Annotated in this window: 91 protein-coding genes (1 of these 91 running past the window's edge); 37 read left to right on the top strand and 54 right to left on the bottom strand. The window is 67.3% G+C overall.

Features of this window, described 5'->3' with window-relative positions; translation table 11 throughout:
- From kduI to AC5P9C_RS16320, 7 genes are all read right to left on the bottom strand, one after another.
- Positions 1 to 673, bottom strand: the 5' portion of a protein-coding gene (gene kduI, locus AC5P9C_RS16350; protein WP_053506103.1) for a 5-dehydro-4-deoxy-D-glucuronate isomerase. 176 nt of this gene lie to the left of the window's left edge; the window shows 673 of its 849 coding nt (coding positions 1-673); its start codon is at positions 671 to 673; the stop codon falls past the left edge of the window.
- A gap of 182 nt (positions 674 to 855) precedes the next feature.
- Positions 856 to 1914 carry a LacI family DNA-binding transcriptional regulator gene (locus tag AC5P9C_RS16345; protein WP_019337388.1) on the bottom strand — a complete coding sequence of 353 codons (1059 nt, stop codon included), beginning with the start codon at positions 1912 to 1914 and terminating at the stop codon, positions 856 to 858.
- Between the two features lie 39 nt (positions 1915 to 1953).
- Positions 1954 to 3543, bottom strand: a complete 1590-nt coding sequence (locus tag AC5P9C_RS16340; RefSeq protein WP_414615061.1) for a family 43 glycosylhydrolase — start codon at positions 3541 to 3543, stop codon at positions 1954 to 1956.
- A gap of 17 nt (positions 3544 to 3560) precedes the next feature.
- Positions 3561 to 4844, bottom strand: coding sequence for a TRAP transporter large permease (locus AC5P9C_RS16335; RefSeq protein ID WP_053461759.1), 1284 nt, complete (start codon positions 4842 to 4844; stop codon positions 3561 to 3563).
- Between the two features lie 3 nt (positions 4845 to 4847).
- Positions 4848 to 5378 carry a TRAP transporter small permease gene (locus AC5P9C_RS16330; RefSeq protein WP_049468464.1) on the bottom strand — a complete coding sequence of 177 codons (531 nt, stop codon included), beginning with the start codon at positions 5376 to 5378 and terminating at the stop codon, positions 4848 to 4850.
- 10 nt (positions 5379 to 5388) lie between these two features.
- Positions 5389 to 6390 (bottom strand): TRAP transporter substrate-binding protein, encoded by a 1002-nt coding sequence (locus tag AC5P9C_RS16325; protein WP_053461757.1) that lies wholly within the window; start codon positions 6388 to 6390, stop codon positions 5389 to 5391.
- A gap of 40 nt (positions 6391 to 6430) precedes the next feature.
- A complete protein-coding gene (locus AC5P9C_RS16320) occupies positions 6431 to 7258 on the bottom strand; it encodes a 2-keto-4-pentenoate hydratase (protein WP_150828595.1) in 828 nt (275 codons plus the stop codon).
- A 173-nt stretch (positions 7259 to 7431) separates the two neighbouring features.
- Between AC5P9C_RS16320 and AC5P9C_RS16315 the strand changes: the two genes are divergently transcribed.
- The 3 genes from AC5P9C_RS16315 to AC5P9C_RS16305 are packed head-to-tail and all read left to right on the top strand — an operon-like array spanning position 7432 to position 10664.
- Positions 7432 to 8406 (top strand): alpha/beta hydrolase fold domain-containing protein, encoded by a 975-nt coding sequence (locus AC5P9C_RS16315; protein WP_164082913.1) that lies wholly within the window; start codon positions 7432 to 7434, stop codon positions 8404 to 8406.
- Positions 8403 to 10025, top strand: a complete 1623-nt coding sequence (locus tag AC5P9C_RS16310) for a carboxylesterase/lipase family protein (RefSeq protein ID WP_414615060.1) — start codon at positions 8403 to 8405, stop codon at positions 10023 to 10025. Before AC5P9C_RS16315 ends, AC5P9C_RS16310 begins: the two co-directional genes overlap by 4 nt.
- Positions 10026 to 10076: 51 nt before the next feature.
- Entirely contained in the window at positions 10077 to 10664 is a 588-nt protein-coding gene (locus AC5P9C_RS16305; protein WP_343540535.1) for a cysteine dioxygenase family protein, read from the top strand.
- Positions 10665 to 10703: 39 nt separating this feature from the next.
- On the opposite strand, the gene AC5P9C_RS16300 is transcribed toward AC5P9C_RS16305, so the two are convergent.
- Positions 10704 to 14507: a LamG-like jellyroll fold domain-containing protein gene (locus AC5P9C_RS16300; RefSeq protein WP_343540536.1), complete on the bottom strand. Its 3804-nt coding sequence runs from the start codon at positions 14505 to 14507 to the stop codon at positions 10704 to 10706.
- Between the two features lie 138 nt (positions 14508 to 14645).
- Positions 14646 to 17396, bottom strand: a complete 2751-nt coding sequence (locus AC5P9C_RS16295) for a TonB-dependent receptor (protein ID WP_057494434.1) — start codon at positions 17394 to 17396, stop codon at positions 14646 to 14648.
- A gap of 284 nt (positions 17397 to 17680) precedes the next feature.
- Here AC5P9C_RS16295 and AC5P9C_RS16290 point away from each other — a divergent pair, with 284 nt between their 5' ends.
- The 4 genes from AC5P9C_RS16290 to AC5P9C_RS16275 all read left to right on the top strand — a co-directional run bounded on the left by AC5P9C_RS16290 (position 17681) and on the right by AC5P9C_RS16275 (position 21084).
- The gene (locus AC5P9C_RS16290; protein ID WP_080375592.1) at positions 17681 to 18700 is read left to right on the top strand and encodes a sugar kinase; all 1020 of its coding nucleotides are present in this window, start codon (positions 17681 to 17683) and stop codon (positions 18698 to 18700) included.
- A complete protein-coding gene (eda, locus tag AC5P9C_RS16285) occupies positions 18687 to 19325 on the top strand; it encodes a bifunctional 4-hydroxy-2-oxoglutarate aldolase/2-dehydro-3-deoxy-phosphogluconate aldolase (protein ID WP_049468449.1) in 639 nt (212 codons plus the stop codon). The genes AC5P9C_RS16290 and eda overlap by 14 nt, the downstream gene beginning before the upstream one ends.
- Before the next feature lie 96 nt (positions 19326 to 19421).
- Complete coding sequence (gene adhP, locus AC5P9C_RS16280; RefSeq protein WP_049468447.1) at positions 19422 to 20450, top strand: alcohol dehydrogenase AdhP; 1029 nt, start codon at positions 19422 to 19424, stop codon at positions 20448 to 20450.
- Positions 20451 to 20691: 241 nt separating this feature from the next.
- Positions 20692 to 21084: a hypothetical protein gene (locus AC5P9C_RS16275; RefSeq protein WP_049468446.1), complete on the top strand. Its 393-nt coding sequence runs from the start codon at positions 20692 to 20694 to the stop codon at positions 21082 to 21084.
- A 33-nt stretch (positions 21085 to 21117) separates the two neighbouring features.
- Here AC5P9C_RS16275 and ligD read toward each other — a convergent pair whose 3' ends face one another.
- The 3 genes from ligD to AC5P9C_RS16260 all read right to left on the bottom strand — a co-directional run bounded on the left by ligD (position 21118) and on the right by AC5P9C_RS16260 (position 25087).
- Entirely contained in the window at positions 21118 to 23601 is a 2484-nt protein-coding gene (gene ligD / locus AC5P9C_RS16270) for a DNA ligase D (protein ID WP_312556920.1), read from the bottom strand.
- A gap of 3 nt (positions 23602 to 23604) precedes the next feature.
- Entirely contained in the window at positions 23605 to 24525 is a 921-nt protein-coding gene (ku, locus tag AC5P9C_RS16265) for a non-homologous end joining protein Ku (protein WP_074725849.1), read from the bottom strand.
- A gap of 163 nt (positions 24526 to 24688) precedes the next feature.
- Entirely contained in the window at positions 24689 to 25087 is a 399-nt protein-coding gene (locus tag AC5P9C_RS16260; RefSeq protein ID WP_049468440.1) for a hypothetical protein, read from the bottom strand.
- A gap of 145 nt (positions 25088 to 25232) precedes the next feature.
- Here AC5P9C_RS16260 and AC5P9C_RS16255 point away from each other — a divergent pair, with 145 nt between their 5' ends.
- Positions 25233 to 25577 carry a hypothetical protein gene (locus AC5P9C_RS16255; protein ID WP_049468438.1) on the top strand — a complete coding sequence of 115 codons (345 nt, stop codon included), beginning with the start codon at positions 25233 to 25235 and terminating at the stop codon, positions 25575 to 25577.
- 206 nt (positions 25578 to 25783) lie between these two features.
- Here AC5P9C_RS16255 and AC5P9C_RS16250 read toward each other — a convergent pair whose 3' ends face one another.
- Positions 25784 to 27874 carry a TonB-dependent receptor family protein gene (locus AC5P9C_RS16250; protein ID WP_343540541.1) on the bottom strand — a complete coding sequence of 697 codons (2091 nt, stop codon included), beginning with the start codon at positions 27872 to 27874 and terminating at the stop codon, positions 25784 to 25786.
- 171 nt (positions 27875 to 28045) lie between these two features.
- On the opposite strand from AC5P9C_RS16250, the gene AC5P9C_RS16245 reads away from it, so the two are divergent.
- The 3 genes from AC5P9C_RS16245 (at position 28046) to AC5P9C_RS16235 (ending at position 31347) form a co-directional block, all read left to right on the top strand.
- Positions 28046 to 29248 carry an amino acid aminotransferase gene (locus tag AC5P9C_RS16245; RefSeq protein WP_053507021.1) on the top strand — a complete coding sequence of 401 codons (1203 nt, stop codon included), beginning with the start codon at positions 28046 to 28048 and terminating at the stop codon, positions 29246 to 29248.
- Positions 29249 to 29514: 266 nt separating this feature from the next.
- A complete protein-coding gene (locus tag AC5P9C_RS16240; protein ID WP_053461744.1) occupies positions 29515 to 30531 on the top strand; it encodes a class 1 fructose-bisphosphatase in 1017 nt (338 codons plus the stop codon).
- A gap of 108 nt (positions 30532 to 30639) precedes the next feature.
- Positions 30640 to 31347, top strand: a complete 708-nt coding sequence (locus AC5P9C_RS16235; protein ID WP_049413404.1) for a 2OG-Fe(II) oxygenase — start codon at positions 30640 to 30642, stop codon at positions 31345 to 31347.
- Between the two features lie 357 nt (positions 31348 to 31704).
- Here AC5P9C_RS16235 and AC5P9C_RS16230 read toward each other — a convergent pair whose 3' ends face one another.
- The 18 genes from AC5P9C_RS16230 to dnaA form a co-directional block, all read right to left on the bottom strand.
- Positions 31705 to 32298, bottom strand: a complete 594-nt coding sequence (locus AC5P9C_RS16230; protein WP_150828588.1) for a hypothetical protein — start codon at positions 32296 to 32298, stop codon at positions 31705 to 31707.
- Positions 32295 to 34445 carry an RHS repeat-associated core domain-containing protein gene (locus AC5P9C_RS16225; RefSeq protein WP_343540976.1) on the bottom strand — a complete coding sequence of 717 codons (2151 nt, stop codon included), beginning with the start codon at positions 34443 to 34445 and terminating at the stop codon, positions 32295 to 32297. Before AC5P9C_RS16225 ends, AC5P9C_RS16230 begins: the two co-directional genes overlap by 4 nt.
- A gap of 16 nt (positions 34446 to 34461) precedes the next feature.
- Positions 34462 to 37713, bottom strand: coding sequence for a DUF6531 domain-containing protein (locus AC5P9C_RS16220; protein ID WP_343540978.1), 3252 nt, complete (start codon positions 37711 to 37713; stop codon positions 34462 to 34464).
- Between the two features lie 266 nt (positions 37714 to 37979).
- Positions 37980 to 39071: a PA0069 family radical SAM protein gene (locus AC5P9C_RS16215; protein ID WP_343540979.1), complete on the bottom strand. Its 1092-nt coding sequence runs from the start codon at positions 39069 to 39071 to the stop codon at positions 37980 to 37982.
- Positions 39072 to 39172: 101 nt separating this feature from the next.
- On the bottom strand, positions 39173 to 39916 hold the full coding sequence (locus AC5P9C_RS16210; RefSeq protein ID WP_343540981.1) for a pyridoxine 5'-phosphate synthase: 744 nt from the start codon (positions 39914 to 39916) through the stop codon (positions 39173 to 39175).
- 9 nt (positions 39917 to 39925) lie between these two features.
- Positions 39926 to 40195, bottom strand: a complete 270-nt coding sequence (locus tag AC5P9C_RS16205; protein ID WP_014645412.1) for a hypothetical protein — start codon at positions 40193 to 40195, stop codon at positions 39926 to 39928.
- Positions 40196 to 40235: 40 nt separating this feature from the next.
- Entirely contained in the window at positions 40236 to 41696 is a 1461-nt protein-coding gene (cls, locus tag AC5P9C_RS16200) for a cardiolipin synthase (protein WP_049468413.1), read from the bottom strand.
- A gap of 165 nt (positions 41697 to 41861) precedes the next feature.
- Positions 41862 to 42275 (bottom strand): ExbD/TolR family protein, encoded by a 414-nt coding sequence (locus tag AC5P9C_RS16195; protein ID WP_005411740.1) that lies wholly within the window; start codon positions 42273 to 42275, stop codon positions 41862 to 41864.
- 3 nt (positions 42276 to 42278) lie between these two features.
- Positions 42279 to 42704 carry an ExbD/TolR family protein gene (locus tag AC5P9C_RS16190; protein ID WP_005421196.1) on the bottom strand — a complete coding sequence of 142 codons (426 nt, stop codon included), beginning with the start codon at positions 42702 to 42704 and terminating at the stop codon, positions 42279 to 42281.
- Positions 42705 to 42765: 61 nt separating this feature from the next.
- The gene (gene exbB / locus AC5P9C_RS16185; protein ID WP_005411738.1) at positions 42766 to 43527 is read right to left on the bottom strand and encodes a TonB-system energizer ExbB; all 762 of its coding nucleotides are present in this window, start codon (positions 43525 to 43527) and stop codon (positions 42766 to 42768) included.
- Between the two features lie 94 nt (positions 43528 to 43621).
- Positions 43622 to 44287, bottom strand: coding sequence for an energy transducer TonB (locus AC5P9C_RS16180; protein ID WP_014645410.1), 666 nt, complete (start codon positions 44285 to 44287; stop codon positions 43622 to 43624).
- A 143-nt stretch (positions 44288 to 44430) separates the two neighbouring features.
- The gene (locus AC5P9C_RS16175; protein ID WP_053461734.1) at positions 44431 to 45624 is read right to left on the bottom strand and encodes a tetratricopeptide repeat protein; all 1194 of its coding nucleotides are present in this window, start codon (positions 45622 to 45624) and stop codon (positions 44431 to 44433) included.
- Positions 45625 to 45756: 132 nt separating this feature from the next.
- A complete protein-coding gene (locus tag AC5P9C_RS16170; protein WP_014645409.1) occupies positions 45757 to 46563 on the bottom strand; it encodes a M48 family metallopeptidase in 807 nt (268 codons plus the stop codon).
- Positions 46564 to 46634: 71 nt separating this feature from the next.
- Positions 46635 to 47480 carry a CPBP family intramembrane glutamic endopeptidase gene (locus AC5P9C_RS16165; RefSeq protein WP_049468407.1) on the bottom strand — a complete coding sequence of 282 codons (846 nt, stop codon included), beginning with the start codon at positions 47478 to 47480 and terminating at the stop codon, positions 46635 to 46637.
- Positions 47481 to 47547: 67 nt separating this feature from the next.
- Complete coding sequence (gyrB, locus tag AC5P9C_RS16160; RefSeq protein ID WP_049468406.1) at positions 47548 to 50007, bottom strand: DNA topoisomerase (ATP-hydrolyzing) subunit B; 2460 nt, start codon at positions 50005 to 50007, stop codon at positions 47548 to 47550.
- Positions 50008 to 50119: 112 nt separating this feature from the next.
- Positions 50120 to 51214: a DNA replication/repair protein RecF gene (gene recF / locus AC5P9C_RS16155; protein ID WP_150828582.1), complete on the bottom strand. Its 1095-nt coding sequence runs from the start codon at positions 51212 to 51214 to the stop codon at positions 50120 to 50122.
- A 950-nt stretch (positions 51215 to 52164) separates the two neighbouring features.
- Positions 52165 to 53265, bottom strand: a complete 1101-nt coding sequence (gene dnaN / locus AC5P9C_RS16150; protein WP_005411731.1) for a DNA polymerase III subunit beta — start codon at positions 53263 to 53265, stop codon at positions 52165 to 52167.
- Between the two features lie 275 nt (positions 53266 to 53540).
- Complete coding sequence (gene dnaA / locus AC5P9C_RS16145) at positions 53541 to 54872, bottom strand: chromosomal replication initiator protein DnaA (RefSeq protein WP_049468402.1); 1332 nt, start codon at positions 54870 to 54872, stop codon at positions 53541 to 53543.
- A gap of 255 nt (positions 54873 to 55127) precedes the next feature.
- On the opposite strand from dnaA, the gene rpmH reads away from it, so the two are divergent.
- From rpmH to AC5P9C_RS16115, 6 genes are all read left to right on the top strand, one after another.
- A complete protein-coding gene (rpmH, locus tag AC5P9C_RS16140) occupies positions 55128 to 55268 on the top strand; it encodes a 50S ribosomal protein L34 (RefSeq protein ID WP_005411729.1) in 141 nt (46 codons plus the stop codon).
- Between the two features lie 5 nt (positions 55269 to 55273).
- A complete protein-coding gene (gene rnpA, locus AC5P9C_RS16135; protein ID WP_074725861.1) occupies positions 55274 to 55768 on the top strand; it encodes a ribonuclease P protein component in 495 nt (164 codons plus the stop codon).
- Complete coding sequence (gene yidC, locus AC5P9C_RS16130; RefSeq protein ID WP_049468400.1) at positions 55768 to 57483, top strand: membrane protein insertase YidC; 1716 nt, start codon at positions 55768 to 55770, stop codon at positions 57481 to 57483. Before rnpA ends, yidC begins: the two co-directional genes overlap by 1 nt.
- Positions 57484 to 57660: 177 nt before the next feature.
- A complete protein-coding gene (locus AC5P9C_RS16125; protein WP_343543200.1) occupies positions 57661 to 60333 on the top strand; it encodes a polysaccharide deacetylase family protein in 2673 nt (890 codons plus the stop codon).
- Positions 60334 to 60336: 3 nt separating this feature from the next.
- The gene (gene mnmE, locus AC5P9C_RS16120) at positions 60337 to 61686 is read left to right on the top strand and encodes a tRNA uridine-5-carboxymethylaminomethyl(34) synthesis GTPase MnmE (RefSeq protein ID WP_343543199.1); all 1350 of its coding nucleotides are present in this window, start codon (positions 60337 to 60339) and stop codon (positions 61684 to 61686) included.
- Between the two features lie 159 nt (positions 61687 to 61845).
- Positions 61846 to 62952 (top strand): glycerophosphodiester phosphodiesterase, encoded by a 1107-nt coding sequence (locus AC5P9C_RS16115; protein WP_343543198.1) that lies wholly within the window; start codon positions 61846 to 61848, stop codon positions 62950 to 62952.
- Positions 62953 to 63439: 487 nt separating this feature from the next.
- On the opposite strand, the gene AC5P9C_RS16110 is transcribed toward AC5P9C_RS16115, so the two are convergent.
- On the bottom strand, positions 63440 to 64210 hold the full coding sequence (locus tag AC5P9C_RS16110; protein WP_343541394.1) for a rhomboid family intramembrane serine protease: 771 nt from the start codon (positions 64208 to 64210) through the stop codon (positions 63440 to 63442).
- Between the two features lie 106 nt (positions 64211 to 64316).
- Entirely contained in the window at positions 64317 to 65279 is a 963-nt protein-coding gene (locus AC5P9C_RS16105; RefSeq protein WP_057494898.1) for a TerC family protein, read from the bottom strand.
- A gap of 349 nt (positions 65280 to 65628) precedes the next feature.
- On the opposite strand from AC5P9C_RS16105, the gene AC5P9C_RS16100 reads away from it, so the two are divergent.
- Entirely contained in the window at positions 65629 to 66798 is a 1170-nt protein-coding gene (locus AC5P9C_RS16100) for a class I SAM-dependent rRNA methyltransferase (RefSeq protein WP_057494899.1), read from the top strand.
- Positions 66799 to 66892: 94 nt separating this feature from the next.
- On the top strand, positions 66893 to 68134 hold the full coding sequence (locus tag AC5P9C_RS16095) for a dipeptidase (protein ID WP_343541392.1): 1242 nt from the start codon (positions 66893 to 66895) through the stop codon (positions 68132 to 68134).
- Positions 68135 to 68226: 92 nt separating this feature from the next.
- Here AC5P9C_RS16095 and AC5P9C_RS16090 read toward each other — a convergent pair whose 3' ends face one another.
- The 3 genes from AC5P9C_RS16090 to AC5P9C_RS16080 all read right to left on the bottom strand — a co-directional run bounded on the left by AC5P9C_RS16090 (position 68227) and on the right by AC5P9C_RS16080 (position 71363).
- Positions 68227 to 69654: an amino acid permease gene (locus AC5P9C_RS16090; protein ID WP_343541390.1), complete on the bottom strand. Its 1428-nt coding sequence runs from the start codon at positions 69652 to 69654 to the stop codon at positions 68227 to 68229.
- Between the two features lie 164 nt (positions 69655 to 69818).
- A complete protein-coding gene (locus AC5P9C_RS16085) occupies positions 69819 to 70235 on the bottom strand; it encodes a hypothetical protein (protein ID WP_103283059.1) in 417 nt (138 codons plus the stop codon).
- Between the two features lie 57 nt (positions 70236 to 70292).
- Complete coding sequence (locus AC5P9C_RS16080; protein ID WP_053505773.1) at positions 70293 to 71363, bottom strand: aldo/keto reductase; 1071 nt, start codon at positions 71361 to 71363, stop codon at positions 70293 to 70295.
- A gap of 109 nt (positions 71364 to 71472) precedes the next feature.
- On the opposite strand from AC5P9C_RS16080, the gene AC5P9C_RS16075 reads away from it, so the two are divergent.
- Entirely contained in the window at positions 71473 to 72387 is a 915-nt protein-coding gene (locus AC5P9C_RS16075; RefSeq protein WP_343541386.1) for a LysR family transcriptional regulator, read from the top strand.
- Between the two features lie 38 nt (positions 72388 to 72425).
- Here AC5P9C_RS16075 and leuE read toward each other — a convergent pair whose 3' ends face one another.
- On the bottom strand, positions 72426 to 73055 hold the full coding sequence (gene leuE / locus AC5P9C_RS16070; RefSeq protein ID WP_343541384.1) for a leucine efflux protein LeuE: 630 nt from the start codon (positions 73053 to 73055) through the stop codon (positions 72426 to 72428).
- 15 nt (positions 73056 to 73070) lie between these two features.
- On the bottom strand, positions 73071 to 74042 hold the full coding sequence (locus tag AC5P9C_RS16065) for a LysR family transcriptional regulator (RefSeq protein ID WP_343541381.1): 972 nt from the start codon (positions 74040 to 74042) through the stop codon (positions 73071 to 73073).
- A gap of 91 nt (positions 74043 to 74133) precedes the next feature.
- Here AC5P9C_RS16065 and AC5P9C_RS16060 point away from each other — a divergent pair, with 91 nt between their 5' ends.
- Positions 74134 to 75141: a zinc-binding alcohol dehydrogenase family protein gene (locus tag AC5P9C_RS16060; RefSeq protein WP_049468374.1), complete on the top strand. Its 1008-nt coding sequence runs from the start codon at positions 74134 to 74136 to the stop codon at positions 75139 to 75141.
- Positions 75142 to 75208: 67 nt separating this feature from the next.
- Here AC5P9C_RS16060 and AC5P9C_RS16055 read toward each other — a convergent pair whose 3' ends face one another.
- Positions 75209 to 75811, bottom strand: a complete 603-nt coding sequence (locus AC5P9C_RS16055) for a glutathione S-transferase family protein (RefSeq protein ID WP_057494905.1) — start codon at positions 75809 to 75811, stop codon at positions 75209 to 75211.
- Between the two features lie 45 nt (positions 75812 to 75856).
- Here AC5P9C_RS16055 and AC5P9C_RS16050 point away from each other — a divergent pair, with 45 nt between their 5' ends.
- The 3 genes from AC5P9C_RS16050 (at position 75857) to AC5P9C_RS16040 (ending at position 78556) form a co-directional block, all read left to right on the top strand.
- Positions 75857 to 77407, top strand: a complete 1551-nt coding sequence (locus tag AC5P9C_RS16050; protein WP_049468370.1) for a DNA recombination protein RmuC — start codon at positions 75857 to 75859, stop codon at positions 77405 to 77407.
- A gap of 70 nt (positions 77408 to 77477) precedes the next feature.
- Positions 77478 to 77873: a hypothetical protein gene (locus AC5P9C_RS16045; protein WP_312580572.1), complete on the top strand. Its 396-nt coding sequence runs from the start codon at positions 77478 to 77480 to the stop codon at positions 77871 to 77873.
- A 137-nt stretch (positions 77874 to 78010) separates the two neighbouring features.
- Entirely contained in the window at positions 78011 to 78556 is a 546-nt protein-coding gene (locus AC5P9C_RS16040; protein ID WP_053461715.1) for a glutathione peroxidase, read from the top strand.
- 84 nt (positions 78557 to 78640) lie between these two features.
- Here AC5P9C_RS16040 and AC5P9C_RS16035 read toward each other — a convergent pair whose 3' ends face one another.
- The 6 genes from AC5P9C_RS16035 to AC5P9C_RS16010 are packed head-to-tail and all read right to left on the bottom strand — an operon-like array spanning position 78641 to position 82740.
- A complete protein-coding gene (locus AC5P9C_RS16035; protein WP_057494908.1) occupies positions 78641 to 79657 on the bottom strand; it encodes an MlaA family lipoprotein in 1017 nt (338 codons plus the stop codon).
- A 1-nt stretch (position 79658) separates the two neighbouring features.
- Positions 79659 to 79970: an STAS domain-containing protein gene (locus tag AC5P9C_RS16030; RefSeq protein ID WP_049468361.1), complete on the bottom strand. Its 312-nt coding sequence runs from the start codon at positions 79968 to 79970 to the stop codon at positions 79659 to 79661.
- Positions 79960 to 80622: an MlaC/ttg2D family ABC transporter substrate-binding protein gene (locus AC5P9C_RS16025; protein WP_049468359.1), complete on the bottom strand. Its 663-nt coding sequence runs from the start codon at positions 80620 to 80622 to the stop codon at positions 79960 to 79962. Before AC5P9C_RS16025 ends, AC5P9C_RS16030 begins: the two co-directional genes overlap by 11 nt.
- Entirely contained in the window at positions 80619 to 81143 is a 525-nt protein-coding gene (gene mlaD / locus AC5P9C_RS16020) for an outer membrane lipid asymmetry maintenance protein MlaD (protein WP_049468358.1), read from the bottom strand. Before mlaD ends, AC5P9C_RS16025 begins: the two co-directional genes overlap by 4 nt.
- A gap of 59 nt (positions 81144 to 81202) precedes the next feature.
- On the bottom strand, positions 81203 to 81952 hold the full coding sequence (locus tag AC5P9C_RS16015) for an MlaE family lipid ABC transporter permease subunit (RefSeq protein WP_005414955.1): 750 nt from the start codon (positions 81950 to 81952) through the stop codon (positions 81203 to 81205).
- Positions 81952 to 82740, bottom strand: coding sequence for an ABC transporter ATP-binding protein (locus AC5P9C_RS16010; protein WP_049468356.1), 789 nt, complete (start codon positions 82738 to 82740; stop codon positions 81952 to 81954). Before AC5P9C_RS16010 ends, AC5P9C_RS16015 begins: the two co-directional genes overlap by 1 nt.
- 189 nt (positions 82741 to 82929) lie before the next feature.
- On the opposite strand from AC5P9C_RS16010, the gene recC reads away from it, so the two are divergent.
- From recC to recD, 3 genes are read left to right on the top strand one after another with little or no spacing between them, the layout of a single operon-like run.
- Entirely contained in the window at positions 82930 to 86274 is a 3345-nt protein-coding gene (gene recC / locus AC5P9C_RS16005) for an exodeoxyribonuclease V subunit gamma (RefSeq protein WP_343541494.1), read from the top strand.
- Positions 86271 to 89951 (top strand): exodeoxyribonuclease V subunit beta, encoded by a 3681-nt coding sequence (gene recB / locus AC5P9C_RS16000; RefSeq protein WP_343541492.1) that lies wholly within the window; start codon positions 86271 to 86273, stop codon positions 89949 to 89951. Before recC ends, recB begins: the two co-directional genes overlap by 4 nt.
- Positions 89948 to 91828, top strand: a complete 1881-nt coding sequence (gene recD / locus AC5P9C_RS15995; protein ID WP_288431014.1) for an exodeoxyribonuclease V subunit alpha — start codon at positions 89948 to 89950, stop codon at positions 91826 to 91828. The genes recB and recD overlap by 4 nt, the downstream gene beginning before the upstream one ends.
- A 104-nt stretch (positions 91829 to 91932) precedes the next feature.
- Here the strand turns inward: recD and AC5P9C_RS15990 are convergent, their stop codons facing one another.
- From AC5P9C_RS15990 to AC5P9C_RS15965, 6 genes are all read right to left on the bottom strand, one after another.
- Entirely contained in the window at positions 91933 to 92331 is a 399-nt protein-coding gene (locus AC5P9C_RS15990; RefSeq protein ID WP_074725873.1) for a hypothetical protein, read from the bottom strand.
- 94 nt (positions 92332 to 92425) lie between these two features.
- Positions 92426 to 94465, bottom strand: a complete 2040-nt coding sequence (locus AC5P9C_RS15985; protein WP_154331431.1) for an FUSC family protein — start codon at positions 94463 to 94465, stop codon at positions 92426 to 92428.
- Between the two features lie 3 nt (positions 94466 to 94468).
- Positions 94469 to 95929, bottom strand: coding sequence for an efflux transporter outer membrane subunit (locus tag AC5P9C_RS15980; protein ID WP_312556953.1), 1461 nt, complete (start codon positions 95927 to 95929; stop codon positions 94469 to 94471).
- Positions 95926 to 96843, bottom strand: a complete 918-nt coding sequence (locus AC5P9C_RS15975; RefSeq protein WP_049468342.1) for an efflux RND transporter periplasmic adaptor subunit — start codon at positions 96841 to 96843, stop codon at positions 95926 to 95928. Before AC5P9C_RS15975 ends, AC5P9C_RS15980 begins: the two co-directional genes overlap by 4 nt.
- Positions 96840 to 97049 (bottom strand): DUF1656 domain-containing protein, encoded by a 210-nt coding sequence (locus AC5P9C_RS15970; RefSeq protein WP_010487502.1) that lies wholly within the window; start codon positions 97047 to 97049, stop codon positions 96840 to 96842. The genes AC5P9C_RS15975 and AC5P9C_RS15970 overlap by 4 nt, the downstream gene beginning before the upstream one ends.
- A gap of 107 nt (positions 97050 to 97156) precedes the next feature.
- A complete protein-coding gene (locus AC5P9C_RS15965) occupies positions 97157 to 97612 on the bottom strand; it encodes a MarR family winged helix-turn-helix transcriptional regulator (RefSeq protein WP_005421298.1) in 456 nt (151 codons plus the stop codon).
- A 685-nt stretch (positions 97613 to 98297) separates the two neighbouring features.
- On the opposite strand from AC5P9C_RS15965, the gene folE reads away from it, so the two are divergent.
- The 4 genes from folE to AC5P9C_RS15945 all read left to right on the top strand — a co-directional run bounded on the left by folE (position 98298) and on the right by AC5P9C_RS15945 (position 104576).
- Positions 98298 to 98909, top strand: a complete 612-nt coding sequence (gene folE / locus AC5P9C_RS15960) for a GTP cyclohydrolase I FolE (RefSeq protein ID WP_004141296.1) — start codon at positions 98298 to 98300, stop codon at positions 98907 to 98909.
- 112 nt (positions 98910 to 99021) lie between these two features.
- Positions 99022 to 100491, top strand: a complete 1470-nt coding sequence (locus AC5P9C_RS15955; protein ID WP_049466319.1) for a DUF3375 domain-containing protein — start codon at positions 99022 to 99024, stop codon at positions 100489 to 100491.
- On the top strand, positions 100478 to 101179 hold the full coding sequence (locus AC5P9C_RS15950; protein ID WP_049466320.1) for a DUF4194 domain-containing protein: 702 nt from the start codon (positions 100478 to 100480) through the stop codon (positions 101177 to 101179). Before AC5P9C_RS15955 ends, AC5P9C_RS15950 begins: the two co-directional genes overlap by 14 nt.
- Positions 101180 to 101195: 16 nt before the next feature.
- Positions 101196 to 104576 (top strand): ATP-binding protein, encoded by a 3381-nt coding sequence (locus AC5P9C_RS15945; protein WP_150828569.1) that lies wholly within the window; start codon positions 101196 to 101198, stop codon positions 104574 to 104576.
- 271 nt (positions 104577 to 104847) lie between these two features.
- Here the strand turns inward: AC5P9C_RS15945 and AC5P9C_RS15940 are convergent, their stop codons facing one another.
- Positions 104848 to 105627, bottom strand: coding sequence for a sulfite exporter TauE/SafE family protein (locus AC5P9C_RS15940; protein WP_049470705.1), 780 nt, complete (start codon positions 105625 to 105627; stop codon positions 104848 to 104850).
- A gap of 104 nt (positions 105628 to 105731) precedes the next feature.
- Between AC5P9C_RS15940 and AC5P9C_RS15935 the strand changes: the two genes are divergently transcribed.
- On the top strand, positions 105732 to 106124 hold the full coding sequence (locus AC5P9C_RS15935) for a YchJ family protein (RefSeq protein WP_049470708.1): 393 nt from the start codon (positions 105732 to 105734) through the stop codon (positions 106122 to 106124).
- A 3-nt stretch (positions 106125 to 106127) separates the two neighbouring features.
- On the opposite strand, the gene AC5P9C_RS15930 is transcribed toward AC5P9C_RS15935, so the two are convergent.
- The gene (locus AC5P9C_RS15930) at positions 106128 to 107408 is read right to left on the bottom strand and encodes a GGDEF domain-containing protein (protein ID WP_057495295.1); all 1281 of its coding nucleotides are present in this window, start codon (positions 107406 to 107408) and stop codon (positions 106128 to 106130) included.
- 143 nt (positions 107409 to 107551) lie between these two features.
- Between AC5P9C_RS15930 and egtB the strand changes: the two genes are divergently transcribed.
- From egtB to AC5P9C_RS15905, 5 genes are all read left to right on the top strand, one after another.
- Complete coding sequence (egtB, locus tag AC5P9C_RS15925) at positions 107552 to 108823, top strand: ergothioneine biosynthesis protein EgtB (protein ID WP_164083463.1); 1272 nt, start codon at positions 107552 to 107554, stop codon at positions 108821 to 108823.
- A complete protein-coding gene (gene egtD, locus AC5P9C_RS15920) occupies positions 108820 to 109794 on the top strand; it encodes an L-histidine N(alpha)-methyltransferase (RefSeq protein WP_343543754.1) in 975 nt (324 codons plus the stop codon). The genes egtB and egtD overlap by 4 nt, the downstream gene beginning before the upstream one ends.
- A gap of 81 nt (positions 109795 to 109875) precedes the next feature.
- Entirely contained in the window at positions 109876 to 112062 is a 2187-nt protein-coding gene (locus AC5P9C_RS15915; RefSeq protein WP_259344758.1) for a lytic murein transglycosylase, read from the top strand.
- A gap of 26 nt (positions 112063 to 112088) precedes the next feature.
- Positions 112089 to 112871 carry a GYF domain-containing protein gene (locus tag AC5P9C_RS15910; protein WP_343543286.1) on the top strand — a complete coding sequence of 261 codons (783 nt, stop codon included), beginning with the start codon at positions 112089 to 112091 and terminating at the stop codon, positions 112869 to 112871.
- 71 nt (positions 112872 to 112942) lie between these two features.
- Positions 112943 to 113488, top strand: a complete 546-nt coding sequence (locus AC5P9C_RS15905) for a DUF2628 domain-containing protein (RefSeq protein ID WP_326422416.1) — start codon at positions 112943 to 112945, stop codon at positions 113486 to 113488.
- 9 nt (positions 113489 to 113497) lie between these two features.
- On the opposite strand, the gene AC5P9C_RS15900 is transcribed toward AC5P9C_RS15905, so the two are convergent.
- Positions 113498 to 114685 carry a benzoate/H(+) symporter BenE family transporter gene (locus tag AC5P9C_RS15900; protein WP_343543289.1) on the bottom strand — a complete coding sequence of 396 codons (1188 nt, stop codon included), beginning with the start codon at positions 114683 to 114685 and terminating at the stop codon, positions 113498 to 113500.
- Positions 114686 to 115343: the final 658 nt, after the last annotated feature.

Raw genomic sequence — 115343 nt, 5'->3', positions numbered from 1 at the left:
CCATGAAGTGGTAGACGCGGTCGCTGTCGCCCAGGTCGAAGTAGAAGTACACCTCGCTGCGACGGTCGTGCAGGTGCGGCGGCATGGTGTTCCACACGCTGCCCGGCTTGAGCACGGTCAGCCCCAGCAGCAGCTGCGAGGACTGGCAGGTGGCCGGCACGATGTACTGGTAGATGGTGCGCTCGTTGCTGGTTTCCAGCGCGCCGCGATCCAGGGCGACGGCATCCTTGATGGACAGCTGCCGGGTCTCGAAGCGGGCATGGGCCGGGGTCGAGGCCAGGTAGAACTGGGCGGGATTGGCGGCGTCCTGCGAGGCGAACACGACGTCCTTGCTGCCCATGGCCACGTACAGGCCATCCTTCGGGCCCAGCGTGTAGACCGTGCCATCGACGGTGACGCTGCCGGTTCCGCTGCCGACGTTGATCACGCCCAGCTCTCGACGCTCCAGGAACGGATGGCCTGCGGCCGAAGCGGGCTCGGTCTGGGTCGGCAGAGCCAGCGGTGCGTCCACCGGGGCAGCGCCGCCGATCACGAAGCGCTCGTAGTGGGTGTACTTGAGGGTCACCGCACCGGCGTTGAACAGGCCATCGAGCAGGTACAGGTCACGCAGCTGGTCGTTGCTGGCACCGTGGATGGCATCGGGATGGGTGGCGTAATGGGTCTTGCTGTACATGGCGTCTCCAGAGCGGGGGGCGGGCCGACGGGTCGGCCCCGGCGCGGTTCACGGTCGATTCTAGCCAGACAGGAAACCGGTGTCATTTTGCGTCGCACGATGCCCGGATGGCCCGGGCAAGGCGCGGCGGATCGGGTGGATGGGGCAGAGGTCGTGACCTGCAGGATTGATCCCTGAGGGGATCAATCCTCCGGTGGCTGGCAGGAATCGCGGACGATCAGGTGCGGCCGCACGCTGGCGATGGGCAGCGCGGCCTGGCCTTCAGGCTGGATCAGCATCGCCGCGGCGGTGCGCCCGGTATCGCGGGTATGCCGGCGCACCGAGGTCAGCGAGGGCCACAGGCGCGAGGCCAGCGGGCTGTCGTCATAGCCGACGATGGACAGCTGGCGCGGAATGTTGATGCCCGCGCGCAGCGCGACCTTGTAGATGCCGGCGGCCATTTCGTCATTGCCGGTGAAGATGGCGGTCGGGCGGCGCTTGCCCAACAGCAGTTTCTCGGCAGCGGCCACGCCGGATTCGAAGGTGTAGCCAGCCTCGATGATGCGGTCCTTGGGCAGCTCGATGCCGCGCTGGGACAGCGCGTCGATGAAGCCGGCGGTACGTTCATGGGCCGAACGGTAGGCGCTGGGACCGGTCACCAGGGCAATGTCACGGTGGCCGAGCGAGAGCAGGTAGTCGGCGGCTTCGGCCGCACCGTCGCGGTCATGGGTGACCACCATCTGTGAGCTTTCGTCCAGCGGCAGCGCTGCCACGCGGGTGAACCGGCAGCCGATCTCATCAAGCATGTCCGCCAGCGCCTGGTCTTCCGAGGCACGCGGCACCAGGATCACCCCGTGCAGCTTCTGCTGCTGCACGAAGCGCCGCACGCCCTCGATGTAGCCGGGGCTGCGGCTGTCACACGGGTGCACCACCAGCTCGAAGCTGGAACCACGCAGTGCATCCAGCGCACCGTACTGCATGTCCACGATGTACTGCGCGGTGGGGTTGTCGTAGACCATGCCGATCAGGAAGGAGCGGCGGAACGCCAGTCCACGGGCCAGCGGATCGGGCGTGTAGCCCACCTCACGCATCAGCGCCTCCACCTTGTCGCGCGTGTCCTTGCGCACCAGCGGCGAGTTGTTGATGATTCTTGAAACCGTTTTCTTGGATACGCCCGACAGTCGCGCGATGTCGTTGATGGTGGCTGCCTTGCCCTTCGCCAATGCCGGCGTAGCGGCATCGTTCTTGTTGCGCACTGACATGTTTTGAACCCGGTAAGTCTGGGGATTCCGGCTCCGCGCTCAGTCCAGCGCGCGGTAGCGGAAGTTGCGGAAGGTTACCGCACCGTCGCCGGCCGCATACAGCGCCGGCTTCAGCGCCAGGAACCTGCCCGCTACATTGTGATGGTAACCGGACACTTCCATCTGAACCGGATACTTCTGCCAAGTGTGCCCGTCGGTGCTGGAGTGGAAGGTGACGATGTGGCGGTTGTTGGTCACCCGCAGCCACAGCCGGCCGCCGCGCCCCGGCGCCGGCCGGGCAGGGCGCTCCTCGCCGTAGCGATGCATGATGTACGACTCGCCATTGCTGCCCACGCCCACGTACAGGCGGTCGCTGTAGAACAGCAGCGCGCCGCCCACGGCACCGGGGGCGATCTCCATCTCCACCTCGAACTGGTAGGCCCGGTCGCCGGCGATGGTGGTCAGCGGTGACGCATCGCGCGGCGTGCTGCCCTTGCCCTGCAGGACCAGGCCGTTGCCGCTGAAACCCAGCCGCCGGTACTCGTCCTGCGCCGGATTGAAGAACGCCCACTGCGGGCCAAGCGTGCTGCCGCGGAAATCATCCGACAGCGCCATGCCATGCGGCGACAGTGCCTGTCCGGCCGGCTTGCGCAGTGGCTGGCCGAGGTCGCCCCCGGTCGCGCGGAACCAGCCGTCGGCGGTCCATTCGATCGGCTCCAGCAGGGCCTGGCGGCCCAGCGTCCAGAAGCCGTTCTCGTACCCGTGGTACATCATCCACCAGCGCCCATCGGTCCCTTCGATCACCGTCGCATGGCCACGCGACCACCAGGGCTCGGCTGCCGACTGCGTGCGCGTGATCGGGTTGTTGGGCGCGTTCTCCCACGGTCCGTGGATCGAACGCGAGCGCGCGGTGATCACCATGTGGCCGGTGGGCGGCCCGGCCGTGCCGCCCACCGCCGTGGTCATGTAGTACCAGCCGTTGCGGAGGTGGATCTTCGGGCCTTCCTGCGCATAGGCCTCGACGTCCCAGTCCTGCGGATAGCGCCAGCCGTCATAGACGTGCTTCGGCGTGCCGGCCACGCTCAGCCCATCGTCGGCCAGTTGCACGTAATCACCACCGCTGAGGAACAGGTAGCGCTTGCCGTCTTCACCCACCGCATGGCCGGGATCGATGTAGCCGCCCAGGCCGATGTCGATCGGTGCGCTCCATGGGCCCTTGATGTCATCGGCCCAGACCACGAAGTTGCTGCGGCGCTCGCCGGTGCGCGCCGGGAAGTAGATGAAGTAGCGCCCCCGGTGCTTGACGATGTCCGGCGCCCAGATCGAGCCCACGTTGCGGGTGATCGCATGGCCCAGCGGCTGCCAGTTCACCAGGTCGCGCGAGTGCCAGATCGGCAGGCCGGGATAGGCGTCGAACGACGACAGCGTGAGGTAGTAATCGTCTCCGTCCTTGAGCACCGAGGGATCCGGATGGTCGCCGGCCAGCACCGGATTGAGGAACGTGCCATCGCCACGGTCCGCCTGGCGCTGGTGTTCCAGCCCCCGCGCCCACTGCGCCGGGGCGCGCGCGGTCTCCGCCGCGGGTGCAGGCCATGCCGGCAGCAACACGGCGAACAGGGTGGCGGCGGCGACGATACGCAGTGCACGCATGGCAGTCTCCTTGCGGCTCAGCCGCGCAGCGCGGCCGGCAGCCACAGCGACAGGGCGGGGAAGAAGGTGACCACCAGCAGCACGCCCAGCGCGGCGAACCAGAACGGCCAGATGGTGCGCATGCTCTGGCCGACGCTGATCTTGCCGATGGAAGTGCCGATGAACAGCACCGAGCCGACCGGCGGGGTGACCAGGCCGAGGCCGCCGGTGAGCACCAGCACCAGGCCGAAGTGGATCGGATCGATGCCGTAGGCGCGCGCCACCGGCAGGAAGATCGGCGTGCAGATCAGGATCATCGGCGCCAGATCCATGAAGGTGCCCAGCAACAGCAGCATCACCACGATCATCAGCAGCACCATGAAGCGGCTGTGCGCGAACGACTGCAGGAACTCGACGGCGGCAGCCGGCACCTGCAGGTACGCCAGCAGCCAGCCGAACACCGCCGCGGTGGCGATCACGAACAGGATCACGCCGGTACTGCGCGCGGCATGGATGACGGTGTCGAAGAACTCGCGCCAGCGCAGCTGCCGGTACAGCACGGTGGTCACCAGCAGGGCGTAGACCACGGCGATCGCCGCGCTTTCCACGGCAGTGAAGATGCCGGCGCGGATACCGACGAAGATCAGCGCGACCAGGCCCAGGCCGGGCAGGGCGGAGACGATGCGCAGGGCCACGGCACGCCAGCCGGGAAAGACCTCTACGCCATAGCCGCGGCGACGTGCGACCACATAGCCGGTGACCATCAGCGCCAGCGTCATCAGCAGCGCAGGGACAATGCCGGCGGCGAACAGGTCGGCGATGGACAGCCCCCCGCCGGCAGCAGCGGAGAACAGGATCAGGTTGTGCGACGGAGGCACCAGCAGGGCCACCAGCGCGGCGGTGATGCTGACGTTGACGGCGAAATCGCGGTCGTAGCCGCGCTTGACCATCTGCGGGATCATCGTGCCGCCGACCGCCGAGACATCGGCGATGGCCGAGCCGGACACGCCGCCGAAGAACAGCGAGGACAGGATCGACACCTGGCCCAGGCCACCGCGCAGGCGCCCGACCAGCGACGAGGCCAGTGCGATCAGGCGCTCGGAGATGCCGCCGCGCATCATGATTTCGCCGGCAAAGATGAACAGTGGAATGGCGATGAGCGAAGCGGAGCCGGTACCGGCCGAGATCTGCTGCACCAGCACGATGCTGGGGATATCCAGGTACAGCAGGGTGGCCAGCGCCGCAGCGGCCAGCGCGTAGGCGACCGGCACGCCGAGCAGCAGCAGCACGGCGAATACGGAGAACAGGAGGGTGATGCCCATGGATCAACGATCTCCTTCAGCGTCTTCGGCGCCGGTGGCGCGGGCCTGCAGCGCGTTCCACGCGCGGTTCAGTGCAAACATCAGCATCAGCGCGCCCCCCACCGCCAGCGGCAGGTAGTTGATGCTCTGCGGCAGGTTGGCACCGGCGGTCTTGATGTCCAGTCCGTCGACCAACAGGTCGGCCGACCAGAACGCGATGAAGCCGCCCAGCACCGCCACCACCAGCTGCACCAGCACGTCCACCGCGCGGCGCAGGCCGGCGCCCATGTAGGCATGCAGCAGGAAGAAGCCGAAGTGGCGGTTGGTGTGTACGCCGCAGGCCGCGCCCAGGCTCATCGCCGTGGCCAGCAGCAGCAGGGTGACCGGCTCGGTCCAGCTGGGCGAATCGTTGATCACGTAGCGCGCGAACACCTGCCAGCCCTGCACCACCACCAGCCCCAGCAGGGCGGCGACGGCGCCGTAGATGGCGATGTCGGCAATGCGGTCCAGCAGGCGCTGGCCGGGTCCGGTGGTGGACGTCGTCGTTTCGGTCATGGCGGTATCCTCAGGCGGCACGGATGCGGTCAACCAGCGCGGCGATGCCAGGCTGCTGCAGGTAGTGCTTCAGCAGCGGCTGCGCCGCATCGCGGAAGGCCGCCATGTCGACCTCGTTGGCTTTCACCCCGTAGGCCAGCACCGCCCGGCGCGCGGCATCCTCCGATGCGTCCCACTGCTCACGCATCACCGCCACCGATGCGCGGGCGGTGTGCAGCAGCAGCTGGCGGTCATCCGGGCTGAGGCGTTCAAAACGGGCGCGCGACATCAGCAGCACGTCCGGCGCATACGAATGGTCGCTCTGCGACCAGTAGTGCGCGGCTTCGAAATGGCGGCTGGAATGGAAGCTGCGCATGTTGTTCTCGGCGCCGTCGATCATGTGGGTCTCCATGCCGGAGAACGTGTCGCCCAGCGACATCGGCGTCGGGTTGGCGCCGAGCAGGCGCATCAGCTGGATGAAGATGTCCGACGAGGCCACCCGCAGTTTCAGGCCGTGCAGGTCGCTGGGCGAAACGATGGGGTGCTTGGTGTTGTAGAAGCAGCGTGCACCGGAGTCGTAGATCGCCAGGCCGACCAGATCGCGGCCTTCAAAGCCACGCAGCACCGCGTCGGCCACGCCGCCATCGAGTGCGGCGCGCTGCTGCGCGACCGACCTGAAGACGTACGGCAGGCACAGTGCCTGGGTCAGCGGAAATGCGTTGTTGAGTGCACCGGCATACACGCGGGTGATGTCGATGGCGCCAAAGCGCGCCATGTCGATCGCTTCCGACTCGCGGCCCAGCTGGCCCGAGTGGTACTGCCGCAGCCGCAGGCGGCCGTTGGTCTCACGCTGCAGGGTCTCGCCAATCCACTTCACCGCAGTGACGGTGGGGTAGTCGGCCACGTGCACGTCGGTCGCGGTCAGCAGGGTGCTGCCGTCCACGTCGCCGGCGGCCCCACGCCCGCAGGCGGCGAGCATCGGCGTCGCCAGCGCAGCGGCGCCGCCGGCCAGGAAATTACGTCGTGTGATCATCTGCGCCCTCCCGCGCGTGTTCACCAGGGCTGGCCGGCGGTCATCCCGCCGGCACGGCCCGGCAGGCAATGTCACCGAAGCCGGCAAAGCGCACCAGCGCCGTTTGTCCTGCCTCGATATCGTGGATGCCGGTAGCGTTGCCGGTGGCGATCAGGTCGCCCTTGCGCAGCGGCCGGCCGCGCTGCGCCGAACGGGACAGCGCGAAGGCATAGGCCGCACGCAGGCCGCCGGGCAGGCGGGTGGCGCCACCGGTGCCGACCACCTCGCCGTCGATGAGGGTCTCCGCACGCAGCGCAGTCTCGTCGCGGGCCGTCCAGCCGGTGATCTCCGGCCCCAGCACCAGGCCATTGTTGTTGCCGAAGTCGGACACCACCACGCGCGGACCCAGTTCGTTGATGGTGGCCAGCGGACTGCTGGCCACTTCCACGCCGATGTACAGGCGCGCGGGCAGGGCTTCGGCCTGTTCCGGGGACCAGTGCAACTGTCCGGCCGGGGCGTCCTCCAGCAGCTCCAGCACGTACTCTGCTTCGACTGCGCCAAAGCCCCCGACGAATACCGGAATGTCGGTTGTTCCACCGGTATCATTCCAGAGCTGACGTTTGAAGATCGGCCCCAGCAGGCGTTCGTCGCCGGAGCCATCGCGGCGCTCGGCGGCGATGTACCCCACTTTCCAGCCGATCACCTGATCGTCCCAGGCCTCGATGGCGCGGTCCTGGACCCGGTAGGCGTGCACCAGATCAGCCGGAATGGTCCCGGGAAACCCTGTCAGGGCCTGGCCGGCGCGGCGGGCGTCGGTGAAGGCGCGGGCGATCGCGGCTGCATCGTCCGGCGTCGGCCTGTGCCCCTGTGTGCCGTGTTCGTTGCTCAAGAACGGTCTCCCTCTGCGTTGTTGCACTGCCCATCGACAGCGTCTGCAGGAGGTGTATATGGTAAACCGGTGTCATCACGCAAGCCGCAGCGCATCACGCCCGCATCCGGGGCGCCTGCGGCACGCTGCCCCCCTTTGCTGGAGCCCGGTCCGCCATGCGTCTGCCCACCCTTGTGCTGTGCCTGTCCGTTCTGCTGACGCTTGCACCGGCGCGCGCCACCGACGTCCCGCTGCGCGATGGCCAGCGGCCCGGGCACGAGGTGACCGGCGAACGCCTGCCGCTCTGGCCCGCCGGGCAGGTACCCGGCGAAAGCGCTGCGTCGCGACCGGCGCGCGTGGTTGAGCGCAGCCCCGACCCGGCCCATCCGGACCGGTTCGTGGACGGGATCGATGCGCCGTACATGATCGTGCACGCGCCGCCACGTCCGAACGGGCAGGCGGTGCTGGTCATTCCGGGCGGCGGCTACCAGCGCGTGGTGATCGACAAGGAAGGCAGCGCGCTGGTACCGGACTGGGTACAGCGGGCAGGCTTCACCCTGTTCGTGCTTCGCTACCGCCTGCCGCAGCCGGGCAGGGACCGCCAGGCGGCGCTGGCCGATGCGCAGCGCGCGCTGCGGGTCGTACGCGACCAGGCCGCACGCCGCGGCCTGGAGGCCGGCAGCGTGGCGGTCATGGGTTTCTCCGCCGGCGGCCACGTGGCGGCGCGGCTGGCCACCGGCTTCGATGCTCCGGTCTATCCCGCACGCGATGCGATCGATCAGCTGAGCGCGCGCCCGGCACGGGCGGTGCTGGTCTACCCGGTCATCGACATGGGTGCGCATGCGCACAGCGGTTCGCGCGGGCGATTGCTGGGCGAGCACCCTGACCCCGCATTGGCGGCCCGGTACTCGGTGCAGCAGCACGTGCGCGCGGACATGCCACCGACCATGCTGATCCATGCCGCTGACGATCGCGTGGTCAGCGTGCACAACAGTGAAGTGATGGCGCGGGCGCTGGCCGAAGCGGGCGTGGAGCACGAACTGCACGTGTTCGCCCACGGCGGCCACGGCTTCGGCATGCACCTGCAGGGTGGTTCGTCGCTGGCGCTGTGGCCGGCGCTGGCGCAGGCGTGGCTGACGGCAGGAAAGGGCGCGGAGGGCGGCCGATGACGGGAGCACCGGACGACCTGCAGCGCCGCCGCTTCCTGCGCGACAGCGCGCGCTGGGCGTTGGCCACGGCGACGCTGGCGACACTGCCGGCAGCGGCGATGCCCGGTGCACGCGACGACCGCCTGCCGATCGTCCGCGTGCGCGGGGGGCGCCTGCGCGGCCAGCATGAGCAAGGCGTGCTGGTGTTCCGCGGCGTGCGCTACGGTGCCGACACCGGCCCCCATCGCTTCCAACCGCCGCGCCGGGAAGCGGCATGGAACGGCATCGCCGATGCGCTGGACTACGGCGCCGCCGCGCCACAGGCGGGCGCAGAAGGCCCCGGCAGCGAGGACTGCCTGTTCCTCAACATCTGGACGCCGGCGCTGGGGGATGGCGGCCGCCGCCCGGTGCTGGTCTATCTGCATGGCGGTGGCTTCAACAACGGTTCCGGCAGCGACCCGCTGTACGACGGCGGTGCGCTGTGCCGTCGCGGCGATGTGGTGGTGGTGACCCTCAACCATCGCCTGAATGCCTTCGGCTACCTGTACCTGGGTGGGCTGGGCGATGCACGCTATGCGGCGTCGGGCAACGTCGGCCAGCTCGATCTGGTGCAGGCGCTGCAGTGGGTGCGCGAGCATGCGGCAGCCTTCGGTGGCGATGCCGGCAACATCACCGTGTTCGGCCAGTCCGGGGGCGGCGCCAAGATCGCTACGCTGATGGCAATGCCGGCCGCACGCGGCCTGTTCCAGCGCGCCTGGACCATGAGCGGCCAGCAGGTCACCGCAGCCGGCCCGCGTGCCGCCGCGCAGCGCGCGGCGATCGCCATGCAGACCGTAGGCGCAGGGGACCTGGCGGCACTGCTGCGACTGCCCACCGCCGATCTGCTGGCGGCGACCCGCGCGCGCGATCCGTCGCGGGTGGAAAGCACGTCGCTGTACTTCGGGCCGGTGCTGGACGAGGTCACCCTGCCGGTGCATCCGTTCTGGCCGCAGGCTCCGCTGCAGTCGGCCGCCATTCCGATGGTGATCGGCAATACCCGCGACGAGACCCGCGCCTTCCTCGGCAATGACCCGGCCAACTTCGCGCTGACCTGGGAGACGCTGCCGGCGCAGCTGGAACGCCAGCAGTTCGTTGATCTGCTGCCGCAGACGGTGATCGCCGAGTACCGGCGCCTGTACCCGCACTACACGCCATCGGAGGTGTTCTTTGCCGCCACCACTGCCGGCCGTTCCTGGCGCGGCGCAGTGGAGGAACTGGAAGCGCGTGCGCGCCAGCCCAGCGGGGCCGCACCCACCTGGGCCTACCAGCTGGACTGGGGCTCTCCGGTGGAGGAGGGCCGGCTGCGCGCCTTCCATACCCTGGACATCCCGCTGGTGTTCGACAACGCCGGCCTGCCCGGTGCGCGCACCGGCGGCGGTGCGGACGCACAGGCGCTGGCGGCCACGATGAGCGACGCATTGATCGCCTTTGCCCGGACCGGCGACCCCAATCATCGCGGAATGTCGCAATGGGCTCCCTACCGTCTGCCGCAGCGCCAGACCATGCTGTTCGATCAGCACAGCCGCGCAGTGGATGATCCCCGTGCCGGCGAGCGTGCGCTGTACGCGAAAGTGCCGTTCGTGCAGCGCGGCACGCAGTGATGACACCGTGGTGCAAACATTCTGTTAACCCGTCTCGGCTAGAGTCGGGCCATGGGAGAGATGTCCTCGCCACTGCCGTTCACCGGCCGGGAGCGCCTGTTCGCTGCGATCGATGCCGCGGTGATGCTGGGCACCCCGGAGGCGATCACCGATGCACTGCAGCAGGTGCTGCGTGAGGCCATCGTCGATCCGTCCATCCAGCTGCCGCCCTGCGTGCGGCGTCCGGTCGAAGGGCATTACGCGCGCCGCGAACTGCATCGCAGCCCGACCCTGGGCTACAGCGTGATCGCGATGTGCTGGGGCCCGGGCCAGGGCACGCCGCTGCACGACCACGATGCGATGTGGTGCGTGGAAGGGGTCTGGCAGGGCGAACTGGTCGTCACCCCGTACGCGCTGCTGGAGCAGGAGGGCGAACGCCATCGCTTCGCCGCCCAGCCGGCGCTGTACGGCCATCGCGGCAGTGCCGGCAGCCTGATTCCGCCGCACGAGTACCACACGCTGTGCAACGCCAGCGACGCGGACGTGGCGGTATCGCTGCACGTCTACGAGGGCGTGATGGAACGCAGCGCGGTGTTCGAACCGTTGGGCGAGGACTGGTACCAGCGGCGGTTGAAGCTTATGGAGACCGACGCAGCCTGACCGCGTTCGGCAGGGCATGGCCCGGCCCCTGCGCAGGCATCAGCGCGGCACGTCCACCCGGTTGTTGAGCTGCGTCACTTCCTCGCCGCCGTCGGCCAGTGCCACGCGCACGCGCAGGCCGCTGCGGTCACCGGCAGGCAACGGCAACGACACGACCGCGGTCTTCGGCTGCAGGTCCGCCGGTGCGGCCATCGCCGGCACTTCGGTGCGGGCGATCTCGCGGCCACGCGCATCTTCCAGCACCGCCACGCCCACGCCGCTGCCGACATGGCCCAGGCTGTGCACGGTCACGTGCACCTGGCGGCCGTCCACCCGTACATCGCCACGGCCGATGCCCAGGTCCGGGCGGGTTTCCACCGGCGTGCCCGCGCTGATCCGCTCGAATTCGAATACCTCGGTCCGGCCGGGGCGGAACTGCATCGGCACCGATGTGCTGGTTTCCAGCTGCACGGTACGCGCGGCCACCGGGCCGTCGATGCGCCCGTCGCCATCGGCATCCACGCCGCTGCGAATGCGCCAGGTACCACTGGCCACGTTCCAGCCGGTCATGTCCGCACCGATGGTGCGCGTGCCCAGGTTGTAGCTGGTCACCGTGAAGCGCTCGCGCGACGGCGCGTGTACCAGCAGGGCGACCTGTTCGGCCGCGTCCTCGCGGTCGAAGCGCCAGCTGACGGTATGGCCGGGCCAGCTCTGGTTGCGCTTCAGCGCGATGCCGCCCAGGCGCGCGCGCTGCAGGAATTCGCTGGGTGCTTCCACGCGGTCAGACCACCAGTGGCCCTCGGTGTTCATGTACGCACGCTGCACTTTGGCCTGCAGGCCGTCGGCGTGCATCGCGGCGATGTAGGCCCTGTCGCCGCTGGCCTGCCACGCCATCAGGCTGGCGAAGCCGGTCTTTCCCGCATCGGCCTCGGCGCTCAGCAGCGGATACCAGTCCTGTTGCCGCCCCAGGATGTCCACCACGTTCTCGCCCAGGTTGGCCAGCGCACCCGGGCCGCCACGGGCCACGCGATAGTCCAGTGCCTGCAGGTACTTCGCATCGCCGGTCCAGCGCCACGCGGCCCAGAAGGTATGCAGGGTGTCGCCGCCGCCGGAGCCATTGTTCAACTCGCCGCCCCGGGTGGCACCGCTGGCCCAGTTGATCTCGTTGGGCAGGGTGAAGCGCCCCTTGTCGTCCTTGCCTGCGTGGGCCAGGTAGCCATCGGCCAGGCCGATCACCAGCTTGCGACCGGTCGGATCGGCGTTGTACTGGCCCAGCAGGAACGCCGGGTGCAGCACCGGGAACGAATACGGCTTCTGCCACTGCCAGTTCGGTTCGCGGTACACCTTGTTGCCACCGAACCAGTTGCTGGAGAACAGAAGGTGGCCCTGCGGGTTGCGCAGGATGATGCGCTCGTCGAAGGCCTTCACTGTTTCCATCAGGCGTTCCAGCGTCAGCGGATCGCCCCAGTTGAGGTAGAGCATGGCGCTGTTGGTGTTGATGCCTTCCTCGTACGAGTGCAGTTCGTCGGTCTCGATGGTGCTCAGGCCATTGCTGAACATGCCATTGCGGTACACCGCGTCGGACAGTGCGGTCAGCGAGGCGTTCAATCGATCCGGCCGCACGCCCATCAGGGCCAGTCCCGGCCACTGCTGGGTCAGGTCGGAATCGTCGGAGATGCCGCCACCGAAGTCACCGTAGGCCACCTGCCGTTCGTCGATCCACCAGTCGACGAACTGCCGCACCTGCGCCAGGTCCTGCACCTGGTTGAATGCCCACGCCGGCACGCCCCTGGGCACGGCAGGCGCCGTGTAGGGCGGGCGGCCCTGGCTGTTGTAGCTGATGTAGTTCCAGTACAGGCGGCCGAGTTCATGGTCCGGATCCACCCGCAGCAGGTCGCTCAGGTCCGCGTACACGCGCGCGTACAGGCGCTGGCGCTTGGACGTGGTGTGCTCTTCCACCAGGAAGCCCCAGTTGTCGCGGACCTGGTTGAAGCGGTCGGCCACGTGCTCCTTCAGTGCCTCGGCGCGCGGCTTGAACACCAGCCGGACCTGCGCACCGTCCAAGGCGCCTGCATCGAAGCCCGGCGCGGCCGAGGCGATGCTCAGCCACAGGCTGTCCGGGGTGAGGATGCGATCGCGCAGGTCCAGCCACAGCGTGCGCGCCTGCCGTGGCGGCACCGACACCGATACATCGATCATGTCGCGCGCCGGCCAGATCGGATCCTTGATGCGGATGTTCAGCGGGATCAGCCCGTCATGGGTGGCCGGCAGGTCCAGCGCGGGGATATCGAGGGCCACGCCATCCAGGCCGTCGTGCATGTTTTCCCAGCTGTAGGCCCAGCTGCGGATCAGCGGCTGGTTGGCCGGCGCGTCACCCACCCCGGAAGGAATCAGCACGTGCACGATCGGCTGCGGATGTGCGGGCAGGGTGCCGGCATCCCGGCGGCGGGAACCGGCGCCCTTCGGCAGCGCCATCACCGTGCTGCGTTCGGCGGCCGGGAAACGTCCGTCAATGTAGCGGCGCAATGCGTCCAGGTTGGTGTAGTCGGGCAGCGCCTGGCTGTCGATGATGTAGGTCTGCTTCACCGTGCCTTCCGGCTCGGTGCCCTCGCTCACGTGGTAGGCCCAGATTTCCTGGATCGGTGTTTCCTGCTCGACGTTGCTGAAACGCAGCACGCCGCCGCGCTGCGCGGCAATGTCGTCGACGCTGCGCACCACGCCGCGGGGGCGCGTCGCCAGCACGTCAGTGGCATGTCCGGCGTCGGGCCCGTGGGCGAGGGTGCCGAAGGCCGCACCACGGATCTCCACGCGGTTCACCGTTTCAGTGGCCGGCAGGGCCAGGTCCAGGTGCTGGCCGCCTTCCACATAGGTGTTCCAGTCCGGAAGCTGGAAGTAGTCATTGCGGCCGGGCAGGCGCGAGCGGTTGTACACGCCCGGCCAGGTGGTTTCGGCGATGCCATCGGTGGCCTTCCACATCCACGCCTTCAGGTCGCGGGTGTCGGCGAATTCGATCTTGCGGATGCGGGTGCCGCCGGCCGCCAACGCGGGGGGTGCAGCCCCTTCCCAGCCGAAGCGGTGGCGCCAGGCGCGCGTGCCATCGCCGACCGCCACGGCGCTGGCCGGCTCGCGCCCGCGCGCCAGCGTTGCCACCGCCGGCGCATCCAGCATGCGGTCGTAGACCCGGATGTGCTGGAAATCACTCCCACGCAGGAAGTTGTAGCGACTCTGCACCTGGTACGGTGCCATCACCCGCCCGGCAAGGCCGAGCTGGTCCAGCGCCGCATCGTAGTCGCCGGTGGTCTGCGCCCGCGCCACTTCGCGCCCGTCGACAAACAGGCGCACGCCCTGGTCTTCATCCCACGCGAAGGCCAGGTGCAGCCACTGCTCGGGGCGCGGTGGCGTGTCCATGCGGAACGACACGCGGGTGCGTGCAAGGTTGGCATCGGTGACGAAGGCATCGAAACCGTGCCCGTTCCAGTCGACGCGCAGCCAGGCCATGTCCCAGCTGCTGTGGTCGGCGTAGCCGACGCGGAAGATCACGAACGGGGCTTCGCCCACCGCATAGCGCGGACGCCAGTCGAAGGCGAGGGTGCCGCGCTGGGCCAGGATGTTGCCCGGTGCGTCCCAGGCCAGTACGCCGTCGTCTTCCCACTGGATGGCCTTGCCACCGGCACCATCGTCGACCACCGCCACCCTGTCGCGGAAGTTCGGTACGGCTTCACCCTGCGCGGTCACGGCCTGCAGGCCGTGGCGGGCATCGACGTGGAAGAGCAGGGCAGGGACATCGGCGGCGGCCGTCGCGGGGCCTGCGGCCAGCGCCACTGCCAGCAGCAGGCAGCGGAACAAGGTCGTGCGGTGCGGCATGAAGACGTTTCCTTTCAACGGGCGACGGCCGGCGGTGGGCCGCCGGACCGTAGCAAGGCCATGCCACGACGGCACCTTGCGGCGCAGCAGCGGTCACGACGTGCGGCGGCGCGCACCGGTGCGCGCCGCCGGCATTGCTCAGAACTTGTAGCGCACGCCCAGCAGGAACTGGCGGCCGGTTTCGGTGTACTGCAGCGGCAGGCGGCCGGTCGCGGGCGAGTACACCCACTCGTCGGAGGCTTCGTTGGTCAGGTTGATGCCTTCCAGGCTCAGTTCCAGCTGGTCGCTGATCCTGTAGCGGAGCGACGCATCAATGACCGTGGTGCCGGTCATGCCGTGGTAGCCGTCCAGGTTGAAGCCGGTTTCCTGGCCCGGAACCTGGGTGAGGTAGTCATCGCGGTTGGTGGCCGAGACGCGGGCGGAGAAGGTCTCGCCTTCATAGAACAGGGTTGCGTTCCAGGAGGACTTGGACAGGCCCAGCAGATCGTTCTTCATCACCGGCTGGCCGGACGCGTTGATGTATTGGATCTTCGATTCCACCCAGGTGTAGTTCAACTGCACGCCCAGGTTCGACCACTTGCCCGGCAGGAAGCTGAAGGGCTGCGTGTAGTTCGCTTCGGCGCCGTACAGTTCGCCACCGGGGGTGTTGACCGGGCGGGTGAAGGTGAAGTCGTCGGTGGGCGAGGCGCCGGTACCGATCAGCAGTTCGGCGGGCAGGCCGCTGTCGGTGTACGGGCGGTTCTCGCGCAGGGTCTGCACCGAGGTCTCGATGTCCTTGTAGAACAGGCCCAGGCCCGCCATCGCGCCTTCGGCGAAGTACCACTCGAAGCCCAGGTCGACATTGGTGGCGCGTGTCGGGTCCAGGTTGGGGTTGCCGCTGGAGATGGTGCGGGCACCGCCGGCCACGGCCACGGTTGCGCCGGGCGTCAGGCTGCCCAGCCCCGGGCGCGTCATGACCTTGGCCGCCCCCAGGCGGATCAGGAAATCGGGCGTGACTTCGGCCACCAGGTTGAACGAGGGCAGGGTGTCGTCGTAGGTCCGCGTGGCCGTGGTCGAGGTGGTGCCGCTGGCCAGCGTAGACAGGCCCGTGGACGACTGCCGGGTACGCACGTAGCGCACGCCGAAGTTGCCCGACAGCGGCAGCGCGCCGATCTCGGTGCTGAACTCGCCCATCAGGTAGGCGCCGCGATCCTTCTCTTCCACGCTGCGCACGTTGTTGGCGCGCGGGGCGACGGCGTAGATGCCGCTGTTGCTGTAGATGTCGAACTGGTCGGCGATCGCATCCAGGTCCGGCACCACCCAGTTGGACGGATTGCCGTCGATGCCCTTCAGGCCCGCCTGGCTGACCATGTCCACCGGCACGATCCTGCTGCCGTTGGCGAAGGTGGGCACGGCCAGTTCACTGGCGCGGCGCAGTTCGGTGGTCTTGAACGTATAGTCCTTGGCCAGCACGCCCCCCTTCAGGCGGAAGCCGGGGCTGATGTTCCAGTTGAAATCGATCTGCCCGGTATCGAAATCGTTGTCCACGTACTGCGGGCGCAGGCGGATTTCCGCCAGCTCCCAACCATTGGGGCTGGTCGGATCAATGCCGTAGTTGAGGATCGGGAAGCGGCTGTTGCCACGATAGTCGTAGCTGTAGCCCTTGACGTCGTACTTGTCCATGATGACGGTGGTCTGCACCGGGTTCTCGTGCCTGGAGCGCGAGATGCCGAGCTTGCCGTACACGGTGAAGTCGTCGCCGAAGCGGTGCTGGCCGTTCAGGCTGATCTGCTTGAACTCGGTGCTCCACTCGTCGTGCCGGTTCTCCGAGCGGATGTCGACGTTGTCGAATTCACCGTACAGCAGCGCGCCGTTGCGGATCTCGCCGTTCCTGACGATGGTCGAAGGCTTGCCCACCAGGCGCGGCGTGCTGCTGCTGCCGCGGCTGAAGGAGATCGCTTCGATGTAGTGCTCGTCGCGGGTGGCATCGATCTTCGAGTACAACACGTCCAGCGAGACGTCGGTGGCGTCGCTGGGCTTCCACTGCAGCGAGCCGGTCACGCCCAGGCGCTTCTGCTCGTGCTCCATCTGCACGTAGCGCGGGAAGCGCGGATGGAAGACATCCGCGGCGCGCGCTGCGGCAAACGGCGATGACGCAGCGAAGTTGCCGTTGCTGGGGCCGTTGGCCCAGCGGCCGGTGTTGGAGCCTTCCTCCAGTGCCTGGCGCTCGGAGTAGGCCACCGACAGCAGGGCACCGAAGGTGCCATCGGCGAAGGTGTTGGAGATCAGCGCGGCCACCCGCGGATCGGCTTTTTCAGCCATCTGGTTGTAGCCGGCCTGACCGCTGGCGGCGAAGGTGAAGCCGTCATAGTCGAACGGGCGCGCGGTGCGCAGGTCGACCGTGGCACCCAGCGATCCCTCTTCCACGTCGGCCGAGGCGGTCTTGCGCACCAGCAGCTGCGAGAACAGGTCCGAGGCGAAGACGTTGAAGTCGAAACCACGGCCACGGTTGGTGCCGCCACTCTGGTCTCCGGCGCCAACGGTGGTCAGCGCTTCCATGCCGTTGATGCGCACGCGGGTGAAGTCCGGGCCGAGGCCGCGCACCGAGATGTTGCGCCCCTCGCCGGCCTCGCGGGTGATCACCACGCCGGGGATGCGCTGCAGCGATTCGGCCAGGTTGAGGTCGGGGAACTTGCCGATGTCCTCGGCGACGATGGCATCGACCACGCCGGCCTCGCCGCGCTTGATGTCCAGCGCCTTCTCGACACTGGCGCGATAGCCGGTGACGGTCACCGTGTCCAGGTCGGTTGCGGTCTGCTGCTGGGCGGTCGCGTTTGCCGACAGGGCAAGTGCCACGCCCATCGCCAGCAAGGTAACCGGTGTCTTTTTTCCATGGATCCGAGATTGCATGCCTTTCCCTCTCCCAAAGGTCTGGTATCGCGGCTGTGTAGCGGAATGACACCGCTGGTCAAAGCCGACGTTAGCAGCACCACCGGGATCGGGCATCTTGCACCGCAACAGATCTGTAATGTCTCCAAGACGCTTGCAGGACAATGGTTTCGTCATGTCGATCGAGCACCTGCAAGGCCACTTCGGTCTAGAATGACACCGATGGTCAATGCCACGCCCCCCTGCGTGGTCCACTTACATGCCATGCAGTGTCCCATGCCGGCGGCACGCGTGAAGGAGCTGAGATGGGTCGTATCGTGTGTTTCGGAGAGCTGTTGCTGCGCCTGGGCGCCCCCGGCCACGAACTGCTGCTGCAGTCGCCGCAGCTGCAGGTCCATGTGGGCGGCGCCGAGGCCAACGTCGGTGTCTCGCTGTCCCGGCTGGGACATCAGGTGAGGATGGTCGGCGCGGTGGCGGGCAACCCGCTGGGTGCGCACGCGCTGGGCGAACTGCGGCGGCACGGGGTCGATACCCGGCATGTGCGCGAAGTGCCGGATGCCCGCATGGGGCTGTATTTCCTTACCACCGGCGCGGTGCAGCGCGCCAGTGAAGTGGTCTATGACCGCGCGGATTCGGCGTTCGCACGCAGCACGGCGGCCGACTATGACTGGCCTGCGCTGCTGCAGGACGCACAGTGGCTGCATCTGTCCGGTGTCAGCCCGGCGCTGGGCCCGGACGTGGCTGCCGCCACGCTGGCGGCGGCGCGCGCGGCACGCCAGGCCGGTGTCCGCGTCTCCTTCGACGGCAATTTCCGGCCCCGCCTCTGGCAGCGCTGGGGCGGCGATGCCCAGGCGGTGCTGCGCGCGCTGTTCGCGCAGGCCGACATTGTGTTCGCCGACTACCGCGACATGGAGGTCGTGCTGGGTACGCGCTTCACGCAGCCGGACCCGGTGGAGCGGGTCGACGCAGCGGCGGCGGCCGCGTTCAGCGCCTTTCCGCAGCTGCAGTGGATGGCATGCACGCAGCGGCAGGTGCTGAGCGTGGACCATCATGCGATGGGCGCGCTGTTGCTGGGCCGCGGAGGGACGCGCGCGCAGGCCCCGGTGCGTCACCTGCAGGGCATCGTCGACCGCATCGGCGGCGGCGATGCCTTCGCGGCCGGCATCCTGCATGGCATCCTGTCCGGCCTTGATGCCGACGCCACCGTGCGTTTCGGCCTGGCCGCCGGGGCGCTGAAGCACTCCATTCCCGGCGATTTCAATCCTGTCAGCGAAGCTGACGTGCTGGCCCTGATGGGCGAGGAGCAACTCGATGTCCGCCGCTGATCCGCGCGTACGCGCGGTCCTGAAACTGGCACCGGTGATCCCGGTGTACACCCCCGACGATGTGGATGAAGCGGTCAACGTGGCCCAGGCATTGTTCCGCGGCGGCCTGCCGGTGATCGAGGTGACGCTGCGCACGCCGCGGGCGCTGGACGCGATCAGGGCCATGGTCGAAGCCGTACCGGACGCGGTGATCGGTGCCGGCACCGTGCTCACCTCCGCGCAGATGCAGGCGGCGAAGCAGGCCGGTGCGCGTTTCGCGGTGTCCCCCGGCGCCACGCCGGCCCTGTACGCGGCTGCGCGCGATGCCGACCTGCCGTACCTGCCCGGTGCGGCCACGGCCTCGGACCTGATCCTGGGCCTGGAACACGGCCATGACACGTTCAAGTTCTTCCCGGCCGTGCAGGCCGGCGGTGCCGCGCTGCTGGCGGCCTGGCACGGCCCGTTCTCCGAGGTGCGGTTCTGCCCGACCGGCGGCATCAGCGCGCAGACTGCGCCGCAGTTCCTGCACCTGCCCAACGTACTGTGCGTGGGCGGCTCGTGGCTGACCACCCCGGCGCTGCTGCAGACCCGCGACTGGGACGCCATCGAGCGCCTGGCCCGCGAAGCGTCGGTCCTGGCCAGCTGAACCCGGCGCTCGGATCTTCAAAGGTTTGATCGTGATCAAAGCGCCGGCCTCGCGCCGGCGTCATTCTGTGGGCAAGCGCACTATGGAGATCCGAACATGAATTCGACCATGAAGGCCGCTGTCGTGCGTGAGTTCGGCAAGCCACTGGTGATCGAGGAAGTCCTGGTACCGCGCCCGGGGGCGGGCGAGGTGCTGGTCAGGATCGAGGCCTGTGGCGTCTGCCACACCGACCTGCACGCCGCCGAGGGCGACTGGCCGGTGAAACCGAACCCGCCGTTCATCCCCGGTCACGAGGGCGTGGGGCACGTCGTGGCCGTGGGTGGCGGGGTCGGGCACGTCAAGGAAGGCGACAGGGTCGGCATCCCCTGGTTGTACTCGGCGTGTGGCCATTGCGAACACTGCCTGGGTGGCTGGGAAACGCTGTGCGAGACGCAGCGCAACACCGGCTACTCGGTCAACGGCGGCTTCGCCGAGTACGCACTGGCCGATGCCAACTATGTCGGCCTGCTTCCGAAGGAAGTGGGCTTTGTCGAGATCGCGCCGGTGCTGTGCGCCGGCGTGACCGTCTACAAGGGCCTGAAGGTCACCGACACCAAGCCCGGTGACTGGGTGGCGATCTCCGGCATCGGCGGCCTGGGCCACATGGCGGTGCAGTACGCCCGCGCGATGGGCCTGAACGTCGCCGCCGTGGACGTGGACGACAGCAAGCTGGCGCTGGCGCGGCAGCTGGGCGCGCAGGTCACCGTCAACGCGCGCAGCACCGATCCGGCAGCGTTCCTGAAGAAGGAGATCGGCGGTGCACATGGCGCCCTGGTCACGGCGGTATCGCCCAAGGCGTTCGAGCAGGCGCTGGGCATGGTCCGCCGTGGCGGCACCGTGTCGCTCAATGGCCTGCCCCCCGGCAACTTCCCGCTGGACATCTTCGGCATGGTGCTCAATGGCATCACCGTGCGCGGCTCGATCGTCGGCACCCGCCTGGACCTGCAGGAATCGCTGCAGTTCGCCGCCGAAGGCAAGGTCGCGGCCACGGTCAGCACCGACCGCCTGGAGAACATCAACGACGTGTTCGCACGCATGCATGCCGGCACCATCGAAGGCCGCGTCGTACTGGACTTCGCTGCCTGACCCTCCGTGCATGGCCGCCGTCGCTCCGTCCCCCTCTCCCACGGACGCGGCGGCCATGCCGATTCATCGGTAGTGCCGGCCGCTGGCCGGCAAACCCAAGGCGGTTCTAGTGCTGGCCGCTGGCCCGCAAACCCAGGCGGTTCGGTAGTGCCGGCCGCTGGCCGGCAAACCCCAGGCGGTTCGGTAGTGCCGGCCGCTGGCCGGCAACGCGGGCACTCTGTGGCAGCCGTACAATGCGCGCATGCCCGCCATGCTCAAGATCCTGTTCCTCTCCATCGTTGCCCTGATCGGTGGCGTGCTGTCGCTTGCACTGGTCAGCAGCGTCGCCGGCTGGCTGCCGCCACTGCTGGGCATGGCGCCTGGCGACAACAGCGTGCAGCTGGGCTGGGATCTCGCCTTCAGCGTGCTCGGCGGCATCGCGGGTATCGCCTTTGCCACCTACTACGCGCCCTGCTGGCCGCGTTCGCACGGATTCTCGATCTGGTCGCTGATCGCGCTGGGCTGCGGCTACGCGATGTGGACCACGGGCGCGGATTTCCCGTTCTGGTTCGTCATTGCGCTGCTGGCATCGCTGCCGTTGCAGCTGCTGGTGGGCTGGTGGTTCGGCCGCCGCCCCTCGCGCGACCCGCGCTGAGCGCATGCAGGTAGTGCCGGCCGGCGGCCGGCACTACCGTTTCAGCGACGGTAGCGTCTGCTTCACCTGCGCGATGCCCTGCCATGGATCACTGTCCAGCCGTTTGGCGCGGGCCAGCGCCTTTTCCATCGGGAACGCGTCGGCCGCTCTGACCCGGGCCAGCTCTTCCCAGCGCAGCGGCACCGCTACGCCGGCACTGTCGCGCGCACGCAGCGACCAGGAGCACACGCTGGTGGCGCCGCGCGTGTTGCGCAGCCAGTCGATGAAGATGACGCCACCACGCTTGGCCTTGCTCATGGTCGCCACGTAACGGTCCGGCGCCCGCTCCGCCATCGCCCGCGCAAACGCCTCGCAGAACGCCTTGGCCTGTTCCCAGTCGCCCTTGGGCTGCAGCGGCACCACCACATGCACGCCCTTGCCACCGGACAGGCGCACGAAACTCTCCAGGCCGACCTCCTGCAGGTGGTCACGGACATCGCGCGCGGCGGCTTTCACCTGTGCCCAGCTCACCCCTTCGCCGGGGTCGAGGTCGAACACCAGGCGATCGGGATGCTCGGGATCGGCTACGGTCGCGCCCCACGGATGCAGCTCCAGGGTATTCATCTGCACCAGTTGCAGCAGGCCCCGCGCATCGTCGACGTAGACATAGTCCTCGCGGCCGCTTTTCTGCTGCAGCGGCACCGCATGCACGGCGTCGCCCAGCCCGGGGCCATGGTGTTTCTGGAAGAAGCAGGCCTTGCCGACGCCATCCGGGCAGCGCAGCAGTGACAGCGGCCGGCCTGCGATTTCAGGAAGGATCCAGCGTGCCATGCGCCGGTAGTAGTCGGCCACGTCACCCTTGCGCAGCTTCTGCCTGGGATACACGACCCGCTCGGGATGCGTGATCTGGACCCCGGACCCGGCGTCGGCCTCTGCTGCGTCCACGCCCAGGTCCTCTTTCTGCTTGTCGCTGCGCAGCCGCTTGAAGCTGGCCTGGCGCAGCAGGCCTTCCTTGCCCCAGCCACGGAAGGCCACCTCGGCCACCGCCACCGGTTTGACCCAGCGCACGCTCGCCGCGCGGAACGGGACGTGTGCCGGCAGCTGCAGCACCGGCGCCGTCACTGCCAATGGCTGCAAGGCCTGGGACAGCGCGCGAAGGCTGTCATCGTCGAAACCGGTGCCGACCCGTCCCACGTAACGCAGCCCTCCCTTGTCCGGCGCCGCCAGCAGAAGCGAGCCAAATCCTACCCGTGAACCCTTGGGTGCAGTGTGGCCGACAATCACGAACTCCTCGGTGTCCTCGTGCTTCACCTTCACCCAGCTGCGTGCACGGGTGTTCACGTACGGGGCATCCACCTGTTTGCTGACGATGCCTTCGAAACCGGCCTTGCCGCTGGCGTCGAACACCTGCGGTCCATGGTCGATCACGTGTTCGCTGAACGCCAGGATGCCCGGCGCGGGCCCGATGAGATCCTTCAGCAGCGCCTTGCGTTCCAGCAACGGTGCACGACTGATGTCCGTGCCGGCCACGCCGGGCAGGTCGAACACGATATAGCGCAGTGGCTGCTTCGAACTGCCGTCGATCACCCGCTGCAGCGCGGCGAAGTCGCTGCGCCCCTGCTTGTCCAGCACCACCAGCTCGCCGTCCAGGCGCGCATCATCCACCGGCAGAGCCTGCACCGCCTGCGCCACTTCGGGGAAGTCGGCCGTCCAGTCCAGGCCGTTGCGCGAACGGAGCTTCACCTGTCCTTCGTGCAGGTCGGCCAGCAGCCGATAGCCATCCCACTTGATCTCATGCAGCCAGCGTTCGCCGTCCGGGGCACTGTCGCGGTGATCGGTCAGCTGTGGCTTGAAGTCGCGGGGATAGGCCGTGTCGCGCGCGCCTTCCAGCCCCAGCGCGCGGGTACGCCAGCGCGCTGAGGCCCTGCGGCTGCGGGCGCGCGCGGCCGGAGCAGCGCGAACCGCTTTCGTCGCAGCACGCTTCTTCGACGGTCGGGCTTTCGACGCGGGCACCTCCAGCAGGTCGTCCGCCTCCGCATCGCGTGCTGCATCGTCATCGCGCTTGATCAGCAGCCATTGCACCTGGCGCCCCTTCATCGCCGTGCGCACCAGCTTCCAGGCGCCTGCCAGGCGCTGGCCATGCAGCACGAAGTCGATCTTCCCTGCGGCGAGTGCCTCAAGCGGATCCCCTTCGCAGGCCCAGGTGCCCTGATCGAATACGTCGACATGGCCCGCGCCGTAGTGGCCTTCGGGGATATCGCCCTCGAACGTGGCGTAGGAAAGCGGATGGTCTTCCACTTGCACCGCCAGCCGCTTCTCGCCGGCCCGAAGTGAGGGGCCCTTCGGTATCGCCCAGCTCTTCAGCACCCCCTCCATTTCCAGGCGGAAGTCGTAGTGGCGCGAACTGGCGTGATGCAGCTGGATGACAAAGGTCGGCCGGCGCTTCGGATCGCCGTGCGCGGGGATGTCGTCAGGCTCCGGCGTCTGCCCGGCGCCACCGCCGAGCCGGCGCTTGCGCCGGTACTGGTGCAGCGACATGGCTCAGCCTGCCTTGCGCCGGGGTGCGGACTTCTTTGCAGCTTTCTTCGTTGTCTTCTTTGCGGCCTTCTTTACCGTCGGCTTTGCGGCTGCCTTGCGCGCCGCGGCCTTCTTTGCGGGCGTCCGCTTGTTCGCATCCAGGCTCTTCTGCAGCAGTGCCATGAAATCGACCACGTTGGTGCTGGCGTCCTCACGCGGTGCAGGTTCATCCTCCACCCGCGTGGTGCCGCCCTTGGACTTGATGCGCTTGTTCAGCACCTGCTGCAGGCGCTCGCGGAACTCGTCGTGGTACTGCGACGGGTCCCAATCACCGGACATCGACTCGATCAACTGCTCGGCCATCGCCGTTTCCTTGCTGCTGATGCGGTAGTCGGCGAGCTTTCCGGTGGGCAGCTTGTAATCCTCGGGATCCACCAGTTCCTGCGGATAGCGCAGGATCATCAGCACCAGCGCGTCGGCATGCGGCATCACCGCGCACAGGTATTCGCGGGTACGCACCACCACCCGGGCAATGCCCACCTTGCCGGTGCTGCGCAGTGTTTCGCGCAGCAGCACGTAGCCCTTCTCGGCCTTCTTGCCGGGAACCAGCAGATAGGGCTTCTCGTAGTAGCGCGGGTCGATCTGCGCCGCGTCCACGAACGATTCCACTTCGACCGCCTCATGGCTCTCCGGCGCCGCCGAGCGGATGTCGCCTTCCTCCAGCACGACATAGCTGCCCTTGTCGTACTCGTAGGCTTTGACGATGTCCTTCCAGGGCACTTCCTCGCCAGTGTCGGCGTTGACGCGCTCGAAGCGGATCGGTTTGCGGTCGCGTGAGTCCAGCATGCGGAACTGCAGATCGACCCGGCGTTCGCCGGACATCAGCGACACGGGCACGTTGAGCAGGCCAAACGACAGCGTGCCGGTCCAGATCGGGCGGGCCATGGACGCACCTTTGCTAGGGCAGGGTGCCCAGCGTGGCCCGACGGGCGTAAACCACCCGTGTCCGTGCCGTGCACGTGGGTTCTACACACATGCGGTAGTGCTGGGCGCTGGCCGGCGAGCTCGCGGCCTGAAGTTTCCTGGGGTTGCCGGCCAGCGGCCGGCACTACTGCAGCAACGGCCTCACCGCCGCAGCGGGGATGTGGTCGAGCGCGCGCCAGGCATCCTCCACCACCGGACGCGCCTGCGACCAGCCCAGCCGCGACTGGCCGCGCATCTGTTCCCAGTGCTCGGCCAGTTCCTCGCAGGTATCGGCGGCATCACCGCGCGGCCAGTCGGCCGCATGGGTGGTCAGCGCGAACGCATAGACCGGGCACAGGTCACGCCAGTTGCGATGGCCCTGCCCGCGGCGCTCCTCGTAATCGCTGAGCATGTACTGCAGGTAGTCCTGCGCCACCGCCTGCGGGTCTTCATGCCGGCGCGTGCGGCGTTGCGCGGTGCGCTGGCCGAGCGGATCGAGCAGGGCGTTGAACACGGACGGCGCGGGTCGTTCAAGACGGGGCATGGCCGGCTCCTGCAACGGGGGCGGGTGGGCAGGAATACGCGCGGTACCGTTACCGGGGGGTGAGCGAGATGTTCATGACGCCAGGTTCGCAGCCGCTTTACCTGCGGCGCGGTGTAGTGGAGGCCCCAGCGCAGGTAGCCAGACCATGAGCCGAGAGACCTCCCGAGACCCGTTGCGGGAAAATCACCCGCCCATTCCCGGCGAGCAGCGCGGCAAGCGCGACGCCGACAACGCGGACTACCGTGGCACCGGCGCACCGTTCTTCGATGCCGAGCACGGGAACGACCATCTGCCGGTGAAGCACGAGGCTGAACAGGCGGCCCAGGACCGCAAGGATGGCGGCGACCGCCATCGTGGCGGCCAGGAAAGCCCGCTCAAGCGCCGCGAACGCAAGCAGCGCGCCAGCGACAACCAGGACGAAGCGCTGGAGGAGACCTTCCCGGCCAGCGACCCGACATCGCCGTTCGTGCCAGCCAAGGCACCGGACTGACCGGCAACCGCCAGGCGTCCCGCGCAGCGCGCTGCCGTCCAAGGCCCCCAGATTTGCGAGGTAGTGCCGGCCGCTGGCCGGCAACCTCCCCAGACGTCTGCGCAGCGCGCTGCCGTCCAGGTCCCCCCGGAATTTGCGGGTAGTGCCGGCCGCTGGCCGGCAACCTCCGACGCCCTGCGCAGCGCGCTGCCGTCCAAAGCCCCTTCTCAGCGCCACGACCATTGCAGGCCGACGTTGGCGCGCCGTCCCGGGCCGGGTTCGTAGAAACGCCCGTTGCCATCGTTGACGATCACCGAGCCGATGTAGGCCTGGTCCAGCACGTTCTCCAGCCGGGCGAAGGCGCGCAGCTCGCCGCCCGGCAGGCGCCAGCGGTGGCCGGCTTCCAGATTCAGCAGTGCGTAACCCGGTGCACGTTCGGTGGCCACGTCGTTGACCACGGTGTCGCTGCTGGCCGACGCCTCCAGCGCCCACTGCCATGGACCGGGGCTCCATTGCAGCCGCGCGAAGCCCTGTTGGCGCGGAACGCCAGGCAGGCGGCTGCCGGCGGCGACCACGCTGTTGGAGGTCAGATACGGCGATCGCACCTGGGCCTGCAGCCAGGTCCAGGCCAGCTGCAGTTCCAGCTGCTCGCCCAACAGCTGGCGATACTGCAGCTCCGCGCCTTGGCGGCGGGTGCGGCCGATGTTCCGATACGTGCTGCGCCCTGCGCTACTGCTCGCAACTGCCAGCTCGTTGTCGGTATCTGCGCGGAACACGCTGATATCAAGCTGGGTGTCCTGCTGGGTACGCCACTTGCTGCCGACCTCAACGTTGCGGCTGCGCGCTGCTGCCAGATCCAGCGCCAGCCCCGCCTGGCCATCTGCACGATAGCCCAGCTCATTGAAGGTGGGGGTCTCGAAGCCACGGCCGGTGGCCACGTGCAGCCGCCATTGCGGGCTGGCCTCGAAGCTGACGCCGGCAACCGGCGTGGTGGCCGGGTAGCGACGGTGGCCGCTGTCGTCCGGGTTGCGATCGGTGATGTAGCGATCGTCCGATTCGAAGCGCACGCTGCTGTGGCGTACGCCCGCCAGCAGCGACCAGCGCGGGCTCCATTGCCACCATGCCTGGGCGAACTGGTCCACGTTCTGCACGGTATCGATCTGGTCACGGCGCAGGCGCCCGCGCACCCCCAGGGCGCTGCCCACGAAGTTCTCGTAGCCGGTGCGGTGCTGGCGCTGGCGGTCGGCGCTGAGCCCGGCCACCAGGTCCAGCGGCCGGCCGGCGAGATCACCGTGCCAACCCCAGCGCGCGTCCAGCCCGCCATAACCGCCCTCCAGATCGATCACCCCGCCGGCATGCAACGGGTTGGCCTGTGCGGTGGGCGGAATCGGCAGGTACTGGGTCACCGCGCGCTGCCCGGCATAGCCCATGACCTGCCAGCGCTGCGCCCCGGTTTCGCGGCTCCAGCGCAGGCCAGCCTGCTGCTGGCGCACTGATTTGCGCGTGTTGTACTGGTGTGCCACGGCGGTGGCCTGGCGCGGATCCGCCGCGACCTGGGCACGACTCAGCCCCAGCGGGTCCTGCGCGTCCGGGGCATCCAGTGCATTGAGCAGCAGCTCCAGCCGGCCTCCGCCCAGCTCCCCGCCGATGCGCGCATTGAGCGATTCACGGCGCGCACGGCTGTGGTCGCGCCAGCCATCGGTACGGAAGTGGTTGGCGGCAATGTTGTAGTCCAGCGCACGGCCTGCGCCCTTCAGTTGCGCGCCGATGCTGAACGTATTGTCGGCGCCGGCGTTGAGCCGCAGCCGCCACGGATCCCCGGCCTGGCCCTGTGCACTCCAGACCTGCAGCACGCCCCCGGAGGAATTGCCGTACAGCGCCGAGAATGGTCCGCGCAGCACCTCGATGCGCTCGGCACCCAGCAGGCTGGCGTGCGACAGCTGGCCCTGGCCGTCCGGCATGGTCGCCGGCACGCCGTCGATCAGTACCCGCACCCCGCGCACCCCGAACGTCGAGCGCGCGCCAAAGCCACGGATCGACAGCTGGGTGTCCTGGGCGAAGTTCTGACGGTCGCGCGCGACCAGCCCCGGCACGCCGGCCAGCGCCTCGGACAGCTGCACGCCGGTGCCGGCACGGCTGGCGTCGATCCATACCGTGTCCTGGCTGGCCGGCAGCGCGAACGGGTCGATGCCCGGCACCCTCGCAGCCTGCACCTGCACGCTGGGCAGGGTGGTCGGCGCGGGCGCGGCCACCACCGCCCAGGGCGGCAGCAGCAGGACGGACAACGGCAGGCAACGGCGGCGTGCGGCAGCATTCATGATTCAGGTTGGTGGATCCGGTGGCAACGCACGCCATGGTACGGGGCCGTGGATGACGACGGCGGCGGCCAGCCCCGGCAGGCTTTGTTACGATGGGCTGTTTCCGGCCGAACGGCCGCAAGCCGCGTAGCGCACTTCCTCCCCCTTTCCGTCTACCGAACGAGTACCGCCGTGTCCTTCTTTGCAAACGTGGAACTGGTCCCAGGCGACCCGATCCTGGGCCTGACCGAGGCGTACAACGCCGACAGCCGCCCGACCAAGGTCAACCTGGGTGTGGGCATCTACTACGACGAGAGCGGCCGCATTCCGCTGCTGCGCGCCGTCAAGCAGATCGAGCAGCAGCTTGCCGCCGAAGCCAAACCGCGCGGCTACCTGCCGATCGATGGCCTGCCCGCCTATACGCAGGCCACGCGTGAGCTGGTGTTCGGCAAGGACTCGCCGCTGCTGGCCGCCGGCCGCGTCACCACCGCGCAGACCGTCGGTGGCAGCGGTGCGCTGCGCGTCGGCGCCGACGTGCTGAAGAAGCTGCTGCCGCACGCCACCGTTGCACTGAGCAACCCGAGCTGGGAAAACCACCGCGCCGTGTTCAGCGCCGCCGGTTTCGAGGTGCTGGATTACACCTATTTCGACCCGACCACCCATGGGGTTGATTTCGACGGCATGCTGGCCGACCTCGGCAAGCTGGAAGCCGGCACCGTCGTGCTGCTGCACGCCTGCTGCCACAATCCCACCGGGGCCGACCTCACGGTCAGCCAGTGGACGCAGGTCGCCCAGCTGCTGAAGGACAAGCAGCTGTTCCCCTTCATCGACATGGCCTACCAGGGCTTCGACAAGGGCATCGAGCAGGACGGCGCAGCCGTGCGCATCATCGCCGAAGCCGGCATCGACAGCTTCATCGTCGCCAACTCGTACTCCAAGTCGTTCTCGCTGTATGGCGAGCGCGTGGGTGCGCTGTCGATGGTGGCGCCGACCGCCGCTGACGCCAAGGCGGTGCAGTCGCAGGTCAAGCGCGTGATCCGTACCATCTACTCCAGCCCGTCCACCCACGGTGCTGCGCTGGTGGCCGGCGTGCTGACCCACCCGGAACTGCGCGCGATGTGGGAGCAGGAACTGACCGAGATGCGCGAGCGCATCCACGCACTGCGCCAGGGCCTGGTCGAGAAGCTGGCCGCCGCCGGCGCGCCGCAGTTCGGTTTCATCAACGAGCAGGCCGGCATGTTCTCCTACTCCGGCCTGAGCCGCGAGCAGGTCGAGCGCCTGCGCGACGAGTTCGGCATCTACGCCGTCGGCACCGGCCGCATCTGCGTGGCCGCGCTGAACCAGAACAACCTGGAATACGTCGCCAAGGCCGTGGCCACCGTCGCCAAGGGCTGAAACAACGCTCCAGTGGTTTGAAGACAAAGGCGCCGAAAGGCGCCTTTGTTTTTTGAGCCCTGGTCTCTGTAGAGCCGAGCCTACGCTCGGCTTGTGCGGCATGAAGGACGAAGCGCAGCCGAGCGCGGGCTCGGCTCTACAGAAGCAGGGCGCCCCGCTTCTGCGGCGCAACGCATCTGGAAACGATTACGCCTTCCCCCGCTCACGCACGCTCCCGCCAGACGGGCGACAATAGGCGTTTTCCCGCTGCCGAGACCTGCCCGCCCATGTCCCGTACTTCGTTGACCCGCTTCCTGATCCAGGAACAGCACGCCGGCCGCATCAATGCCGACCTGCGCCAGCTGATCGCCGTGGTCGCCCGCGCCTGCACCAGCATCTCCATCGCCGTCAGCAAGGGCGCCCTCGGTGGCGTGCTCGGCGACGCCGGCACCGGCAACGTGCAGGGCGAAGCGCAGAAGAAGCTGGACGTCATCAGCAACGAGATCCTGCTGGAGGCCAACGCATGGGGTGGCCATCTCGCCGCGTGTGCCTCGGAGGAAATGGACCACAGCCAGCCGGTGCCGGACATCTACCCGCGCGGCGATTTCCTGCTGCTGTTCGATCCCCTCGACGGCAGCTCCAACATCGACGTCAATGTCTCCGTCGGCACCATCTTCTCCGTGCTGCGTTGCCCGACCAACGTCGAACTGCCGGGCGATGACGCGTTCCTGCAGCCGGGCAGCAAGCAGATCGCCGCCGGCTACTGCATCTACGGGCCCAGCACCCAGCTGGTGCTGACCGTCGGCCACGGCACCCATGCCTTCACCCTCGACCGCGAGAAGGGCGAGTTCGTGCTGACCACCGAGAACATGCAGATTCCGGCGGCCACCCAGGAGTTCGCCATCAACATGTCCAACCAGCGTCACTGGGAAGCGCCGATGCAGGCCTACGTCAGCGACCTGCTGGCAGGCAAGGAAGGCGCGCGCGGCAAGAACTTCAACATGCGCTGGATCGCCAGCATGGTGGCCGACGTACACCGCATCCTGACCCGCGGCGGCATCTTCATCTACCCGTGGGACAAGAAGGATCCGTCCAAGGCCGGCAAGCTGCGCCTGATGTACGAAGCCAACCCGATGGGCCTGCTGGTCGAACAGGCCGGCGGCGCCGCCTCGACGGGCCGTGAGCGCATCCTCGACATCCAGCCTGATCAGCTGCACCAGCGCGTGCCGGTGTTCCTCGGTTCGCGCGACGAAGTGGCCGAAGCAGTGCGTTACCACCACGCGCACGACGAAGCGAAGGGCTGACGGCTCGACGCCTGACGGCGGTCATGGCAGTTCGATGACATGACCGCAGGGTGACACCGCGGGCGGCAAACGGCACCATCAAGCCGTTGCCGCCGAAGGAATGCACGCATGCACGAGCAGGGCCCGGTCGATTTCATCGAAGTCATCCACAACGCCGTCCCCAGTGAGGTCTGCGCGGCCATCGTCGAGCGCATGCGTGCCACGCGTGGCCTGCTGCCCGGTGCCGTGGGCAGTGGCGTGTTCCCCGAACTCAAGCACAGCAAGGATCTGCGCATCAGTGGCCTGGACGGCTGGCAGGACGTCGACCAGCAGCTGCAGATCGCCGTGTTCAACGGCCTGCTGACTTATCTACGCCGTTATCCACAGGCCTTGATCGCGCCGCTGATGTTGCAGATCCAGGACAGCAACGGCCAACCGCGACGCCTGTCTGCCGAGGACTTCCCCGACATGCCGCCGCAGCAGCTGGCCGACCTGGCCCGCACCTGCCTGCGCCCGGGCGCGATCAACCTGCAGTGGTATGCGGCAGGCGAGGGCGGCTACCCGTACTGGCACTGCGAGCTGTACCCGAAGGATGCGCAGGCCGAGACCCTGCACCGGCACGTGCTGTGGACGCTCTACCTCAACGACGACTTCGACGAAGGCGAAACCGAGTTCCTGTTCCAGGGCCGCAAGATCGCGCCACGCACCGGCAGCCTGCTGATCGCCCCGACGGCGTTCACCCACACCCATCGTGGCAACCGGCCACAGGGTGGCGACAAGTTCATTGCGACGAGCTGGATCCTGTTCCAGAGTGCGCAGAAGTTGTTTGGGGGGTGACGCCGGGCTTGCTCGACGCTACCGTGGGCGGCGGCGATAGAGAATCATGCCCGCCACTGCACCGAACACCGCCACACCGAAGCCAGCGAGCTACTCTTCTCCAAGCGCGTCGCCCGACATTAGCTTGCCGGCCGTCAGCAACAGGACGTTCAAGGGGGCATCCACAGGAACGCGATGCCAAGCCAGTAGATGTTCTTCATGTCATGTGCGCATGGGTTCGGATACATCGACTTGAACCAGTAGGCGTATCTGTTCCGCATCCATGATGCTGAACTCACCTCTCTCCAGTCCCCGCCGCTGGCGCTTGTCTACTCCGTAGCGTGCAGTGGTTGCTAGGTACAGATTGATGCCACTCAGCTATCTGGCGGGTCCAAAGGACCCCCAGAGATTGTCGTTGCCTCCTTGCCAAGCATTGAGCTTCTCGACAGGGATTTCCTTGAGTTGACAGGTGAACTGGAGATAGAAGGAACGGTCTTCTTTTCGATAGCTGTTCCACCCAACAGCCGTCACTTTGACTTCAATCCGACTATCGCCCTTGTGCGGCTGATGTAGTTCGACGTCCGCTGAATCGGACAGCCAGTAGTCTCCCTTGTGCGCGAAGCCCGCGCTGCCACTTGTGAGACGTGCATCCACTACCTCTGGCGTCCCTTCCGGCGAAGGCGTGTACCCCTTCAGGCTGCCGGTGATCTTGGTGTATTGCTGGGAATCGATCACGCCCGGCGACTCCGAGAAGAGGCGCAGTAAAAGGAGGGTGTCCGTGCCCTTGCGCACCCTCTGACCTGTATTTGCTACCCACAGACGCTGTTCGAACTCGTCCAGGCCGGCCGGCATGTCAGTGACGACCGTGGCCTGCGGAACGACGATGCATTCGTGCAATTGACGTGCGTGGACCTGCTGCGCTCCCAGCGCGAGAAGGAAACAGGAACAGGCCACATGGATAAATGTCTTCATTGTGCGCACTCACAAGCGGCCTTACGGGCCTTGTCATAATTGTTGATCTGCTCTCGCGCTCGCTTGGTTGCCTCCGACGAAACGTAGCCATGATCCCAGTCATTTTCTTCAGTTTGCAAATTTCTAGGGCGCGTAAAGTGGAGACCTTCGTGAATTATGGTATCTAGGACGTTGTAGATGCCCGCCCAGTCAAGCACATCCAAGTACCTTTTATTCAGATGAATGCGACCATCGCCGTATAGGTCTGATCGTCCCTCAACTCCTGAGCGTGGAATATCCACCTTAGGAGCACCGCTACCGAACTTGATGTCTGGGTTGTTCTGCTTTGCAAACGAGAACGCCACATCAATGTCGCACTGAGTAAGGCCCCAAGGATCGGTTCTTGATACTGGATTTCCTGACACATACGCGTAAGTGTTCATGCCCCCCGCCAGTCCAATTGGATCACTCTGCACATACCGACCAATGCTCGCGTCATAGTCGCGGAAGCCGTTGTACCAGAGGCCGCTTTCCGCGTCGTAGTACTGGCCGGGGAAGCCAATGTTCAACCCGCCGATCTCATCCTTCTGGACGCTACGTCCGTAGGCATAGTTGTATGCCTTCCAGACGGTGTGCTGGCTTGGACTGGTGACGAACTCAGGGCGTCCAAGATGATCGGTATGCACGTAATTGTGCTGCCCGCTGCGAGCCAAACCCACCAATTCACCTTCGAACCAGAAATAGTTGGTCCACACTCCATTGTTCAGCTCGGTCATGAGCTGGTTCTGGCCAGCATAGAAGTAGCGACTATTGGTGTTCTGGTTCATCTTTGCAACGCGCTGCCCCTGAGCATTGAGCACGTAGTCAGTCGCAGTGCCACCGATGTTGCTGCGGCTCATGCGATTGAATGCATCGTACTCATAGGTGCTGATCCGGCTACCCGCTGTTTCGCTGATGCGATTTCCCAACGCGTCGTACTGGTACTGGCGGCTTCCGTCCTGGTTGGTGTAGTTCAGCACCCGGTTGCTCCCCGGGTCGATGCTGTATTGGGTCAGCTGATTACCCGCCTGGTAGCGGTCGTGATTGCCGCCGGCGTCGTAGGACAGATTATTGGTGACGCCGAAGCGAGTTAGCTGGGTGAGACGGCTCAGCGAATCGTAACCGATCAACTGTGTCATGTTCGGGTCGACAGCATCAACAATGGCGGTTATTTCACCATCGCGACTGTACTGATAGTCCCAATAGCTGACCTTGGTACCGTCCGATCCCCAGACCGACATGGCGGTCAGCCTTCCTTCCTGGTCATGATTGTATCCCCGAGCGAGACCGTTGCCATAGGCCAGCCACTCATGGGCTCCCGTTACCTTCCAGCTAGCCTGGGAAATAATCGACCGTTGAGTGCCGTCGACTGTGGCAATCAATGCGCTCTGCTTTCCGTGCGAACCATAGGTGTAGGTTGCCCTGTCACCATTGGGATAGGTGATCTCGCTCAGGCGATTGATGCCATCGTATCCATAGCTTGTGCTGTAGTCGGTCTTCTGACCAGACAGATCAGTGAAGTCGCGGCGTATCTTCAACTCACCGTTCGGTGTGTAGGCGAAGTGGGTAGCGGTCCCAGGCCCTGATGTGCCACACAGTTGATCCTTGCCATTACCACACCAGTCGTAGCTGTAGCCCAGCGTGCGATCCTCGGCGCTCGCAGAGGTCATTCGTCCCAGGCCGTCATAGCCAAAAGAAACGATACTGCCATCTGCACGCGTCGTCGCAGTCCGCAGGCCAGCAGCATCGTATTGATGCTGCGTTGTTCCCGTATCCGGACTCACCTGCTTCCACATCTGGCCGAAGCCATCAAACTCGTAGGTGGTGACCAGATTGCGAGGATCGCTAATGCGAATCGGACGATCCGCAAGATCGTAGGCAATCTGAGTCGTGCCTCCTGCTGCGTCGATTGACTGGATCAGGCGCCCGCGCGGGTCGTAAGTCATTCGTGTAACGCGATTCTGCGAATCGGTCACTTGGGTGACTCTTCCCTCTGCGTCGTAGACGTACCTTATGCTTCTTCCCTGCTCAGTGCTCTCAGATATCACGCGTCCCAACTCGTCGTACTGATAGTTCACGGAAGAGACGATGGTATTAAGCCCCATCATGGCCAAAGCAATTGCGGACATGTCTTTCTGGCCTTCCTTAGCGTGGCTCTTCGCAGAATTTCGGGTTGCAACTGCCCTTGTCGTTCTCTGCCCTTACCGTCACCTGCCCTTGCGGCCCCCAGGCTGTGGCCCCGGATGCCAACTGGCCCACATACTCGAATTGCGCAACACCACTACCGGTGTTCACAGGCGAGACGATCACGGTGAATGTGGCTACGGCGCCTGGTACGACTGGAGATGAAAGCCCGATGGCCTCGCTGGTCCGCACTGTCCTCAGAACCATATAGGTATCGCTTGGATTCCAGATGACGTTGCCCGTGTTTCGGAACTGGAAAATCACGCTGGATGACTGTCCATTGAAGATATGAGGCACCGGGGTCGATGCAGAAACCAGCTCGGCGCTACGCACCACGGCAGGGACGGTGAAAGCACCCGAGCGATTGATGGTCAGGTTCGGACCACCAACAGGCGAAATACCGTGCACGTACAGCGCTTTTCCTCCGTGATTTGATCGTACGTTGCCGTCAAGAGGGATCTTGAACCAATAGGCATTTCCACGTGCCTGGCACGCGTTGGCAACGTTTCCGTCGGTCGGCATGTTGGCGCGGCCCGAAGCGACGAATGTACCGCCACCAGCTGCGCCACCGGCATAGACGTGTACGTCGATCGAGGTGTCCACGCCAACTGAGCAGGCCCAGCCTTCAATGAAGAAGTTCCAGCTGCCATCCTGGGTCACGCCGCCGATGTCACCAGCGATGTTTGCTGTCGGAATCGCAAACACGCCTGAGTTCGCGAGCGGTCGGTCCTGGCCGCGGCCCTGCGGAGATTGGCCGTAAATGGAGAACTTGCGACCGCCCAACTGTTGCCTCTGGGCTAGAGATATCGGCAATTGATACCTATAGGCGCTCCCTGATGCTTGGCAGGCCGCAGCAACTCCCGGCTCGCTGGCAAGGCTCGCTTGAGTGCTACCCAAGTAGACGTTGCCATCGGCGTAACCGTCCACCTGGATTGACCCAGCCGAGCCAGTGGAGCAGGCCCAGCCGCGTACAAACCAGTTCCATTGCGCATCATGGGTGATTTCGTCAATCACTCCAGTAACCACCGTATCCATCGGATAGTCGGTCTGTGAAACCTCAGTGCGCGTGCGATTGGAAGCATTGTTATAGCTATGACGCGTCCACGCCCACTTGCCGTCTCCCATCGAACGCACCTCCTCTATCAGGCGGCGCCCTGCATCGTAGCCGTAGCGGACTGTCACGCCATCGGGCTGGGTGAGCGAGGCGATGTCGCCTGCAGCGGTGTAGCCAATGGATGTGGTCGCCCAGCCGGTTCCCGAGCTGGTTCTGTCGGACACAACGCGGCCGCGGCCGTCATACGTCAGCTCCCGCACGCCACCGTTCGCATTGACGATGCGTCCCGGCAATCCCAGTCCGTTGAAGTTGGAGTAGCTGACCGTGTGACCGAGTGCGTTCGTGACGCTGGACAAATCGCCCTTCGTGTCGAATGTAGACGTGATGTCGTCCTGTGCCAGAGGGCCATCTTCCTTGATGGAGGCGGTCAGCCCGTTGGCATGATAGGTGTAGGTGTATTGAGTGGTTCTTGCCTGCCCGTTTACACCGGCCGCCGTCAGATTGCGCTTCGTCGTTGAACTGATATTGCCCCTGCCATCGTAAGTGAAGGTGGTTTCGCTATCGCCAACAATCGTTTCTTTGAGCAGATGACGTCCTGCCGTGTCCCATTGATAGAGCGTGACGCGTTCGGCCGGGCTTCCAACGGCTTCGCTCTTCTTCAGCAGGTTGCCCTCGGCGCTGTAGTCGAAGTCAGTAAGATTGTCGACAAAGTCGTGAACAATGTCCGGGTTTCCGTTGACATCGTAGGTGCGCTCCTTGTAGCTCGCCGGACAGTTCGATGATCTGATTCCGGTCACCGACACTTGGCGCCCATCCTCGTAGGCATACGTGGTGGTGCGTCCCAGCGGGTTGGTCTCGCTGACCTTTAGCTTGACGGGGCGTGTCCGGTCGTCGGCTGCCGCCAATAGCGTGCTCTGCGATCCGCTACGAGCGGCGAGTTGAATTGGGCCACCGGGCAGGGAACGGGGTTGAATACAGATCTGACCCTGGCGCGGGTTGTACTCACACCATCCGGTCTCTTCGCTGCCGCGAACGCCACCAGGCCGGGCTGGCGCAGGGGGGGCGGCCACCGGCGCACTGCTCTCGACCACGTAGCTGAACGTGTGCCGCTCGATCCCACCAGCATGCTCCGACAACGTCGCTCGCTTGTAGGCATCGTAGGCAAAGGTGGAGTATCGGACGCCGTTGTAAGACTTCCCGGTGAATCCTCCCGGGTAGCGCGCGTCCTCGTAGTGATAGGTAATGGTCGTCTGCGGTGCACCTGGCAGCGTTACACTTGCAAGGCGGGCGCGACCTGCTCCAAAGACATCGGCGGTGTATCCGTACTGATAGACATTACCAGCTGGGTCCTTGGCCTGGGTCAGCAGACCATTGTTCCACGTGAACTGGATGCTGCGACCTGACGAATGAGTAACCGTCTGCAGGTACTTGTTGATATAGGCAAAGGTCCAATAGACGCCTTGCTCGTTGCGGAGTTCGGTTATATAGCCATCTGCGTTGTAGCGTTCGCTACCGAGCTCCTCATTGTTCAGCGTGAAGCTTCCATCGCTGTTCTTCACCAGGTATGCGATCGGTTTGGCACGATCCTCATTCCATCGTGCTTCGGCCTCATTCCAGATCAGCTTGATGCGTCGGCCGTCCGGCCGCTGTGCCCACGCCGTATTCTGTGCGTTGGAGAATGCCAGGCTGTAGTCGAAGTTGCTGATCCAGTGATTGCCGAACAGACCTGCGGCGCTCCAGTGGTGATTGTAGGTGCGCTCGAGGAACAGGCCCATTTCCCCATTGACGGTGAAGTCACGCTCGATCTCTACCTTGTTGCCGGTGTAGAGCACGACCGGATTGCCCTTGCGCTCGTTGCAGTCGTCACGGCGATCATCCGTTTCCTGCTCCAGCGCCGTTCTGGCCGGCAGGGAGATATCGGAGTGGTAGGACACACCCCGGCCGATGGAGATGACACCCGATGATCCGATCGCCGGGCCACGTGTATGGGTGACGGTGATCCTGTCCATGTCCTTGGCGTCGGAACTGCCATTGTTGTTCTGGAGATAGACGTGAGTTGCCTTCCTCGCAGAAGCGACAGGGACCCAACAGCTACTTGTCACCATCAATGGGATCAACAGAAGGGCGGTAGCAGACGTACTTGTCGAACGGAGCTTCATGCTCTTGGTGTTCCTTGAATTTCTGGATCAGTGCCAACTCGCGCCTGAACAAGTGGTTCAGGAGGGCGTGAATAGTAATCTGATGTTCAGCTGATTGAACAGCGCTAGAGTGCGCTTCCACGAATGTTGGTCGCCGATTCTGCGAAATGCATCGCATCGCCGTCATGAGCCCCAGTGCCAGTAACGACAAGAGAACGTACGACGGTTTCAAAGCACCATCAGGAAGGCAACTCAGCGGAAAGAGATCAGACCCGCAGTGAGTTGTGTCAGAACAACGAGCCCTGCGGCGAATCCTTCCGCGGCGGCAACGGCTTCAGGAACCGGCTGCAATCCAGCTTCGGCCAATGGCTGTTCTGTGCATTGAACCCAAGGCGCTTGCGCGCCAGCTTGAAGCGGTTGCTCAACAGATCGGCATACACGCCCTGGCCCCGCATGCGCGTGCCGAACTGGCTGTCGTAGTCCTTGCCGCCGCGTAGCTGCTGGATGGTGCTCATCACATGCGCGGCGCGATCAGGATGGTGCGTATCGAGCCAGTCGCGGAACAGCGGTGCCACTTCCAGCGGCAGGCGCAGCAGCACGTAGCCGGCGGTGCTCGCACCTGCGTCGTGTGCGGCCTCCAGCACGGCTTCCAGTTCGCTGTCGTTGATCCAGGGAATCACCGGCGCCACCATCACACCGACCGGAATGCCGGCTTCATGCAGCCGCTTCATCGCACGCAGCCGTGCGTGCGGTGCCGATGCGCGCGGTTCCAGCTTCGCGGAGAGATGCGGGTCCAGCGAGGTCACCGAGAAGTGCACGCTGACCAGGTTTTCCGCCGCCAGCGGCGCAAGCAGATCGATATCGCGCTCGACCAGTGCGTTCTTGGTGATCAGCGAGAACGGATGCCTGGTCTCCAGCATCACTTCAATCAGCTGGCGGGTCAGCTTGAACTTGCGTTCGATCGGCTGGTACGCATCGGTGTTGATGCCCAGTGCGATCGGTTGCGGCACGTAACCGGGTTTCGACAGTTCCTTGCGCAGCAGCTGCGGCGCATTGGTCTTGGCGAACAGCTTGGTCTCGAAGTCCAGGCCCGGCGACAGGTTCAGATAGGCGTGCGAGGGACGCGCGAAACAGTAGGAACAGCCATGCTCGCAACCGCGATACGGATTCACCGACTGGCTGAAGCCGACGTCCGGCGAAGTGTTGCGGGTGATGATGCTGCGCGCGGTCTCGGCGCGTACTTCGGTGCGCAGGCGCGGGGCGAGGAACTCTTCGCTTTCGTCGACCGCCCAGCCGTCGTCCACCGCCTCGCTGACGGCGCTTTCGAAGCGCCCGGCAAGGTGGGACGTGGAACCTCGGCCCTTGATCGCAATACCCATTGCGGCAGGGTACGTCGTGGCCGTCTCAATGGCTGCGACGGCCGCCTGAAGGGTTCAGGGCTCGGCCCTACAAGGCAACCCGTGTCCCTCGCATCCGTCGGTCACAGCAGGGCCAGATAGCCCCGCACCGTGGCATCCAGCCCGTCATACAGCGCCTCGCCGATCAGCGCATGACCGATCGATACCTCCAGCACGTCCGGCACATGGGCCAGGAAGTCACGCAGGTTGTCCTGCGACAGGTCGTGCCCGGCGTTGACGCCCAGGCCCACCGCCTGCGCCCGCCGCGCCGCAGTGGCGAACAGTTCCAGCATCGCCGCAGCGTCGCCCGCCGCGTGCGCCTCCGCGTAGGGGCCGGTATACAGTTCGATGCGATCGGCACCGACCTCGGCCGCCTGCTCCAGCAACGGGTTGCCCGCGTCGACGAACAGGCTGACCCGGCAGCCCATCGCTTTCAGCGCCGCCACCAGCGGACGCAGGCGCCCGGCGTCCCGCTCGAAATCGAAGCCGTGGTCGGAGGTGATCTGGCCGTCGCCGTCGGGCACCAGGGTGGCCTGCGCGGGCCGGGTCTGTTCGCACAGCGCCAGCAGGCCGGGGTAGCCCTCGCGCGGCGGCGCGAACGGATTGCCTTCGATGTTGAACTCGACCCCACGCGCGCGGGTCAGCGTGGACAGGGCCAGCACGTCCTCGGCGGTGATGTGCCTGCGGTCCGGCCGCGGATGCACGGTGATGCCATGCGCGCCGGCATCCAGGCAGGCCTGGGCGGCATGCACCACGTCCGGTTCGGCGCCGCCGCGCGAATTGCGCAGGACGGCGATCTTGTTGACGTTGACGCTGAGCTGGGTCATGGAACGGAACTACTTGGAAAGAGGGGACGGGTCGTGGTCGTTGTGGTCGTCAGTGCGGCGGGCCTGGGCCTGTTCGCGCAGGCGGCGCAGCTCCTCGGCATCGATCAGCGTGGCCGGGTCGCGCTGCAGGTCGCCGAAGCGGGCCACATAACGGCCGCGCACCCAGGCCAGCAGGAAGCCGAGCGCCGCCAGCAGGCACAGGGTCATCAACCCCGCGCTCGGGGTCTTCAGCGCGAAGGCAAAGCAGCCCAGCGCCAGCAGCAGGTACAACCAGTACATAGTCGGGCTCCCCGGATGATCGCCGCAGTGTAGCGCTGCGTCACAGCAGCGGCGAGGCCAGCCGGGCGAAGGCCTCGGGCAGGCGGTGCAGCCACAGCGAGCGACCGGCCTGGTCATGCACCCGGGTGGCGCGGTCGAACTCGCCCTGCAGCAGCTCAGCCAGGGCGGCAACGCGGCCGCGGTCGCTGATCATCATGGACAGCTCGAAATTCAGCCGGAAGCTGCGGTGGTCGAAGTTGGCGCTGCCGACGATGCAGACATCGTCATCGGCAATGAAGGCCTTGGTGTGCAGCATGCGCGGCCCGTACTCATAGATCTTCACGCCGGCGTGCAACAGCTCATCGAAGTAGGAGCGTGCGGCCTGGGTCACGAACCAGGAATCGCTCATCTTCGGTACCAGCAGGCGCACGTCCAGGCCGCCCAGCGCGGCCGAGGTCAGCGCCATCCGCGCCGCTTCACCCGGCACGAAGTATGGCGTCACCAGCCACACCCGCTCGTTCGCTTCCTGGATCGCCGCCACATGCAGGCGGTGGATGGTCTCCCAGCCCGAGTCGGGCCCGGAGACCAGCACCTGCGCGTTGATCGGTCCATCCGCGCGCATCGGCACATCGGCCGGCCACAACCGGGCGATGTCGAATCGGGAGTGGTCCTGGCCGCTGGCGTACAGCCAGTCCTCGGCGAACACCAGCTGCAGGCTGCGCACCACATGGCCGCGGATACGCATGTGCAGGTCGCGGTAGGCGTCGGGCCTGCGGCGCTCGTCCTCTTCGTCGGTGATGTTGATGCCACCGGTGAAGGCCACGCGGCCATCGACGATCACCAGCTTGCGGTGCGTGCGCAGGTTCAGCCACGGACGCTTGAACGGCTTCAGCAGTTGCCGCGGATGGAACCAGATCGCCTCGCCGCCGGCGTCCAGCAGCGGTTGCAGGAAGCGGCGGGGCAGGGCGGACGAGCCGACCGCATCCAGCAGCAGGCGCACCTGCACGCCGGCGCCGGCGCGTTCGACCAGCGCGTCGCGCACCGCGGTGCCGGCGTGGTCGGGGTTGAAGATGTAGTACTCCAGGTGCACATGGTCGCGGGCCTGCGCGATGGCGTCGAGCAGCGCGTCATAGGTCGCGGCGCCGTCCACCAGCCAGGTCACTTCGGTGGCGCTGCTCGGTGCCAGCCCGGTGGTGGCCTGGGCGACCTTGGCCAGCTCGGTGCAGTCCGCATCGGGCGGGCAGACATCGCTGTAGTGCTCCATGCCCGAGCGCGCGCGGCCGCGACGCAGGCGCTGCCGCTTCACCTTCTGCGGGCCCAGCAGGTAATAGATGAAGAGCCCCAGGTAGGGCAGCAGTGCCAATGACAGGATCCAGCTCAGCGTGGCCACCGGCTCACGCTTCTGCAGCATGATCCAGCCCGCCAGCGCGAACAGGTACAGCAGGTAGGCCACCGCCAGGATCGAGCCAAGGTGGGCGATGCCGTCAAGCCAGTGGCGCAGGGAGTCGAAGAGGGCGAGCATCCGCCGATCATAGCGGCGCGTGCTGCCGGATGGGGTCAGATCCCTTTTTGCTCAGGAAAAGGGATCTGACCCCAAGCCGTGCGCCACGACGAAAACACAAAAAAACGCCCCTGTCTCCAGGGGCGTCTGCAGTCGCGTCATGACTGTTGTGTTGCGGTGTAGCGATTACTGCTGCACAAAACCGATCTTCTTCATCTGAGCGTTCTTCGCGGCGGCCAGAACCTTGGCCATCACGTCGTACTCGGAATCCGGGCTGGCGTCGATGCGCAGTTCCGGCTGGTTGGTCGGGTCACGCTGGACCTCCTGCTCCATCCGCTGCTGCAGCTCGCTGGTATTGATCGGGCTGTTGTTCCACGAGACCTGGTTGCTGGCGTCGATCTTCAGCTCGATCGGCGGCGGCGGTTCGACCAGCTGCGGCGGTGGGTTGAGCACGCGCTGCGGCAGGTCCACGGCGATCGGATACGTCATGATCGGCGCGGTCACGATGAAGATGATCAGCAGAACCAGCATCACGTCCACGAGGGGCGTGACGTTGATGTCTGCCATGGGGCCCTTGCCACCACCACTACTGAATGCCATGGCTTATTGCCCCTTTTCTTTGGTTGCAACGAAGCCGACGTCCAGCATGCCCTGTTCCTGCGCGACCTTGGTCAGGTCGTTGATGACGCGCATCTTGGTGGTGCGGTCACCACGCAGGTTCAGCGGCGGCTGCGGGGTCTGCTGTGCGGCGGTCGCCAAGCGGGACTCGAGAGTCTGCTTGTTGATTTCTTCGTCGTTCCAGTAGATCGAGCCGTCTTCCTTGACTGCCAGCGTGATCGGGTTCGGACGCTTTTCAGCATCTTCCGGCTTCTGGATCAGGTTGGCTTCCGGCAGATCCACCTTGACCTTGTGGGACATCAGGGGCGCCGTGATGATGAAGATGATCAGCAGCACCAGCATCACGTCCACGAGGGGCGTAACGTTGATGTCGGCCATGGGGCCGCCGCTGTTACCACTACTGAAAGCCATAACGGGCTCCGTCTAGATCTTGGTGACTACTTACTTCGTCGCTGGGTGACGCGCGCCGCAATTAGCGGACGCGCGAACCGGTGGCGAAGAAGTCGTGCAGGTCGTGCGCGAAGGTATCGAACTTGCTGATGGTCGCGCTGTTGATCTTGCTGAAGAAGTTGAAGGCGAACACGGCCGGGATTGCGACGAACAGACCGATCGCGGTCATGATCAGCGCTTCACCCACCGGGCCGGCAACGGCGTCGATCGAAGCGGAGCCGGTGGCACCGATCTTGATCAGCGCGCCGTAGATGCCCCACACGGTACCCAGCAGACCGACGAATGGAGCGGTTGCACCGACGGTGGCCAGCAGGGTCATGCCCGACTGCAGCTTGTTGCTTTCGCGGGTCACGGCCTGGCGCAGGGCGCGGTCGACGAACTCCGAACGGCTCAGGTTCTCACCGACGCCGCCGGTAGCACCGCCTTCAGCGCGCTGATGGTGGGCAGCGGCCTGGGCAGCGTCCAGGGCGATCTTCGAGAACGGCTCCGAAGCCGGCTGCTCTTCCATCGCACGGATGGCGTCCTGCGCGTTCGGGGTGTCCCAGAACAGGCTGACGACGCGGTCAGCGGCGCTCTTCAGGCGGGTAGCACGGAAGATGTTGATGACGGTCCAGTACCAGGACATGGCCGACATGGCGATCAGGGTCAGCAGCACGACCCAGGAAACCGCGAAATCACCCGGCTTGGTGGTCATTTCGTGGATCAGGTGCTCGAAGCCCATCTGCGACAGGGCGTTGGACGGATTGCCCCCGGCAGCAGCGGCGATGAAAATTTCCTGCAGCATGACGCTTACCTTTGTTGTGTGTGGTGATAAAGGGTGTAGCTAAGCTAAACAATCGAACCGGGAGCGGGGGTGGCCGGAGGGCCACCCGGACGCATCAGTTCAGCGCAAAGTTGACCGGGACGCGAACGCGACCTGCCGCCTTCTTACCGCCAGATTCAGCGGCGTTGAAGCGCCACTTGCGAGCTGCTTCCATCGCAGCACGGTCCAGGTCGCGGTTACGGCTGGACTTTTCCACCGTGACATTGGTGACGTTGCCGTTGGCATCGACATCAATGATCAGGATCACTTCGCCCTGGATACCCGCGCGGAAGGCGGCCGGCGGGTAGCGCGGCGGATTCATGGCCTTCGACGAGATGTCCACGCTGGCCTCGATCGAGGTCGGCGGAGCCGGCGGCGACGGGGGCGACGGCGGGGTGACGATATCGTTCGGGCGCGGCTCCGGCACGTCCACGACCGGCGCCTGCGGCGGCGGCGGTACGGGCGACGGCTTCGGCGGCGACAGATTCTTCACCGGCGGTGGCGGAGTATCCTGCGGCGGCGGCGGCGGCGGCGGTGGGGGCGGCGGCGGCGCGTCGACGATGGTCACCATGACGTTGCGCTCCTTCTCCGCGACGGCCTTGGGAGCCACGGCGGGAATGAGGAGCATCATGAAGGCGGCCAGATGCAGGGCAATTACAAACGCGATGCCGACGATGCGAGGCCAGCTCAGCCCCTTGTCATCGGGTTGTTCGTACCGGTGAACGACTAGTTGTTCCGTCATGCGCCAAGAGCTCAATAGTGGGGCCGGGATGCCGGGGGCGGAATCCCTGATCAGCGGTGCATGACACCGCAGGAACCTCCAAGCTTATACCAATCCTGAGCGCCTGCGCATCAACTGAGCAGGCGTTCAGGCGTTATTCCTACTTACTTCAGGTTGATGATTTTCTTGGCATCAGCCTGGTTCTTCACACCCTTCGCCAGCGCCTGCTGGGCGGCCTGCTTGGCCTCCGGGATGCGACCTTCGGCATGCAGGACGCGTGCCAGGTTCAGGTAGGTCTCACCGTCCTTGGAGAGCGGGGCGGCCTTCTGCCACGCGTCGATCGCCTGCGGCACCTGGTCGGAGTAGTAGTAGGACTGGGCCAGCGCCAGGTAGACCTGGTAGTCCGGCTTCAGGATGCCCTTCTGCAACCCTTCGTTGATGACCGCGATGACGTCCTTTTCCTTGTTCTCGGTGTTGGCATAGATCGAGTACAGCTGCTTGTACTCGCGCTCGTCGGTGAGCTGGCCGCTGCTGCGCAGCTTGTCCATCACCGCGGCGGCCTTCGGCATCTGGTCAGCCTGCATGTACATGTTGGCCAGGTTCAGCTGGGCCTTCTTGTCATTCGGGTTCTTGGCCGCCAGCGCTTCTGCGGCCTGCACCGCCTCACCGGTCTGGCCGGCTTCGGACAGGGCAGCCATCAGCAGCTGGTTCCAGTTGTCCTTCGGCTCGGTGGCACCGGCAATGGCCTGCTTCAGCACCGGGATCGCTTCCTGGTAGCGCTCCAGCTGGTACAGCGCCTGGCCCTTGGCGATCAGCTCTTCCGGCTTGGTCGACTTGCTCTCGGCGAAGTACTTGTCCAGGGTGGCCAGGCCTTCGGCGGTCTGGTCTTCCTGCAGCTGCAGCTGGCCGAGCATCAGCATCGACTGGAAGTGACCGTTGTTGTCCAGGCCGTTGAACTGGATCGCCTGCTTCAGGTACGCGATCGCGCCCGGCACGTCGTCGGTCTGGTACGCCGCCTGCGAGGCCAGCTGCGCGGCCAGCGACTTGTCGTACTCGTTGGACGCGCTGTCGGCCAGGATCGCGTCGGCCTGCTCACGCGTTTCCGGGAACTTTTCCTTGTTGTAGCTGTCAATCATTTTCTGCAGCTTGCTGCCCATCTTGGCCGAGGCCTTGGCGGTCGGCTCCTGGCGGGTCGCATTCGGGTACAGCGGTTCGGCCTTGGCCTGCTTGCTGCTGCCGCCGCGGCTGCCACGGTCGGAGGAACGCGAGGACTGCGCAAAGGCATCGGTGACCACGGCGCCGGTCAGGGCGGTCGCGACGAGGACGGAAAGCACAGCTTTGTGGTTACGGAAAATCATCGTTCACCTCGATCGAACCGCCGGATAGCGGCAAAGTCGGACTGTCAGAAAAATCTGAGCCGCCAAACGTATCAGAAACAGATGGCGTGAGAAATCGTTTTATGTGCTGCAATACAGCATAGAACTGCGCACTCATCCGCACTTTGGCCGCAGCCCGGCCGCCTGCGCCTGCTGGTACACCGGCGTCAGGCCCGGTGCATCACGGCGCAGTTCCTGGATCCGGTTGGCCGGATCGGGGTGGGTGGACAGCCACTGCGGGCTGCGACCACCGCTGGCCGCCATCATGTTCTGCCATAGATCGACCGCCTGCGCCGGGTTGAAGCCGGCCTGGGCCATCAGCCGTTGGCCAATGACATCGGCCTCGCTTTCCTGGGTCCGCGAGCCTGGCAGCAGAAAAGCCGCCTGCGCACCCATGCCACCCAACTGGTTGACCGTGCTGGCGGCACCATCGCCATAGGCAGCACCGGCCAGTGCCCCCAGGACGGCGAGGCCCGTCTGCGCGCCCATCTGGCGCGTAATGCGCTCTTCGTGGTGGCGGGCGATCACATGGCCGATTTCGTGGCCGATCACGGCAGCCAGCTGATCCTGGTTCTTGGCGACGGTGAAGATGCCGGTATTGACGCCCACCTTGCCGCCGGGAAGGGCGAACGCGTTGGGTTCCTTGTCGACAAAGACCGCCGTCTCCCACCGTACGCCACGGTACTGGGGCGGCAACTGCGCCACCAGCGCGTTGACCACGCACTGCACGTAGCCGTTCTGGCGGCCATCGGTGCTGATCTTCTCTTTCTGCTTGGTCTCGGCAAACGCCTGCGCGCCGAGCTGGTCCAGCTGTGCCTGCGACACGCCGCCCACCATCTGCCGTCGTCCGGTAGGCGAGGTCGTGGTCGCGCAGGCACTGACGACGGTGGTGATGACTAGAGCCAGCAGCAGTTGTTTCATGGGTCCGCCCCCGTGTTCATGTGCGCAGTGTGTAGCGTACCTGCTTAATCTTTCGTCAAGCGGGCACAGCGTTACGTTGACCCCAGGAACACCATTGCGGCCAGCGCCACCGCGTTGTTCAGCGCATGCGCGGCGATGGCGGCCCACAGGGTGCCGGTACGTCGGTACAGCCAGCAGAAGGCGGCGCCCATGCCGCCGTACACCAGCCACAGCTGCGCCATGCCCAGCAGCGAGTTCTTGCTGACACCGGGCACTTCATGGACCAGCGCGAAGGCCAGGCTGCTGAGGACCAGGCCCAGCCAGGGGCGGCCGGCCTGCCACAGGCGCCCGAACAGGACGCGGCGGAACAGCAGTTCTTCGTACGCCGGCGCAAGGATCACCGCAAACAGCACCAGGAACAGCGGGAAGCGCGCGATCGCGCTCTGCATCAGTTCCACGTTGGTCGGCACCGGCTCGATCCCGAACTGCCTGGAGAGGAAGGCGATGCCGTTGCTGCCGAGCACGATCAGGGTCGCCACCAGCAGGGTCCACCCCCACGTGGACGGTTTCAGCAGCGCCTGCCGTGAGGCCTGGCGTTCAGTGACGCTCGCCGGACGCCGCCAGAAGTACAGCAGCAGTGCCGCGCCGCCGGTAGCGATCAACGCCATCAGGATCTGCGCCAGGGCGCCGGGCTGGCCGACCACTGCGCCGACGGCATCCGGCGACAGCGCGCCGCCGTTGGCATCCGCATTGGCACGGCTGACCATGATCGCGCGGTAGAAGCCCCAGAACAGGCCACTGACCATGCTCAGGCCGATCAGGGTGATCGCGGCAATACCCAGGTCGATGAAGAAACCTGCCAGCGGGGCCACGGCACGCGGCGGGACAGACGCGGGCGGAACCGGAGGCGGAGCGGAAGCCGGGGCGGAAACGGACATCAGATACCTGCGTTCAAGGGACAGAGACCGGTGCGCCTCCCCGCGCACCGGCCGGCTGCCGATTGTGTCAGATATCCAGGTTGGCGACCTTCAGCGCATTGTCTTCGATGAAATCGCGACGCGGCTCGACGACATCGCCCATCAGGGTGCTGAAGATCTGGTCAGCTGCGACGGCGTCTTCGATGCGCACCTGCAACAGCCGACGGGTTTCCGGATTCACGGTGGTGTCCCACAGCTGCTCCGGATTCATTTCACCCAGACCCTTGAATCGCTGGATCTGGCGACCGCGCTTGGCTTCCTCGAGCAGCCAGCTCTGCGCCTTGGCAAAGCTGTCGACTTCGATCGACTTGGCGCCGCGGGAAATCGTCGCGCCCTCGCGGACCAGGCCGTGCAGCAGCTTCGACGCCTGGTGGATGGCGCGCAGTTCACCACTCTCGAACGCCGACATCGGCAGCACCTGGATGTGCTGCTCGCCCATGTGGCGACGGGTCACCAGCACGGCGGCCGGACGCTCATCGTTGGCTTCCTGCAGCTCCAGGCTGAAGCGCGGGCTGCCCAGGCTGCCCTGGTTGAGGCGCTTGGCCAGTGCATCCAGGCCTTCGCCGTCGCCGGCACTGCGCAGGCTCTCCATGTCCATCGGCACGAAATCAACCAGCGCCTCGAGCAGGTTGCGGTCGTAACGGTGGGCGTTGCGCTCGATCGAATCCTGCGCGGCGGCGTAGGCCAGCAGCAGTTTTTCCAGCGCCAGGCCTTCGATGCCTGGTTCGCCGGTGGCCGGCACCAGCGTGGCGTTTTCCACCGCACTGCTGGCCAGGTAGCTGTCCAGCGCGGGGTCGTCCTTCAGGTACAGCTCCTGCTTGCCCTGCTTGATCTTGTACAGCGGCGGCAGGCCGATGTAGACGTAACCGCGTTCGATCAGCTCCGGCATCTGACGGTAGAAGAACGTCAGCAGCAGGGTGCGGATGTGGGCGCCGTCGACGTCGGCGTCGGTCATGATGATGATCTTGTGGTAGCGCAGCTTGTCCGGGTTGTACTCGTCACGGCCGATGCCGGTGCCCAGCGCAGTGATCAGCGTACCGACCTGGTCGGAGGACAGCATGCGGTCGAAGCGGGCACGTTCCACGTTGAGGATCTTGCCGCGCAGCGGCAGCACGGCCTGGTTCTTTCGGTTGCGGCCCTGCTTGGCCGAGCCACCTGCCGAGTCACCCTCGACGATGAACAGTTCGGACAGCGCCGGATCCTTTTCCTGGCAGTCGGCCAGCTTGCCCGGCAGGCCGGCGATGTCCAGTGCGCCCTTGCGGCGGGTCAGGTCGCGGGCCTTGCGCGCGGCTTCACGTGCACGCGCGGCGTCAACGATCTTGCCGGCGATCGCCTTGGCTTCGTTGGGGTTTTCCTGCAGGAACTCTTCCAGGCGTGCACCGAAGGCGTTTTCCACTGCCGGGCGCACGTCGGAGCTGACCAGCTTTTCCTTGGTCTGGCTGGAGAAGCTCGGGTCCGGCACTTTCACCGACAGCACCGCGATCATGCCTTCGCGCATGTCGTCGCCGGTCAGGTTGATCTTGGCCTGCTTGGCGATGCCGTTCTGCTCGATGTAGTTGTTGAGCACGCGGGTCAGCGCACCGCGGAAACCGGCGAGGTGGGTGCCGCCGTCCTTCTGCGGAATGTTGTTGGTGAAGCAGTACATCGTCTCCTGGTAGGAGTCGGTCCACTGCAGCGCCACATCCACGACGATGCCGTTGTGCTCGCCGGTGACCGAGATGACGTTCGGATGCAGCGGGGTCTTCAGCTGGGCCAGGTGCTCCACGAAGCTGCGGATGCCGCCTTCGTAGTGGAAGTCGTCGCGACGGCCATCACCGCGCTCGTCGGCGAGGACGATCTTGACGCCGGAGTTCAGGAACGACAGCTCGCGCAGGCGACGGGCCAGGATGTCGTAGTGGAATTCCACGTTGTCGTGGAACGCAACGGTCGACGGCCAGAAGCGCACGGTGGTGCCGCGCTTGGTGGTGGTTTCCAGCTTGGCCAGTGCGGTCACGGCGGCGCCGTTGCTGAATTCCTGCTGGTAGTGGAAGCCGTTCTGGAAAACATCCACCAGCAGCTTCTGCGACAGCGCGTTGACCACGCTGACGCCGACGCCGTGCAGGCCGCCGGACACCTTGTAGCTGTTGTCGTCGAACTTGCCACCCGCGTGCAGGACGGTCATCACCACTTCGGCGGCGGACACCTCGCGGCCCAGCTTGGCACTCATCTGCTCGTGCTTGCCGGTCGGGATACCGCGACCGTTGTCGGATACCGAAACCGAGCCGTCGGCGTGGATGGTCACTGCAACGTGGTCGGCGTGGCCGGCCAGCGCTTCGTCGATCGAGTTGTCGACGACCTCGAACACCATATGGTGCAGACCGGTGCCGTCATGCACGTCACCGATGTACATGCCGGGACGCTTGCGGACAGCCTCCAGGCCTTCCAGGGCGGTAATGCTGTTGGCGTCGTAATTGCCGTTGTTTGCCGGGGTGTTCTGTTCGTCGCTCATTGCGCTTGCCGTAGGCTCCGCAGGTCGGCCACCGCCAGGAGCGATGTGCCGAGAATGAAAGGATTGCAACCCGAATTATACCAGCCGGGGTCGAGCGGCCCTGGTGTGCCCACTATGGCACAGCCACGATCTGTGCATGTTCCACGTGGAACCGGGCAATATGGGTCAGCTCCTGCAGCGCTGCCGGGGTTTCGGTGGCAGTGACAAAGATCTGTGCCGGTCCGCTGAGCAGGCGCTCCAGTACCCGCGCCTGGTGGGTCCGATCCAGCTCCGAAGCCAGATCGTCGAGGGCAATCACCGGCCACTCGCCGCGCTGCTCCGCGTAGTCCTCGGCCTGTGCCAGCAGGCACGCCAATGCCGTCAGCTTGGCCTGGCCGCGAGAGAGCGCGTCACGACCGGGAATGCTGTGGAAATCGACGCTCCAGTCGGCCCGGTGCGGCCCGACCGAGGTGTAACCGGCCTGGCGGTCACGTTCCCGGGCCAGAAGCAGGGCATCGGCCAGAGGAAGCTCATGCCGACGCCACCCCGCACTGAGTTCCAGGCCCTGGATGCCGAGCTGCGGCGCCAGGCTGGCAGCCAGCGCCACGGTGCGCTGCTGCAAGCGCTCCAGGTAGTGCTGGCGACGACTGGTCAGAGGTTCTCCGGCCTCGGCGAGCTCATGATCCCAGGTATCGAGCATCCGTGGCGGCCCGCCTTGCTTGAGCAGGGCGTTGCGCTGCTTCAGCGCACGAGAATAGCGGCGCCACAGGGACAGGAAATCAGGTTCCACGTGGAACAAGCCCCAATCGAGGAAACGGCGACGGGGTTCACCGCCTCCGCTGACCAGCGCGTGGCTGCCGGGCTCGAACGTCACGACGGCCAGCGCTGCGCATAGATTGCCCAACTGGGCCACGTCCTCACCGTCCAATCGTCCCTTCCAGTCCTGGCCACTGTGGCGCAGGCCGGCCTTCCGGCGGTGCGGCGGGTGGTTCGCGCGTTGTTCGTCCCATTCGACGAAGATTTCCAGGGCTTCCTGGCCCTGGCGCACCAGACCATCGCGTACCCGGCCTCGGAAGCTCCGCCCGTACGCCATCAGATGCAGGGCCTCCAGCACGCTGGTCTTGCCGGCACCGTTGTCGCCAGTCAGCAGGTTCAGTCCCGGCTGGGGCGAAAGGTCCACCGCACTGAAGCGACGCAGTTGGTGCAAGGCGAGGCGGCGGATAAGCATGGGGCGCGAAAGACCATCCGCACGGGGCGGTAGAGGGGCGGGGAATCCATCAGCTTACTGCATCGGTCAAGCCGGGGCCGATGGCACCACGTACCGCGTGGAGCGGGGCAGTCCACAACGATGCCCTGCTCCACGTGGCGGCAATGGCGTCGCGGTTTGCCTCGAAATCCTTCAATTCTGCACCGCGATGGCGGGAGCAGCCGCCCAGATTTCAGCGAAATCAGCGCGTCTACGGAGAGCGGTTCGTGATAACGGACGGAGAGCCGGCGACCGTTCCTGCAGATTGCTTCAAATCTGAGGCCCAAGGTCCTGGAGGGTTCCACAGATTTCAAGAAATTCGCGCCGATCGTTTCACGCTGTCCACAGCTGCACTGTATGACTTATACACAAGGTATGGGCAATCTGTGGATAAAAAAGCGACTTTGCCCCGGCCTCGAAACTATCCACAGGTTCCCCCCCAGGCTCTGGGGCCTATATACAGGGGGTTTCAGCCCTAAAAAGATCTTTTAAATCATAAACATAGCCTGTTTTTCCACCAGATCTGGCGCTACCATCACCACCATGCTTTAGATTTATACCCAGATTTAGAAGCTAGGCGAGCCCCGATCTGCCGGAAATGCAGCCTGTGGACAGGGTCGTTTCGCAGAGGCGCGAGCACCGCGATGTCGGCTGCCTTCACCTGCGTCAGCGCCTTCCGCTGGGAAACCCGACCGGCTGAGGAAAGAGCACTGAGTTCCTGATCGGGCGGCCGTCCGACGAACCGGAGTCCTGGCCAGGGGCAAGCGATTGCCTGGGACACCTACCGCCTGTTTCACTCCGATCCGAAGCTCGATAAACCGGCCACACAGACCGGCGCAGCGGAAGCACGTTTCGATGCTCCACGTGGAACCAAAAAAAACGCCCGGGAATATCCCGGGCGTCGTCTGGTTCCACGTGGAACAGGACCGCTGTCAGAGCCGCAGCGGCATCACCACGTGGCGCGATTTCTCGCTGCTGGATTCACGTACCAGGGCCGAAGAGTTGGAATCGCGCAGCTGGATGATGACTTCCTCATCGCGCAGGGCCGAAAGGGCATCCAGCAGGTAGTTCACGTTGAAGCCAATCGCCAGGTCGCTGACGGTGGTGTCGGCTTCGATCTCTTCCTGCGCCTCTTCCTGTTCCGGGTTGTGCGCACTGATCTTCAGGTTGCCCGGCGAGACTTCCACGCGGATGCCGCGGTACTTCTCGTTGGAGAGGATCGCCGCACGTTGCAGCGACGCGCGCAGCGCCTCGCGATCGACCTTCACTTCGCGGTCGGCACCGATCGGGATCACCGCTTCGTAATCCGGGAAGCGACCGTCGATCAGCTTGGAGGTAAAGGTGACATCGTCGCGCTTGACGCGGACGTGGCTGCGGCCGACTTCCAGCTCGATCTCGCGATCGCCGCTTTCCAGCAGGCGCTGCAGTTCGGTCACGCCCTTGCGCGGCACGATGATCTGGCGCTTGGAACCGCTCGGCTTGGCCAGATCGGTTTCACACAGTGCCAGGCGATGGCCATCGGTCGCCACGGTGCGCAGCGCATCCCCGCGCAGGTCGAACAGCAGGCCGTTGAGGTAATAGCGCACGTCCTGCTGCGCCATTGCGAACGCGGTGCGCTCGATCAGCTCCTTCAGGGTCGCTTCGCCGATGGCGACGCGCTCGGTGGCTTCCACTTCATCCACCGACGGGAAGTCGTTCGAAGGCAGCGTGGCCAGGGTGAAACGGCTGCGACCGGCCTGCACGGTGATCTTGTCACCGGTCTGCGAGACGGTGATCCGGCTGCCGTCGGGCAGGGCGCGGATGATCTCGAACAGCTTGCGGGCGGGAATGGTGGTTTCGCCGTCCTGGGCATCTTCAACCGCGATCCGCGACACCATCTCCACTTCCAGGTCGGTACCGGTCAGCGACAGCTGGCCGTTCTGCACCTGGACCAGGAAATTGGCCAGAACCGGAAGGGTCTGGCGGCGTTCGACCACGTTGACGACCTGTGCCAACGGCTTGAGAAAGGCTTCGCGCTGCAGTGTGAAACGCATGTGGTTCCGTGCCCCTATGCTTTAAAAAATGTGGAATAAATCAAAAGCTTGGTGGTGCTGGTAGAGACAGAATCGCTGGAAAACAATGCTAAGTCTTTGTAATTAAAGGTATTTCAGACCTCGAAACCCTCTGCATTACCGACCCCCAAGGGGTGGGGAAAGCTGTGGATAAATCTGCTGCGATTTCAAACGGCATTTTTATCCACAACGTGTCCCGCGCTTGCTACCGGATTCTGCACCGTTTTGTGCGATGACGCCTCATCGGCATCCGTGCATCATTCGCTCAGCTTCCGGATCAGCTTGTCCCAGTCCTCACGGAGCTTGCCGTCGGTTTCCATCAGGGTCCGGATCTGGCGGCAGGCATGCAGCACTGTGGTGTGATCGCGACCGGCAAAGGCGTCGCCGATCTCGGGCAGGCTGTGCTCGGTCAGTTCCTTGGTCAGCGCCATGGCGACCTGACGGGGGCGGGCCAGCGAGCGGGTCCGACGCTTCGACAGCAGATCCTTGATCTGCAGGCCGTAGTAGTCGGCAACGGTTTTCTGGATGTTGGGAATGCTGATCGCCTGCTGCTGGGCGCGCAGCAGGTCGCGCAGGGTTTCCTGGGCGAACTCGGTGGTGATCGCGCGGCCGGTGAAGTTGGCGCGGGCGGTCAGGGTATTCAGCGCGCCTTCGAGGTCGCGCACGTTGGAGCGCATCTTCTTGGCGATCAGGAACGCAACATCATCGGGAATCTCTGCACCACGTTCGCGTGCCTTGGCCAGCACGATCGCGGCGCGGGTCTCGAAGTCCGGCGGTTCGATCGCGACCGACAGGCCCCAGGCAAGACGCGACTTCAGGCGCGCTTCCAGGCCCTCGACTTCGCGTGGATAGCGATCGCAGGTCAGGATGATCTGCTGCTTGCCATCGAACAACGCGTTGAAGGTGTGGAAGAACTCTTCCTGCGTGCGGTCCTTGCCGGCGAAGAACTGGATGTCATCGATCAGCAGCGCGTCGACCTGCTGGAACTGGCGCTTGAACTGATCCATGGTCTTTTCCTGCAGGGCCCGGATCATCGCGCTGAAGAACTGTTCCGAACGCAGGTACAGCACCTTCGCACCTGGATTGGCCTGGCGCATGGCGTTGCCGGCGGCGAACATCAGGTGGGTCTTGCCCAGGCCGGTGCCTCCGTACAGCAGCAGCGGGTTGTGCGCGCGATCGCCCGGTTTCTGCGCTGCCTGGAAGGCGGCGGCCAGACCCAGCTGGTTGCTGCGGCCTTCAACGAAGTTGGCGAACGTGTAGTGGCTGTCCAGATTGCCGGCGAACGGCACCTGCGGCTCACTGGCGATGTGCGCCGACGGCGCGGAAACGGCCGCGTTCTGCGCTTCCACCGGCCGTGGGCGCGAGCCGATTTCAAGAAAAACGTCGCTGAAGCCGGCGAAATGGGCCAGCAGCTCGCGGATACGGGCCAGGTACAGCTCGCGTACCTGATCGACGATGAAGGCATTCGGTGCATACAGCACCAGGCTGTCCGCGCGCAGATCGGCCTGCAGCGGCTTCAACCAGGTGTGAACGTCTTCCGGCGGGAACTCCGCTTCAAGGCGCTCGAGACTACGGGACCAGGCATCCATCAGCAATAATCGTCCGGTGGCCGGGGCATGGACGCGACAAGGCGCCCAGACACAGGCCGGAAAGGGGGGAAATGGATGGCTCAGACTACCACCGAGCGCCCGCCTTCGGAATGCTTGTCCCCTACTTATTCACAAAAACATCCACAGCTATTGCACAGCCCGGTGAATTCGCGTAGCTGTCAGGGCTTGACGCGGGGCAGGGTACCTCTCTAGAATTTCCGGTTCTTTCCGTCCCATTCATACGAGAGGCCCCCAATGGCCACGAAGCGCACCTACCAGCCCAGCAACCTCAAGCGTAAGCGCGACCACGGCTTCCGTGCCCGTATGAAGACCGCTGACGGCCGCAAGATCCTGTCGCGTCGCCGCGCCAAGGGCCGCAAAGTCCTGAGCGCCTGATTGCCATGCCGCACCTCGCGGCAGACGCAATCCCTTCGACAGTGAATACTGCAGACCCGCGCAAGCGATTCCCTCGCTCTGCGCGGGTTCGCACGCGTGCCGAATATTCAACGGTCTTCAACGGCGCCCGCCGTGTGTCCGATCCGCTGATGACCCTGCACTGGCTGCCGGCTGACCGGCCGGCCAGGCTGGGTCTGGCGGTTTCCCGCAAGGTCGATCCGAACGCCGTGGGGCGTAACCGGATCAAGCGCGTCCTGCGCGACATCCTGCGTCAGACACGTACCGAAATCCAGCCAGGCGACTTCGTCGTCGTGGCCCGTAGTGCTGCGCGTTCCGCCAGCAACGACGAGATCCGCCAGGCCTTCCTGCGCCTGCTGCGTCGCCTGCGTGCATTGCCCGCGCCGGGCGTGGACGGCACAATGCCGCCGCCTGATGGCATCGCAACTCCTTCTTTGACCGAGCCGGCATCGCGTCCCGGCCCCGCCGAGCCTGTCCGCTGATGAACCAGACCCGCGTATTCCTCATTTTTGCCTGGCTGATGGTAGCCGTGCTGCTGTGGATGGAGTGGAGCCGTGAAAAGGCTGCCCCCACCCCGGCACCGACGACCACGTCGGCCCCGGCCGCCGCGCAGAGCGTTCCGGGCGCGACCCCGGGCAGCATTCCCAGTGCCCAGGTCCCGGGTGCCCCCGGCCAGGCGGCGGTGCAGGCGCAGGCCAGCGCGACCCCGGCCAGCCAGCGCGTGACCGTCACCACTGACGTGCTGCGCCTGGTGCTCGATGGCGGCCGCGTGCTCGACGCCGAGCTGCTGCAGTTCCCGCAGACCAAGGACGAAGGCAGCCCGCCGGTACGCCTGCTGACCGAGGACCCCGCGCATCCGTACAGCGCGATCAGTGGTTGGGCCAGCGAGGACAAGAACACCCCGGTTCCCGGCGCTGACGGCTTCAAGCTGGTGGGCGACACCAAGGACTTCGTGCTGGCCAAGGGCCAGAACGAGCTGCAGATCCCGTTCGTGTGGACCGCTGACAACGGCGTGACCATCAAGCGCACCCTGACCGTCTCGCGCAACGAGTACGCCGTGCGCTTCAAGGACGAAGTCAGCAACGCCGGCACCGCACCGTGGAACGGTTACGTCTACCGCACCCTGGACCGTACCCCGACCATCCTGTCGCGGAGCATGACCAACCCGGATTCCTTCAGCTTCAACGGCGCCACCTGGTACGACAACGACAAGAAGTACCAGCGTCGTGCGTTCAAGGACTACCTGGAAGACGGCACGCTGAACCAGAACATCACCGGCGGCTGGCTGGCGATGCTGCAGCACCACTTCTTCACCGCCTGGATTCCGCAGAAGGACCAGACCGCGCACTACGTGCTGTCGCAGGTGGCCGGTCGTGACCTGATCGAAGCGCGTGGCCCGGCCTTCACCCTGGCCCCGGGCCAGTCCACCAGCACCGAGGCCCGCCTGTGGGTCGGCCCGAAGCTGGTCAACCTGATCGCCAAGGAAGACGTGCCGGGCCTGGACCGCGTGGTCGACTACAGCCGCTTCTCGATGATGGCGGTGATCGGCCAGGGCCTGTTCTGGGTGCTGAACCAGGTGCACAAGCTGGTCGGCAACTGGGGCTGGGCGATTGTCGGCCTGGTGGTGCTGCTGAAGCTGGTGCTGTACCCGCTGTCGGCGACCCAGTACAAGAGCGGCGCGAAGATGCGTCGTTTCCAGCCGCGCATCGCGCAGTTGAAGGAACGCTATGGCGATGACCGCCAGAAGTTCCAGACCGCGATGATGGAGCTGTACAAGAAGGAAAAGATCAATCCGATGGGCGGCTGCCTGCCGATCCTCATCCAGATGCCGATCTTCTTCGCCCTGTACTGGGTGCTGGTGGAATCGGTCGAACTGCGCCAGGCGCCCTGGTTCGGCTGGATCCAGGACCTGACCGCACGCGACCCGTACTTCATCCTGCCGGTGATCAACGTGGCGGTGATGTGGTTCACCCAGAAGCTGACCCCGGCGCCGGGCATGGACCCGATGCAGCAGAAGATGATGCAGTTCATGCCGCTGGTGTTCGGCGTCATGATGGCCTTCATGCCGTCCGGCCTGGTCCTGTACTGGGTGGTCAACGGCGGCCTGGGCCTGCTGCAGCAGTGGTGGATGACCAAGCGCCATGGCGGCGAGCCGGTTGCGGCCACCACCGCGCCGGCCCCGGTCAAGAAGAAGTAATCCCGACCGCAGGTCACCTGCTTTGTAGAGTCGACTGTTAGTCGACTGGCGGACGAGCAGTCGACTAACAGTCGACTCTACCGCCCCGATCGACGCGAGAAGCCCGCCGCAAGGCGGGCTTTTCGCATGCGGCGTTAGAATCGCCTGCACACCGTTCCTCCCACCTTCGAGTCCGCCATGCCGCGCGCGTCGTCGTTCCGCCTGTTCCTGCCCTCGCTGTTGTTGACCCTGGTTGTTGCCGGCTGTGGCGACCAGGACGCGAAGGCGCCGGCGACCACCGTCACCCAGGCGAGCGCGCGGGCCGCGGCCGCCGCCGATCCCGCGGCCGCACCGTTGCTGGCGGCCCTGCAGAAACAGCTCGACGGCTACCGCCGGATCATCGTGCTGCTGGCCGACGAGGCGCAGCAGTCGGCCGCCGACCGCGGCACTTCCACGCGCGTGGGCCAGCAGCTGTTCCACGATGGCCTGGAACAGCGCACGGCCATCGCCGCGCAGTTCGACACGCTGCTGCGCGGCGCCAGCCCGCAACGCTTCGCCACGCTCGGCACCGTGCTGGACTACATCGAGTCCGCGCCGGAGCTGTTCGACGCCGACCGCCTGGCCTTCCGCGAAGTGCTGCGTGATCTGCATGAGCGCGTCGGTACCGATTCCTCGCTGCCGGCGGTGAAGCTGCACCAGCGCATCGGCGAGGACCTGGAAGCGCTCGATGAGATCGAGCGCAACTACAACCAGGAACTGACCCGCATCTTCAGCCGCTTCGAGCGCACCCGCGCCATCGAGCTCAAGCGCGAGAAGTGGGACGATTACATCGCCCACCTGCACAAGGACTACAGCCGCGAAGCGATCCTGCGCGACTACGGGGTGATCGAGCCCTACCCGATGTCGATGAAGGACAGCGACCGTGAGATCTTCGGCCGCGACCTGCCGGCCAAGACGGTGGTGCTGACCTTCGACGATGGCCCGCACAAGGCCTACACCGACGAAGTAGTGGCCATCCTCAAGCGCTACGACGTGCCGGGCGTGTTCTTCGAGGTGGGCCGCAACCTGGGCAAGGTCGAGGCCGATGGCAAGGTCAGCCTCGGGCCGATGGCGAAGATCAGCCGCAACCTGATGGAAGAAGGCTATGCGGTGGGCAACCACAGCCTGACCCACGCCCAGCTGTCGCGCACCACCGGCGACGCGCTGCGCCAGCAGGTGCTCGACACCGACACGCTGCTGAAGGACGTCGACAGCAAGCGCGCGCCGCTGTTCCGCTTCCCGTATGGCGCGCGCAATGCTGAAGGCCTGCAGCTGCTCAACGAGGCCGGGCTGAAGTCGATCATGTGGAACATCGACTCGATGGACTGGGCCGACCCGGTGCCGGAGTCGATCGTGCAGCGCGTGCTGGACCAGGTGAACAAGGAACAGCGCGGCATCATCCTGTTCCACGACATCCACGATCGTGCAGTGAAGGCACTGCCGCAGATCCTCGACCGGCTGATCGCCGATGGCTACCAGTTCGCCGGCTGGAACGGCCGCGACTTCACTGTCGCCCGTGCGCGCAAGGGCGATGCCGGTGCCGCCACCGTCACCACCGGCTACGAGAAGTCGTGGGCGATCGTGGTCGGCATCGACAACTACGCCAAATGGCCGAAGCTGGAGTACGCCAGCCATGACGCGCAGGCGGTGGCCGATACCCTCACCGGGCAGTTCGGCTTCCCGTCCTCGCAGGTGATCGTGCTGAAGAACGAGCAGGCCACCCGCAACAACATCCTGGCCGCGTTCCACGACCGCCTGGCCGATGACCGCACCGGCAGGAACGACCGCGTGTTCGTGTTCTTCGCCGGCCATGGCGCGACCCGCCAGCTGGCCTCCGGGCGCGATCTCGGCTACATCATCCCGGTCGATTCGGATCCGAAGGAATTCGCCACCGACGCCATCGCGATGACCGACATCCAGAACATCGCCGAGAGCATGCAGGCCAAGCACGTGATGTTCGTGATGGACGCCTGCTACAGCGGCCTGGGCCTGACCCGCGGTGGCCCCTCGTCCTCATCGTTCCTGCGCGAGAACGCGCGTCGCAGCGCGCGGCAGATGCTGACCGCCGGTGGTGCCGACCAGCAGGTGGCCGACGCCGGCCCGAACGGCCACTCGGTGTTCACCTGGGTGCTGCTGCAGGCACTGGCCGGCAAGGGGGACCTCAACGGCGACGGCCTGATCACCGGTACCGAGCTGGCCGCCTATGTGGCGCCGGCCGTGTCGGCGGTCTCGCACCAGACCCCGGCCTTCGGCAGCCTGCCCGGTTCGCAGGGCGGCGAGTTCGTGTTCCAGGTGCCGGACAGCCAGGAATTCCTCAACGCCGGCACACGCCAGCTGACCGCCGATGCGATCGCGTTGAACAACAAGGTGGATGCTGCCAGCGAGGCCAAGGACAGCCAGGCACCGGTGACCGTGGCTGACCTGCAGGGCGGCAAGGCCAAGCTGGTGGTGCCCACCGCCGGTCCGGCCTCCGACCGCCAGCGCGCGCAGCAGGCCAACGACCGTGGCCTGCAGCTGTATCGCGAGAAGCAGTACGACGAGGCGGCCGCGCAGTTCACCGAAGCGCTGAAGCTGCGTCCTGATTTTGCCCAGGCGGCCAACAACCTCGGCTTCGTCTACTACCGCCAGCAGCGCTATGCCGAAGCGGCGCGCTGGCTGGAGAACACCCTGAAGATCGACCCGTCGCGCGCCGTGGCCCACCTGAACCTGGGCGATGCCTACTTCAACGCCGGCGACAAGGCCAAGGCCAGGCAGGCCTACACCACCTACCTGGCACTGCAGCCGCAGGGCAGCGGTGCGGCCCAGGCGCGCGCGCAGCTGGAGAAACTCTGAGCGATGAACGAGGCGATCCACACCGACACCATCGTCGCCATCGCCAGCGCGCCCGGCGCTGGCGGCGTCGGCCTGCTGCGCCTGTCCGGTCCGCGTGCCGCGGCCATCGCCCACGCGCTGGGTGCACCTGCGCTGCGCCCGCGCCACGCGCACTACGCGCGCCTGCGTGATGCCGACGGCGAGGTTATCGACGATGGCATCGTGCTGTGGTTCCCGGCACCGAACAGCTTCACCGGCGAAGAGGTGGTGGAACTGCAGGGCCATGGCAGCCCGGTGCTGCTGCAGCAGCTGGTCGCGCGCTGCATCGCGCTCGGCGCGCGCCAGGCGCGGCCGGGAGAGTTCAGTGAACGGGCGTTCCTCAACGGCAAGCTGGACCTGGCCCAGGCCGAGGCCATCGCCGACCTGATCGCCGCCGGCGACAACCGTGCCGCGCGCGCTGCACGACGCTCGCTGGACGGCGTGTTCTCGCGCCGCATCGAGGCCGTGGTCGAGCAGCTGGTGCTGCTGCGCATCCACGTCGAAGCGGCCATCGACTTTGCCGACGAACCGCTGGATACGCTCGGTGGCGCACAGGTGCGGCGTGGGCTGGAACAGGCCCGCAGTGATCTGGCCCTGCTGCGCCGCGATGCCGAACGCGGTCGCCGCCTGCGCGATGGCCTGCATGCGGTGCTGGTCGGTCCGCCCAATGCCGGAAAGAGTTCATTGCTCAATGCGCTGGCCGGCAGCGAGCGTGCCATCGTCACCGACATCGCCGGCACCACCCGCGACACCCTGCGCGAAACCATCCGCCTGGATGGCCTGGAGCTGACCCTGGTCGACACCGCTGGCCTGCGCGACGGCGGCGATGCCATCGAACGCGAAGGCATGCGCCGCGCCCACGTGGAAATCGAGCGCACCGACCTGGCGCTGATCGTGCTGGATGCGCGCGATCCGGCGGCCGGCGAAGCCGCGCTGGGCGAGGCCGTGGCGTCGGTGCCGCACAAGGTCTACATCCACAACAAGTCGGACCTGCTGGCGGCGTTGCCGTCGCTGGACGATCCGGACCGCGTGTTCGTCTCGGCCGCCACCGGTGCCGGGCTCGAGGATCTGCACGCGCGCCTGCGTTCGATTGCTTCGGCCGGTGCAGGGGAGCAGGTGGACGGCGAGTTCTCGGCGCGCACGCGGCACGTGGATGCAATCGAGCGCGCGCAGGAACACGCGCAACGCGCCGATGGCGAGCTGGCGCACGAGCACCTGGAACTGGCCGCCGAGGAACTGCGGCTGGCGCATGATGCGCTGGGTGAGATCACCGGGCAGATGAGTGCCGATGATCTGCTGGGAAGGATCTTCTCGAGTTTCTGCATCGGCAAGTAGGCCTTGGTAGTGCCGGCCGCTGGCCGGCAACCCAGCCGAACGAGCTCCTCGGGATCGCTACGGGGTCGGAGCCCCTGCGGCGATCCGACCCCGGTTCCCCCACCTGTCACATTGCCGCCGCATACTGACGGCCATCACATACCGCTTGGGGAAGTCGCAGTGAAGTCGTGGGGTTGTGCATTGCTGTTGTCGCTGGCCATGGCACCATCGGTGGCCATGAGTGCTGAATCCTCCACCCCGGCTGCACCCAAGGTGTCGGTCTACGGCCATCGCGGGGCAAGCGCGCTGCTGCCCGAGCACACCCTGGCGTCGTACGCGCAGGCCATCGCCGATGGCGCCGACTACATCGAGCCGGACCTGGTGATGACCAAGGACGGCGTGATGGTGGCCCGGCACGAGAACGAGATCGGTGGCACCACCGACGTCGCCTCGCATCCGGAGTTCGCCAGCCGCCGCACCCGCAAGGTGATCGATGGGCAGCAGGTCGAGGGCTGGTTCACCGAAGACTTCACCCTGGCCGAGCTGAAGACCCTGTACGCCCGTGAGCGCCTGCCGGAACTGCGCAGCACCGCCTACGACGGCCAGTTCCGCATCGCCAGCCTGGACGAGATCCTGGCCTTCCTGGTGCAGCAGGCCGGGCGTGCCAACCGCGGCATCGGCCTGGTCCCGGAGATCAAGCACTCGACCTACTTCCAGTCCATCGGCCTGCCGATGGAAGACAAACTGCTGGCTGCGCTGCGCGGCAATGCGTACACCAACGTCGGCCCGGTCACGATCCAGTCGTTCGAGACCGCCAACCTGCGCTACCTGCATGGCAAGATCGGCCGCGGCAGCAACATCCGCCTGCTGCAGCTGCTGTGGAAGGGCGATACCCAGCCGGCCGACATCGCCAAGGCCGGTGGCACGCTGACCTACGCGCAGATGATGACCCCGGCCGGGCTGAAGGACATTGCCGGCTACGCCGATGGCATCGGCCCCGAACTGCGTTCGATCATTCCTCTGGATGCCAAGGGCGCGCTGGGCACGCCGACCTCGCTGGTACGTGATGCGCACGCCGCCGGGTTGATGGTGATTCCGTATACCTTCCGCCCGGAAAACCACTTCCAGCCCAGCAACCTGCGCAAGGGCGCCGACAGCGCGCGCAATGCCGAGGGATCGATCGCCGAGATGCGCGCTTACCTGGCGACGGGCATCGATGCGTTCTTCACCGATGACCCGGCGCTCGGCCGGCAGGCGGTGGATGGAATGGGCGCAGCGGGGAACTGAATTTCCCGGTAGTGCCGGCCGCTGGCCGGCAACGCGAGGATTGCCAACGAAAGTTCATGAGGTTGCCGGCCAGCGGCCGGCACTACCGCCACCTCAACCGCGCGGTTCGTCCGGGCGGCGGAACGGGATCACCTCGTAGTCCTGGCCCTCGCGCGGCGTCGTCGGCCAGCGGCTCTGCCTCGTCATGGGATGGGCGCGGCGGGGAACTGAATTTCCCGGTAGTGCCGGCCGCTGGCCGGCAACGCGAGGATTGCCAACGAAGGTTCATGAGGTTGCCGGCCAGCGGCCGGCACTACCGCCGCTTCAACCGCGCGGTTCATCCGGGCGGCGGAATGGAATCACCACGTGGTCCTGGCCCTCGCGCGGCGTCGTCGGCCAGCGGCTCTGCCTCGTCATGGGATGGGCGCGGCGGGGAACTGAATTTCCCGGTAGTGCCGGCCGCTGGCCGGCAACCGGATGCCGGCCAGCGCCCGGCACTACCGCCGCTTCAACCGCGCGGTTCGTCCGGGCGGCGGAACGGGATCACCACGTAGTCCTGGCCCTCGCGCGGCTGCCACAACACCGGCACGCGCTGCGGCGACGGCGGCTCCAGCTCGTCGTCGGGCAAAGGCTCGACGTCTTCTTCTTCGTCTTCCCAGCTGTAACGCTGGCGCGGCGGCAGCGGGTCGGCGTTGCGGAACAGCAGCGCGGCGATGATGCCGGCGAAGGCGCCGCCCATGTGCGACTGCCAGGACACGCCATCGGCATGCGGCAGGATGGTCATCAGCATGCCGCCATAGAACAGCATGCCGATCAGGCCGGTGGCGATCGCCGCGCGGTCGCGGCGCAGCAGGCCGAGGCTGGCCAGCAGGAACATCAGGCCATGGGTGACGCCACTGGCGCCCAGGTGCACGCTGCCCGGATTGCCCAGCATCCACGCGCCGAGGCCCGAACCCAGCCACAGCAGGGGCAGGGCACGCACGGTGGCTTTCGGATACACGCTGCCGGCGAGGGTGCCGAGGATCAGGATCGCGATGCTGTTGGCGGCGATATGCTCGACCGAGGCATGCAGCATCGGGCCGCCGATCAGGCCGAGCAGGCCCTTGGCTTCCAGCGGCGCGACCGCCCACGGTTGCCAGTCGAACGTGCCCTGCAGGGCGAACACGGCCACCAGCACCAGCACGGCCGCCAGGCTGACATTGAACGCCCGCAGGATGCGCGAGCGGTCATTGCGGGGGGCCGGCACGTCGCCGGCGGGCAGGGGCGTGTTGTTGTCCATACCTCAGCAATGGCGGTGGCTGGCGCGAAACCAAGGCCACCGCAACGGGAGAGTGGAGGCGGCCGGCGGGACAATCCCACCGGCCGCGCTGTTCAGCCGGTCAGGCTCAGGCCTGGCCTTCGCCTTCCTTCGGCGGGTACTTCAGGCTCAGCACCACGGTGGCGGCGATGATCACCGCGACCACGCCCAGCGACACCGGCGTCGGGATCTTGAACAGGTCGATGATCATCATCTTGATGCCGATGAAGCCCAGCACCAGTGCCAGGCCATACGGCAGCAGGTGGAAGCGGTCGGCCATGCCGGCCAGCAGGAAGAACATCGCGCGCAGGCCCAGCACCGCGAACACGTTGGAGGTGAGCACGATGAACGGGTCGGTGGTGATCGCGAAGATCGCCGGGATGCTGTCCACGGCGAAGATCACGTCGGTGACCGCGATCAGGATCAGCACCGCGAACAGCGGGGTGAACCAGCGCACGCCATCGCGCTTCACGCTCAGCGCGTTGCCGGCGTAGTCCGGCAGCAGGCGCAGGTGCCTGCGCATCCAACGCAGGGCAGGATTGGTCTCCAGGTCCGGCTCCTGGCCGGCGGCGAACCACATCTTCCAGCCGGTGAACAGCAGGAAGGCACCGAACACGTAGAGCAGCCAATGGAACTGGCTGATCAGCACGCTGCCGGCGAAGATCATGATCGTACGCAGCACGATCGCGCCCAGGATGCCGATGATCAGCACCTTCTGGCGCTGCTCCTCCGGCACCGCGAAGTAGCTCATGATCATCAGGAAGACAAAGATGTTGTCGACCGCCAGCGCCTTCTCGACCAGGTAGCCGGTCAGGAATTCGAGCCCGACCTTGTTGGCCACCACCTGGCCGGCGGTCTCATTCAGGTAGTACCAGAGGCCCGCATTGAACAGCAGGGCCAGCACGACCCAGCCGATGGACCACCACAGGGCTTCCTTGAAGGTGACCTTGTGCGGTCCACCGTGGCGCATCAACACGAGGTCGACCAGCAGGGCGATGACCACCACCGCCGCGAAGCCGCCCCACAACCACACGTTACCGATCGTCTGCATTGGGAATGTCCGTTGGAAAGATGAATGCCAGGCCGGACGGCGAGGATCTGCAACGGAGGATCGGGAGGGGATCCAGGGACAGAGCTTCGCCAGTGCGGCGAAGGTCTCGCTCGCAGTTCCAGTCGGCTGGAACTGCCGTTGCACCGGAGCCTGCAGGCTCGAAATGACGGCGACAACGTCTGGGAGCTACTCCCCTTCTGGCGCCGATTCTGCCGTCTGGCCGGGCCGCCGTCAAATGCCGGTTTGCCGGGGTCGGACCCCAACGGGGCTCCGACGCCGGGGCCGTCACCACACTGGGGTCAGAGCCCCTGCGGGGATCTGACCCCGGCGCCCGGTTTACAATGGGTGGATGAATACCCCCCTTCCCGTTGTCCGCCTCAAGAATGCGTGGCGCTCCAGCCACCCGTGGATCTTCCAGAAACTGGTCGAGAAGCCGACCGTCCGGCCCAAGCCCGGTTCCATCGTCGACGTGGTCGGCATTGATGGCGAATTCATCGGCCGCGGGTTCTACAACGGGCACTCGCGCATTGCCGTGCGCATCCTTGAAACCGACCAGAACATGCCGGTGGATGCCGGCTGGTTCTCGCGCAAGATCGCCCAGGCGGTGTCGCTGCGCCGTGAGGTGCTGAAGCTCGATGCGGTCTCCGATGCCTGGCGCGTGGTGCACAGCGAAGGCGACGGCCTGTCCGGCCTGGTGGTGGATCGCTACGGCGACCTGGTGGTGGTCGAGTTCTTCGCCGCCGGCATGTTCCGCCACCGCGAATGGATCTACGACGCCCTGCGCGAGCAGTTCCCCGGCTGCCGCTTCCACAGCTTCGCCGACGAGCATGTGCAGAAGCAGGAGAGCTTCGACTTCCACGGCAACACCACCACCGAAGCGGCGGTGATCACCGAGTACGGCATCAAGTTCCGCGCCGATCCGGCCGGTGCACACAAGACCGGCTTCTTCGCCGACCAGCGCGAGAACCGCGAATGGCTGAGCCAGCAGGTGGAGGGCAAGAGCGTACTGGACCTGTGCTGCAACACCGGCGGTTTCGCGGTGTACGCAGCAGCACGTGGCGCTTCGGAAGTGGTCGGCATCGACATCGATGAGGACGTCATCCAGATCGCCAAGGGCAATTCGCGCCTGAACAACGTACGCCCGAAGTTCATCCAGTCCGACATCTTCCCGTGGCTGCGCGACGCCGCCAACCGCGGTGAGCAGTACGACGTGGTGATCCTGGACCCGGCGAAGATGACCCGCGACCGCGACCAGGTCATCACTGCGCTGAAGAAGTACCTGGACATGAACAAGCTGGCGCTGGGCGTGGTCAAGCCGGGCGGCCTGTTCGCCACGTTCTCCTGCACCGGCCTGGTGGCCGAGGACCAGTTCCTCGACATGCTGCGCCGCGCGGCGTATTTCTCCGGCCGCACGATCCAGATCCTGAAGGTCGCCGGCGCCGGTCCGGACCACCCGTTCATGGCCCACGTGCAGGAATCGCGTTACCTGAAGGCCGTGTTCTGCCGCGTGGTGGACTGACCGCGTGACGCTGTAGAGCCGGGCCGCGCTCGGCTCTACAAATCAGCAGGCCGCAGCGCTATGGTCGGGCTCTTCCCAATGCCGGTGAGAGCCCATGCCTTCGTTGCGCCCCCTGTCCGTCGTGCTCGCCCTGGCGCTGTGCGCGCCGCTGTCGGCCCACGCCATCGAGTTCAGCGCCGAGGAACTGGCCCGCGCCAAGGCGCTGCAGCAGCGCCTGGTCACGCTCGACAGCCATCTGGATACACCGGCCAATTTCGGCCGAACCGGTTTTGACATCGAGCAGCGCCACGACCGCAACGCCCTTTCGCAGGTGGATTACCCGCGCATGGTCGAAGGCGCGCTGGATGGCGGCTTCTGGGCGATCTACACCGACCAGGGCGACCGCAGCGCCGCCGCGCACCTGGCCGAGCGTGACCATGGCCTGCAGCGGTTGATGCAGATCCGCGAAATGCTGGCGGCCAATCCCGAGCGCTTCGCGCTGGCACTGACCGCCGATGATGCCGCGCGGATCAAGGCCGCCGGCAAGCGCGTGGTGTACATCAGCATGGAAAACGCCAGCCCGCTGGTGGACGACCCCAGCCTGCTCTCGTTCTACCACCGTGCCGGGCTGCGCCTGCTCAGCACCGTGCACTTCGCCAACAACGAGTTCGCCGATTCGGCCACCGACCCCAAGGGCGCGGAATGGAAGGGCCTGAGCCCGGCCGGCAAGGAACTGGTGCGACAGGCCGTGAAGCTGGGCATCGTGATCGATCAGTCGCATGCCTCGGACGCGGTGTTCGACGATCTGCTGGCGATGATGCCGGTGCCGTTCGTGCTGTCGCACAGCTCGGCCAAGGCGGTCTACGACCACCCGCGCAATCTCGACGACGCGCGCCTGCGCAAGCTGGCCAGGGCCGGCGGCGTGATCCAGGTGAACGCCTATGGCGGCTACCTGATCGACACGGCGAAGACACCCGAGCGCAAGCAGGCCGAAGAAGCGCTGAGCAGGCAGCTGGGCGGCTGGGAAGGCATGGGCATCGAGCAGGGTGTTGCCCTGCTGAAGGCCGAGCAGGCACTGGACCACGAGCACCCGGTGCGCCACGCCAGCCTGGATGATTTCTTCGCCCACTTCGGGCACATCCTCAAGGTGGTCGGCCCCGAGCACGTGGGCATCGGCCTGGACTGGGATGGTGGCGGTGGCCTGAGCGACCTGCCCGATGTCAGCCAGCTGCCGAAGATCACCGCCTGGCTGCTGCGCAAGGGCTATACCGAGCAGCAGATTGCCGGCATCTGGGGCGGCAACCTGCTGCGGGTGATGCGCCAGGCGCAGGATTACGCGGCAAAACAGGGCGGTTGACCGCCCTTCGGTCGTGCCGGCCGCTGGCCGGCATTGCCCGCATCAACAGGATGCGAGGTGCCGGCCAGCGGCCGGCACGATCGGCGAGCCGGTTACTTCGCGATCAGTGCGTGGCGGCGGCTGTACAGGAAGTACAGCACCAGGCCGGCCACGTTCCACAGCAGGAAGTACAACTGCGTGGTGTGCGGCAGGCTGATGAACAGGTAGATGCAGCCCAGCGCGGCCAGCGGCCCGACCACGAAGGCCAGCGGTGTGCGGAAGGTTCGCTCGCGGTTCGGCTCGCGCAGGCGCAGCACCACCAGGCAGATACCCACCGCAGTGAACGCGGCCAGGGTACCGGCATTGGCCAGCGCGGCGATCTCGTCCAGGCGGGCCACGCCGGCCAGCGCCGACACCACCACGGCGGTGAACAGCGTGGTCGCCACCGGCGTGCCGGTGCGTGCATTGACCTTGGACAGGCCACGCGGCAGCAGGCCGTCGCGGCTCATCACGAAGAAGATGCGGCTCTGGCCGTACAGGAAGGCCAGCAGCACGGTCGGCAGCGCGATGATCGCGATCACGCCAATCACCATTGCGGCAGTGGGATGGCCGAGCTGGCGCATGATCAGCGCCAGCGGTTCGGCGCTGTGGCCGAACACCGCGTAGCTCATCGCACCCACTGCCGCCAGCGCCACCAGCACGTAGACGATGGTGCAGCCGATCATCGACCCGATGATGCCGATCGACAGGTCGCGGCCGGGGTTCTTGGTTTCCTCGGCGGCGGTGGAGATCGCATCGAAGCCGTAGAAGGCGAAGAAGATGATCGCCGCTGCCGCCATCACGCCGTGCTCGACCCCGTCAGGGCCCATCGACTTGGCAAAGCCATACGGCATGAACGGCTGCAGGTTGGCGCTGTCGAACGCAGGCATGGCCACGGCCACGAAGATCGCCAGCGCGATCAGCTTGAACACCACCAGGATCGCATTGAGCGTGGCGCTCTCCTTGGTGCCGGCCATCAGCATGCCGGCTACCAGCCAGGTGATGATGATCGCCGGCAGATTGATCATGCCGCCTTCCACGTGCGGGCCGGCCGCCAGCCAGGCCGGCAGGTGCACGTTCCAGCCGAACTGGGTGTGCACCCATTCGAGGAAGCCGACGAAGTAGCCGGACCAGCCCACCGCCACCGTACTCACCACCAGCGAGTACTCCAGGATCAGGCTCCAGCCCACCACCCAGGCGAACACCTCGCCGAGCGCACTGTAGCTGTAGGTGTAGGCGCTGCCGGCGGCCGGCATCATCGTCGACAGCTCGGCATAGGACAGCGCCGCACAGGCGCAGACCGCACCGGCGATGGCGAAGGAAATCAGCACGGCCGGGCCGGCCAGGTTGGCACCGACGCCGATCAGCGTGTAGATGCCGGTACCGACGATGGCACCGATGCCCAGCGCGATCAGGTGCGGCCAGCTGAGCGTCGGGATCAGGCGCCTGCCGGCTTCGTGGACGGTGACGGAATCTAGGGACTTGCGCCGGAACAGGGACATGCAGGCCTCGGAAGGGGTGACTGAGAACGACAAGTTCCCGAGTGTGACCGAACGCAGCGCAGCATTGCCACTGACGGGGGTCATACCCGACGCGCCGCGCGCTGCACCGCGATCAGGCTGCCGGAATCGGCATAAAGCAGGCCGGACCCCGGCGCCGAGCGACGTCAGGGCAGGGCGGGCCAGTGGCAGCCGTCTTCCTGCCAGGCCTCGACGTCATCGTGGAAAGAGGTCCTGCGCCCGTCACGGGCACGCTCATAGCTCAGGTCCAGCACCAGCGCGCCCTGGGTACTCAGCAGGTAACGGCCGTTGAGGCGGCCGTCGATGCACTCCTCCCACACGCTGTCGAACTGGTAGGGACGATCCTCTGCCAGCACCGTGGTCTCCATCGAGACCCGGCGCAGGGGCAGGCGCCCGCGCTGGCCGGCGTAGCGCACGTCGGCCGCGCCGTCGTCCAGCCAGCGCCATTCCAGGTGGATGCTGTCGTTGCGGCCGCCCGTCAGGCAGCGATGGTCCTGTACGGTGGCGCCAGAGGCGGTGCCGGCGAACAGCAGGGTCAGGGCGAAGCCGGTCAGGCGGACCATCCACGCGCATCCATTGCAGAAGGGGGGCCAGCATAGCCCGCCCTGCCTGCCATGCCCTCAGCGCCCGCGCGGCCGCAGCTGGGTGCCGCCGCTCATCAGCATCCGCGGCAACGGCATCCGCAGGAAATCGTGCGGGAACGACGGTGCCACTGCACTGATCGCATCGAGGTGGGCCAGGGCCTCGGCCGGCAGCACCAGCTGCAGCGCGTCCAGGTTGTGCTCGAACTGAGCCAGGGTACGGGCGCCGATGATCGGCAGCGCGCCGGCGCCGGGACGCTGCAGCAACCAGGCGAGTGCAACCTGCGCAGGCGAATGCGAAAGATCGGCAGCGATGGTTGCGACGTCCCCGGCAATCTGCAGCGAACGCGGCGTCAACGCACCATTGATCAGGGCCACGCTGCGGCGCGACCCGCCGGGTGTGGCTGGCAACGCCTCGGCGCTGGCGAGGTCGGCCGTGCTGTACTTGCCGGTCAGCACGCCGCTGCCCAATGGCGACCACGCCACCACCCCCAGCCCCAGCGCATCGGCCATCGGCAGCAGTTCATGCTCGACGCTGCGCTGGATCAGGCTGTACTCGATCTGCAGCGCCACCAGCGGCGACCAGCCACGCAGGTCGGCCAGGGTCTGCATGCGCGCGATCTGCCAGGCTGGCGTGTCCGAGATGCCGGCGTAAAGCACCTTGCCGCTGCGGACCAGGTCGTCGAAGCCCCGCATGACTTCGTCAACGCCGGTGGTGTCGTCCCAGGCGTGCAGGTACAGCAGGTCGAGGTAGTCGGTGCCCAACCGCCGCAGACTGTCCTCCACCGAGCGCAGCATGCTCTTGCGGTGGTTGCCGGCGTTGTTGGGGTCACCGGGGACGGTGGCGAGGGTGTACTTGCTGGCGATCACCAGCCGGTCGCGCTGGCCCTGGGCGAACCGTCCAAGCAGGGTTTCCGCACTGCCGTTGGTGTAGTTGTTGGCGGTATCGATGAAATTGCCGCCACGTTCGACGTAGGTGTCGAAGATGCGGCGAGCCTCGGTTTCGTCCGCGCCCCAGCCCCAGTCGGCGCCGAAGGTCATCGTGCCCAGTGCCATCGGGCTGATGCGAAGGCCGGAGCGGCCGAGCAGGCGGTAGTGGTCCAGCGACATGCGGGGTCTCACAGGAAGGCGGCGGTACCGCCGGGAGGCACAGCATCGGCCGACCGTTCCTGTGGATAAACTGGATGGCACCGGACTCACCATGAAGAGTGGCTTCACAATGGATCCCTCCGCACCGTTGTCGGCGGTGGTCGCCTTCGTTCACGTCGCCGACCATGCCAGCTTCACCCGCGCCGCAGATGCGCTGGGCATCTCCACCTCGGCACTGTCGCAGAGCGTGCGCGCGCTGGAGGCGCGGATGGGCGTGCGCCTGCTGCAACGGACCACGCGCCGGGTCGGCCTGACCGAACACGGTGCGCGCTTCCTTGAACGGGTGCGGGGCGGACTGGAGCAGATCGATTCGGCGTTCGCCGACCTCGACAGCGCGCGTGCGGTTCCGGCCGGGAAGCTGCGCATCACCCTTCCACGCATCGTGGCCGAGCGCCGGGTGCTGCCGGCACTGCCTTCGTTCCTGGCGCGCTATCCACAGGTGGACGTGGAGTTGTGCGTGGAGCCGGCGTTGACCGATCTGGTGGCCGAAGGCTTCGACGCGGGTATCCGCCTTGGCGAGTCGCTGGCGCGCGGCATGATCGCAGTGCCGATCGGACCGCCGGAGCGGCAGGTGGTGGTGGCCACGCCCGGCTACTTCGCGCAGTACGGCATTCCGGCCAGCCCGCACGAACTGCAGGGCCATGCATGCATCGTCCACCGCCGCGCCAACGGCCGGCTGATGCCCTGGGAGTTCAGCCGCGATGACCATGATCTGGAGGTCGAGGTCAACGGCCGGCTGGTGTTCAACGATGCCGAGCTGGCCCACGGCGCCGTGCTGGCCGGGCTCGGCATGGCGCAGGGGTTCGCGTCACTGGTGGCCGATGACCTGGCATCCGGGCGCCTGCAGGCGGTGCTGCAGGACTGGCAATCGCCGTTCCCCGGCTTCCACCTGTATTACCCCGCGCGCGAGCACATGGCACCCAAGCTGCGGGTGTTCATCGACCATCTGCGCGCAGGACTGCACGGCGGGACGGGGCCCACCTAGGCCGGCAGGCGTAGCGTCGAGCCTGCGCGGCAGCGGTGTCAGCCGTTCAGCCCCAGACGAATGCCGAACCCGACCAGGAACACGCCGGCCACGCGGCGCAGCGCCTCGCTGATCCGCGGGTGCTGGATCAGCCGGCGACGGGCCAGGTTGCCCACGCCGATCAGCATCGAGCAGTAGGCGATGCTGACCACCAGGATGATGCCGGCCAGCGCGGCGAAGGTGGCGATGCCCTGGTGCGCCTTCGGATCGATGAACAACGGCAGGAACGCCATGTAGAACAGGATCGCCTTCGGGTTGAGCAGGCTGACCAGGATCGCCTGCTGGAAGTAGCGGCCCGGCTGCATGCGGATCGGGCCGGCATCACTGCCCTCGTGCTTCGGCGTGCGCAGCAGGCCGATGCCGACCCACACCAGGTAGGCCGCACCCAGGTACTGCACGGCGTGGAACACCAGCGGGTTGGCCTTGAGCAGCGCGGCCACGCCGGCCAGCGCCAGCCACATCAGGATCTGGTCACCGACCAGCAGGCCGGCCAGTGCGGTGTAGCCGCCGCGCACGCCGCCACGGCCGGTGGCGGTCAACAGGGTGAAGGTACCGGGACCGGGCAGGGCAAGAAACACCAGCACGGCGACCAGAAACGTCCACAGGTCCTGGATGCCCATCCACGGCATGGCGGTGCGCTCTTGTTACGGGGGGCCGCCATTGTCGGCCAGCGCCCCGGCAGGCGACAGGGGGCCGGTGGGGCCAACCGGCATCCCAGACAGCAACGGTTGCAGGTGCTGGCGCAGCTGCGCATGCAGCTGCCTTACCGCGGGCGAGAACTGCTTGCGGTGCGGGCACACCAGCTGCAATGGGATGCTGCTGCCAACGCCGTCCAGCAGCACCTGCAGGCGCCCGGCCAGCACGTCCTCGCGCAGGTCCAGCCAGGACTTGTAGGTGATGCCTTCACCGGCCACGGCCCAGCGCCGCACCACGTCGGCGTCGTCGCAGACCAGCGGGCCGCGCACGGGGATCACGGCGCGGCGTCCGTCCACCTCGAACGACCAGCGATCGTAGGCGCGGCCACTGAGCTGGTAGACCAGGCAGTCGTGCTCGCGCAGCTCATCCAGCCGCGTGGGCATGCCGCGCCGCTGCAGGTAGCCGGGCGAGGCGGCCAGCACGCGCCGGTTGCCTTCCAGCAGGGGCAGGGCCACGTAGTTGGCATCGTCGAAGTGGCCGATGCGGATGGCCACGTCGACCGGGTCCCGGAACACATCGGCCACTTCGTCGGACAGGCGCAGATGCAGGCGCAGCCGCGGGTGGGCCGCGCGGAACGCGCTCAGCCAGGGCAGCAGCAGGTTGCGGCCGAAGTCCGACGGCGCCGACAGTTGCAGGGTGCCATGCAGCTCGGTGTCCTCGCCCTGTACGCGGGCCTGGCCCTCGCGCAGGGTGGCCAGCACCTCCTGCGCATACGGCAGGTACAGCGCGCCCTCGCCGGTCAGGCGCAGGCTGCGGGTGGTGCGCACGAACAGGCGCAGGTCCAGCTCACGTTCCAGCCGCGCCACCGCCGCGGCAACTTGGCCGGGCAGCAGGTCGGCCTCGCGGGCGGCCTGCGAGAAGCTGCCCAGCGCGGCGGTACGAGCGAACAGCTGCAGGTCGTCGAAGCGGATCATTTTCATTGCTGGAGTGAAAGTCCTGCCCGATTCTGCGCCTTTCTGCCGGCGCGCGCGCGGCGCAACCTGTCGCCTCCTTCCCCACTGGACCGCTGCCATGCGCGCCATTGCCTACACCCACGCCGGCCTGCCGATCGATGATCCGCAGGCCCTGATCGATATTGAACTGGACCTGCCGCAGCCCGGCCCGCGCGACCTGCGGGTGGCGGTGCGCGCGGTGGCGGTGAACCCGGTCGACACCAAGGTCCGCCGCGGCGTGGCCACCGACGGCCCGCGCGTGCTGGGCTGGGATGCGGTCGGCATCGTCGACGCGGTGGGCAGCGAGGTGACCCTGTTCCAGCCCGGCGACGCGGTCTACTACGCCGGCGTCATCGATCGCCCGGGCAGCAACGCCGAGTACCAGCTGGTGGATGAGCGCAGCGTCGGCCGCAAGCCGGCCAGCCTCGACGATGCCGCCGCCGCCGCGCTGCCACTGACTGCGATCACCGCCTGGGAGCTGCTGTTCGACCGCCTGCGCATCCCCGAGGGCGGTGGCGAAGGCCAGACCCTGCTGGTGATCGGTGCTGCCGGCGGTGTCGGCTCGATCCTGGTGCAGCTGGCGCGGAAGCTGACCCGGCTGACCGTGATCGGCACCGCCTCGCGCCCGGAGACCCAGGACTGGGTGTATGCGATGGGCGCCCATCATGTGATCGACCACCGCCTGCCGCTGGCCGAGGGCCTGGCGCGGCTGGGCATCAGCGAGGTGCAGCACGTGGCCAGCCTGACCCATTCCGACCAGCACTACGCGCAGATCGTGGAACTGCTGGCGCCGCAGGGACAGTTCGGCCTGATCGATGACCCGGGCCAGGTGGACGTGATGGCGCTCAAGCGCAAGGCACTGTCGCTGCACTGGGAGTCGATGTTCACCCGGCCGCTGTACCGCACCGCCGACATGCAGCGCCAGCACGACCTGTTGAACCGGGTGGCCGAGCTGGTCGATACCGGCGTGCTGCAGACCACCCTGGGCGAACATTTCGGGCGCATCGACGCGGCCAACCTGCGGCGCGCCCACGCGCTGCTGGAAAGCCACCGCGCCAAGGGCAAGATCGTGCTGGAAGGCTGGTAAGGCCGGGTCGTTCCCGCGCCCTTGGGGTCAGATTTCTTTCCGCCCGGGAAAGGATCTGACCCCTGCCTCAGGCCACGCCGTTGTCGACGTGTTCGGCGAAACCGGGCTGCTGGCGCAGGCGCTCGAACCAGGCGCCCACGTGTGCCAGCGCCGGCGTGTGGCCCGGTGTGCTGCGCCAGCGCTGGGTCGACAGCCCAAGCACGATGTCGGCGAGGGTGAAGGTGCTGCCAGCGGCGTAGCCGCCAGCGGCCAGCTGGGCATCAAGCACGCCCATCAAGCGGTTCCACTGGGCCAGGCTGGCCTCGGCGCGGGCATCGTCCGGGTAGTCCGGATGCTGGCGCACGCGTGCCATGAACACGTGCCGCCAGGCACTGTTGAGGTCGCTGGCCTGCCAGTCCATCCACTGCTCGACCCGCGCACGATCCTGTGCCGTGCGGGGCAGCAGGTCGTCACGGCCCGCGCGGGACGCCAGGTAGCGGCAGATGCTGTTGGACTCCCACAGCACGAACTCGCCATCACGCAGGACCGGCACCTGCCGGTTCGGGTTCAGGGTGGCCAGCAGGTCCGCGGGTGGCGCAGGCTCGTGGTGCAGGGGCAGGTCGAGGCCGGCGCACAGCCAGAGCACCTTGCGCACGTTGATGGAGGTGGGCTTTCCGTACAGGGCAAGCATGGTCCTGGCGCAGCAGTTGAGACTGGGCCAGCCTACACTTGCCGCATGCAAACCGAATCCCTGCTCATTGCCGGCCTGCTGTTGGCCGTGCTCATCCTGCAACTGGTCGCCCTGCTGCGCCGCCCCCCGCATGACCGCCTGGAACAGGCGGTGCGCGAGGAGGCACGGTCCGGGCGCAGCGAGCTGCGCGAACAGCTCGATGGCTTCGCCCGCGCGCTGACCGATCTGTCCACCCGTACCGACCAGCGCCTGGACCTGCTGCGCGAGGCGCTGGGCGAAGATGCGCGCAAGGCGCGTGCCGAGGCTGCCGACAGCCAGCAGCGCGGCGCCGCGCTGACGGGACAGCGCCTGCAGGAGCTGCGGGGCCAGCTGGAGGCTTTCGGCCAGCAGCAGGAGGCGCGCATCCATGCGTTTGGCCAGCAGCTGCAGGAACTCACCGGGCGTACCGATACCCAGCTGGGTGCGTTGCGCCAGACCCTGGTTGATGACGCGCGCAAGGGCCGCGAGGAAGGCGCGCAGTCGCAGCAGCGCCTGACCGAAAGCCTCGGCCTGCGCCTGCAGGAGCTGACCCAGCGCAACGAACAGCGCATCGCCGAGATGCGCGCCACGCTGGAAGAGCAGCTGCGCGCGCTGCAGAACGACAACGCGCAGAAGCTTGAGCAGATGCGCCATACCGTGGACGAGAAGCTGCAGTCCACGCTGGAGACGCGCCTGGGCAATTCCTTCAAGCTTGTCTCCGAGCGCCTGGAACAGGTGCAGCGTGGCCTCGGCGAGATGCAGCAGCTGGCCACCGGCGTCGGCGACCTCAAGCGCGTGCTGACCAACGTCAAGAACCGCGGCAGCTGGGGCGAAGTGCAGCTGGAGAACATCCTTGAGCAGACACTCACCCAGGAGCAGTACGCACGTGCGGTGAAGGTGCGGCCGGACAGCGGCGAGATGGTCGACATCGCGGTACGCCTGCCGGGACGCAGCAGCGGCGATACCCCGGTGTGGCTGCCGATCGACTCCAAGTTCCCGCGCGAGGACTACGAGCGCCTGCTGGACGCGCAGGAGCAGGGCGACGCCGAGGGCGTGCGCCTGCAGGGCATCCAGCTCGAGCGCGCGGTGCGCGTGCAGGCCAAGTCGATCTGCGACAAGTACATCGCACCCCCGCATACCACTGATTTCGCAGTGATGTTCCTGCCTACCGAAGGGCTGTACGCCGAAGTGATCCGGCGCCCGGGACTGGTCGATCTGCTGCAGCGCGAGCACCGCGTGGTCGTGGCCGGGCCGACCACGGTCACCGCGCTGCTCAACAGCCTGCAGATGGGGTTCCGCACGCTGGCCATCGAGCAGCGCTCCAGCGAGGTCTGGAGCCTGCTGGGCGCAGTGAAGAGCGAGTTCGGCAAGTTCGCCGGCATCCTGGAGAAGGCCGAGAAGCAGATCACCACCGTCGGGCGCAGCATCGGCGAGGCCAGCCGCAAGACACGCACTATCGAACGGCGCCTGCGGGGTGTCGAGTCGCTGGCCGCCGAGCAGGCACAGTCGTTGCTGGGCGACCTGGCCGAGGGAGATGCCACGGCCGAGGAAGAGGCGAGCGACGGCGAGGAGGCCTGACCGGCGCCGACACGCCGCCTGCATCGCCGGTGCGTATGCTGGCGGCCTGCCCGCCCGATCCGGTACCACGATGCGCCTGCCCCTTTGCACCAGCCTTGCCCTGACCGCACTGCTTGCTGCCTGCAGCAGCGCGCCACCGAGCGTGGACACGACCGCGCAGGCCACGGTCACCAGCCCTGAAGCCGCCGAGGCCTATCGCGAAGCGCGCGACGTCGACTGCCAGGCTGCCGGTGGCACCCTGCAGCGGCTCGGCCGGTTGCAGCGCGAGCAGTGCGTGATTCCCTATGCCGATGCCGGCAAGGCCTGCAGCCGCAAGAGCGACTGCACCGGCCAGTGCCTGGCGACGGGCGAGGGGGTGGCCGGCGTCGTGGCGACAGGCACCTGCCAGCGTGATGCCAGCCAGAACTTCGGTTGCCGCCAGCGCATCGACGACGGCAAGGCGCAGGGCACGCTCTGCGTGGACTGATCCTCGCGCCGGCTGCTGGCCGGCAGCCTCATGAACCCGTGCGAACGGTCGCACGATTGCCGGCCAGCGGCCGGCACGACCGGCATCGCGCGGCGCTATGCTGGTCGGCCATTTCCCGACGTAGCCGGAGCCCCCGCGTGAGTACCCCGATCCAGGACATTCCCCTCACCACCATCGACGGCCAGCCGTCCTCGCTTGCCGACTACCAGGGCAAGGTGCTGCTGCTGGTCAACGTCGCCTCCAAGTGCGGCCTGACCCCGCAGTACGAAGGCCTGCAGGCGCTGTATTCGGAAAAGCACGCCCAAGGCCTGGAAGTGCTGGGCTTCCCCGCCAACAACTTCCTCGGCCAGGAGCCGGGCAGCGAGGCCGAGATCCAGCAGTTCTGCCAGCTCACCTATGACGTCAGCTTCCCGATGTTCTCCAAGATCAGCGTGGCCGGCGAGGATACCCACCCGCTGTACCAGCAGCTGACCGCCGCGCAGCCGCAGTCGATCGGCGAAGGCCCGTTGCGTGAGCGCCTGGCCAGCAAGGAGATCCCGATCCATCCGGCACCGGCGGTGCTGTGGAACTTCGAGAAGTTCCTGGTCGGCCGTGATGGCAAGGTCGTCGCACGCTTTGCCCCGGACGTGGCCGCCGACGATGCACGCCTGCGCGAGGCCATCGAGGCCGCGCTGGCGGCCTGAGCAAGGCGTGCCAGCCGCGGTTGGCACCCAGCGGAAAAGAAAAACCCCGCCAAGGCGGGGTTTTTCATGCGCCGATGCAGGGCTTCAGTGGGTCCACTGCGGCATCGGCATCGCATCGACCGGGATCGGCGAATTGGCATCGTCATGGCCGCGGTCGCGCTTGCTGCGCAGATCGTTCTCGATCTGGTAGTTGCGGCGCTGCATCCACGCATCGCGGACCAGGGCGTATTCGTCCACTGCGGTGTCGCGCAGATCGTCGATCGCCAGCAGCTGTGCGCGGGTGTCGACCAGCTGCAGGCCCTGCAGGCCGATGCGGATCTTGTCTTCCTCGACGCGCCGGATCGGCGACAACGGGATGTCACCGGCCAGGCCGAACACGTCGCGCACGGTACGCGGGCCGAAGAACGGCAGCTCCACGTAGCGCGAACGACGCCAGCCCCAGGCACCCAGGGTCTGGCCGAAGTCTTCATTGCGACGCGGCACCATCGCCTTGCTGGCCGGATCGAACAGGCCACCGATGCCCAGCGTGCTGTTCATCAGGAAGCGGCCGAGGCTGTCCCACGCGTCGGCACCGCGGCCCTGCAGCAGCTGGTTGGTGATGGTCACCGGCGCACGCAGGTTGCTGAAGAAGTTGCTGATGCCGGTACGCGCGAAGCGCGGCACCACATGGGTATAGGCGGTGGCCAGCGGACGGGCCACACCGCGGTCGACCGCATTGTTGAACGTGTGGACCTTGCGGTTGAACGGTTCCCACGGATCGTAGGCCGCAGCGCTGCTGGTGGTGCCGGTGCCGCCATACAGGGCGTCGAAATCATCGTCGCCCCCGGCGGCGGTGGCCGTTGCGGTCTTCGCCGCGCTGGTCTCTGCGCCGTGTGCCGACGCAGCCGGCGACGGTGCGGAAGGCGCCGGTGGAGTGGCCTCGGCTGCGACCGGCGTCGCGTCGGCGCCGCCGGTATCGGCGGTTGCCGCCGGTGCCTCGGCCACCGTGCTGGCCGCGACCACGGTGCTGGCGACCGGTGCATCGCTGCGCGCGGGCTTGCCGGCACAGGCGGTCAGGGCGGTGGCCAGGAGGATCAGGGGGAAAGTGCGTACGACGTTCATGTCAGCTCGCAGCAGAAGTAGCGTTGAAATCCAGGTCGGGCGACAGCCGGTAGGCTGCGCTCAGCTCGTTGTAGCCGGCCGGCGCGCCGGCAATTGCCAGCAGGTGGCCCGCCTTGCGCGCACGGGCCGCCAGTTCGGCCAGCAGGGCCAGGCCGGCGCTGTCCACGCGCTCCACCTCACCCAGCTCCAGCCGTGCCAGCTTGGCCGGCAGGGCCTGCAGCTGCGGCCACAGCGCGATCACCGCGGCACGGTCGAGCACCCCGCGCAGGCGCAGGGTGTCGCCTTCCAGCAGCGCCAGTGCGTTACTTGCCATTGCCCGCGGGCCCGGCCTGCATGCTGCCGCTGTGCAGTTCGCTGGCCACCTGCTTGATGCCCTTCTGGCGCAGCGGAGTATCGAACTGGTTGCGGAAGGTCTGCACGTAGGAGATGCCTTCGATGTTGACGTCGAAGATCTTCCACTGGCCGTTGACGTTGCGCATCCAGTACTCGACCGGGGTCGGTTCGCTGCCGGCGCGCACCAGTTCGGTGCTCACGCGCACGCCGCGGTTGCCCGGCAGCGGGCTCTCACCCTTCAGGCGGAAGCTCGGCTTGCCCTGGATGTTGAGCAGGGTCGAGCCGTAGCGCTGCATCAGGCTGTCGGCCATGGCATCGGCAAACAGCTTGATGTCCGCGTCAGAAGCACCGCGGGCGTGCGGGCCCAGCACCAGGCGCGCGGCATAGTCGCGGTCGAAGGTGCGGTTCAGCTCGCTGTCGATGTAGCTGCGCAGGCTGGCCGGGTTGCTGCCGAACTCGCTCCGGCGCTGCTGCAGGGTGTTGAGGATGCGCGTGCTGGCATCGATCACCACCTTGCCGGCCTGGCCCTGCGTCGCAGCGGCAGCGGGGGCGGCGGCCTGGGCCTGGGCGAAGAACGGCGTGGCCAGCAGCAGCGCCGAGGCGAGCAGGGCCGGGATCAGTTTCGTTTTCATGGTTGCGGTTCCGTTGCAGGCGCCTGCGCGCCATCGTTGGGCTTCTGAGCAGCGCCGCCACCGGCGCCGCCACTGAACATGTACTTGCCAACCAGCTGGATCAGGTCCACCGCCGGCTGGGTGAAGACGATCTCGTCGCCAGCCTTCAGCACGTCCGGGTCACCGCCCGGCTGAAGACCGATATAGCTCTCGCCAAGCAAACCACTGGTGAAGATGCCGGCCGAGGTATCTGCCGGCAGGTCCTTGACCTTGCTGTCCATGCGCAGGGTCACGATGGATTCGAACTTCACCGGATCCAGGTCGATCGCGGCGACCTGGCCCACGGTGACACCGCCGATCTTCACCGGCGCCTGCTTGCGCAGCTGCCCGACCTGGGAGAAGCGCGCCTTCAGCTCGTAGCCCTGGCTGCCCCAGCTCCAGCGCTGGTTGGTCGAGGCCACGGCCAGCACCAGCAACGAGGCCAGGGCCAGCAGCAGGAAGGCGCCGACGGAAAATTCGAGTCTGGGACCGCGGATGGCCATGTGGAATACCTGATCGAGTCGTGGTGGCCGCGCGCGCCTGCGCACCGCCGGTGGAGGGGTTAGGTGAACAACATTGCCGACAGCACGAAGTTGAACATCAGTACCAGCAGCGAGGCGTTGACCACCGCACGGGTGGTGGCCACCGAGGTGCCCTCGATGGTCGGCTCGGCATGGAAACCGACGTAGGCGGCCACCAGCGCGGCGGTGCCGCCGAAGATCGCCGACTTCAGCATCGCCACGCCGAAGTCGTCCCAGAAATCGACGCTGTTGCGCAGCGCCGACCAGAACACGCCATTGTCCAGGCCCAGCACGTGCACGGCCTCGAAGTAGCTGGCACTGATCGCCAGCGAGCAGAAGATGCCGGTCAGCAGCGGCACGGTCAGCACCGCCGCCCAGAAGCGCGGTGCCACGGCCTTGGCCACCGGGTCGATGGCCATCAGCTCCAGCGCCTTGATCTGGTCGGTGGCGCGCATCAGGCCCAGTTCGGCGGCGATCGAGCTGCCGGCGCGGCCGATGAACAGCAGCGCGGTCAGCACCGGTGCCAGTTCGCGGTACAGCGACAGGCCGAGCAGGGTCGACAGCGCGTCGGCCGCACCGAAGGTGGTCAGCGTGCGGTAGCCCTGCAGGGTCAGCACCAGGCCGACGAAGGCGCCACCGACGGCGATGATCGGCAGCGAGCGCGCGCCGATCTTGTAGATCTCGCGGGTCAGTTCGGCCAGGAAATCACGGGTCGGCAACGAACCGCGCAGCACGGTCAGCGAGAACAGGCCGGCGCGGCCCAGCGAGCGGGTGGCTTGGACGAACGGCATCAGGCGACCCTCGCGCGCGGCGCGGCATCGAACGGGATGGGGCCATCGGGCTGGCCGTGCAGGAACTGCCGCAGCAGCGGGTCCTGGCTGGACTGCAGCGCCTCGGGCGTGCCCTGGAACACGATGCCGCCGTTGGCGATCGCGATCACCTGGTCGCAGATCGGCAGGGTCTCGTGCACGTGGTGGCTGACGATGATGCTGGTCAGGCCCAGGCTGTGGTTGAGGCGCTGGATCAGGCTCATGATCACGCCGGAGGCGATCGGGTCCAGCCCGGTCAGCGGCTCGTCGTAGATCATCAGCGGCGGGTCCAGCGCCAGCGCGCGCGCCAGCGCCACGCGGCGTGCCATGCCACCGGACAGCTCGCGCGGCCAGGCATCGGCAGCGGCCAGCAGGCCCACCGCATGCAGCTTCATTTCCACCAGCCGGCGCAGCACGGCGGCCGGCAGGCGGGTATGGGTACGCAGCGGCAGCGCGACGTTCTCGGCCACGGTCAGGTCGGTCAGCAGGCCATTGCCCTGCAGCAGCACCCCCACGCTCTTGCGCATTTCCAGCAGTGCGCCGCTGTCCTGCGGGATCGGCTTGCCGAACAGGGTGACCTCGCCGGCGACCGGGCGCAGTTCACCGGTCAGTGCCGCCAGCAGGGTCGACTTGCCACTGCCGGATGGGCCCAGCACCGCAGTGATGCTGCCCTTGGGCACCTGCAGCGATACGTCACGCAGGATCGTGCGCCCGCTCCGGTCGATGCGGACGTTGGATAACTGCACCAGACTGGACGTGGAAGCCGACATGGGCACCATTAACGTTTTTTAGACATCGAAGGATCGGGCCCGTCGGCTGAACATAAGCAGACTGGACGGTCCAGTATTGTGGCACGGCAAGGCCCCTGCCAGGCCGGGACAATCGGCCGGCAGCGCGGAACAATCCGTACCGGCGATGAGCCAGCCATTGAATACGGCCTGCTCTGCTGCACACTGTGCATGATGAGTGACCCGGGCAGCGATTTCCGCCTCTACCATTCCAATTCCCTGGACGTGCTGGCTGCGCTGCTGGCGCGCAACGTGCGTGCGCCGGTTCCGGGCCAGCCGTTGCTGACGCCGGACGTGGTGCTGATCCCACAGGTGGCGATGCGGCGTTGGCTGCAAGCGACACTTGCTGCCGAATATGGCGTTGCCGCCAACATTGAGTTCCTGACCCCGGGCGAGTTCGTGGCCCGTGCACTGAACGCCAATGTGCCGGGGGAACGCGACGACCTCGACGCGGCCGGCCTGCACTGGAAGCTGTACCAGGCACTGCGCGACCCGGCATTGCTGGCGCAGCCAGCAATGCGCGCGCTGCAGTCCTATCTTGCCGGTGGCGACGCGCTGAAGCCCTGGGCACTGGCCGGCGAACTGGCCTCGGTGTTCGAGAAGTACCAGGCCTGGCGGCGTGACTGGCTGCTGCGCTGGGAGGCCGGCGCCGACCCGGCCGATCCGCAGGCCATCCTGTGGCGCACCATTGCCGGTGGCCACGACTATCGTGCGCGGCGCATCCAGGCCTATCTCGATCGCTTCGAGGGCGCTGGCCAGCCGCTGCCGGAAGGCCTGCCGCGGCGCATGTCGGCGTTCGCGACGCTCAACATTTCGCCCGACGTGCTGCGGGTGATGGCCACCCAGGCGCGGGTGGGCGAACTGCATTTCTACATGCCCACGCCCGTGCAGTCGTACTGGGGCGACCTGCAGACCCTGGCCGAGCGCCTGCGCAGTGGCGCGCCGGATCCCTTCGGCGAAGCAGCGGGCGAGAACCGGCTGCTGGAAGCCTGGGGAGCAGCCGGGCGCGATTTCATGGCGGTGCTGGGCAGCTACGAGGTGGTGCACCCGGCCGGCGAGATTGCCGCGTATTCGGATCCGGAGGACGACACCCGGCCGACGCTGGCCGAAGGGGGACTGTCCGACAGCCTGCTGCATCGCCTGCAGCGCGATCTGTTCCACCGCCGTGCGCTGCCCTCGGGCGAGCTGCGCGACGGGCTGCGCAGCGACGATCCCAGCCTGCAGGTGCATGCCTGCCATACCCGCCTGCGCGAACTGCAGGTGCTGCACGACCAGCTGCGCAGCCTGCTGCAGGACCCGCGCTTCGACCCGCCGCTGCAGGCGCGGGAGATCGCCGTGCTTGCACCGGACATCGACCCCTATGTGCCGTATCTGGAAGCGGTGTTCGGCGGCCGTGGCGGCGAGGACGAGCACATTCCCTATGCACTGGCCGACAGCAGCCCGCTCGCCGGCGAGCCGCTGGCCGACGTGTTCGTGCACCTGCTGGGCCTGCCGGTCTCGCGCTTCGGCCTGAACGAAGTGCTGGACCTGCTGGCCAGCGCCCCGCTGGCCGAGGCGGCGGGCCTGGAAGCGGTGGACTTCGACCGCCTGCATGGCTGGCTGCAGCAGGCCGGCGCACGTTGGGGCCTGGATGCGAAGCACCGCAACCAGCACCAGGCGCCGGCCGACGATGCCTACACCTGGCAGTTCGCGCTGGACCGGCTGGTGCTGGGCCATGCCACCGGCAGCGAGGCCGATGTGGCTGGCGTGGCGCCGTGGATCGAACTGGAAGGCGGTGCGCTGGAAGCGCTTGACCGGCTGCTGCGCCTGTTGCGCGTGCTGGCGATCTATCAGCGCCGCTTGGGTGAGCTGCTGACGCCGGCGCAATGGCGGCAACGGCTGCTGTCGTTGCTGGATGCGCTGCTGCCGACTGCGCCCAGCTCGCCCAACAGCCAGCGCGCCCTGGAACGCCTGCGCAAGCTGCTGAACCAGTTCGCCGACGATGCGGCCAAGGCCGGCTTCGACGAAGGCGTGCCGCCGGAGGTGGTGCGCGCGCACTTCGCCGCCGTGCTGGGCGAGGCCGATACGCGCGCGCCGTTGTTGACCGGTGGCATCAGCTTCGGCCGCATGGTGCCGATGCGGCTGCTGCCGTTCCGGGTGATCTGCGTGCTGGGCCTCAATGACGGTGACTTCCCCCGGCGTGACCCCGCCGCCGGTCTCAACCAGCTCACCGCCGAGCTGGACACGCCGCGCCGCCGACCCGGCGACCGCTCCACCCGCGAAGACGACCGCTTCCTGTTCCTGCAGCTGTTCGCGGCCGCGCAGGAGGTGTTCTACCTCAGCTACCTCGGCGCCGATCCGCGCGATGGCAGCGTGCGTGAGCCGTCGGTGCTGGTCAGTGAACTGATCGATGCCGCCGCGGCGTATCACCTCGACCCGCCAGCGGCCGCCCGCGACTTCACCGTGCGCCATGCCCTGCAGCCGTTCTCACCGGCCGCTTTCGGCGATGGCGATCCGCGTCGCTTCAGCTATCGGCGGCAGTGGCACCCGGCGGCCGGGCGCCTCAGCGGCCAGCGGGGCGACCTGCAGCCGTGGTTCGATGCACCGTTGCCGCCGCCGCTCGACGATGCGGTGGAAGATGACGTCGCGCTGGATACCCTGCGTCGTTTCCTGTGCGATCCCGCCGGGCAGTTCCTCGCACAGTCGCTGGGCCTGCGCCTGGCCGACGACGTCGAGGAAGTCGATGACCTGGAACCGCTGGTGCTGTCTTCGCGCGGCCCGGAGAAGCGCAGCGTGCAGGCGGCGGTGGTGCGTGCCACGCTCAGCGGCGATACCGAGCCGTTGTACCCGCGGCTGCGCGCGCGTGGCCTGTTGCCGTCGGGTCCATTGGGCGAGCGCCAGTTCGACACCGAACAGCTGAAGACCCGCCCGTATGCCAGCGCGCTGCTGGGCTGGATGCAGGGCGAACCGCTGCAAAGCCGCCGCTACGAGGTCGAGATCGACGGCGTGCGCCTGCATGGCCGCGTGGCTGATCGGCATCCCGCAGGGCTGGTGCGCCTGCGCGCCGGCCCGCTCAATGGCAATGCCGTGATCCGCCAGGGCCTGGACTGGCTGCTGGCCAACGCGGCTGGCGACGCCCTGCCGCTGGTGCAGTTCTACGATGGCGGCGACAACGGCCCGGGCCCGCACGTGCTGCCGGCACTGAATGTTCCCGCAGCACGTGCGGCCTTGCGCGCGCTGCTGCAGCTGCGCCGGCGCGGCCTGCGCGAACCGCTGCGCTTTGCCCCGTATACCGGCTGGGTGCTGTACACCACGGCAGGTGAGAAGCAGCGCAGCGAAGGCTGGAAGCAGTGGCACGGCAGTGACCGCACGTGGGGCGAATCGCGCAGCGACGCCTGGCAGCTGCTGCTGCGCGGTGCCGACCCCTTCGCCACCGACGCGGGCTACGCCGACCTGCTGCGCAACAGCCAGGTGGTCTTCAGCGCCGTGCGCGAAGGCCGCGCGCTTGCCGCCGCCAGCCAGGAGGGCAGCGGATGAATACCTCCATGGCAGACGAAGGACTTCAGCGCATGGCTGGCGATCCCTACCTGGCCCTGCCGCTGGACGGCATCCGCCTGATCGAAGCCAGCGCCGGCACCGGCAAGACCTTCACCCTGGCGACGTTGTTCACCCGCCTCGTGGTGGAGCAGGGTCTGCGCATCGGCCAGATCCTGGCGGTCACCTTCACCGATGCCGCCACCCAGGAGCTGCGCAAGCGCATCCGCGAGCGCCTGGCGCTGGCTGCGCGCCTGGTCGATCTGGAACCGGCCGAGGGCGAAGCGCCGGACGTGCGGCTGACCCGCGAGGTGCTGCAGCGCCACCTGCGGAGTGGCAGCGAGAGCCCGGCCGCGCTGAAGCGCCGGCTGCAGGTGGCGGCCGACGAGATCGATCTGGCCGCGATCTTCACCATCCACGGTTTCTGCACCCGCGTGCTGCGTGAGCACGCGCTGGAAAGCGGCCACACGTTCGATCCACCGGAGCTGCTGGCCAGCGACCGCGAGCTGCTGGAAGAGCTTGCGGCCGACCTGTGGCGCGTGCATGCCAACGATCCGGCCACGCTGGAGCCGCTGACCTGGCTCTGGTCCAACCCGGACGCGCTGGCGGCCGACCTGCGCGCGCTGCTGGGCGCGCCGCCGCTGCACCCGTTGCTACAGGCAGTGACGCTGGCCGACCCGCAGGCCGCCCTGCAGCACGCGGCGGCAGTGCTGTCCGCAAGCGTGCGCGAGCACGGCGAGCAGTTCTTCATCGACCTCTGCGATGCGGTCGACAACAAGTGGATCAACGGCGTGTCCTACAAGCTGGGCTGGTTGCACCCGCTGGGCCGGCAGCTGCTGGCCTGGGCCGAGCGCGACGATCCCCGCGAACTGCTGGCCAGCGAACGCCTGCCGGCACTGCTGCCGGACGTGCTGGCCGACAAGACCAACAAGAAGTTTGCCGATCGGACACCGTCGTCGCCCTTGCAGGCACCGTTGGCGCGTTATGTCGCGCTGCTGGCCGAACGCGATGCCTGGCTGCGGGACAGCGCGCTGGCCTTCCTGCACCGCCTGCGCGAAGACGCCGCGCAGCGCCTGCAGGCGCTGAAGCGAACGCGCCGGGTTCAGACCTACGACGACCTGATCGATGGCGTGGCCGCAGCCCTTGAAGGTCCGCAGCGGCTGGCGCTGGTCAGGCAGCTGCGCGCGCAGTACCGCATCGCGCTGGTCGACGAGTTCCAGGACACCGACGACCGCCAGTGGGGCATCTTCCACAGCGTGTTCGGCGATTCGCCGGAGGTGCGCGAACTCGGCCTGGCGCCGGCGCTGTTCCTGATCGGCGACCCGAAGCAGGCGATCTACGGCTTCCGCGGCGGTGATGTCCACACTTACCTGAAGGCCAAGCAGGTCGCGCAGCAGGCGCCGGTGCTGGACCAGAACTTCCGCTCGCGACCGGCCGTGCTGCGTGCGCTGCAGGCGCTGTACGACAACGGTGGCGACGACGCCTTCCTCGAACCCGGCATCCAGTTCGAGCCGGTGCGTCCCGGCGGCATGCGCACCGATTCGGACTACCTGCGCCACGGCGATGCTGCGGTGGCGCTGACCCTGCGCGTGCTGCGCAGCGGGTCCGACAAGGCGATGAGTGCCGACGCCTCGCGCGACGCTGCGACGCGGGCGTGCGTGGCCGCGATCCACCAGACCCTGGTCGATGCGCGGGCCGGCAAGGCGTTGCTGCGCGGGCGGCCGGTACAGCCGGGCGACATGGCCGTGCTGGTGCGTTCGCACCGTGAGGCCACCCTGGTGCAGCGCGCGCTGGCGGCGGTCGGCATTCCTGCGGTGGCGGCCGGCAAGCAGAGCCTGTTCGCCACCAGCGAAGCGCGCGATCTGCGTGCGTTGCTGCTGGCACTGCTGCAACCGGCCGACGAGGGCCGCCTGCGCGCGGCGTTGGCCACCGTGCTGCTCGGCCAGCGCGCCAGCGCGATCGCGGCGATGGAGCGCGAGGGCGACCTGCAACGCGGGTTCCAGGCGCAGCTGCTGCACTGGCGTGAGCGCTGGCAGCGCGGCGGACCCTTCGCGGTGATTGCCGATGTCTGTGCCGCACAGGGCGAACGCCTGCTGGCGCTGATTGACGGTGAGCGCCGCCTGACCAACTACCTGCAGTTGGGCGAACTGTTACAGGAGGCCTCGGCGCAGGCGTTGGGCATGCATGGCCTGCTGGACTGGCTGCAGGGCCAGATGGCCAGCGCCGACCAGGATGACGAGCAGCAGCTGCTGCGCCTGGAATCGGATGCACGTCGCGTACAGATCATCACCCTGCACAAGAGCAAGGGCCTGGAGTATCCGCTGGTGTACCTGCCCTTCGTCGGCATCGACGGCGGTGCACCGAACACCGCATCGCACTGCACCGTGCACGTCGATGGCCAGCGCCAGCTGCACTGGAAGCTGGGCAAGGACGACGCCTGGGAAGCAGCCAGCAGCCAGCGCGAGCGCGAGCAGCGCGCCGAGGATGCGCGCCTGCTGTACGTCGGCCTGACCCGCGCCGAGCACGCGCTGTGGATCGCCGTGGGCGATCTGGCCGGGCTGCGAAAGACCCGGCTGGCACCGCTGCTGGGCGACCTGCAGGTGCTGCGCTCGCATCCCGACGTGCACATCGACGACAGCGAGGTCCCGGCCACGCTGCCGCAGCTGGCGGCTGAAGTGGAAGGCGACCTTCCGGCAGTGCGGGCACTGACCCGGCGCGTGCCGCACGACTGGTGGGTATACAGCTTCACCCAGCTGGCGCATGCCGATGCCGGCGCTGGCGGTGATATCGAAGCGGCGGCCACCGAGCTGCCGGCGCCCGCCGCCGACGAACCCGCGGGCGCGGAACTGCCGCTGGAACCGGCACTGCCGGAGCCGGCCGTCGCCGCCGAGGACAGCACGCCTGTGGACCCGCGCTTCATGGGCAGCCGCTTCGGCAACGTGCTGCATGAGGCCATGGAGAACGTTGACTTCGCCGCATGGGCCGGCTGGCAACCCGGCCTGCCGGCGCCGGAAGGCCAGGCCGAGGTGCTGCGCAAGGCGCTGCACGACGAGGGCTACGCCGATGCCGATCTTGAGGAGGGCGTGGCCGTGCTGGTGCCCCTGGTCGGCCACACGCTCACCGTGCCGCTGCCCGAAGGCGGAGCCCTGCACAGCCTTGGCGAAGGCGAGCGCCGTGCGGAGATCGACTTCCATTTCGCCATCGAACCCACCACGGTGCCGGCGCTGCTGCAGGTGCTGCATGCACACGGCGTTTCCAGTGGCCGGCGCGGCTTCGGCCAACGCCGCCGCCTGGAAGGGCTGATGACCGGCATGATCGACCTGACCTACGTGCGCGATGGTCGCTGGTATGTGCTCGACTACAAGTCCAATCGCCTGCCCGGCTACAGTCCGGACCTGCTGGCCATCGCCATGCGCCACAGCGAGTACGACCTGCAGGCGCTGATCTATACCGTGGCGCTGCACCGCTGGCTGCGCTTCCGGCTGGGCGCGGCCTACGACTACGAGCGCGACATGGGCGGCATCCGTTACCTGTTCTGCCGTGGCCTGGACGGCACCGGCAACGGCGTGCACGTGGATCGCTTCCCGTTCGCGCTGGTGGATGCGCTGGATGCGCTGTTCGCCGGTGGCGGGCAGGCCCAGGCCGAACTGGCCGCACGTGCGCGGGGGGGCAGCGCATGAGCCTGCTGCACGAGCTGTATCGCAATGGCCAGCTGCGCACGCTCGATCACGCACTGGCGACCAGCCTGCAACGCTTGCGGGCGGATACCCCTGACAGCGTGGCAGTGGCGGCCGCGCTGGCCTCGCTGGCGGTGTCGCAGGGCCATGCCGGGTTTGATCCGGCACAACCGCAGCGGTTGCTGGACGGCGTGCCCGAATGGCCTGCCGCGCAGGACTGGCTGGCACAGTTGCGAGCATCACCGTGGGTAGCGACGCCGGAGCAGGCCGATGCCATCGCCGAGGACGCGCCGCTGGTGCTGGAAAACGGCCTGCTCTACCTGCGCCGCTACCGCGAGTACGAGCGGCAGCTGGCGGCCGGGCTGCAGCGCATCGGCCGGCATCCGCTGCCGCCGCCGGACATGGCCGCGCTGGCACCGCTGTTCGCGCAGCTGTTCCCGCAGGCATTGGGCGGCGAGGACCACCAGGCACGCGCAGCCGGCGTGACCCTGCGCCATCCGCTGGCGCTGGTCACCGGCGGCCCCGGCACCGGCAAGACCACCACCATCGCACGCCTGTTGCTGCTGCTGGCGGCGCAGGCCCGGCATGCCGGCCAACCGCTGCCCGAGGTGGCGTTGGCCGCGCCGACCGGGCGCGCCGCCGAACGCATGGCCGAGAGCTTGCGGCTGGCCGTGCAGCGCCTGCAGGAGCACGGCGTGGACCCGGCGCTGTGCGCGGCACTGCCCAGTACCGGCACCACCCTGCATCGCCTGCTTGGCGTGATCCCGGATTCGCCGCGCTTCCGCCACCACGCCGACAATCCGCTGCCGGTGGACGTGGTGGTGGTGGACGAAGCGTCGATGATCGATCTGCCGATGATGGCCAAGCTGGTTGACGCGGTCGCCAGCGGCACGCGGCTGATCCTGCTCGGCGATCCCGACCAGCTGCCGTCGGTGGAAGCCGGCGACGTGCTCAGTGCGATCCTGCGTGCCAGCGGTGATGGCATCGGCACCCGCGCCGATGACGCGCAGGCGCTGCGTGGATTGCTGGCGCCGTCCACGCTGCAGCCCCAGGCCGAACCGCGCGCCTTCGCCGGCCGCCGCGTGCAGCTGCAACGTGGGTACCGGCAGAGCGATGCACTGGTGCTGGCCCCGTTGGCAGATGCCGTGCGCGAGGGTGACGCCGGCGCCGCCTTGCAGCTGCTGCGCGGCGGTGAACTGGCCGGCGTGCATTTCCACGAAGGTGAGGCCGACCCGCTGCGCGGCCAGCGCGAGCACCTGCTGGGCCATTGGCGTGCGTTGGCCGACGCCGCCGATCCGGTGCATGCCCTGCAGCAGGCCGGGCGACTGCGCGTGCTGACCGCGCTGCGCGAAGGCCCGCAGGGCGCGCGTGGCCTCAACAGCCGCATCGAGCAGCTGCTGGCGGGCAACACCCCGGGCTACTTCCAGGGCCGCCTGCTGCTGGTGACCGAGAACAGCTACCGGCACCGCCTGTTCAACGGCGATATCGGCATCTGCCTGCGCGACAGCAGCGGCGCGATGGTCGCCTGGTTCCCCGGCGACACCGTCGAGCAGCCGCGCGCCTTCCACCCCGCAGCACTGCCCGCGCACGAAAGCGCCTTTGCGATGACCGTGCACAAGGCACAGGGCTCGGAGTTCGATGAAGTGTGGCTGCAGCTGCCACGCCAGGACAGCCGCGTGCTGTCGCGCGAACTGGTCTACACCGGCCTGACCCGTGCTCGCCAGGAGCTGCATGTGGCGGGCAGCGCAGAGGTGCTGCAGGCCGCATTGAAACGCCACGCCAGCCGGTTGGGTGGCCTGGCCTGGCGGCTGGGTGCGGAAGCGGTGGCCGAACAACCCGCGCGCATCGAACAGCCCACAGTACAGGGTACCTTGTTCTGAATCGGGGTCGGATCCCGTTTCCACCGGGAACGGGCTCTGACCCCATCCCCGAGGCACGCATGCTCCGGGTCGGAGCCCTCCCTCCAGAGGGATCCGACCCGGCGTCATTCCGCGATCAACACCAACCCATCCGGGAACACGATCGCCGCTTCATCCGCACTCACGTCGAAGAAGCCCACGCCGTGCTTCTCGGCCAAGTCCTGCACGCGGCCGTGCGCGCGCTCAGCCACCGAGTAGGCGAACGCGCCGTAGATCACCTGGCGGCCGATGCTGTACTCGGTCACTTCGTCACGATCGTCATCGTCGTTGCTGAGTGGTCCGTCCAGCGGCGGGAAGTCCTGCGCCATCTCCGCGAACCACGCCTGCAGCGCCGGGCTGCTGACCGCCGGGTCGTCATACTCGTGGCGCTCGTTCCACTGCGTCTGCTTCTCGAACCAGGCGATGAAGGCTGCCGCCTCGCGTGGCGCGGCGCTGGCCTCGAACACCATCATGTCGTAACTCATGGGAGCTTCCTGTGCAGAGCAGGGGTCAGCGCCTTCGCCCTCGGCGAAGGATCCGAGCCCGGCAACGGGGGCTGTGGACGCACAGGGTATCGCGCTAGGGCTGTTCGGCCGCACTCATGGCCAAGCCCGGCGCCAACGCCTTCGCCTCCGGGAACAGCGCGAAGCGCAGGCCGATCAGGCCCATCAGCGCCTCGTCGCGCGCCTTGCAGGCGGCCACGCTGCCGACCCGTGCCAGCGAGGTATCCAACCGCTCGCGCAATGCGTCGGCTGCCACCATCGGCTTGCGCGCGGCGATCTGCCGGCGGTAGTGCACGGCCACCTCTTCCAGAATGTGCTCGACCGCCTCACGGCTGCGCTCGGGCAGTTCCAGCCGGGCGCGGCGCAGCTGCAGGATGTTCAGGCCGATGCGTGCTTCGTTGAGCATGTCCACCGAGGCGATGTCGCTGCCCTCCGGCGTCGCCGCCAGGCGCGGCGCGAGCAGGCCCAGCAGGTCGAGCATGCGCGCGGCGAAGCGCTGCCGGTCCTGCTGGCCACGTCCTTCGGCGGCCTCGGCCAACGTGGTCCAGCCCTGCCGCACCAGGCGGCGCGCGGTCCACTCGGCACCCACCGAGCGGAACAGGCGGGTCATCACCACCGCAAAGCCGATGCCGATGAACATCGCGATCGACGAATTGAGGAAGGTCTGGATGTTGGCGCTGTAGGTGTTCTGCAGGCTCAGCAGTGCGGCCAGGTTGACCGTCAGCGGCAGCGCGAACAGCGCGCTCTTGGGGTGATGCAACAGCAGCCCCAACGGCAGGAACGCCACCGCCAGCACCAGCGCCAGCAGGCCGAAATCGTGCACGGCCGGGAACACGCCGAACAGGTACACGCCGGCCACCACCGAGGCGACCATCGCCCACACCAGGAACTGCACCATGCTGGGGGCCGGATCGTCCTGTGCGGCGAAGAATGCGGCGGTCACCGCCGCCATCATCGCGCCGTTGCCACCGCCCTCCCAACCGAGCGCGATCCACAGCACGCAGTAGCTCATCAGCGCCACGCCGGCACTGAGCGCGGAGAACAGCGCCATGCCGTAGTCGACGTGCCTGTCGGCGGCCACCCGTTCGGTGCGGATGCGGTAGTGCGCGCGGTCCAGCGGCGCCGTGCCCTGGTCGATCGCGTGCTGCAGGGTGCGGCAGTCCTGCCACAGGTCCACCAGCTCCTCCAGGCGCAGCAGCAGGCTGGCCAGCTGCAGGTGCTGCAGGTCGCGGTCCACCTGCGGCTTCAGCGCGCTGATGCGCGCGCGCAGTCGCGCGTACTCACTGGCGTTGGTCGGCCCATCCAGCCAATCGCGGATGTCGTCGACCAGCGCCGGCAGCCCGTCCGGCAGGGCCTGGCCATCGCTGCGCAGCGCGCTCAGGCGATCGGCAATCGAGGACAGCACCGGCAACAGCAGCAGCATGCGCTCGCGCAGGCGCTCCATCGACACTGCCGAACCGGCATGGCGTGGATCATCGCGGCGCAGGAATTCGATCAGCGCCTCGAACTGCACCAGGTCCGCGGCCAGCCGGTTGCGCGGCGCGTGCGCGCGGCCGCGTTCGAGGATCTGCCGGCACCACTGCGCGGCGTCCTCCATCCAGTTGCCGATGCGGGCGCGCAGCATCGGGCGTACCGAGGCCGGGAACAGCAGCGAAGCAAACAGCACCGCCACCACGGTGCCGAGGATGATCTCCTCGCTGCGCGCCACCACGGTGTCGAAGATGGTCTCCGGCGAGGTCACTGCCGGGAAGCCGATGAAGGCGGTGGTGTAGCCGGCCAGCAGGAACGCGTAACCGCGCGGGCCACGGTTGAGCAGGGCCATGAACAGGCACCCGGCCAGCCAGATCGACATCGCCGCGCTCAGTACCAGCGGCGTTTCCACCAGCGCCGGCAGCACCAGCAGGGTGGCCAGGCCGGCCACCAGCGTGCCGACGATGCGGTACACGCCCTTGGCGCGGGTCGGCCCCAGCAGCGGCTGGCTGACGATGTACACGGTGCCCATCGCCCAGTACGGGCGCGACAGGTTGCCGGCCATGGCGATGTACAGCGCGGCCACCGCGGCCAGGTAGGTCTTGATCGAGAACAGCCACGCCTGGCGGTCGGTCAGCGCGTTCATGGCCTACTTCGCTGCGGTTGCGGCATCGGGCGCGGCGACGCTGGCCTGCCAGCCACCGCCCAGCACCAGGAACAGGTGGATCTGGTCGCGCGAGACCTGTGCTTCGGCAGCGGCCAGGGTGGCATCGCTGCTGGCCAGGCTGCGGTCGGCATCCAGGCTGGACAGGTACGGCGTGCGGCCACCCTGGTACAGCCGGCGGTTCTGCTCGGCGGCCAAGGCGGCCTGTTCCTGCGCGGTGCGCAGCGACTGCAGCCGGCGCAGGTCCTGGGCGTAGCGGTCCAGCGCGGTCTGGGTCTCGCGCAGCGCCTGCAGCACGGTGTGGTCGAACTCGGCCAGTGCTGCGTCGGCACCGGCTTCGGCGGCGTGGATGCGCGCGTGGGTACCGGACGACGGCAACGTCCACGAGATCAGTGGGCCGATCGACCACTGCTGGGTCATCGGCGTGCCGAAGTCTTCCAGCAGGCCGGCGGCACCGAGCGAGGCGCCCAGGCGGATGTCCGGATACAGCTCAGCGGTGGCGACGCCGATCCGCGCGGTGGCCGAGGCCAGCTTGCGCTCGGCCTGGCGCACGTCCGGGCGGCGTTGCAGCAGTGCCCGGCCGTCACCGACCGGCAGCGGCTGCGCCAGGCCGGGTGCGTGCGCACAGTCGATCACGCCGGCTGGCAGCTGGCCCGGGGTCTTCCCAAGCAGCGCGGCCAGCGAATAGGCGGCCGCCGAACGCTGCGCGCGCAGCGGCGGCAGCGCGGCTTCCAGCAGTGCCACCTGCGCATTGGCGCGGGCCAGCTCTGGCGGCGTGCCGCGGCCGGCCGCGATCAGGCGCTCGGTGACGCTGCGGCTGCGCTGCTGCAGCTGCAGCGAATGCTCGGCCACGTGCAGTTCGTGGTTGGCGTGGCAGATTTCCAGGTAGCTGTCGGCGACCTGCGCGACCACGCTGACCTGGGCCAGGTCGCGCGCCGCAGCAACGGACTGCTCGTCGGCATGCGCCGCCTCGGCGCCGCGCTTGAGCTTGCCGAACAGGTCGAACTGGTAGCTGACCGCGAACTTGCCATCGGCCAGGTTGATCACCGGCAGTTCGTGCTCCTGCAGGAACGATTCGGCCGACAGCTGCGCGCGGCTGACCCCGGCCTCGGCTTCGTACTCGAAGCCACCGGCGTCCAGCGCCTGTTCGTATACCGCCGCCGCACGGCGCAGGTGCGCATCGGCGGCCTTCAGTTCGACATTGTCTCGCAGCGCCTGGGTGATCAGGCCATCCAGCACCGGGTCGTTGTACAGCGACCACCAGCGGTCGGGCAGCGCCTGGTTGGCGGCAATCTGCGGGTTCTGCGTATCGATGAACGCCGCATTGGCCTCCGGGCGCTTGAAGGCCGAGCCTTCCGGCAGTGCATAGTCGGGGCCAACGGTCCTGCACGCGGCCAGGCTGGCCAGCGCGACGATCAGGCCGAGACGGGGCAGGGCGGCGTTCACAGGCCCGCCTGTGTCGGCGCAGTGCCGGCCTTGTCGTTGTGCGGGTGACGGCCGGTGTCCACGGTCACCGTCGCGGTGCGGCCGGCAATCAGTTCCACGCCCTTGGGCACCTCGTCGATGGCGATGCGCACCGGAATGCGCTGGGCCAGGCGCACCCAGTCGAAGGCCGGGGTCACGTTCGGCAGCAGGGAGCTGCCATTGCTGCGGTAGCGATCCTCGATGCCGGCAGCGATGCTCTCCACATGGCCACGCAGCGGGGTCGATTCGCCCATCAGGCGGATGTCCACGCGCTGCCCCGGCGCCACGCCGCGCAGCCGGGTTTCCTCGAAGTAGCCATCGATGCGGAACGAACCGGTGTCCAGCAGCGCCAGCACCGGCTTGCCGGCCACCACGTAGTCGCCCACGCGCATCGTGCGGTCGTTGACCCGGCCGTCGGCCGGCGCGCGCACCTCGGTGCGGCCCAGGTTGAGCTCGGCCAGGTCCACGGCGGCCTGTGCCGTGGCCAGCGCGGCCTGTGCGGCCTGCAGCTTGGCGCGGCGCACTTCGGCGTCCTCGGCGGCAACCAGGTCCTGCAGGCTGCGGTCGCGGCCGATCTCGCGGCGCAGCTGGGCCACCGAGGCCTGGCGCTCGGCCAGGCTGGCCTTGGCCTGTTCCAGCGCGATGCGATAGCGCGCGCGGTCGACCACGAACAGCAGGTCGCCCTTGCTCACCGCCTGGTTGTCGGCCACCTGCACCGTTTCAACCAGCCCGGAGACATCCGGCGCCACCTGCACCACGTCGGCGCCGACATGGGCGTCTCGGGTCCACGGCTCATCCATGTAATAGACCCACAGCTGGCGCAGCACCAGCAGGGCGACGATCACGGCTGCGCTGGTGAGCAGCACCGGCAGGGTCTTCTTCACGATCTTGTTCACGATTGCATCCAACGCAGGAGGTGGAACAGCAGGCCAAGCACGATCCCGTACAGCGCCAGGTTGAACAGCGCCGGGTGCCAGACATGGCGGTAGGCGCCGGCACGCTGCAGCAGCGCGTGCAGGCCGCTGTTGACCAGATAGGCCAACAGCATCAACCCGAGCAGGGTCGGGACGAACACTCCGTGGAGACTGAATTCACCGGGCATCGGTAGGGGCGGGGGCGAGGAGGGAGGGGGAGGGACAACAGAACAACGACAACGGGCAAACGCCGCTGGCGTGTGCACGGCAGCGGCAGCGTCCGGCAGCAGCGGTCTTACGTGATGCGGTCGGCGGCCTCGGCCAGCAGGCGCCATGCCTTCAGCACGGCGTGCAGTTCATCCATGGAAAGTTCGCCGAATACGTCCTGGCGAAGGCCGATCAACTGGTCTTCCAGTTCGCTGACCAGCGCATGGCCCTCGTCGGTCAGCCACAACAGGTTCGCGCGGCGGTCGCTGGCGTCGCTCTCGCGACGGACCAGGCCGCTGGCGCACAGCTTGTCCAGCAGGCGTACCAGCGAAGGCCCTTCCATGCCCAGCTGCTGGGCCAGCGCCACCTGGCGGATGCCACCGCCGGAGCGGCCGATCATCAGCAGGGGCATGGTGCAGGCGGTGGAGATGCCGTAGCTGCCGAGCCGGCTGTCGGCCAGGCGCTGCCACTGCCGCCCTGCATAAAGCAGGCCGGAGCTGAGCTGCATCTGCAGCACGGTGCGCTCGTCGAGGGGTCGGTCCATAAGAGATAGATAGGATACTACTAATTTCATTCCTATCAATAGGTTTTTCTGAATGGGTGGGGTGTAGTGAGGAAGGCGTTGCGCCTGCCTGGTGTCGGTGGGGCAGCGGGCGCCGGACGGTGCAGGACACGCCGTAAACCCCCCTCCGGGGTCCGGCCCAGCCGCTGGCGGCTGTGCGTTCGGGCGCTTGCGAGGCATGCCTCGCAAGCAAAGCGCCCTCACCCTTGGGGGCTCGGCCGCGGCATCCATGCCGCGGACGGTCCTGCCCCGCCCGGCCCCCGCTGCCTTCCCATCCCCCCGCGAGCGCGGTGGGTTGGCTCTTAGAAGCAAGAGCAGAAGCAGTGCGGACCAACGGTCCGCACCCACCAGGGGAGTGGCCAAAGCAGCGGCGCGCCGCTTCCGAAGCCATGAACCCCCGCTTTTGCCCCCGCTTTCGGGGGGCAGGCCGCGCCCGCGGGACACCGCCAGGGAGTGGGAGAGGGGGCTGCGCAGGACCGTTGGCGCCATGGATGGCGCCATCGAGCCCCCATGGACGGGTTTACGGCGTGTCCTGCGCAGCCCCCTCTCCCACTCCAAACCGATAGCAACGACGCGCCAACAACGCCCCCCGATGAACCGTCCCCACAGGACGACCCACCCCCCGGTCGGGTACGATGCTCGCCCCCCGTTCGGGACGCTGTACGCAATGAGCAAGAACAACGAAAAGGCCGCCCCGCAGGGCGACGTGACCCAGGACCAGGCCGAGGATGCCGTGCGCACCCTGCTGCGCTGGGCCGGTGAGGACCCGTCCCGCGAAGGCCTGCTGGATACCCCCCGCCGTGTCGCCGAGGCCTATGGCGACTGGTTCAGCGGTTACCGCGATGACCCGCGCGCCTACATGGAGCGGACCTTCGAGGAAGTGGCTGGCTATGACGAACTGATCGTCCTGCGCGACATCGAGTACGAAAGCCACTGCGAACACCACATGGCGCCGATCATCGGCCGCGTGCACGTTGGTTACCTGCCGGCCGGCAAGGTGGTGGGCATCAGCAAGCTGGCCCGCGTCGTCGAAGCCTACGCCCGCCGTTTCCAGGTGCAGGAGAAGATGACCGCGCAGATCGCCCAGTGCATCCAGGATGTGCTGCAGCCGATCGGTGTCGGCGTGGTCGTCGAAGGCGCCCACGAATGCATGACCACCCGCGGCATCCACAAGCGTGGCGTCAGCATGGTCACCTCCAAGATGCTGGGCAGCTTCCGCGACGACGCGCGTACCCGCGCCGAGTTCCTGCGTTTCATCGAAGTGGGCGGCAAGCGCTGAGCCGCTTGCCTGCACCCCGCCGGCCCCGTGCGGCCGGCATGCCCACGGCTGTCCGCGCGGCCGCCGCGGGTGGCTGTTCGTCCCCGCCAGCCCTCATGACTCTTTTCGCTGCATGAAGCATCGCGAACGCATCTCCCGTTACCGCCATCTGCGCGAACAGCCCCAGTGGAAGCTGCTTGCCGCCGACCACGCTCCGGAAATCATCGGCCTGCTGCAGGGCCTGTTGATGGATGGCGAGCGCACGCTGCCCTCCTCGGTGCTCAACGAGCGCCTGCAACGGGCGCTGGACCAGCTCAATGGCGATGAACTGTCGCGCGAGCTGCCACGTACCGCGCAGGCCTACATCGCGCACTGGCTGGCGCAGGGCTGGCTGGAGCGCCGCCTGCCCGAAGGCGCCGACCAGGAACAGTACGAGCTGTCGACCGCAGCGCTGCAGGCGATCCGCTTCGCCGACGGCCTCGAGCAGGCCCGCGTGGCCGCCACCGAGAGCCGCCTGGCACTGGTCATCGAGCAGCTCTCGCAGCTGGCCGCGCAGACCGAGTCCGACCCCGACGCCCGCCTGTCGGCGCTGCGCGACGAGCGCGACCGCATCGATGCCGAGATCGCCCGCGTCGGCGCCGGCCGCGTCACCGCGCTGGACGGCAAGCGCGCGCTGGAACGTGCGCGCCAGATCATCGGCCTGGCCGACGAGCTGACCGAGGATTTCCGTCGCGTGCGCGACGACTTCGAGCAGCTCAACCGCGAGTTCCGCGAACGCATCATCGACGACGAAGGCGAGCGCGGCGACGTGCTGTCGCAGCTGTTCGAAGGCGTGGATGTGATCGGCGAAAGCGATGCCGGGCGCAGTTTCCAGGCCTTCTGGCGCCTGCTCAACGATGCCGAGCAGAGCGCCCAGCTCGATGCCGCTCTGGAAGCGGTGCTGGCGCGTGGCTTCGCCCGCCGCCTGGACCGCAACGAACGCAACTTCCTGCGCGGCTTCACCAGCACCATGCTCGAGCGTGGCGGCCAGGTACACGATGTGCTGCAGAACTTCGCGCGCAGCCTGCGCGGTTTCGTGCAGAGCCGTGGCTATCTGGAACAGCGCCGCCTCAACCAGCTGCTGAAGCAGGCGCAGTCCGAGGCGCTGGCACTGCGTGACGAGTTCCCCGCACAACGCGGCATCGGCCGTGACCTGCAGCTGACCACCAGCCGCCTGCGCTCGTGGTCGCAATGGAAGCTGCACGATCCGCGCAGCGCCCAGGTCGATGGCAACGTCGAGTACAACGATGCCGCTGCGATCAGCCTGGAAAGCGTCGGCGATCTGGTCGCTTCGTCCGAAATCGACTTCCGTACCCTGCGCCGCGACCTGCACGACCTGCTCGACGCACAGCCGCGGCTCAGCATCGCCCAGGCCCTGTCGCAGCGCGAAGCGCCGCAGGGCCTCGGCAGCGTCATCGGCTACCTGTCGCTGGGCACGCGTTTTGGCAACGTGGTTGCCGGCGAGCAGGAGCTTGCGCAATGGCGAGGCGGCGACGGCCAGATCCGTCGCGCCCGCATCCCGCTGGTTTGGTTCACCCAGGAGAGACGCCATGAGCTGGCATGAAGATCCCATCGAAGCACCGCAGGCCGAGGGGGCGGAAGACGCCTACGACGCCGAACCGGTGGCGACCGTGGCGCAGCCCCGCCGTGGCAACGACGTGTACTACCTGGGCGACACCGGGCGCCTGCCGCTGGATGCGCGGCGCGCGCTGTGCCAGTTGCTGATCGGCCCCAGCATCGACCAGCTGCGCCACGCCAAGCTGTGGCCCGCGCTGATCCGCAGCGAGGCGGCCATCCGCTCATCGCTGGCGGACCTGTTCCTGGAACTGGTGCTCGACCGCGACAGCGGCGTGGCGTTCACCCGCCAGGCCGATACCGAAGACGTTGATGCGCCGGTGCTGCTGCGCACCTCGCCGCTGACCTTCATCGACTCGGTGCTGCTGCTGTACCTGCGCCAGCAGCTGGCCGAGGCCGATGCGCGCGGCAACCGCGCGGTGGTGGCCGACGCCGAGATGGCCGAAGCGCTGGCCATCTACGAAAAGAACCTGTCCACCGACCGCGCCGGTTTCAACCGCCGCGTTGCATCGGCGGTGCAGAAGATGAAGGACAACCACATCCTGACCCGCCTCAGCGGCCAGGACGACCGCCACGAAGTCTCGCCGGCGCTGAAGCTGCTGTTCTCCGCCGAAGACGTGTCCCAGCTTTCGGCGGTCTACCGCCAGCTGCGCGAAACCCCGGCCGCCGAGGCCTGAGAGACCCGACCATCGCATGGCTATCTCCAAGCACACTCCCGCCCTGTTCAACGAAGGCCTGCCGGACCCGCGCCTGCAGCAGTTCCGCATGCGCCGCCTGCAGGTGCACAACTGGGGCACCTTCAACGGCCTGACCGAAGTGCCGATCGCCGAACGCGGCTTCCTGTTCGTCGGCCGCTCCGGCTCGGGCAAGTCGACCCTGCTCGATGCCATGTCCGCGCTGCTGACGCCGCCGGCCATCGTCGACTTCAACGCCGCTGCGCGTGAAGCCGAGCGCAGTGGCCGCGACCGCAACCTGGTGTCCTACGTGCGTGGCGCCTGGGCCGACCAGCAGGACAGCGGCACCGGCGAGATCGCCACCCAGTACCTGCGCAAGGGTGCCACCTGGACCGCACTGGTGCTGGAATACCGCGCCGGCGATGGCCGCGTGGTCAGCCTGGTGCGCCTGCTGTGGATCTCCGGCAACGGCACCTCGGCCGGCGATGTGCGCAAGCACTACATGATCGCCGAACGTCCGTTCGACATCGCCAAGGATCTCGGCGGCTTCGACCTGGACCTGCGCAAGCTCAAGCAGAAGCTGCCCGACCTGCACCACTTCGACACCTTCTCCGGTTACGCCGAGCGCTTCCGCGACCTGCTCGGCATCGACAACGAGATGGCGCTGCGCCTGCTGCACAAGACGCAGTCGGCGAAGAACCTGGGCGACCTGAACGTCTTCCTGCGCGACTTCATGCTCGACACGCCGAAGACCTTCGACGCCGCCGAGCGCCTGGTCAGCGACTTCGCCGAGCTCGATGGCGCGCACCAGGCGGTGGTCACCGCCCGCCGCCAGGTGGAAACCCTGCTGCCGGCGCGTGCCTACTACAACGACCTGAAGGAAATGCACCGCCGTCGCGGTGACGACGAAGCGCTGAAGCTGGGTGTCGACAGCTTCCGCGAAAGCCGCCGCCAGGCGCTGATCGAAGCGCGCCTGCGCGAGATGGATGTACGTGATCGCGGCCTGCTTGGCGAAGAAGCCCAGCGCCGCGCGGCGCTCGACAACCACACCGAACGGCTGGCCGAACTGGAACTGCAGCGCCGCCAGCAGGGCGGCGAACGCATCGAGGAACTGGAACGCGAGCAGGGCCGTGCGGAAGCGGAGCGCGATCGCCGCCAGGCCAAGCGCGAACAGGCCCGCCAGGCCGCGCAGCAGCTGGGGGCTGAACTGCCGGACGACGCACATGGATTTGCCGAGCTTGTCGAGCGTGCGCAGAACGAACTGCAGGACCGCCAGCGTGCCTCTTCGGCGCTGGACGATGCGATCAGCGAGCGCCTCGGCGGCAAGCGCGATGACGAGCGCCGTTTCGGCGAAGTCCGTGCGGAACTCGAAGCGATGCAGCGCACGCCCTCCAACATCCCGGCACCGATGCAGAAGCTGCGCGCGCGCCTGGCCGAGGAAACCGGCATCGCCGAAGCGGCGCTGCCGTTCGTCGGCGAGCTGATCCAGGTCCGCTCGGAAGAGCAGGGCTGGCAGGGTGCGATCGAGCGCGTGCTGGGCGGCTTCGCGCTGTCGTTGCTGGTCGATGACAAGCACTACAACGAGGTTGCCGAGTGGGTGAACCGGACCCACCTCGGCATGCGCTTCACGTACTACCGTGTCCGCCGCAACGATGAAGCGTTCGCGCGCGAGCCGTCGGCGAAGTCGCTGCTGCACAAGCTGGAGCTGCGCGAGCACGTGTTCGAAAGCTGGCTGCGCCGCGAGCTGGGCAAGCGGTTTGACTACGAGTGCGTGGATGCCAAGCAGCTGCGCAACGTCGACCGCGGCATTACCCGCGAAGGCCAGGTCAAGCATCCGGGTGACCGCTTCGAAAAGGACGACCGTAGCGCGGTGGGCGACCGCCGACGCTGGATCCTCGGCTTCAACAACCACGACAAGGTCGGCGCCTTCGAGCGCGAAGCCCAGGAACTGGCCAAGCGTATCGCCAGCTGCGAGACCGATATCGCGCGCCTGCGCGGCCAGCGTGACCGCGACAACGAACGCCGCCTGGCCTGCCACGAGCTGGTCAGCATCAGCTGGAACGAGATTGATGTCGCCGCGCCGCAGCAGCGGCTGACCGATATCGAGGCCACCCTGCGCGATTTGCGCGAAGGCAACGCCGATCTTGCCAGGCTGGCCAAGCAGATCGACGCCGTGCGCGCCGACATCGAGCAGGCCCGCCGCACGTACGAAGACGTCCGCGTCGAGCGTGGCCAGCTGGTCAGGGAGCGCGATCGCCTCGACCGCGCACGCCAGCAGAGCCGTGCGCTGGTGCTGCCGACCCTGGCCCAGGAGCAGGAGGCCGGCCTCGCCGAGCGCCTGCAGGAGCAGGGCCCGCTCAGCCTGGAAACGCTCGAAGCGCACATGCGCCAGGTCAGCAACGCGCTGAACGAGCAGCTGTCGTCCTCGCAGCAGGACCTCAACCGCATCGAGAACCAGCTGATCGGCTGCTTCCGCCGCTTCATTCAGCAGTGGCCGGAGGAATCGGGCGACTTCACCGCATCGGTGGCTTCGGCCGAGGACTTCCTCGCCCGCCTCGAGCGGCTGGAGCGCGATGGCCTGCCGCAGCACGAGGAGCGCTTCTTCGATCTGCTGCAGAACCAGAGCAAGAACAACCTGCTGGCCCTGCAGCGCCACAGCGCAGAGGCACGCAAGTCGATCGGCCAGCGCCTGGATGAAGTGAACGCCAGCCTGGAACAGGTACCGTTCAACCGCGGCACGCTGCTGACCATCGAACTGAGCGACCGCCGCCTGCCGGAAGTGGCCGAGTTCCATCAGCAGCTGCGCGAGGTGCTGTCGCAGCAGCAGACCGAGCAGCGCGAGCTGGCCGAATCGCAGTTCACCGTGCTGCGCCAGCTGGTCAACCGCCTGGGCTCGCAGGAAGGCGAGGACAAGCGCTGGCGCGAACTGGTGCTGGACGTGCGCATGCACGTGGAATTCATTGGCGTCGAGCTGGATGCGGAAACGCGCCAGCAGGTCGAGATCTACCGCAGCGGCGCGGGCAAGTCCGGTGGCCAGCGCCAGAAGCTGGCCACCACCTGCCTGGCCGCGGCGCTGCGCTACCAGCTCGGCGGTGCCGACAGCCAGCTGCCCAGCTACGCCGCCGTGGTGCTCGACGAAGCCTTCGACAAGGCCGACAACGAGTTCACCGCACTGGCGATGAACATCTTCGACAACTTCGGCTTCCAGATGGTGGTCGCGACCCCGCTGAAGTCGGTGATGACGCTGGAACCGTTCATCGGCGGCGCCTGCTTTGTCGAGATCAGCGGCCGCCACGACTCCGGCGTGCTGTTGATCGAGTACGACGAAGAAGGCAAGCGCCTGAAGCTGCCCGAGCGCAGCCGCCAGCAGGCCAACGAACCGGAAGAAGCCGAGGCCTGACCCGGCCGATCGAAGGGGAATGCCGGCCAGCGGCCGGCACCACCCATGGGCGGGGCTCATGACCTGATCGAATGGGAATGCCGGCCAGCGGCCGGCACTACCCATGGGCGGGGCTCATGACCCGATCAAATGGGGAATGCCGGCCAGCGGCCGGCACTACCGATGGGCGGGGTTCATGACCCGATCGAATGGGAATGCCGGCCAGCGGCCGGCACTACCCATGGGCGGTGTTCATGACCCGGTAGTGCCGGCCGCTGGCCGGCAACCGCATTCACGCACCGCGGAACGTATCCCACGCCATCCGCGCGATCAGCACCACCACCAGCCCCACGAACAGCTTGCGGATGAACGGCGTACCGCCCTTCAGCGCCAGACGCGTGCCCACTACCGAACCGATGATGTTGGCTGCGGCCATCGGCAGCGCGAACAGCCACAGGATGTTGCCGGTCGGCACGAAGAACGAGATCGCTGCCACGTTCGTCGCCAGGTTCACCACCTTCGACGCCGCCGAGGCGCGCAGGAAATCCAGGCCGAAGAAGCGCACGAACAGGAAGATCAGGAAGCTGCCGGTGCCCGGCCCGAAGAAGCCGTCATAGAAGCCGATCGCCGCACCGATCGCCAGCGCGATCACCAGTTCGCGGCGGCCGATCTCCTGTGGCCGGTGCAGCGCACCGAAGTCCTTCTTCCACAGCGTATAGGCCAGCATCGCGACCAGCAGCACCAGCACCAGCGGGCGCACCGCGTCCTTGGGCAGCAGGCTTACCGCGGTGGCACCGGCAAAGGAGAAGACGAAGGCCGTGCCGGCTGCGAACAGCACCGGCTTCCACGGGAAGCGCACGTTGCGCGCATAACGCCAGGCGGCCGCACCCGTGCCGAACATCGAACTGAATTTGTTGGTACCGAACAGCATCGCCGGCGTCTGCTGCGGCAGCACCGTGAACAGGCCCGGCAGCTGCACCAGGCCACCGCCACCGACGGCGGCATCCACAAGACCGGCGATGAAGGCGATCACCACCAGCCACCACAATTCGGGGGGAACCAGGTCCAGCACGGCGATCCATCAGGTGGGGGGCGCGACAGCATACGCCTGTCCCGCTCCAGGCGGCGCCCGCCGCGCGCGTGGATCAATGCCTGCAACCCGGCGACAATGCCGCCATGAGCCGAAAATCCGCCGATCCCTGCCCCTGCGGCCTGCCCGCCGACTACGCTGCCTGCTGCGGCCGTTTCCATGCCGGTGACGTCGCGCCCGATGCCGAGCACCTGATGCGTTCGCGCTACAGCGCCTATGTGCGGGGCCTGGCCGGCTACCTGCGCCAGACCTGGCACCCGGACACGCGTCCGGCCGAGCTGACGCTGGACGATGCGCCAGGGCAGCGCACGCATTGGCTGGGCCTGACCGTGCACGAGCACACGGTCACCGGCGCCGACCGTGCCGAGGTCCGCTTCACCGCGCGCTACCGGGTGGGCGGCGGCAGCGCAGTGAAAATGACCGAGCACAGCCGCTTCCAACGCATCGACGGCCGCTGGTACTACCTCGACGCGGTCTGAATCCTACCCGCCACGCACGGCCAGGCCGCGCTGTCCGCGGTGTGTCCGCACCTGGTTGCGGCCCCCGTCCTTGGCCACATACAGGGCCTGGTCGGCCGCCTTGACCACCGCCATCGGCCGGCGGTCCACGTCACTGTCGGCCAGCCCGATGCTCACCGTCACCTGCACCACCTGGCCGTTGCCGCCGCGTCCGCGCTGCTGCCGGCCGGTTTCGTCGTCACGGCTGCGGGTGCTGCGGTCGCGCAGCTGCATGCGGGTGTCTTCGATGCGCTGCCGCAGCGCTTCCACGGCATCGACACAGGCCTCCGCCGGGCGGTCCAGGAACACGACGGCGAACTCCTCGCCGCCGTAGCGGAACGCACGGCCTCCGTCACCGACCCGGGCCAGCCGCGATGCGACCAGCCGCAGTACATCGTCACCGGTATCGTGGCCGTGAGTGTCGTTGAACGACTTGAAGTGGTCCACGTCCACCATCGCGATGCTGTAGGTGCCGCGCGCCCGCTGCAGGGTCTCGTTGAACGCCCGTCGCCCCGGCAGGCCGGTCAACTCATCGCGGAAGGCCATGTGGAAGGATTCCTGCAGCATCGCGCCGAGCATCAGCAGCAACGCGGCGCTGCTCAGTGCAGGCAGCAGCACCGGCTGCAGGAAGACCCGCGGCAGCATCCACCACAGGCACAGCAGGGCCAGCAGCATGGCCGTGTGCAGCGGCCGTGGATGCCGCCAGGCCTGCCAGCCCAGCGCTGCGGTCGCCAGCAGGAACAACAGTGCCGGCAGCTGTGCCAGCGCGTTCCAGTCGGCGGGAATCCAGCGCCAGTGACGGTTCGACAACAGATCGTGCATGCCCTGCGGCTGCTGTGCCGCCAGCAGCAGGAAGACCAGCAGCGCCGCGCCCCACACCACGCTGCGCAGCAGCAGGTCCTGGCGGCGGCGTCCACGTTCCGGCCACAGCGCCAGCCCGGCGAACAGCAGCGGCAGCCACGCCGAGATCGCGTGGAAGCGCAGCGGGGTCAGGGCGTCCACATGGCCACTGTGCAGGTAACGCGCAACGTCGCGGTGGAGCAGGGCGAACGCCACCGCCGCCACCAGCAGCAGGCACAGCGTGCGCATCTGGTGGTAGAGCAGGGCCAGGCCCGCGCCGAGGCAGGCCAGCAGCCAGGGCAGGATGCGCTGCGCCGGGCTGGCCACATCCTCGGTGCCCAGTGCCATCCACAGCACCAGGACGACCAGCACGGCGGGCAGCACGAACAGGTAATGCGCAGGCTGGCGGAGCGGATGCAGGGGCACGCGGGAAGTCCAGTGCGGTGACGATGCGGCCGCAACATTGCCGTTAGCGGCGTCCGTGCGTGCTTCTTGAATACGTCACCGTGTGAACGGTGCGGTGCGCGGCCATGACGTCGCACTCACCGCACTGCGCCGATGCTGTATGCATGGACAGCGTACCCGTCGCCGTCGCTGCCCCGCAGCGTGATCTCGCCCGCCACTTTGCCCGGGTGCGGGCGCGCAGCCTGCAACTGGCCGCCCCGCTCAGCGCCGAGGACGCCATGCTGCAGAGCATGCCCGACGCCAGCCCCAGCAAATGGCATCTGGCCCACACCACCTGGTTCTTCGAACGCTTCGTGCTGGCCGGTTTCGCCACTGCGGCGGCGCATGATCCGGCCTGGGATTACCTGTTCAACAGTTACTACAAGAGCCTCGGCCCGGCGCATGCCAGGCCACAGCGCGGGTTGCTGTCGCGGCCCTCGCTGCAGCAGGTGCAGGATTACCGGCATCAGGTCGACGCCCAGGTGCAGGCGCGGTTGGCCGCCGGTGACCTGGATGAGCAGGCGCTGCAGCACCTTCAGCTGGGCCTGCAGCACGAGCAGCAGCACCAGGAGTTGTTGCTGACCGACATCAAGCACGCATTCTGGTGCAATCCGCTGCAGCCGGCCTACCGCGATGACCTGCGTCCCGTCGCCAGCGTCGCGACGGCGCAGGGCTGGGTCGAATCGCCCGAACGCATCGTCACCGTCGGCGCCCCGGCATGGCCGCAGCACGCCGACTTCGCCTACGACAACGAATCGCCCCCTCACCGCGTGCTGCTGCCGGCGCATGCACTGGCCGAGCGCCCGGTCAGCAATGCCGAGTACCGCGCGTTCATCGAGGCTGGCGGCTACCGCGAACCGCGCTGGTGGCTCAGCGAAGGCTGGGCGCTGCGCGAGGCAGAAGACTGGCAGCACCCCCTGTACTGGGACGCGACCCTGCAGCGTGAGTACACCCTTGGCGGTTGGCGCGAGCTGGATCCACATGCGCCGGTCTGCCATCTCAGTTACTACGAGGCCGACGCCTGCGCCCGCTGGGCCGGTGCGCGCCTGCCCAGCGAGTTCGAGTGGGAAGCCGCCGCCGCGTCGCAGCCGCTGCATGGCCATTTCGCCGATGACGACCACCTGCACCCGCGGGCGGGGCAGGGCAGTGGGCTGCGGCAGCTGTTTGGCGATGTCTGGGAGTGGACCGCCAGCGCGTATGGCGCCTACCCGCGGTTCCGCCCCTTCGCCGGCAACCTCGGCGAGTACAACGGCAAGTTCATGTGTGGCCAGTGGGTACTGCGCGGCGGCAGTTGCGCCACGCCCCGCGACCACGTGCGCGCCAGTTACCGCAACTTCTTCATGCCGCCGGCGCGCTGGCAGTTCTCGGGCCTGCGCCTGGCCAGGGACCTGGCATGAGCACGGTGCAGGACGCGCTGCAGGCGCTGACCGACCTCACGCCCAGCCGGCAGCAGATCCTGGCCGATGTGCTCGCCGGCCTGTCAGGCCCGTCGCGGCAGCTGCCCTCCAAGTACTTCTATGATGCGCGCGGCTCGCGCCTGTTCGAGCAGATCACCCAGACCCGCGAGTACTACCCCACGCGCACCGAGCTGGCGCTGCTGGATCGGGTGTTGCCGGACGTCGCGCGCGTGGTCGGCCCGCGCCTGCACGTGGTGGAACTGGGCAGCGGCAGTGGCCGCAAGACCGCTCTGCTGCTGGCCGCACTGCAGGACCCGGTGGCGTACACCCCGATCGAGATCTCGCGTGCCGCGCTGCTGTCCAGCATCGACCACCTGGCGCCGGCGCTGCCTGAGGTCGAGATGCTGCCGGTCTGTGCCGACTTCACCCGCCCTGTCGCCGTTCCCGCACCGGAACGTGCGCCGGCGCGCCGTCTGTTGTTCTTTCCCGGCTCCACGCTGGGCAACTTCGTCGAAGAAGAGGCGATCGCGCTGCTGCGCGCGATGCGCCAGACCATGGGGGCTGACGGCCTCGCCCTGGTGGGTATCGACCTGCACAAGGACCCGGCAGTGATCGAAGCGGCCTACAACGATGCGCAGGGTGTCACTCCGGCCTTCACCCTCAACCTGCTGGACCGGCTCAACCGCGAGATCGGCAGCGACTTCGATCTCGACGGCTTCCGCCACCGCGCCCGCTACAGCACCGCGCGGCTGCGCATCGAAACCGATCTGGTCAGCCGCTGGCCACAGGACGTCCATCTGGATGGCCACACGTTCCACTTCGCTGCCGATGAGCCGATCCGCGTGGAGTACAGCCACAAGTACACCGACGACAGCTTCGAGGCGCTGCTGCTGCAGGCCGGCCTGCAGGTCTCGCAGCGCTGGGACGCCGAAAGCCCCGCCTACGGCCTGCGCCTGCTGCGCGCGCGCTAGGGCGGAGCGGCCGCGCCCGCTTCAGGTTCTCCGGCGGCACTGCCTCTAAGATGGCCGTGCAACGGCAACACGGAGGACGCCATGCCCATCCTGACCACGCTCGGCCTGGTGGCCGCGCTCGCCTCGGCACCGACGCCGCCTGCGGCACCTGCTGCCGATGGTGATCCCGCTTTCAGTCGCTGCCTGGCGGGTATCCAGGCCAGCGCCGCAGCCCAGGGCATCAGCGTCGACCGATTCAACGGAATTACCGCCGGCCTCACCCCGGACCCCAGCGTGCTCGGCCTGCTCGATGCGCAGCCGGAATTCACCACACCGATCTGGGACTACCTGGCCGCGCTGGTCGATCGCCAGCGCGTCGAGGATGGACGCCTCCAGCTGCGGCAGCACCGCGATCTGCTCGATCGGGTATCGGCGCAGTACGGTGTCGATCCCGCCACCATCGTCGCCGTCTGGGGCGTAGAGAGCGACTATGGCCGCGTGTTCGGCAAGCGCCCGTTGCTGCAGTCGCTGGCCACGCTGTCCTGTGCCGGCCGCCGCCAGGCCTTTTTCCGCGGCGAGCTGCTGGCGCTGCTTACCCTGATCGACCGTGGCGACCTGCAGGCGCAAGGGCTCACCGGATCGTGGGCCGGCGCCTTCGGGCATACGCAGTTCATGCCCAGCACCTATGCACGCATCGCCGTGGACGGTGATGGCGATGGACGCCGCGACCTGGTCGGCAGCATTCCCGACGCCCTGGCCTCCACCGCCAACTACCTCAAGCGTGCGGGGTGGCGCAGTGGCGAGCCGTGGGGCATGGAAGTTCGCGTTCCGGCCGGGTTCAATGCCCGCCAGGCGGGCCGCACCCAGCGCCGTGCGCTGGCCGACTGGCGCGCGCAGGGGGTGACCGCGCTGGACGGCAGTGCCCTGGCCCCGGCCAACCTGCCCGCCGATGCACGTGCCGCCCTGTTGCTGCCCGCTGGCAACAAGGGGCCGGCGTTGCTGGTGTTCCGCAACTACGATGCGATCTACAGCTACAACGCCGCCGAAAGCTATGCGCTGGCGATCGCCACGCTGGCCGACCAGCTGCGCGGTGGCGCCGGGCTGGCCACGGCCTGGCCGACCGATGATCCCGGCATCGGCCGCGACGAGCGCCGTCAGCTGCAGACGCTGCTGCTGGCCCGTGGCCACGACATCGGTGCCGCCGACGGCATGATCGGTAACGCCACGCGACGCGCGATCCAGGCCGAGCAGCAGCGCCTGGGCTGGGCCAATACCGATGGGCGGGCCGGACAGCGTATCCTGCGTGCACTGCAGGACGCGCCGGCTACCGCGCCGGTGCCTACCCGTTTCACGCTTCCCAGCAACTACAGCGCCGCGCAGTCGCCGGCCATCAGGAGTCGATCCAACGTGCAGCAGATCCAGGGCCTGCGCAGCGGGCAGTACCAGGGGCTCGATGCCTGGCTGGTGGACACCGCCGACGCCAGCGCGGCCATCAGCGTCTTTGGAGGCCAACTGCTTTCCTTCGTGCCCAAGGGCCAGCCGGACCTGATGTGGCTGTCTCCCCGGCGCGCCGAACTGCCCACGCCGATCCGCGGAGGCAGCCCGGTCTGCTGGCCGTACTTCGGCCGTCAGGGCCAGGGCAACGACGTGCCCGCGCATGGGTTCGTGCGCACCTTGCCCTGGGAGCTGCAGCAGGCCCGTCGCCTGGACGACGGAAGCATCGAGCTGACCCTGGCGCCACCGGTCCTGCAGCGCCTGGACCTGCGCCTGCGCATGATCGTCCGCGTGGGTCGCCAGCTCACCCAGCAGCTGATCACCGAGAACACCGGCAGTACCCCTGTCAGCATCACCCAGGCGCTGCACAACTATTTCCGCGTGGGTGACGCCAGCGCGGTGGACGTGGATGGCGTGGACGGGCTGGAATATCTGGACAAGTTCGAGAACTATGCGCAGCCGCGCCGGCAGCAGGGGCCCTGGTCGTTGCGCGACCCGCGCGACCCCGGCCGCAGCGACCGCATCTACACGCAGGCCAACGGCCACTATGTCCTGCGCGATCCGGTGCTGAAGCGCCGCATCGACATCCGTACCGAGGGAAGCCGCTCGCTGGTTGCGTGGAACCCGGGGGCCGAGGCCGCAGCGAAGATGGCGGACGTCGGTGCAGGCTGGCGCGACTATGTGTGCCTGGAAGCGGCCAACGCGGGGCCCGACGTGGTGACGCTGCCGCCCGGCGGCAGGCACGTGCTGTCGCAGACGCTGTCCGCAGCGCCCTGGACGCCAGTCAACAAATAACGGATCAACGCGACAGGGACGTTTTCATGCAGGACGCGCAGTGGTGGTACGCCAACAGCAGGCAGAGCGAGGGACCGGTGGATCTGGCCGGGCTGCGCCGCCTGCAGCAGGACGGGACCGTAAACGCCCGCACACTGCTGTGGCGCGAGGGGATGGCATCGTGGCGGCCGCTGGCCGAACTGGATCCGTCGTTGGCGCCGGATCGCCCGTCCCCGCCGCCGGTTGAACCGGTGCACGCCGATGCCGGCAGCGGCGCTGCGGTCATCGATCCGTCCGACCCCTACCGTGCGCCCGCTGCTGCGCCGGCAATTGTGGCGGCACCTGCGGCAGCGCCAGCGCTGGAAGGTGACATCGCCCTGTACGCCGCCGTGGTCGGCGGCAACTTTCCGATCTATCGCCAGCGCTGGCGGCTGGACCAGGGCGTTGCCGGAGGCAGTGGCACCTGGCACTGGCCGGCCTTCCTGATCGGCGTCATCTGGATGGTGTACCGGCGGATGTACACGCTGGCGGCGATCTGGGCCGGCATGCTGGTGTTCTTCAGCATCGCCGAGGCGCTGCTCGGCGTACCGGAAGGCGTCTCGATGGTCATCACCCTCGTGATCAACACCCTCGCTGCGGTGTATGCCAACCGGTGGTACCTGGCGCATTGCCAGCGTGAGATCGCCCGTGCGCGCGCGCTGGCGGGAAACGACCAGGCGCGCCTGCGCAGCGAGCTGGCCGCGCGGGGTGATACCAACGCACCAGGGGCGGCCATGGTCGCCATCGTGGTCGTTGCGATGATGCTGGTGGGCCAGGCGATGGCGGGCTGACGCCTGCGCGGCTTCAGAACTGCCCGCACCTGCCGCTACCGCAGGTTCGTCCCGGGCAAGGAATCGCCGACATGATGCATCTGGATACCCCGCCGGTTACCCCGGCCGATGACAATCCCTATCTGGCGCCTGCGGCAGAGGTGGACGGCACGACGGCTCCGTCCGATGCGGACCATCTGAACCTCCTGGTGGGGCCCAACGCGGCGCTCTACCGGCAGCGCTGGCACCTGGACAGCCCGGTGCCAAAGCCGCCGCGGCCGTGGCACTGGCCCGCGTTCCTGGTGCCGACGTACTGGCTGCTGCACCGGAAGATGTACCTGGCGGCCATCCTCTTCGAGCTGGCCATGTTCGGCATCGCGTTGCTGGCGGCCCGCGCCAGCCCGCTGCTCACGGTGGTGTTGCTGGCGGTGCCCCGCTTTGCCATCGCGGTGACCGCCAATGCGCTGTACCTGCGCTATTGCACGCGGCTGCTGGGCAAAGTGAAGGCTGCCCATGCCGGGCAGCACAACCGCATCCGCACTGAGCTGCAGCGGCGCGGTGGCACCAGTGTGTGGGCGGTAGTGATCGGCATGGCGTTCGTCGCGGTGATCAACAGCGTCGCCCGCCTGGCGGCCTGATCGGGTGGATCAGGCCGGTGTCCGCGCGCGCAGCACCAGCAGGCACAGCGCACCGGCCACCAGGCCCCAGAACGCCGAGCCGATGCCCGCCAGCGAGACGCCCGAGGCGGTGGTCAGGAAGGTGACCAGTGCCGCCTCGCGATCGCGCTCCACCGCCAGGGCGCTGGCCAGGCTGTTGCCGATGGTGCCGAACAGCGCGATGCCGGCCACGCACGCCACCAGCTCCTTGGGGAAGGCCGCAAACAGCGCCGCCACCGTGGCGCCGAACAGCCCGACGACAATGTAAAAGGCACCGGCCGCCATCGCCGCTGTATAGCGGCGTGCCGGATCCTCGTGCGCATCGCGGCCCATGCAGATGGCGGCGGTGATCGCCGCCAGGTTCAGTGCATACGCACCGAACGGCGCCAGCAGCGTATTGACCACGCCGATCCAGCCGATCAACGGCGACACCGGGGCGTCGTAGCCGGACGCGCGCATCACCGCCACGCCGGGAATGTTCTGCGAGGCCATGGTGACCACGAACAGGGGCAGGGCAATGCCGGCCACGGCCGTCCACGACAGTGAAGGCGTCACCCACTGTGGCACTGCCAGTTGCAGGTGTACCTGCTGGGCATGCAGCAGGCTGCGGCTGGCGGCGACCGCAATGCCGACCAGCAGCGTGGCGATCACCGCATAGCGCGGAAACAGCCGGCGTCCGGCCAGCCACGTGGCGAACATGGCCAGTGCCAGGATCCATTGCGTGTTCATGGCCACGAATACGTCCAGGCCGAAGCGCAGCAGCACACCGGCCAGCATGCCTGCGGCCAGCGCCATCGGTACCCGCTGCATCAATCGGGCGAAGATGCCGGAGAAGCCCGCCAGCGTGCCCAGCAAGGCAGCGAGCAGGAACGCGCCGGTCGCCTCAGACAGCGAGGCACCGCCTGCACCCACCACCAGCATGGCGGCGCCCGGGGTCGACCACGCGGTCACCACTGGCACGCGATAGCGCAACGACAGGCCGATGCAGGTCACGCCCATGCCCAGCCCCAGCGCCCACATCCAGGAGGCGATCTGTGCCTGGTCGGCGCCGACGGCCTGTGCCGCCTGGAACACGATCACGGCCGAGCTGGCAAAGCCGACCAGCACCGTGATGAAGCCAGCAACGATTGCCGGCATCGAAAGATCGCGCCACCACGCGCGCTGCAACTGCATGCTCATTGCTCTCTCCACTTCGCATCCCTGCATTGATAGCGGTTGCGGCGTTGCCCGCGCAACGCGCGGGCAACGCCGCAGTGATCTTCGAGCGTACGTCATGGGTGGTGGGATGGTGATTCCGTCATCACCCTGCAAGAAAAGCCTTGACGAAATCCGCAGGATCTCTAGAATTCGCTCCCTTGCTGCAACGCATCGCTTCCCCGGAAACGACACGCGCTCAGCAACGCCATCGCCGACGGACGAGTTGATCGAACGAAGGTGTTGACGGACTCGAAAAGTCCGGCATAATAGGCGGCTCGCTACGACGAAAGGCCTTCGGGCCCAACGACGAAGCAGCATCGGCAACAACGTCCACCCCGGTGAGACGGCCTTGAAAAAAGGTGTTGACGAAGCGGAAAAGCCGGCTATAATGGGCGGCTCGCTACGAAGGAAACTTCGCAGCACACGGGAACGGCGCTGAGGCCACTTCCCCGGATCTTTGAAAGTATGCGCAGGTATCTTGTGAAGGCGCCTGCAGGAGGGATGATTGTCCATCTTGCAGACGTTTGATCAAGCAACTATTAATTGTTTTAAAGCAAGCGATACGTTGCCAGAATCAATCATCTGCAGCTTTAAATTTTGATCTTCGGATCATGTAGTTTTAAGTGAAGAGTTTGATCCT

Source organism: Stenotrophomonas sp. YJH_SMC_10 (genome assembly GCF_059371555.1).
The sequence above is the reverse complement of the archived record's forward strand: the minus strand, read 5'-3'. Positions and strand labels throughout refer to the sequence as shown.

Excerpts from the sequence above, each read along its gene's own strand:
- AC5P9C_RS16345 (WP_019337388.1), bottom strand. The coding sequence starts at position 1,914 with ATGTCAGTGCGCAACAAGAACGATGCCGCTACGCCGGCATTGGCGAAG.
- AC5P9C_RS16340 (WP_414615061.1), bottom strand. The coding sequence starts at position 3,543 with ATGCGTGCACTGCGTATCGTCGCCGCCGCCACCCTGTTCGCCGTGTTG.
- AC5P9C_RS16335 (WP_053461759.1), bottom strand. The coding sequence starts at position 4,844 with ATGGGCATCACCCTCCTGTTCTCCGTATTCGCCGTGCTGCTGCTGCTC.
- AC5P9C_RS16330 (WP_049468464.1), bottom strand. The coding sequence starts at position 5,378 with ATGACCGAAACGACGACGTCCACCACCGGACCCGGCCAGCGCCTGCTG.
- AC5P9C_RS16325 (WP_053461757.1), bottom strand. The coding sequence starts at position 6,390 with ATGATCACACGACGTAATTTCCTGGCCGGCGGCGCCGCTGCGCTGGCG.
- AC5P9C_RS16310 (WP_414615060.1), top strand. The coding sequence starts at position 8,403 with ATGACGGGAGCACCGGACGACCTGCAGCGCCGCCGCTTCCTGCGCGAC.
- AC5P9C_RS16305 (WP_343540535.1), top strand. The coding sequence starts at position 10,077 with ATGGGAGAGATGTCCTCGCCACTGCCGTTCACCGGCCGGGAGCGCCTG.
- AC5P9C_RS16300 (WP_343540536.1), bottom strand. The coding sequence starts at position 14,507 with ATGCCGCACCGCACGACCTTGTTCCGCTGCCTGCTGCTGGCAGTGGCG.
- AC5P9C_RS16295 (WP_057494434.1), bottom strand. The coding sequence starts at position 17,396 with ATGCAATCTCGGATCCATGGAAAAAAGACACCGGTTACCTTGCTGGCG.
- AC5P9C_RS16290 (WP_080375592.1), top strand. The coding sequence starts at position 17,681 with ATGGGTCGTATCGTGTGTTTCGGAGAGCTGTTGCTGCGCCTGGGCGCC.
- eda (WP_049468449.1), top strand. The coding sequence starts at position 18,687 with ATGTCCGCCGCTGATCCGCGCGTACGCGCGGTCCTGAAACTGGCACCG.
- adhP (WP_049468447.1), top strand. The coding sequence starts at position 19,422 with ATGAATTCGACCATGAAGGCCGCTGTCGTGCGTGAGTTCGGCAAGCCA.
- AC5P9C_RS16275 (WP_049468446.1), top strand. The coding sequence starts at position 20,692 with ATGCCCGCCATGCTCAAGATCCTGTTCCTCTCCATCGTTGCCCTGATC.
- ligD (WP_312556920.1), bottom strand. The coding sequence starts at position 23,601 with ATGTCGCTGCACCAGTACCGGCGCAAGCGCCGGCTCGGCGGTGGCGCC.
- ku (WP_074725849.1), bottom strand. The coding sequence starts at position 24,525 with ATGGCCCGCCCGATCTGGACCGGCACGCTGTCGTTTGGCCTGCTCAAC.
- AC5P9C_RS16260 (WP_049468440.1), bottom strand. The coding sequence starts at position 25,087 with ATGCCCCGTCTTGAACGACCCGCGCCGTCCGTGTTCAACGCCCTGCTC.
- AC5P9C_RS16255 (WP_049468438.1), top strand. The coding sequence starts at position 25,233 with ATGAGCCGAGAGACCTCCCGAGACCCGTTGCGGGAAAATCACCCGCCC.
- AC5P9C_RS16250 (WP_343540541.1), bottom strand. The coding sequence starts at position 27,874 with ATGAATGCTGCCGCACGCCGCCGTTGCCTGCCGTTGTCCGTCCTGCTG.
- AC5P9C_RS16240 (WP_053461744.1), top strand. The coding sequence starts at position 29,515 with ATGTCCCGTACTTCGTTGACCCGCTTCCTGATCCAGGAACAGCACGCC.
- AC5P9C_RS16235 (WP_049413404.1), top strand. The coding sequence starts at position 30,640 with ATGCACGAGCAGGGCCCGGTCGATTTCATCGAAGTCATCCACAACGCC.
- AC5P9C_RS16230 (WP_150828588.1), bottom strand. The coding sequence starts at position 32,298 with ATGAAGACATTTATCCATGTGGCCTGTTCCTGTTTCCTTCTCGCGCTG.
- AC5P9C_RS16225 (WP_343540976.1), bottom strand. The coding sequence starts at position 34,445 with ATGTCCGCAATTGCTTTGGCCATGATGGGGCTTAATACCATCGTCTCT.
- AC5P9C_RS16220 (WP_343540978.1), bottom strand. The coding sequence starts at position 37,713 with ATGAAGCTCCGTTCGACAAGTACGTCTGCTACCGCCCTTCTGTTGATC.
- AC5P9C_RS16215 (WP_343540979.1), bottom strand. The coding sequence starts at position 39,071 with ATGGGTATTGCGATCAAGGGCCGAGGTTCCACGTCCCACCTTGCCGGG.
- AC5P9C_RS16210 (WP_343540981.1), bottom strand. The coding sequence starts at position 39,916 with ATGACCCAGCTCAGCGTCAACGTCAACAAGATCGCCGTCCTGCGCAAT.
- AC5P9C_RS16205 (WP_014645412.1), bottom strand. The coding sequence starts at position 40,195 with ATGTACTGGTTGTACCTGCTGCTGGCGCTGGGCTGCTTTGCCTTCGCG.
- cls (WP_049468413.1), bottom strand. The coding sequence starts at position 41,696 with ATGCTCGCCCTCTTCGACTCCCTGCGCCACTGGCTTGACGGCATCGCC.
- AC5P9C_RS16195 (WP_005411740.1), bottom strand. The coding sequence starts at position 42,275 with ATGGCATTCAGTAGTGGTGGTGGCAAGGGCCCCATGGCAGACATCAAC.
- AC5P9C_RS16190 (WP_005421196.1), bottom strand. The coding sequence starts at position 42,704 with ATGGCTTTCAGTAGTGGTAACAGCGGCGGCCCCATGGCCGACATCAAC.
- exbB (WP_005411738.1), bottom strand. The coding sequence starts at position 43,527 with ATGCTGCAGGAAATTTTCATCGCCGCTGCTGCCGGGGGCAATCCGTCC.
- AC5P9C_RS16180 (WP_014645410.1), bottom strand. The coding sequence starts at position 44,287 with ATGACGGAACAACTAGTCGTTCACCGGTACGAACAACCCGATGACAAG.
- AC5P9C_RS16175 (WP_053461734.1), bottom strand. The coding sequence starts at position 45,624 with ATGATTTTCCGTAACCACAAAGCTGTGCTTTCCGTCCTCGTCGCGACC.
- AC5P9C_RS16170 (WP_014645409.1), bottom strand. The coding sequence starts at position 46,563 with ATGAAACAACTGCTGCTGGCTCTAGTCATCACCACCGTCGTCAGTGCC.
- AC5P9C_RS16165 (WP_049468407.1), bottom strand. The coding sequence starts at position 47,480 with ATGTCCGTTTCCGCCCCGGCTTCCGCTCCGCCTCCGGTTCCGCCCGCG.
- gyrB (WP_049468406.1), bottom strand. The coding sequence starts at position 50,007 with ATGAGCGACGAACAGAACACCCCGGCAAACAACGGCAATTACGACGCC.
- recF (WP_150828582.1), bottom strand. The coding sequence starts at position 51,214 with ATGCTTATCCGCCGCCTCGCCTTGCACCAACTGCGTCGCTTCAGTGCG.
- dnaN (WP_005411731.1), bottom strand. The coding sequence starts at position 53,265 with ATGCGTTTCACACTGCAGCGCGAAGCCTTTCTCAAGCCGTTGGCACAG.
- dnaA (WP_049468402.1), bottom strand. The coding sequence starts at position 54,872 with ATGGATGCCTGGTCCCGTAGTCTCGAGCGCCTTGAAGCGGAGTTCCCG.
- rpmH (WP_005411729.1), top strand. The coding sequence starts at position 55,128 with ATGGCCACGAAGCGCACCTACCAGCCCAGCAACCTCAAGCGTAAGCGC.
- rnpA (WP_074725861.1), top strand. The coding sequence starts at position 55,274 with ATGCCGCACCTCGCGGCAGACGCAATCCCTTCGACAGTGAATACTGCA.
- yidC (WP_049468400.1), top strand. The coding sequence starts at position 55,768 with ATGAACCAGACCCGCGTATTCCTCATTTTTGCCTGGCTGATGGTAGCC.
- AC5P9C_RS16125 (WP_343543200.1), top strand. The coding sequence starts at position 57,661 with ATGCCGCGCGCGTCGTCGTTCCGCCTGTTCCTGCCCTCGCTGTTGTTG.
- mnmE (WP_343543199.1), top strand. The coding sequence starts at position 60,337 with ATGAACGAGGCGATCCACACCGACACCATCGTCGCCATCGCCAGCGCG.
- AC5P9C_RS16110 (WP_343541394.1), bottom strand. The coding sequence starts at position 64,210 with ATGGACAACAACACGCCCCTGCCCGCCGGCGACGTGCCGGCCCCCCGC.
- AC5P9C_RS16105 (WP_057494898.1), bottom strand. The coding sequence starts at position 65,279 with ATGCAGACGATCGGTAACGTGTGGTTGTGGGGCGGCTTCGCGGCGGTG.
- AC5P9C_RS16100 (WP_057494899.1), top strand. The coding sequence starts at position 65,629 with ATGAATACCCCCCTTCCCGTTGTCCGCCTCAAGAATGCGTGGCGCTCC.
- AC5P9C_RS16095 (WP_343541392.1), top strand. The coding sequence starts at position 66,893 with ATGCCTTCGTTGCGCCCCCTGTCCGTCGTGCTCGCCCTGGCGCTGTGC.
- AC5P9C_RS16090 (WP_343541390.1), bottom strand. The coding sequence starts at position 69,654 with ATGTCCCTGTTCCGGCGCAAGTCCCTAGATTCCGTCACCGTCCACGAA.
- AC5P9C_RS16085 (WP_103283059.1), bottom strand. The coding sequence starts at position 70,235 with ATGGTCCGCCTGACCGGCTTCGCCCTGACCCTGCTGTTCGCCGGCACC.
- AC5P9C_RS16080 (WP_053505773.1), bottom strand. The coding sequence starts at position 71,363 with ATGTCGCTGGACCACTACCGCCTGCTCGGCCGCTCCGGCCTTCGCATC.
- AC5P9C_RS16075 (WP_343541386.1), top strand. The coding sequence starts at position 71,473 with ATGGATCCCTCCGCACCGTTGTCGGCGGTGGTCGCCTTCGTTCACGTC.
- leuE (WP_343541384.1), bottom strand. The coding sequence starts at position 73,055 with ATGCCGTGGATGGGCATCCAGGACCTGTGGACGTTTCTGGTCGCCGTG.
- AC5P9C_RS16065 (WP_343541381.1), bottom strand. The coding sequence starts at position 74,042 with ATGAAAATGATCCGCTTCGACGACCTGCAGCTGTTCGCTCGTACCGCC.
- AC5P9C_RS16060 (WP_049468374.1), top strand. The coding sequence starts at position 74,134 with ATGCGCGCCATTGCCTACACCCACGCCGGCCTGCCGATCGATGATCCG.
- AC5P9C_RS16055 (WP_057494905.1), bottom strand. The coding sequence starts at position 75,811 with ATGCTTGCCCTGTACGGAAAGCCCACCTCCATCAACGTGCGCAAGGTG.
- AC5P9C_RS16050 (WP_049468370.1), top strand. The coding sequence starts at position 75,857 with ATGCAAACCGAATCCCTGCTCATTGCCGGCCTGCTGTTGGCCGTGCTC.
- AC5P9C_RS16045 (WP_312580572.1), top strand. The coding sequence starts at position 77,478 with ATGCGCCTGCCCCTTTGCACCAGCCTTGCCCTGACCGCACTGCTTGCT.
- AC5P9C_RS16035 (WP_057494908.1), bottom strand. The coding sequence starts at position 79,657 with ATGAACGTCGTACGCACTTTCCCCCTGATCCTCCTGGCCACCGCCCTG.
- AC5P9C_RS16030 (WP_049468361.1), bottom strand. The coding sequence starts at position 79,970 with ATGGCAAGTAACGCACTGGCGCTGCTGGAAGGCGACACCCTGCGCCTG.
- AC5P9C_RS16025 (WP_049468359.1), bottom strand. The coding sequence starts at position 80,622 with ATGAAAACGAAACTGATCCCGGCCCTGCTCGCCTCGGCGCTGCTGCTG.
- mlaD (WP_049468358.1), bottom strand. The coding sequence starts at position 81,143 with ATGGCCATCCGCGGTCCCAGACTCGAATTTTCCGTCGGCGCCTTCCTG.
- AC5P9C_RS16015 (WP_005414955.1), bottom strand. The coding sequence starts at position 81,952 with ATGCCGTTCGTCCAAGCCACCCGCTCGCTGGGCCGCGCCGGCCTGTTC.
- AC5P9C_RS16010 (WP_049468356.1), bottom strand. The coding sequence starts at position 82,740 with ATGTCGGCTTCCACGTCCAGTCTGGTGCAGTTATCCAACGTCCGCATC.
- recC (WP_343541494.1), top strand. The coding sequence starts at position 82,930 with ATGATGAGTGACCCGGGCAGCGATTTCCGCCTCTACCATTCCAATTCC.
- recB (WP_343541492.1), top strand. The coding sequence starts at position 86,271 with ATGAATACCTCCATGGCAGACGAAGGACTTCAGCGCATGGCTGGCGAT.
- recD (WP_288431014.1), top strand. The coding sequence starts at position 89,948 with ATGAGCCTGCTGCACGAGCTGTATCGCAATGGCCAGCTGCGCACGCTC.
- AC5P9C_RS15990 (WP_074725873.1), bottom strand. The coding sequence starts at position 92,331 with ATGAGTTACGACATGATGGTGTTCGAGGCCAGCGCCGCGCCACGCGAG.
- AC5P9C_RS15985 (WP_154331431.1), bottom strand. The coding sequence starts at position 94,465 with ATGAACGCGCTGACCGACCGCCAGGCGTGGCTGTTCTCGATCAAGACC.
- AC5P9C_RS15970 (WP_010487502.1), bottom strand. The coding sequence starts at position 97,049 with ATGCCCGGTGAATTCAGTCTCCACGGAGTGTTCGTCCCGACCCTGCTC.
- AC5P9C_RS15965 (WP_005421298.1), bottom strand. The coding sequence starts at position 97,612 with ATGGACCGACCCCTCGACGAGCGCACCGTGCTGCAGATGCAGCTCAGC.
- folE (WP_004141296.1), top strand. The coding sequence starts at position 98,298 with ATGAGCAAGAACAACGAAAAGGCCGCCCCGCAGGGCGACGTGACCCAG.
- AC5P9C_RS15955 (WP_049466319.1), top strand. The coding sequence starts at position 99,022 with ATGAAGCATCGCGAACGCATCTCCCGTTACCGCCATCTGCGCGAACAG.
- AC5P9C_RS15950 (WP_049466320.1), top strand. The coding sequence starts at position 100,478 with ATGAGCTGGCATGAAGATCCCATCGAAGCACCGCAGGCCGAGGGGGCG.
- AC5P9C_RS15945 (WP_150828569.1), top strand. The coding sequence starts at position 101,196 with ATGGCTATCTCCAAGCACACTCCCGCCCTGTTCAACGAAGGCCTGCCG.
- AC5P9C_RS15935 (WP_049470708.1), top strand. The coding sequence starts at position 105,732 with ATGAGCCGAAAATCCGCCGATCCCTGCCCCTGCGGCCTGCCCGCCGAC.
- egtB (WP_164083463.1), top strand. The coding sequence starts at position 107,552 with ATGGACAGCGTACCCGTCGCCGTCGCTGCCCCGCAGCGTGATCTCGCC.
- egtD (WP_343543754.1), top strand. The coding sequence starts at position 108,820 with ATGAGCACGGTGCAGGACGCGCTGCAGGCGCTGACCGACCTCACGCCC.
- AC5P9C_RS15915 (WP_259344758.1), top strand. The coding sequence starts at position 109,876 with ATGCCCATCCTGACCACGCTCGGCCTGGTGGCCGCGCTCGCCTCGGCA.
- AC5P9C_RS15910 (WP_343543286.1), top strand. The coding sequence starts at position 112,089 with ATGCAGGACGCGCAGTGGTGGTACGCCAACAGCAGGCAGAGCGAGGGA.
- AC5P9C_RS15905 (WP_326422416.1), top strand. The coding sequence starts at position 112,943 with ATGATGCATCTGGATACCCCGCCGGTTACCCCGGCCGATGACAATCCC.
- AC5P9C_RS15900 (WP_343543289.1), bottom strand. The coding sequence starts at position 114,685 with ATGAGCATGCAGTTGCAGCGCGCGTGGTGGCGCGATCTTTCGATGCCG.